Annotated in this window: 111 protein-coding genes, 3 pseudogenes and 3 other annotated features (1 of these 117 running past the window's edge); of the genes and pseudogenes, 27 read left to right on the top strand and 87 right to left on the bottom strand. The window is 45.9% G+C overall.

Translation table 11 applies throughout. From position 1 onward, the window contains the following. Positions 1-465 precede the first annotated feature (465 nt). On the bottom strand, positions 466-621 hold the full coding sequence (locus tag AXX12_RS19635; RefSeq protein ID WP_197470748.1) for a hypothetical protein: 156 nt from the start codon (positions 619-621) through the stop codon (positions 466-468). A gap of 223 nt (positions 622-844) precedes the next feature. Between AXX12_RS19635 and AXX12_RS14960 the strand changes: the two genes are divergently transcribed. Next, the gene (locus AXX12_RS14960) at positions 845-1,522 is read left to right on the top strand and encodes a rhomboid family intramembrane serine protease (protein ID WP_066244487.1); all 678 of its coding nucleotides are present in this window, start codon (positions 845-847) and stop codon (positions 1,520-1,522) included. On the opposite strand, the gene mnmL is transcribed toward AXX12_RS14960, so the two are convergent. Next, complete coding sequence (gene mnmL, locus AXX12_RS14965) at positions 1,513-2,454, bottom strand: tRNA modification radical SAM protein MnmL/YtqA (RefSeq protein WP_066244489.1); 942 nt, start codon at positions 2,452-2,454, stop codon at positions 1,513-1,515. The genes AXX12_RS14960 and mnmL overlap by 10 nt on opposite strands. A gap of 164 nt (positions 2,455-2,618) precedes the next feature. Further along, positions 2,619-4,373, bottom strand: a complete 1,755-nt coding sequence (locus AXX12_RS14970) for a B12-binding domain-containing radical SAM protein (RefSeq protein ID WP_066244491.1) — start codon at positions 4,371-4,373, stop codon at positions 2,619-2,621. A 124-nt stretch (positions 4,374-4,497) separates the two neighbouring features. Between AXX12_RS14970 and AXX12_RS14975 the strand changes: the two genes are divergently transcribed. Together AXX12_RS14975 and pepF are read left to right on the top strand one after the other, a co-directional pair. Next, on the top strand, positions 4,498-5,277 hold the full coding sequence (locus AXX12_RS14975; RefSeq protein ID WP_066244493.1) for an N-acetylmuramoyl-L-alanine amidase family protein: 780 nt from the start codon (positions 4,498-4,500) through the stop codon (positions 5,275-5,277). A gap of 155 nt (positions 5,278-5,432) precedes the next feature. Further along, positions 5,433-7,316 (top strand): oligoendopeptidase F, encoded by a 1,884-nt coding sequence (gene pepF, locus AXX12_RS14980; protein WP_066244495.1) that lies wholly within the window; start codon positions 5,433-5,435, stop codon positions 7,314-7,316. A 106-nt stretch (positions 7,317-7,422) separates the two neighbouring features. On the opposite strand, the gene AXX12_RS14985 is transcribed toward pepF, so the two are convergent. After that, on the bottom strand, positions 7,423-7,704 hold the full coding sequence (locus AXX12_RS14985; protein ID WP_066244498.1) for a YjcQ family protein: 282 nt from the start codon (positions 7,702-7,704) through the stop codon (positions 7,423-7,425). Positions 7,705-7,830: 126 nt separating this feature from the next. Between AXX12_RS14985 and ligD (AXX12_RS14990) the strand changes: the two genes are divergently transcribed. The 3 genes from ligD (AXX12_RS14990) to ligD (AXX12_RS15000) are packed head-to-tail and all read left to right on the top strand — an operon-like array spanning position 7,831 to position 10,692. Next, entirely contained in the window at positions 7,831-8,829 is a 999-nt protein-coding gene (gene ligD / locus AXX12_RS14990) for a non-homologous end-joining DNA ligase (RefSeq protein ID WP_066244500.1), read from the top strand. Positions 8,830-8,855: 26 nt separating this feature from the next. After that, positions 8,856-9,683: a non-homologous end joining protein Ku gene (ku, locus tag AXX12_RS14995; RefSeq protein WP_066244503.1), complete on the top strand. Its 828-nt coding sequence runs from the start codon at positions 8,856-8,858 to the stop codon at positions 9,681-9,683. Continuing rightward, a complete protein-coding gene (gene ligD / locus AXX12_RS15000) occupies positions 9,673-10,692 on the top strand; it encodes a non-homologous end-joining DNA ligase (protein WP_066244506.1) in 1,020 nt (339 codons plus the stop codon). The genes ku and ligD (AXX12_RS15000) overlap by 11 nt, the downstream gene beginning before the upstream one ends. Here ligD (AXX12_RS15000) and thrC read toward each other — a convergent pair. The 7 genes from thrC to AXX12_RS15035 all read right to left on the bottom strand — a co-directional run bounded on the left by thrC (position 10,689) and on the right by AXX12_RS15035 (position 17,633). Further along, positions 10,689-12,185, bottom strand: a complete 1,497-nt coding sequence (thrC, locus tag AXX12_RS15005) for a threonine synthase (RefSeq protein ID WP_066244508.1) — start codon at positions 12,183-12,185, stop codon at positions 10,689-10,691. The genes ligD (AXX12_RS15000) and thrC overlap by 4 nt on opposite strands. A 190-nt stretch (positions 12,186-12,375) precedes the next feature. Continuing rightward, positions 12,376-13,053: a B3/B4 domain-containing protein gene (locus tag AXX12_RS15010; RefSeq protein WP_231881915.1), complete on the bottom strand. Its 678-nt coding sequence runs from the start codon at positions 13,051-13,053 to the stop codon at positions 12,376-12,378. A gap of 42 nt (positions 13,054-13,095) precedes the next feature. Further along, entirely contained in the window at positions 13,096-13,566 is a 471-nt protein-coding gene (ybaK, locus tag AXX12_RS15015; protein ID WP_066245196.1) for a Cys-tRNA(Pro) deacylase, read from the bottom strand. An 11-nt stretch (positions 13,567-13,577) separates the two neighbouring features. Then, complete coding sequence (locus tag AXX12_RS15020; protein WP_066244511.1) at positions 13,578-14,651, bottom strand: DUF362 domain-containing protein; 1,074 nt, start codon at positions 14,649-14,651, stop codon at positions 13,578-13,580. A 58-nt stretch (positions 14,652-14,709) separates the two neighbouring features. Beyond that, positions 14,710-14,970 (bottom strand): CPF_0552 family protein, encoded by a 261-nt coding sequence (locus tag AXX12_RS15025; RefSeq protein WP_066244514.1) that lies wholly within the window; start codon positions 14,968-14,970, stop codon positions 14,710-14,712. A gap of 124 nt (positions 14,971-15,094) precedes the next feature. Further along, a complete protein-coding gene (gene pheA, locus AXX12_RS15030) occupies positions 15,095-15,937 on the bottom strand; it encodes a prephenate dehydratase (protein WP_066244518.1) in 843 nt (280 codons plus the stop codon). 13 nt (positions 15,938-15,950) lie between these two features. Then, positions 15,951-17,633: a pyruvate kinase gene (locus tag AXX12_RS15035; RefSeq protein ID WP_066244521.1), complete on the bottom strand. Its 1,683-nt coding sequence runs from the start codon at positions 17,631-17,633 to the stop codon at positions 15,951-15,953. A gap of 211 nt (positions 17,634-17,844) precedes the next feature. Between AXX12_RS15035 and pckA the strand changes: the two genes are divergently transcribed. Further along, the gene (pckA, locus tag AXX12_RS15040) at positions 17,845-19,422 is read left to right on the top strand and encodes a phosphoenolpyruvate carboxykinase (ATP) (protein ID WP_066244524.1); all 1,578 of its coding nucleotides are present in this window, start codon (positions 17,845-17,847) and stop codon (positions 19,420-19,422) included. Between the two features lie 41 nt (positions 19,423-19,463). Here pckA and AXX12_RS15045 read toward each other — a convergent pair whose 3' ends face one another. Next, positions 19,464-20,309: a C45 family autoproteolytic acyltransferase/hydolase gene (locus AXX12_RS15045; protein ID WP_066244527.1), complete on the bottom strand. Its 846-nt coding sequence runs from the start codon at positions 20,307-20,309 to the stop codon at positions 19,464-19,466. A 131-nt stretch (positions 20,310-20,440) separates the two neighbouring features. Between AXX12_RS15045 and nadE the strand changes: the two genes are divergently transcribed. Both nadE and AXX12_RS15055 read left to right on the top strand, forming a co-directional pair. Beyond that, positions 20,441-22,327, top strand: a complete 1,887-nt coding sequence (gene nadE, locus AXX12_RS15050; protein WP_066244530.1) for an NAD(+) synthase — start codon at positions 20,441-20,443, stop codon at positions 22,325-22,327. Between the two features lie 46 nt (positions 22,328-22,373). Continuing rightward, positions 22,374-23,264, top strand: coding sequence for a radical SAM protein (locus AXX12_RS15055; RefSeq protein WP_066244533.1), 891 nt, complete (start codon positions 22,374-22,376; stop codon positions 23,262-23,264). Positions 23,265-23,452: 188 nt separating this feature from the next. Here AXX12_RS15055 and AXX12_RS15060 read toward each other — a convergent pair whose 3' ends face one another. The 6 genes from AXX12_RS15060 to rpoZ form a co-directional block, all read right to left on the bottom strand. Next, the gene (locus tag AXX12_RS15060; protein WP_074431380.1) at positions 23,453-23,809 is read right to left on the bottom strand and encodes a zinc-ribbon domain-containing protein; all 357 of its coding nucleotides are present in this window, start codon (positions 23,807-23,809) and stop codon (positions 23,453-23,455) included. A 25-nt stretch (positions 23,810-23,834) separates the two neighbouring features. Then, positions 23,835-25,373 carry a hypothetical protein gene (locus tag AXX12_RS15065; protein WP_066244539.1) on the bottom strand — a complete coding sequence of 513 codons (1,539 nt, stop codon included), beginning with the start codon at positions 25,371-25,373 and terminating at the stop codon, positions 23,835-23,837. Positions 25,374-25,676: 303 nt separating this feature from the next. Next, positions 25,677-26,861, bottom strand: coding sequence for an MFS transporter (locus AXX12_RS15070; protein ID WP_066244542.1), 1,185 nt, complete (start codon positions 26,859-26,861; stop codon positions 25,677-25,679). Between the two features lie 188 nt (positions 26,862-27,049). Next, a complete protein-coding gene (recA, locus tag AXX12_RS15075; protein ID WP_066245198.1) occupies positions 27,050-28,093 on the bottom strand; it encodes a recombinase RecA in 1,044 nt (347 codons plus the stop codon). Positions 28,094-28,246: 153 nt separating this feature from the next. Continuing rightward, entirely contained in the window at positions 28,247-28,414 is a 168-nt protein-coding gene (locus AXX12_RS19435) for a hypothetical protein (protein WP_156478692.1), read from the bottom strand. Between the two features lie 99 nt (positions 28,415-28,513). Then, a complete protein-coding gene (gene rpoZ, locus AXX12_RS15080; RefSeq protein ID WP_066244545.1) occupies positions 28,514-28,720 on the bottom strand; it encodes a DNA-directed RNA polymerase subunit omega in 207 nt (68 codons plus the stop codon). Positions 28,721-29,112: 392 nt separating this feature from the next. Between rpoZ and AXX12_RS20035 the strand changes: the two genes are divergently transcribed. After that, positions 29,113-29,244: a hypothetical protein gene (locus AXX12_RS20035; RefSeq protein WP_269448409.1), complete on the top strand. Its 132-nt coding sequence runs from the start codon at positions 29,113-29,115 to the stop codon at positions 29,242-29,244. Between the two features lie 266 nt (positions 29,245-29,510). Here AXX12_RS20035 and AXX12_RS15085 read toward each other — a convergent pair whose 3' ends face one another. The 11 genes from AXX12_RS15085 to AXX12_RS15130 all read right to left on the bottom strand — a co-directional run bounded on the left by AXX12_RS15085 (position 29,511) and on the right by AXX12_RS15130 (position 40,981). Continuing rightward, positions 29,511-31,019 (bottom strand): tripartite tricarboxylate transporter permease, encoded by a 1,509-nt coding sequence (locus tag AXX12_RS15085; protein ID WP_066244548.1) that lies wholly within the window; start codon positions 31,017-31,019, stop codon positions 29,511-29,513. An 11-nt stretch (positions 31,020-31,030) separates the two neighbouring features. Continuing rightward, complete coding sequence (locus tag AXX12_RS15090) at positions 31,031-31,495, bottom strand: tripartite tricarboxylate transporter TctB family protein (RefSeq protein ID WP_066244551.1); 465 nt, start codon at positions 31,493-31,495, stop codon at positions 31,031-31,033. Between the two features lie 24 nt (positions 31,496-31,519). Beyond that, entirely contained in the window at positions 31,520-32,524 is a 1,005-nt protein-coding gene (locus tag AXX12_RS15095; protein WP_066244553.1) for a tripartite tricarboxylate transporter substrate binding protein, read from the bottom strand. A 2-nt stretch (positions 32,525-32,526) separates the two neighbouring features. Then, entirely contained in the window at positions 32,527-33,801 is a 1,275-nt protein-coding gene (locus tag AXX12_RS15100) for a nickel-dependent lactate racemase family protein (RefSeq protein ID WP_082816906.1), read from the bottom strand. Further along, the gene (locus AXX12_RS15105; RefSeq protein ID WP_082816907.1) at positions 33,798-35,603 is read right to left on the bottom strand and encodes an alkaline phosphatase family protein; all 1,806 of its coding nucleotides are present in this window, start codon (positions 35,601-35,603) and stop codon (positions 33,798-33,800) included. The genes AXX12_RS15100 and AXX12_RS15105 overlap by 4 nt, the downstream gene beginning before the upstream one ends. 15 nt (positions 35,604-35,618) lie before the next feature. After that, positions 35,619-36,767: a mandelate racemase/muconate lactonizing enzyme family protein gene (locus tag AXX12_RS15110; protein WP_066244557.1), complete on the bottom strand. Its 1,149-nt coding sequence runs from the start codon at positions 36,765-36,767 to the stop codon at positions 35,619-35,621. Between the two features lie 33 nt (positions 36,768-36,800). Beyond that, positions 36,801-37,475 carry a GntR family transcriptional regulator gene (locus AXX12_RS15115; RefSeq protein WP_066244560.1) on the bottom strand — a complete coding sequence of 225 codons (675 nt, stop codon included), beginning with the start codon at positions 37,473-37,475 and terminating at the stop codon, positions 36,801-36,803. Between the two features lie 270 nt (positions 37,476-37,745). Beyond that, entirely contained in the window at positions 37,746-39,164 is a 1,419-nt protein-coding gene (hydG, locus tag AXX12_RS15120) for a [FeFe] hydrogenase H-cluster radical SAM maturase HydG (RefSeq protein ID WP_066244562.1), read from the bottom strand. Positions 39,165-39,185: 21 nt separating this feature from the next. Beyond that, on the bottom strand, positions 39,186-39,452 hold the full coding sequence (locus tag AXX12_RS15125) for a TM1266 family iron-only hydrogenase system putative regulator (RefSeq protein ID WP_066244565.1): 267 nt from the start codon (positions 39,450-39,452) through the stop codon (positions 39,186-39,188). Between the two features lie 298 nt (positions 39,453-39,750). Then, entirely contained in the window at positions 39,751-39,978 is a 228-nt protein-coding gene (locus tag AXX12_RS18880; protein ID WP_082816908.1) for a M23 family metallopeptidase, read from the bottom strand. A gap of 133 nt (positions 39,979-40,111) precedes the next feature. Next, positions 40,112-40,981 carry a LysR family transcriptional regulator gene (locus tag AXX12_RS15130; protein WP_066244569.1) on the bottom strand — a complete coding sequence of 290 codons (870 nt, stop codon included), beginning with the start codon at positions 40,979-40,981 and terminating at the stop codon, positions 40,112-40,114. A 121-nt stretch (positions 40,982-41,102) separates the two neighbouring features. Between AXX12_RS15130 and AXX12_RS15135 the strand changes: the two genes are divergently transcribed. From AXX12_RS15135 to AXX12_RS15145, 3 genes are read left to right on the top strand one after another with little or no spacing between them, the layout of a single operon-like run. After that, a complete protein-coding gene (locus AXX12_RS15135; protein ID WP_066244571.1) occupies positions 41,103-42,044 on the top strand; it encodes a nitronate monooxygenase in 942 nt (313 codons plus the stop codon). Between the two features lie 24 nt (positions 42,045-42,068). After that, positions 42,069-43,244, top strand: coding sequence for an NAD(P)-dependent malic enzyme (locus AXX12_RS15140; protein WP_066244573.1), 1,176 nt, complete (start codon positions 42,069-42,071; stop codon positions 43,242-43,244). A gap of 15 nt (positions 43,245-43,259) precedes the next feature. Continuing rightward, the gene (locus tag AXX12_RS15145; protein ID WP_066244577.1) at positions 43,260-43,802 is read left to right on the top strand and encodes a gamma carbonic anhydrase family protein; all 543 of its coding nucleotides are present in this window, start codon (positions 43,260-43,262) and stop codon (positions 43,800-43,802) included. 166 nt (positions 43,803-43,968) lie between these two features. Here the strand turns inward: AXX12_RS15145 and AXX12_RS15150 are convergent, their stop codons facing one another. From AXX12_RS15150 to AXX12_RS15165, 4 genes are all read right to left on the bottom strand, one after another. After that, the gene (locus AXX12_RS15150; RefSeq protein WP_066244578.1) at positions 43,969-44,253 is read right to left on the bottom strand and encodes a hypothetical protein; all 285 of its coding nucleotides are present in this window, start codon (positions 44,251-44,253) and stop codon (positions 43,969-43,971) included. A gap of 77 nt (positions 44,254-44,330) precedes the next feature. Continuing rightward, positions 44,331-44,957 (bottom strand): carbonic anhydrase, encoded by a 627-nt coding sequence (locus tag AXX12_RS15155; protein WP_066244581.1) that lies wholly within the window; start codon positions 44,955-44,957, stop codon positions 44,331-44,333. Between the two features lie 307 nt (positions 44,958-45,264). Further along, positions 45,265-46,245 (bottom strand): quinone oxidoreductase family protein, encoded by a 981-nt coding sequence (locus AXX12_RS15160; RefSeq protein WP_074431381.1) that lies wholly within the window; start codon positions 46,243-46,245, stop codon positions 45,265-45,267. A 368-nt stretch (positions 46,246-46,613) separates the two neighbouring features. Continuing rightward, a complete protein-coding gene (locus tag AXX12_RS15165) occupies positions 46,614-46,808 on the bottom strand; it encodes a hypothetical protein (RefSeq protein ID WP_066244584.1) in 195 nt (64 codons plus the stop codon). Between the two features lie 276 nt (positions 46,809-47,084). Here AXX12_RS15165 and AXX12_RS15170 point away from each other — a divergent pair, with 276 nt between their 5' ends. Further along, on the top strand, positions 47,085-47,306 hold the full coding sequence (locus AXX12_RS15170; protein ID WP_066244586.1) for a hypothetical protein: 222 nt from the start codon (positions 47,085-47,087) through the stop codon (positions 47,304-47,306). A gap of 129 nt (positions 47,307-47,435) precedes the next feature. Here the strand turns inward: AXX12_RS15170 and AXX12_RS20315 are convergent. The 10 genes and pseudogenes from AXX12_RS20315 to AXX12_RS15215 form a co-directional block, all read right to left on the bottom strand. Then, positions 47,436-47,626: pseudogene (locus tag AXX12_RS20315) on the bottom strand (cation transporter); the annotation flags it as partial. After that, complete coding sequence (locus AXX12_RS15175; RefSeq protein ID WP_066244588.1) at positions 47,626-48,027, bottom strand: hypothetical protein; 402 nt, start codon at positions 48,025-48,027, stop codon at positions 47,626-47,628. The pseudogene AXX12_RS20315 and the gene AXX12_RS15175, both read right to left, overlap by 1 nt. A 728-nt stretch (positions 48,028-48,755) precedes the next feature. Next, positions 48,756-49,190 (bottom strand): ATP-binding cassette domain-containing protein, encoded by a 435-nt coding sequence (locus tag AXX12_RS15180; protein ID WP_066244590.1) that lies wholly within the window; start codon positions 49,188-49,190, stop codon positions 48,756-48,758. Then, positions 49,191-50,072: an ABC transporter permease gene (locus tag AXX12_RS15185; protein WP_066244593.1), complete on the bottom strand. Its 882-nt coding sequence runs from the start codon at positions 50,070-50,072 to the stop codon at positions 49,191-49,193. Between the two features lie 74 nt (positions 50,073-50,146). After that, positions 50,147-51,151 (bottom strand): ABC transporter substrate-binding protein, encoded by a 1,005-nt coding sequence (locus tag AXX12_RS15190; RefSeq protein WP_066244596.1) that lies wholly within the window; start codon positions 51,149-51,151, stop codon positions 50,147-50,149. 108 nt (positions 51,152-51,259) lie between these two features. Beyond that, positions 51,260-51,470: a binding site (T-box leader), on the bottom strand. 224 nt (positions 51,471-51,694) lie between these two features. Beyond that, entirely contained in the window at positions 51,695-52,723 is a 1,029-nt protein-coding gene (locus AXX12_RS15195; RefSeq protein WP_407922276.1) for an ABC transporter substrate binding protein, read from the bottom strand. 83 nt (positions 52,724-52,806) lie between these two features. Then, positions 52,807-53,019, bottom strand: a binding site (T-box leader). A gap of 152 nt (positions 53,020-53,171) precedes the next feature. Next, entirely contained in the window at positions 53,172-53,606 is a 435-nt protein-coding gene (locus tag AXX12_RS15200) for an ATP-binding cassette domain-containing protein (protein ID WP_066244598.1), read from the bottom strand. Continuing rightward, positions 53,594-54,487: an ABC transporter permease gene (locus AXX12_RS15205; protein ID WP_066244601.1), complete on the bottom strand. Its 894-nt coding sequence runs from the start codon at positions 54,485-54,487 to the stop codon at positions 53,594-53,596. Before AXX12_RS15205 ends, AXX12_RS15200 begins: the two co-directional genes overlap by 13 nt. A 159-nt stretch (positions 54,488-54,646) precedes the next feature. Beyond that, complete coding sequence (locus tag AXX12_RS15210; RefSeq protein ID WP_066244606.1) at positions 54,647-55,648, bottom strand: ABC transporter substrate-binding protein; 1,002 nt, start codon at positions 55,646-55,648, stop codon at positions 54,647-54,649. A gap of 40 nt (positions 55,649-55,688) precedes the next feature. Next, positions 55,689-55,943 (bottom strand) — a binding site (T-box leader). Positions 55,944-56,300: 357 nt separating this feature from the next. Next, positions 56,301-57,170: a LysR family transcriptional regulator gene (locus tag AXX12_RS15215; RefSeq protein ID WP_066244608.1), complete on the bottom strand. Its 870-nt coding sequence runs from the start codon at positions 57,168-57,170 to the stop codon at positions 56,301-56,303. A 111-nt stretch (positions 57,171-57,281) separates the two neighbouring features. Here AXX12_RS15215 and AXX12_RS15220 point away from each other — a divergent pair, with 111 nt between their 5' ends. From AXX12_RS15220 to AXX12_RS15235, 4 genes are read left to right on the top strand one after another with little or no spacing between them, the layout of a single operon-like run. After that, entirely contained in the window at positions 57,282-57,758 is a 477-nt protein-coding gene (locus tag AXX12_RS15220; protein WP_066244612.1) for a YbaK/EbsC family protein, read from the top strand. Between the two features lies 1 nt (position 57,759). Further along, complete coding sequence (locus AXX12_RS19640; protein ID WP_066244615.1) at positions 57,760-58,146, top strand: DMT family transporter; 387 nt, start codon at positions 57,760-57,762, stop codon at positions 58,144-58,146. Continuing rightward, a complete protein-coding gene (locus tag AXX12_RS20215; protein ID WP_066244617.1) occupies positions 58,143-58,403 on the top strand; it encodes a DMT family transporter in 261 nt (86 codons plus the stop codon). The genes AXX12_RS19640 and AXX12_RS20215 overlap by 4 nt, the downstream gene beginning before the upstream one ends. A gap of 25 nt (positions 58,404-58,428) precedes the next feature. After that, a complete protein-coding gene (locus tag AXX12_RS15235) occupies positions 58,429-58,896 on the top strand; it encodes a PaaI family thioesterase (protein WP_066244620.1) in 468 nt (155 codons plus the stop codon). Between the two features lie 575 nt (positions 58,897-59,471). Here the strand turns inward: AXX12_RS15235 and AXX12_RS19440 are convergent. The 8 genes from AXX12_RS19440 to AXX12_RS15275 all read right to left on the bottom strand — a co-directional run bounded on the left by AXX12_RS19440 (position 59,472) and on the right by AXX12_RS15275 (position 66,597). Further along, the gene (locus AXX12_RS19440; protein ID WP_066244621.1) at positions 59,472-59,696 is read right to left on the bottom strand and encodes a hypothetical protein; all 225 of its coding nucleotides are present in this window, start codon (positions 59,694-59,696) and stop codon (positions 59,472-59,474) included. Positions 59,697-59,750: 54 nt separating this feature from the next. Beyond that, positions 59,751-60,146, bottom strand: a complete 396-nt coding sequence (locus AXX12_RS19445; protein WP_066244624.1) for an SDR family oxidoreductase — start codon at positions 60,144-60,146, stop codon at positions 59,751-59,753. Positions 60,147-60,258: 112 nt separating this feature from the next. After that, positions 60,259-61,365 carry an alpha/beta hydrolase gene (locus tag AXX12_RS15250; RefSeq protein WP_066244626.1) on the bottom strand — a complete coding sequence of 369 codons (1,107 nt, stop codon included), beginning with the start codon at positions 61,363-61,365 and terminating at the stop codon, positions 60,259-60,261. Positions 61,366-61,421: 56 nt separating this feature from the next. Continuing rightward, positions 61,422-62,405, bottom strand: a complete 984-nt coding sequence (locus AXX12_RS15255) for an aldo/keto reductase (protein WP_066244629.1) — start codon at positions 62,403-62,405, stop codon at positions 61,422-61,424. A gap of 78 nt (positions 62,406-62,483) precedes the next feature. Continuing rightward, on the bottom strand, positions 62,484-63,653 hold the full coding sequence (locus tag AXX12_RS15260) for an iron-containing alcohol dehydrogenase (protein WP_066244636.1): 1,170 nt from the start codon (positions 63,651-63,653) through the stop codon (positions 62,484-62,486). A 50-nt stretch (positions 63,654-63,703) separates the two neighbouring features. Beyond that, on the bottom strand, positions 63,704-64,555 hold the full coding sequence (locus AXX12_RS15265; RefSeq protein WP_066244640.1) for an aldo/keto reductase: 852 nt from the start codon (positions 64,553-64,555) through the stop codon (positions 63,704-63,706). 102 nt (positions 64,556-64,657) lie between these two features. Further along, on the bottom strand, positions 64,658-65,827 hold the full coding sequence (locus AXX12_RS15270) for an MFS transporter (RefSeq protein WP_066244641.1): 1,170 nt from the start codon (positions 65,825-65,827) through the stop codon (positions 64,658-64,660). Between the two features lie 236 nt (positions 65,828-66,063). Beyond that, entirely contained in the window at positions 66,064-66,597 is a 534-nt protein-coding gene (locus AXX12_RS15275; RefSeq protein WP_066245207.1) for a flavodoxin family protein, read from the bottom strand. 484 nt (positions 66,598-67,081) lie between these two features. Between AXX12_RS15275 and AXX12_RS15280 the strand changes: the two genes are divergently transcribed. The 4 genes from AXX12_RS15280 to AXX12_RS15295 all read left to right on the top strand — a co-directional run bounded on the left by AXX12_RS15280 (position 67,082) and on the right by AXX12_RS15295 (position 70,260). Then, entirely contained in the window at positions 67,082-67,999 is a 918-nt protein-coding gene (locus tag AXX12_RS15280) for an AraC family transcriptional regulator (RefSeq protein WP_066244644.1), read from the top strand. Positions 68,000-68,180: 181 nt separating this feature from the next. Continuing rightward, on the top strand, positions 68,181-68,906 hold the full coding sequence (locus AXX12_RS15285; protein WP_066244645.1) for a flavodoxin: 726 nt from the start codon (positions 68,181-68,183) through the stop codon (positions 68,904-68,906). Between the two features lie 4 nt (positions 68,907-68,910). Further along, complete coding sequence (locus AXX12_RS15290) at positions 68,911-69,477, top strand: cyclophilin-like fold protein (protein WP_066244649.1); 567 nt, start codon at positions 68,911-68,913, stop codon at positions 69,475-69,477. Positions 69,478-69,585: 108 nt separating this feature from the next. Further along, positions 69,586-70,260, top strand: a complete 675-nt coding sequence (locus AXX12_RS15295; RefSeq protein WP_066244652.1) for a DUF4405 domain-containing protein — start codon at positions 69,586-69,588, stop codon at positions 70,258-70,260. 150 nt (positions 70,261-70,410) lie between these two features. Here the strand turns inward: AXX12_RS15295 and AXX12_RS15300 are convergent, their stop codons facing one another. The 11 genes from AXX12_RS15300 to AXX12_RS15350 all read right to left on the bottom strand — a co-directional run bounded on the left by AXX12_RS15300 (position 70,411) and on the right by AXX12_RS15350 (position 82,505). Beyond that, positions 70,411-71,139 carry a carboxymuconolactone decarboxylase family protein gene (locus tag AXX12_RS15300; protein WP_066244655.1) on the bottom strand — a complete coding sequence of 243 codons (729 nt, stop codon included), beginning with the start codon at positions 71,137-71,139 and terminating at the stop codon, positions 70,411-70,413. A 94-nt stretch (positions 71,140-71,233) separates the two neighbouring features. After that, positions 71,234-71,731 carry a (R)-mandelonitrile lyase gene (locus AXX12_RS15305; protein ID WP_066244658.1) on the bottom strand — a complete coding sequence of 166 codons (498 nt, stop codon included), beginning with the start codon at positions 71,729-71,731 and terminating at the stop codon, positions 71,234-71,236. A gap of 87 nt (positions 71,732-71,818) precedes the next feature. Next, positions 71,819-72,856 carry an alpha/beta hydrolase gene (locus tag AXX12_RS15310; RefSeq protein ID WP_066245209.1) on the bottom strand — a complete coding sequence of 346 codons (1,038 nt, stop codon included), beginning with the start codon at positions 72,854-72,856 and terminating at the stop codon, positions 71,819-71,821. Between the two features lie 389 nt (positions 72,857-73,245). After that, the gene (locus AXX12_RS15315; RefSeq protein ID WP_066244660.1) at positions 73,246-74,367 is read right to left on the bottom strand and encodes an MBL fold metallo-hydrolase; all 1,122 of its coding nucleotides are present in this window, start codon (positions 74,365-74,367) and stop codon (positions 73,246-73,248) included. A gap of 241 nt (positions 74,368-74,608) precedes the next feature. Beyond that, positions 74,609-75,676: an alpha/beta hydrolase gene (locus AXX12_RS15320; RefSeq protein ID WP_066244663.1), complete on the bottom strand. Its 1,068-nt coding sequence runs from the start codon at positions 75,674-75,676 to the stop codon at positions 74,609-74,611. Between the two features lie 424 nt (positions 75,677-76,100). Continuing rightward, the gene (locus tag AXX12_RS15325; RefSeq protein ID WP_066244666.1) at positions 76,101-77,198 is read right to left on the bottom strand and encodes a DUF362 domain-containing protein; all 1,098 of its coding nucleotides are present in this window, start codon (positions 77,196-77,198) and stop codon (positions 76,101-76,103) included. A 368-nt stretch (positions 77,199-77,566) separates the two neighbouring features. Then, positions 77,567-78,016, bottom strand: coding sequence for a flavodoxin family protein (locus tag AXX12_RS15330; RefSeq protein WP_066244669.1), 450 nt, complete (start codon positions 78,014-78,016; stop codon positions 77,567-77,569). Between the two features lie 264 nt (positions 78,017-78,280). Further along, complete coding sequence (locus AXX12_RS15335; protein WP_066244671.1) at positions 78,281-79,321, bottom strand: alpha/beta hydrolase; 1,041 nt, start codon at positions 79,319-79,321, stop codon at positions 78,281-78,283. A gap of 21 nt (positions 79,322-79,342) precedes the next feature. After that, entirely contained in the window at positions 79,343-80,311 is a 969-nt protein-coding gene (locus AXX12_RS15340; RefSeq protein WP_066245210.1) for a carboxymuconolactone decarboxylase family protein, read from the bottom strand. A gap of 29 nt (positions 80,312-80,340) precedes the next feature. After that, on the bottom strand, positions 80,341-81,351 hold the full coding sequence (locus AXX12_RS15345; RefSeq protein ID WP_066244674.1) for an alpha/beta hydrolase: 1,011 nt from the start codon (positions 81,349-81,351) through the stop codon (positions 80,341-80,343). Between the two features lie 47 nt (positions 81,352-81,398). Then, a complete protein-coding gene (locus AXX12_RS15350) occupies positions 81,399-82,505 on the bottom strand; it encodes an alpha/beta hydrolase (protein ID WP_231881918.1) in 1,107 nt (368 codons plus the stop codon). A gap of 190 nt (positions 82,506-82,695) precedes the next feature. Here AXX12_RS15350 and AXX12_RS15355 point away from each other — a divergent pair. After that, positions 82,696-83,117 (top strand): annotated as a pseudogene (locus tag AXX12_RS15355) (helix-turn-helix domain-containing protein); the annotation flags it as partial. A 299-nt stretch (positions 83,118-83,416) separates the two neighbouring features. Here AXX12_RS15355 and AXX12_RS15360 read toward each other — a convergent pair. The 20 genes and pseudogenes from AXX12_RS15360 to AXX12_RS15440 form a co-directional block, all read right to left on the bottom strand. Beyond that, the gene (locus tag AXX12_RS15360) at positions 83,417-83,752 is read right to left on the bottom strand and encodes an SWIM zinc finger family protein (RefSeq protein WP_066244676.1); all 336 of its coding nucleotides are present in this window, start codon (positions 83,750-83,752) and stop codon (positions 83,417-83,419) included. A gap of 54 nt (positions 83,753-83,806) precedes the next feature. Continuing rightward, positions 83,807-83,986, bottom strand: a pseudogene (locus AXX12_RS20220) (SWIM zinc finger family protein); the annotation flags it as partial. Between the two features lie 317 nt (positions 83,987-84,303). After that, positions 84,304-84,519 (bottom strand): hypothetical protein, encoded by a 216-nt coding sequence (locus AXX12_RS15365; protein ID WP_066244679.1) that lies wholly within the window; start codon positions 84,517-84,519, stop codon positions 84,304-84,306. Positions 84,520-84,667: 148 nt separating this feature from the next. Continuing rightward, entirely contained in the window at positions 84,668-84,859 is a 192-nt protein-coding gene (locus AXX12_RS19895; RefSeq protein ID WP_231881919.1) for a hypothetical protein, read from the bottom strand. A gap of 24 nt (positions 84,860-84,883) precedes the next feature. Next, a complete protein-coding gene (locus tag AXX12_RS15370; RefSeq protein WP_231881920.1) occupies positions 84,884-85,945 on the bottom strand; it encodes a Y-family DNA polymerase in 1,062 nt (353 codons plus the stop codon). Next, complete coding sequence (locus AXX12_RS19655; RefSeq protein ID WP_197470750.1) at positions 85,932-86,093, bottom strand: hypothetical protein; 162 nt, start codon at positions 86,091-86,093, stop codon at positions 85,932-85,934. Before AXX12_RS19655 ends, AXX12_RS15370 begins: the two co-directional genes overlap by 14 nt. A gap of 168 nt (positions 86,094-86,261) precedes the next feature. Then, the gene (locus AXX12_RS15375) at positions 86,262-88,862 is read right to left on the bottom strand and encodes a DEAD/DEAH box helicase (protein WP_066244681.1); all 2,601 of its coding nucleotides are present in this window, start codon (positions 88,860-88,862) and stop codon (positions 86,262-86,264) included. Then, positions 88,859-89,791, bottom strand: coding sequence for a HamA C-terminal domain-containing protein (locus AXX12_RS15380; protein WP_066244684.1), 933 nt, complete (start codon positions 89,789-89,791; stop codon positions 88,859-88,861). The genes AXX12_RS15375 and AXX12_RS15380 overlap by 4 nt, the downstream gene beginning before the upstream one ends. 84 nt (positions 89,792-89,875) lie before the next feature. Next, positions 89,876-90,064 (bottom strand): helix-turn-helix domain-containing protein, encoded by a 189-nt coding sequence (locus AXX12_RS15385; protein WP_066244686.1) that lies wholly within the window; start codon positions 90,062-90,064, stop codon positions 89,876-89,878. Positions 90,065-90,360: 296 nt separating this feature from the next. Beyond that, a complete protein-coding gene (locus AXX12_RS15390; protein ID WP_066244689.1) occupies positions 90,361-90,774 on the bottom strand; it encodes a VOC family protein in 414 nt (137 codons plus the stop codon). Between the two features lie 240 nt (positions 90,775-91,014). After that, positions 91,015-92,442 carry a 23S rRNA (uracil(1939)-C(5))-methyltransferase RlmD gene (gene rlmD, locus AXX12_RS15395; RefSeq protein ID WP_082816914.1) on the bottom strand — a complete coding sequence of 476 codons (1,428 nt, stop codon included), beginning with the start codon at positions 92,440-92,442 and terminating at the stop codon, positions 91,015-91,017. After that, positions 92,432-94,864: a Lon protease family protein gene (locus tag AXX12_RS15400; protein ID WP_066244691.1), complete on the bottom strand. Its 2,433-nt coding sequence runs from the start codon at positions 94,862-94,864 to the stop codon at positions 92,432-92,434. The genes rlmD and AXX12_RS15400 overlap by 11 nt, the downstream gene beginning before the upstream one ends. A gap of 211 nt (positions 94,865-95,075) precedes the next feature. Then, positions 95,076-96,512 (bottom strand): Asp-tRNA(Asn)/Glu-tRNA(Gln) amidotransferase subunit GatB, encoded by a 1,437-nt coding sequence (gatB, locus tag AXX12_RS15405; RefSeq protein ID WP_066244694.1) that lies wholly within the window; start codon positions 96,510-96,512, stop codon positions 95,076-95,078. Then, the gene (gene gatA / locus AXX12_RS15410; protein ID WP_066244696.1) at positions 96,512-97,978 is read right to left on the bottom strand and encodes an Asp-tRNA(Asn)/Glu-tRNA(Gln) amidotransferase subunit GatA; all 1,467 of its coding nucleotides are present in this window, start codon (positions 97,976-97,978) and stop codon (positions 96,512-96,514) included. Before gatA ends, gatB begins: the two co-directional genes overlap by 1 nt. 11 nt (positions 97,979-97,989) lie before the next feature. After that, positions 97,990-98,280 (bottom strand): Asp-tRNA(Asn)/Glu-tRNA(Gln) amidotransferase subunit GatC, encoded by a 291-nt coding sequence (gene gatC / locus AXX12_RS15415; protein ID WP_066244698.1) that lies wholly within the window; start codon positions 98,278-98,280, stop codon positions 97,990-97,992. Positions 98,281-98,527: 247 nt separating this feature from the next. Beyond that, complete coding sequence (ligA, locus tag AXX12_RS15420) at positions 98,528-100,786, bottom strand: NAD-dependent DNA ligase LigA (protein WP_082816915.1); 2,259 nt, start codon at positions 100,784-100,786, stop codon at positions 98,528-98,530. Between the two features lie 264 nt (positions 100,787-101,050). Next, entirely contained in the window at positions 101,051-103,300 is a 2,250-nt protein-coding gene (gene pcrA / locus AXX12_RS15425; RefSeq protein WP_066244702.1) for a DNA helicase PcrA, read from the bottom strand. After that, positions 103,281-105,074 carry an Eco57I restriction-modification methylase domain-containing protein gene (locus tag AXX12_RS15430; protein ID WP_066244704.1) on the bottom strand — a complete coding sequence of 598 codons (1,794 nt, stop codon included), beginning with the start codon at positions 105,072-105,074 and terminating at the stop codon, positions 103,281-103,283. Before AXX12_RS15430 ends, pcrA begins: the two co-directional genes overlap by 20 nt. Before the next feature lie 16 nt (positions 105,075-105,090). After that, entirely contained in the window at positions 105,091-105,810 is a 720-nt protein-coding gene (locus tag AXX12_RS15435) for an HAD family hydrolase (protein ID WP_066244706.1), read from the bottom strand. 237 nt (positions 105,811-106,047) lie between these two features. Then, entirely contained in the window at positions 106,048-106,809 is a 762-nt protein-coding gene (locus AXX12_RS15440) for a TSUP family transporter (protein ID WP_066244708.1), read from the bottom strand. Between the two features lie 129 nt (positions 106,810-106,938). On the opposite strand from AXX12_RS15440, the gene AXX12_RS15445 reads away from it, so the two are divergent. From AXX12_RS15445 to AXX12_RS15460, 3 genes are all read left to right on the top strand, one after another. Next, positions 106,939-107,295: a sulfite exporter TauE/SafE family protein gene (locus AXX12_RS15445; protein ID WP_074431383.1), complete on the top strand. Its 357-nt coding sequence runs from the start codon at positions 106,939-106,941 to the stop codon at positions 107,293-107,295. Beyond that, positions 107,292-107,666, top strand: a complete 375-nt coding sequence (locus tag AXX12_RS15450; RefSeq protein WP_074431384.1) for a sulfite exporter TauE/SafE family protein — start codon at positions 107,292-107,294, stop codon at positions 107,664-107,666. Before AXX12_RS15445 ends, AXX12_RS15450 begins: the two co-directional genes overlap by 4 nt. Positions 107,667-108,116: 450 nt before the next feature. Next, a complete protein-coding gene (locus AXX12_RS15460; RefSeq protein WP_407922278.1) occupies positions 108,117-109,250 on the top strand; it encodes an ABC transporter substrate-binding protein in 1,134 nt (377 codons plus the stop codon). Positions 109,251-109,479: 229 nt separating this feature from the next. Here the strand turns inward: AXX12_RS15460 and AXX12_RS15465 are convergent, their stop codons facing one another. From AXX12_RS15465 to yedE, 4 genes are all read right to left on the bottom strand, one after another. Further along, positions 109,480-112,401 carry an insulinase family protein gene (locus tag AXX12_RS15465; protein WP_066244713.1) on the bottom strand — a complete coding sequence of 974 codons (2,922 nt, stop codon included), beginning with the start codon at positions 112,399-112,401 and terminating at the stop codon, positions 109,480-109,482. 238 nt (positions 112,402-112,639) lie between these two features. Further along, complete coding sequence (locus AXX12_RS15470; protein WP_066244714.1) at positions 112,640-112,873, bottom strand: DUF3343 domain-containing protein; 234 nt, start codon at positions 112,871-112,873, stop codon at positions 112,640-112,642. A 4-nt stretch (positions 112,874-112,877) separates the two neighbouring features. Further along, a complete protein-coding gene (locus AXX12_RS15475; RefSeq protein WP_066244716.1) occupies positions 112,878-113,087 on the bottom strand; it encodes a sulfurtransferase TusA family protein in 210 nt (69 codons plus the stop codon). 2 nt (positions 113,088-113,089) lie between these two features. Then, entirely contained in the window at positions 113,090-114,166 is a 1,077-nt protein-coding gene (yedE, locus tag AXX12_RS15480) for a YedE family putative selenium transporter (protein WP_066244718.1), read from the bottom strand. Between the two features lie 143 nt (positions 114,167-114,309). Between yedE and AXX12_RS15485 the strand changes: the two genes are divergently transcribed. Further along, positions 114,310-115,200: a LysR family transcriptional regulator gene (locus tag AXX12_RS15485; protein ID WP_066244719.1), complete on the top strand. Its 891-nt coding sequence runs from the start codon at positions 114,310-114,312 to the stop codon at positions 115,198-115,200. Positions 115,201-115,277: 77 nt separating this feature from the next. On the opposite strand, the gene AXX12_RS15490 is transcribed toward AXX12_RS15485, so the two are convergent. Continuing rightward, positions 115,278-115,343, bottom strand: the 3' portion of a protein-coding gene (locus AXX12_RS15490) for a putative manganese-dependent inorganic diphosphatase (protein WP_066244721.1). It continues 1,563 nt past the right edge of the window; the window shows 66 of its 1,629 coding nt (coding positions 1,564-1,629); the start codon falls outside the window, past its right edge; it ends in the stop codon at positions 115,278-115,280.

Below are 115,343 nucleotides of genomic sequence, written 5' to 3' on the forward strand. Positions count from 1 at the left end.
GTTCAGTTTTCAAGGAGCTTCGAGCGTCGATAAGCGGCGCATTCCGTTACTTCAGCCCTACATCGTCCGCATCCTCAACGTAGCTTCCGCTACGCCTCCGGTGCTACCGATTTCGGCGCCTAGGACTGCTTGCTTCTCGCCACTCTCTTTCGCCACCGTCACCGGTGACGCTTGAACATCTTACCACAGTGTTTAGGCTGTGTCAATATGTTTCTTTCTGGAAATTAGGTCTGACAATAAAAAAAGCTCTGAGGCTTCTCAAGAGCAAGCAGACCCTTTGAGTAGAAAACTAACCACTACCTGGACTGCGCTCTGATTACTAACAGAATTTTCTTTTCATTCGACAGGATTTATCTTACCATATCGAATGAAGCCTTGTCAAGACAGCATTGAACAAAAGCCGCTTAATATAAATGTCTGGCGGGGTGGTCTTTCGTCCTTACCCGCCAAACAGAAAACTGCCATTTAGCAGTAAGCAGCGATATATTCTTCAGTCATAGCGTCCAGGGCATTGCGCATTTCGGCAATGCTAGCGGCTGTCAAGTTATAGCTGTTTAAGTCTTTGCAATGAATGATAGCAGACAGCTTTTGGATTTTTTCCAGGAGTTGTAGTTTTTGCACGGTTTTTTATACCTCCACGTATTCACTCATTCAGGACAACGAAGTTAATAATAGCAGGCGCCGTTGCCTTTGTAAATAGCAAAAAAAATACACAGAAAAGAAAGTCTATTATAAATTTGCTCTCTGACTTGCAGGAGCGCGCAAACTGAAATAAAATATGATACCATAGTAGTATAATAAGAACAAAAGAAAAAGCCGGCACTAGCCGACAAGGGGGACTACAATGATTCCTTTACGTGACAATCTGCGTTCACATTCACTGCCGCTAATGACGCTCAGCCTGATAATGGCTAACTTTTATGTATTTTATCGGGAAATTAGCTTGAGTGATCGCGCGCTCATGTCAATGATCCGTCAATATGGGTTGACTCCTATTGCATTTATTGAAGCATTAAATGGAGGATCAACTGTTCTTAGTGACTATACGTCTATATTCAGTAACCTTTTTCTTCACGGCGGCTGGATGCATATCATTGGTAACATGTGGTACTTATGGTTGTTCGGTGATAACGTAGAAGACTGGCTAGGCCGAATCCAGTTCTTGGCTTTCTTTCTACTCACCGGCTTCATCGCCAACCTGAGTCATATTTTGTTAGATCCCTTCTCCACGGTACCAGTTATTGGTGCCAGCGGGGCGGTGTCAGGAATCTTAGGCGCCTATCTGATTCTATATCCGACAGCGAAAATCAAAACCTTGGTCCCCATCTTTATCTTCTTGCAAATCTTCGAGGTACCGGCGATGCTGTTCTTAGGGCTCTGGTTCTTTTTACAGTTGCAAAGCGGCGCTTTCGCGGCCGCCGGTTCAAACATCGCTTGGTGGGCTCATATTGGCGGCTTTCTAGCCGGAATGATTCTTATTAAAATTTTCCCTTGTCGCTGTAAACGCTCCTACTATAGATGATTACAGACAGCACTTCCATTGAGGTAGTCACATTTCTTTCCCTGCCAGGTATCCTGAGCAGCAAGGGAGTGTTCGATTGCCTCTTTTATTTTCCACCAGCCTGTTTGCCAATTGGTGAATAGTGTGTTAGTTTCAGGCGCTCGTCCAATCAAGCGTTGAATAACAATATCCGGATGAAGGTGCTCAAGAAAAACGACCACTCTATCTATGTATTCCTCTTTGCTGATTAGTGAAATCCTGTTTTCTTGATACCAGTCTGCCATGAGGGTTCCCTTCACAATATAAAGCGCATGCAGTTTCACTTGGTCGACACGAAGCGCTGACATCACTTTGGCGTTCTCGATAACATCATCGGCAGTATCCCACGGAAGATTCAAAATCAAATGGGTACATACTCCAATGCCACGGCGTTTTATCCGTAGCGTTGCATCCAGCCACTCCGCAAGTGTATGCCCACGATTAACCTTCAGCAGAGAATGATAATTAACAGTCTGAAGCCCCAGTTCCACAGTGATGTCAACCTTTAGCTCTTCCTGTAGTTCTGCCAGAACATCAAGATGAGCCTCGCCAACACAGTCTGGTCTGGTAGCGATGGCAATGCCAACCACATCAGGCTGACAGGCCTCTCTTACATAGCGTGCAAGTTGATCTGCAGGCAAATAGGTGTTACTGTAGTTTTGAAAGTACGGAATGAATTTCTTCGCTTTATATTTGGGACTAATATGCTCTTTGTTTGCTGTGATTTGTTGTTCCACCGTCATCGACGCCGGTAAGTTCTCGTAGCCGGCCCCAATCTCACCGCAAAAGGCGCAGCCCCCTGTTCCTAGCAGACCATCCCGGTTAGGGCAAGACACAGGTAGACTAACTGGCAGCTTATATACTTTTTCGCCATATTTCTGAACAAGATAATTGGAATATACGTTGTAACGCACTCTAGGTCCCCTTTCTTACGAGTACCGTGTCAACTCTAAAACTGTAAGTATAATGGCGAGGAGATTGTTTGCAAGGCAAGGCGGAGGAATAAGCCATATCGGCACAGTATGCCGATTGACGACAACGCAGCTTTGCGGACAATCTACCGCCAAAATACACAGGATTAGGGTTGATACGGTACTAGGTTAGGCAATAGCGTCCATAACCCGTCGCGGTGATAATTGAAGAGTAACGTGGTATTCTGTTGTTCGATTTGACCAGTTCGCAAATACTCAGGAATATTGATTGTGAACAACTCCACTTGGTAGCTACGCTTTACCTCCCGCCATGAGGTAAAGCGATAATTGGGCAAATAGTTTCCGACCCAGGCCTCATTCCGCCAGAAAGCACCAAGATCTTGCTCCATCGCCGGATAATTCCACGGCAAAACTTCTGGCCTAATCGTACCGCCATCAGAGGTTAACGCGTCAAATTTAAGCAGTTCAAAAAAAGTGTTTAAATGCGTCGGAAACAATTCACGACAAAATTGGATCAAAAATTCATACATTGCTTTAGGACTATGGGACAGCAAATTCATTTCTTTCTGTTCCCAGCAGCTGCTTAACGCGTGGTACAAAGAAAACGCATTGCCCCCGAATGCGATCTTAATCAGCCAATTCAATGCGGTATGAAACCGGCTGCTGTTATAGGTTAAATTGAAGACTTCCTCTAGGAATTGCAATTCTCTAACTTCACCATAACTTAAATACCGGTTGGCCAACACCTCGTAGGGAGCTGAGTCTGTATATACATAGTCATGCAATTGATCCGAATGTCGCACACCAGACCCCTTAAGCATCTTCAGAAATCCGATTTGCAGCATATGGGGCTGCAATGAGTATACGTCATTAAAAGAGCGCGAAAAAAATTCCAGCGTCTCATAGGGCAGCCCGACAATCAGATCTAAATGCAGATGCATGTTGTCATTTTGACGTAATGCGGACACATTTTTTTGAATCTTGTCCCAATCATTATGCCGGCAGATTGCTTCTAAAGTAGGTTCATGGGTTGATTGCACACCGATTTCTAATTGAAATCGTCCCGACGGAGCAGCGCTCAGCAGTGCAATCGCTTCTTCATCCAATAGATCAGCCGCAATTTCAAAATGAAAATTGGTCCGGCAATTTTGTTGAGACAGGAAACGAATAATTGGCAAATAGTGTTCCTTGCGGGTGTTGAAGGTTCGGTCGACGAATTTTACCTGTCTAACATCTTGGTCAATAAAGGTTTGCAGGTCGGCAAAAATGCGTTGCAATGAGTAAAAGCGAACGCCAACCGTCGCGCTTGAAAGACAGTATTGGCAAGAAAACGGGCAGCCGCGGGAAGTTTCATAATAAATGATCCGGTCTTTGATTTCCTTGAGTTCATCGACCTGATAAGCAAACGGAAGATCATCTAATACAGCAATTGTCCTACTTTGGCCGTGAACAGTAATCTGACCCTGATCATAACAAGCGGTACCCGAAACAGCTGCTATTCCTTTACCCTCTGAACGCATTAGCGCTCGTAACAGTTCACTGAGAGATTCTTCCCCTTCTCCCATGACTACATAGTCGATAAAGGGATTATTCTGCAATACCTCCGCCGGATCATAGGAAACCTCAGGCCCGCCAAGGATCACAACAGTCTCAGGCATGACTTTCTTGATTAGCGAACAAAGGTCAATTACCATGTTAATATTCCAGATGTAGCAAGCAATGCCGATCACTTCTGGATCTTGCCGGTAAATATCGCTTAGAATTTGCGACAATCCTTGGTTGATTGTATATTCTTTAATACTTGTGTCAATTCCATCTTTATGGCAATATGCCTGGAGATTGCGTAACGCTAATGATGTATGAACATATTTTGCATTAAGTGTAGTTAACAGAACTCTCATGATGACACCTTCCTTGAATCCATTCAAACAAGTATTCCCGCTAACTGCCGGAATATCCTTTCGGAGCTTTTATCGCTCACATTGCATAATATAGAGGGAGAGTAACTGCAGGAAGGTGTTGAGGATGCGAATTTTACTGGACGGGCAGCAACTTCCCATCAAAATCCCGGTAAGCAAAGACTTGCTACTTACCCTAAAAACAATCGCCCTTGCTCAAAACTGGCGCATTCATTATAACGCAGCCACTAGCGTCATTTACCTAAATACGGATTCTCATCAACCAATCGCATATCCTGATCGGCAAGCTTTACCAAACGTTGAAATGGACAGTACGCGATTGTTGGGAAAAAGCATCTGTATAGACCCTGGACACGGCGGCAGAGATCCTGGCGCAATCGGTCCAGCTGGCACATATGAGAAAGATAACACGCTGGCAATCGCCCTCTTGTTGCGCGAACGATTAGAACGAAACGGCGCCAAAGTTTATATGACCAGAGAAACTGACCAGTCGGTCGCCCATGACAGTGCAACAGCGCAAGAAGAGGTAGAGGCGCGCATATGGGCTGCCAAACAGACAAAAGCTGACTTGTTGATTAGCATTCACAATGATGGTTTTATTAGCTCAACGGCAAACGGAGCCACAACATACCATCACGGCAATGCAGATGCGAGCAGGCTTGCTACCATCGTGCAAAAACGACTGATCGAAAGTTTAGGTGTAAACGATCGCGGGGCCAGGTTTGCCAGTTTCTTTGTGATTCGCTATGCCCCGATGCCGTCAATATTAGTTGAAGTAGCTTTTATTTCCAATCCTGATGAGGAATTGCTCTTGGCGAGCGAAGATGGGCGCAGCCGGGCAGCTAACGGGATTTTCGAGGGAATTGTAGGATACTATCGAGTCTAGATGTCTATTTTATCAATGCCAGCTAGGGACGCGGCTGCAGCGTCCCCTTCTACTTGTATAAATGCCTAGCTTTTTTATCATGATAAAAAAGGAAGTTCTGCTTTTCCAGCTAATTGTAGTAATAGCAGTTCTTACTGAGGAAAAGGAGAGTGCACATGTCGATTATGCCAAAATTACTTTCTGCTGTATTGGGAACCTTGATATTTGCCACACCTGCGGAAGCAGCCGGGCAAGAGCACAACAAAGTTCCGCCAAGAAGTGAAATTCGTGATGAATACAAATGGAATCTGCGAGACATGTATGCCAGCGACGATGAGTGGCAGAACGATTTTGTTTCACTTAAAGCATCATTGCCAGAAATGAACCAATACAAAAACAAATTGGGCCAGTCGTCAGAAATCCTGCTATCTTGCTTAAAAACCCGTGACCGCATTAATGTCGCCAGCGAGAAAATTTTCGCCTATGCGCGAATGCACCGAGATGAGAATAACGCCGACACTAAGTATCAAGCCATGACTGGCAAAGCTGAATCACTGCTCAGCGAAGCCGGCGAATCGACTGCGTTTGTTGAGCCTGAGATTTTGGCAATTCCCGACGCGAAGCTCGCCGAATTCAGAAAAAGTGAAGCCGGACTAGCTGAGTACAGCTTCTTTTTTGAGAACCTACAGCGTCAAAAGAAACATGTCTTATCTCCCCGCGAAGAAGAGCTCCTCGCACGTATGAACGAAGTTGCCGACGCCTCTGAGAATACATTTAATATGTTGGCACATGCCGATCTACGCTTCCCTGAGATCGCAGATTCGGCAGGCAAATCGTTGCAGCTCAGTGAGGCACGCTACCGTCTGTTTATCATGTCGCCTGACCGCAAGCTGCGTCAACAGGCTTTCGCTGGATTGTTTGGCGCCTATAACCAATACCGCAACACCTTTGCGTCAACTCTGGCAGGCAATGTGAAGAAAAATATCTTCTTCGCCAACAGTCGCAAGTACGAATCTGCCATCGATGCAGCACTCGAAACAAATAATGTCCCGCTTACAGTTTATAATAATGTAATCTCTACTGTTGAAAATCATCTTCAGCCACTGCATCGCTATGTCGCATTAAAGAAAAAGGCCCTCAAACTCGACGAAATACATATGTATGATCTCTATACCCCAATCGTGCCTGATATCCAGCTTACATACAGCTATGAAGAAGGCCGCGATTTAGTGCGCAAGGCGCTGAAGCCGCTTGGTGATGACTATCTGACCGCTTTGGAGCAAGGCTTATCAAACTCTTGGATTGATGTGTACGAAAACCAAGGCAAGCAAACCGGTGCTTACTCCTGGGGCGTCTTTGGCGTTCATCCATTTATTCTGCTGAACTACAATAACCGTTATGACGACGTCTCCACTCTGGCGCACGAGCTTGGTCATGCCATCCATAGCTTCTACAGCCATAAGCATCAACCCTATATCAACTCTTCCTATACGATTTTTTCAGCTGAAGTAGCCTCTACGACCAACGAAACTCTGTTGATGGACTATATGCTAAAAACAACCCAGGACAAAAAAGTCCGTCTTTACCTGATTAATCAATATTTAGAACAAGTTCGAGCCACTGTATATCGGCAAACTATGTTTGCCGAGTTTGAAAAGTTATTACACGAGAAGGTAGAAAGCGGTGAAACAATTACTGCCGATCTGCTGGATCAAATGTGGCATGAACTAAATGTTAAGTATTACGGAAACGATATCGTGGTAGACAGTGAAATCAACGTCGAATGGGCAAGAATCCCCCACTTTTATTCTAGCTTCTATGTCTATCAATATGCGACCGGCTTCTCGGCAGCTAATGCTTTAGCTGACCAGATACTTAAAGAAGGTCAACCGGCACAACAGCGTTATATTGCATTTTTGAAGAGCGGCGGCTCGGACTATTCGATCAACCTATTAAAAAATGCAGGTGTCGATATGTCATCACCTCAAGCAATCGAAGTGACTCTTGCCAAGTTTTCCAAACTGTTAGATGAATTGGCGATACTACTAGAAGAATCTTGACGAGAACAACACCGACATAGCCTCGTGAAACCAGGGTGTCCCCAAGTACAGATAATCATAAAAATAACCGGCAAATGCCGGTTATTTTTATGTCCGTTTTACAAGTTCACTCTCCTGTTTTGGCTAGCAAATTCCTCCTCAGGTAGTGAAGCCCATAATGGGTTACTGCGACCTGGTTTAAAATCACTTGGTCTGGATAGTTTTTACTGCGGTCTCTAACAAGCACGGCACCGCGAATCAGTCCTTCGGACTGAAGGGACTGAATATCCTGATTAAATGATCCAGGATCTAGCTGCAGGCCATCATGCCGCACAGAACGGCGCATATCTGAGTTTCCCTTTCTGTATTCGCGATAAATGGCCAGTAATATTCGTTCTTTCGTAGTCAATTTTCCGCCTCCCTAATAATGCAACTATCTCCATACATATGCACAACAGCGATCATATATGCCTACTTATAATATTTACCGCCTGCAAGTTTAATACTAATAGCGAAGATATTTGCGGAGGCGAACATGACGGTCGAATTACTACCGCGTTACACACCGATGCTGGCGAAGTCGAGTTCAAAGCTGCCAAAAAAAATAGATGAGTATGCTTTTGAAGTGAAGTGGGATGGAATCCGGGCTCTTAGTTACATCACGAATGGCAACATTCAGATAGTTAGCCGAAACGGCTTTGATATTACCTTTCGCTATCCCGAGATCCATGCTCTCGGCCAGAAACTAAAGAAGCAATCAGTTATCTTAGATGGAGAACTGACGGCTTTCGACGAAGCGGGACAACCCTCGTTCGCTTTGCTGCAGCATCGCATGAACCTGGAGAAATCAGCGCTCATAAAAAAAACAGCAGACGTCATACCGGTCACTTATATCATTTTTGACTTGCTACAGCTCAATGATCAGAGTCTTATCAACCATTCTTATCAGAGCCGCCGTTTCGAATTAGATAAATTAGAATTGGCAGGCCGAGCATGGTCAACCCCCTCCTATCACACCGAACGTGCAGCCGATTTTTTAGAAGCCAGCCGTAAGCTTAGGCTCGAGGGAATCATACTTAAGCGGTTGAATAGCCTATATCTCCCAGGCAAGCGAAGCGACGATTGGCTAAAAGTCAAGAATTTTCATCGTCAAGAATTCATTATTTGCGGGTGGACTCCGGGTGAAGGAAACCGCACTGGTACAATTGGTGCTTTGCTGCTTGGCTACTACGATGTGATACCAGAGGCCGCAAGTGCCCGCGCAACACCGCAAAAGCTACTATACGCCGGGTCTTGCGGTACTGGGTTTACAACCAAGACACTTAAACAGCTCCAAGAATTGTTGCAGCCCCTATCCATCCCTAAGCATCCGTTTGCCAGCGACCCTAAAAAAGCGGGGGCCAGCTTTGTCCAGCCGCTAGTGGTCGCAGAGATTTCCTTCGCCGAATGGACGCCTGCCCACACGCTTCGCCATCCCTCATTTCTTGGCCTCCGTACAGATAAAGACGCCAGCTATGTTATCCGCGAGCAATGATAAATGAGTAATAAGGAGGCGATATTATGCCGCGTCCAATGTGGAGCGGATCGATCAGCTTCGGTTTAATTAATATCCCAGTTAAGCTGTTTAACGCAGTCAAGCGAAAAACCATTCACTTTCATCAATTACGCGCTTCAGACGGTTGCCGCATCCGGCTAAAGAAGATCTGCGAAGCTGATGGCAACGAAGTCACGTCTGAAGAAATTGTCAAAGGCTATGAAGTATCTCCCGATCAGTACGTGACCGTCACAGCCAGCGAATTAGAGTCAGCTATGCCCAAAACAAACCGGGCGATTGAAATCGATGATTTTGTTGTCTTAGACCAAATTGATCCACTGTATTTTGAGCAGCCATATTATCTCACTCCTGACAAAGGAGCGGCGAAAGCGTATTCTTTGCTGCTGTCTGCACTAAAGAAGACAAACAAGGTCGCAGTTGCCCGATTTATTCTGCGCAACAAGCAATACCTGTGTGCGATCCGGCCATCTGGCGATATGCGGGCGCTCACACTGTCCACCATGCTATATGCTGATGAAATTATCAGTTCTGAGGAATTGGACGAACTACCGACAACTGATGCGCAGCCAAGTGAGCGGGAAATGACCATGGCAGTGCAGTTGATCGAATCACTGACGGCTGACTTCCAACCGGCAAAATACCATGACGACTATCGTAAGCAAGTCCTGGCCTTGTTAGAAAAGAAAGCTGAAGGGCAAGTAATCACCACTCAGCCTGCTGCTGCCCCGGCAGGCAAAGTCATTGACCTGATGGCCGCCCTTGAAGCGAGTCTGGCGGCAGTAAAGAAACCGGAAAAAGCGAAAAGCGGAAGGAAGAAAGAACGTGCCCGCTAATAGTATAATAACCGTTCAAGGCGTCGACTTGAAGCTAACCAATCTGGATAAAGTGTTTTACGCTGATGGTTTTACCAAAGGCCAGGTTCTTGACTACTATATCCGGATAGCGCCGGTTCTGTTACCCCATATTGCGGATCGACCGATGAGCCTAAAGCGCTATCCGCATGGGGCTGAGGGAAAATTCTTTTATCAGAAAGAATGTCCGGCCAATCGTCCGCAGTGGTTTACGACGATGCCGGTCTGGAGCGACGGTCGAGGCAAGCACATCAACTTCTGTGTCATAGACAGTCTGCCCTCACTCATATGGTCAGCCAATATGGCTGTGTTGGAACTGCATCCATCATTATCCCGCATCACGAATATTTCCCGCCCAGCGGTGTTAGTGTTTGATCTTGATCCTGGTGAGCCAGCTTCAATGATCGAGTGCGCCGAAGTTGGCTTGTTGCTACGTTCAGTATTAGCAGCTTATGGCTTAGATTCGTTTCCCAAAACATCAGGCTCCAAAGGATTGCAGGTTTACGCGCCGTTAAATACTGCCTGCGACTATGAGCAAACAAAAAGCTTTGCCCAACAGTTGGCAAAAGCCTTGGAAGCTAGCCGTCCTGACTTGATTGTAGCCAAAATGCGAAAAGAGCTGCGGGTGGGTAAGGTATTCATCGACTGGAGCCAAAATGACGAACATAAAACAACCGTCTCCGTCTATTCGCTCCGAGCAAAAGCGAGGCCTACCGCCTCCGCTCCGGTAATGTGGGGGGAAGTGGAAAAAGTCTTAAAAACACGTAATCCTTTATTAATCGACTTTACTAGTCAGCAAGTATTAGACCGAGTTGATAAGTATGGCGACTTATTTTCAGAAGTGTTGACCTTACAGCAGAAATTGCCCGCACTAGACAATAAAAAAGTGACGACCAAAGAGGCCGCCACTAGACGTTCAAATAAACGTGGCTATTCTTATGACGAAGCCAACGCGCCAAACAGCTTGTCTGCTCTCGAGAGCAACCACTAGCCAATTAGTGTTCTTTCGACCAGACTTCCCATCTCGCCCTTCTGACATGTTTGGTAATGCCGTATGGGCTTATTGGCCAAAGCAGCCAACGCCGCCGGGATCGGCAAGCCGGTCAGACTAGATAGCCGGTCTAATAATTCAAGCCCTTGATTTGCATCTGACTGGGGCTTGCCTTCTAATGCTTCAAGCACACTGTCGCAAAACTTGAACGGGCTGGCAGTAGACACGATCACACACGGATTCGTATCTCCTGTCACTTGACTATAACGTTCAAATGCATGCCAGGCAACCGCCGTATGCGGATCAAGCAGATATTGCCACTGCTCATAGACAGTCTTGATCGTATTCTTGGTAGTGACATCATCTGACCAATCAGCCCAGAAAAGGCTGGAAACTGCCTGCCGGACAGCATTATCAACCTGATAGCGTCCAGTAGCATTGAGTTCAGACTGCCAACCACTTACTTTGACAGTGTTTCCTCCAGACAGATGATACAATAGTCTTTCCAAATTACTTGAAACCAGTATATCCATGGATGGAGACAGTGTTTTATGGAAAGGCCGATTCCGGTCATAGACGCCGCTGGTGATAAACTCTGTCAATACATTGTTCTGATTGGAAGCGCAAATCAGCCTACCAATCGGCAGGCCCATTTGTTTTGCATAATAGCCTGCCAGTATATTGCCAAAGTTGCCTGTCGGTACTGCAAAGTTCACCGGCTTGCCAATAGCAACTCGTCCTGACTGGACCATATCGGCATATGCACTAAAGTAATAAACGATTTGCGGCAATAGGCGACCCCAATTAATCGAGTTGGCCGAAGATAGCCGAATACCCTGATCGGCCAAGTTTGCGCTGAGTACCGAATCAGCGAAAATAGTTTTTACACCGGTTTGTGCGTCGTCAAAATTGCCTTGCACCGCAACGACAGAAACATTTTCACCCTCCTGTGTCACCATTTGCAGCCGTTGCACCTGACTAACCCCATCGAGAGGATAAAAAACGATGATTTCTGTTCTCTTAACATCGCGGAAGCCTTCCAGTGCCGCTTTGCCTGTGTCGCCGGATGTCGCAACTAAAATAGCTATCTTGTCATCGTGATCAGTTTTTGCCAACGCAACAGATAAAAGCTGTGGCAACAGTTGTAACGCCATATCTTTAAAGGCGGCCGTAGGTCCGTGCCATAATTCAAGCAAAGCCGGCCCCTCTTCAATTAGCTTAACCGGCGCTATGGCAGTTGTAGAAAACTTAGCAGCCCCGTATGCGTTTGACACGCACGCATCCAGCTCAAGTTCGGTAAAATCCGGTAGAAACAGTGCCATAATTGCTTTTGCGCGTTCCGGGTAATCAAGCTTTGCCAAACTCTGAATAAACAACTCATCAATTTTTGGCATGTGGGCGGGTACATACAATCCTCCGTCAGGAGCAATTCCCGCAATAATTGCTTGAGCGGCTGTTGTCTCTTGCGACCAGCCTCGCGTGCTATGATACATGCTTCCCCCACCCTTTTAGAGGCTGTTACAAAACGCCCATATGCGTCGTTACCAGAGCCGTCGGTCTCCTCAACGTACCGTAACTGTACGCCTCCGGGCCCGCCGTCTCTGGTGCCTAGCCTCTGGACATTTTCTAACAGCCTCCTTTCTTTTATGGTTGCGTGTTTTTTGAAACACGCCTTTTAAATCATTAGGCTCGCACTATGTTTTGCGAGACGACTTGTCCACTATTATAACGAACCATCATATCGGCTGTAAAGTCCATCATATCATTTAAAGCAGAGTCTGATACTTCTTCATCAACGTAGATTACGGAGAGCAAATTAGTCGAACTCAAATTAACCGCTGTTCGCAAATTATCTGCTGTAGGATTACCGAAAACGCCTAGATTGTCGGTTAGAAATGGTTTTCCTTCCGCTGTTATCGTGTTACCGCTGACACCGATATAGCTCCCACCGCTTGCCATTTGATAGCAGATATCCCCTTGAATCTCAGCAGCATCATACAGACCAAATGGCAGCAGAAACTTTATCGAGCAGTAATTGTTAACATCTACCGCACTATTGACATAGTATACACCTTTGTTTTGCAGCACTCTACGGACAAGCGCCTCTGAGGCCGGACGATAACGCGATGGATCAAACGCCATCTTCTTGTACATACTGCGGACAGCTAGTATGCGTGGCAATTTAGGTAGTATATCCAATTGGTATGCGTCAGAAGCTTCCTGCTGCAACTTGATAAATTCTTGCGTCAAAGCTGGAGTCGCGCCTCTGACTGTGACCTGTTCAAATAAAATACAGCCTAAGCGGCAACCAGGAACCTTTTTCGCTATGCTCTCATCAATGGTAATACGTTTCAAGTTCAACTGCCGCCTCCTCCCATAAAACTAAATTGCTACAGCTACTGTCTAGCGGACGAGATCGTGTAGGCTCGCACGGGTCGCGGCAGCCAGTTGTTGTGCTGCCAGAAGTAGTTGACAGCCCCTAACACCAGCGCTGATAGAAATGACCGGCCAGCGGTTCGCACTTTCATCCAGGAATACGGGATAATGCTTTTTGGCGCCCAGCGGTGAAACTCCGCCCCGGATATAACCAGTTAAGGGCTGAACCTCCTTGAGCGGCACCAACTCAGCTTTTTTGTTCCCGCTCACGGCAGCTAGCTTCTTTAGGTCTAACTCACTTTCGCCTGGAACGCAGGCGAATAGTACACCCGTCTTATCACCGCGAACAACCAACGTTTTAAAAACTTGTCCTGGAGGCAGGCCGACCTTATCAGCCACAGATTCTGCACCTAAATCGGCCTCGTCAACCTCATATTCTTTAAGCTCATACTTAATCCCCAGTCCGTCGAGAAACCGAGCGGCATTTGTCTTTTTCATCATCTACCTACTCAACCGACTGTGATAAGCTCATACTGCAAACTTCCCATGCCAATTTTAGCGGCATGATTAATTTGAATAGTGGCATCGTGATGTTTATAGGCCATCTCAGCTAACGTCTTTCCATTAACCTGGGCAGTTAAATCAAGTGTAGCCCTATCAATCGCCACCGGATCAGCCGATGCTAGTATGCCTATATCAGGTATGAACTTTTTTTGGTTGACGCTAAAGCAATCGCAGTCTTTCGTCATATCAATCAGTACATTAAAGAAAAAGCTTTTCCCCAGTTTATTTTTAATCGTTCCATAGGCATGTTCAGCCATACTTTTTTGCATATAGCCCGATTCAGCACCCCAATCATAGCTAACAGCATCAAAGCGGCAAACCGCCAAGCACTCCCCACAGCCTATGCACTTTTCGGTTTCGATGTATGCTTTGCCGTTCTTTTCGATGATCGCGCTTTCCGGACACCATTGAATGCATTTCTGGCAGTATTTGCATGTTTTTTCAATGATTTCGGGTGACATAGCGGAATGTTGGCGCATTTTCCCCATGCGGCTGGCTAATCCCATGCCAAGATTCTTCAAACATGCTCCCAAACCAGCCGCCGGGTGGCCGGTCGGATGGGATACGACAAATAGCGAATCGGCACCAACAACTTCACGTGCAACCTTAACAGACTCATGTAATTCCCCGTGTATAACCACCTCTTGCTCGCTAGTGCCAGTCAGTCCGTCAGACATGATAAAGGGAGCGCCTACCCCATCAATGCCGAAACCATGTTTATGAGCATGCAAGAGATGCTTGACTGCGTTCTCTCGTTCTCCCTTGTATAAGGTTGAAGTCTCAGTCAGAAACGCCAGTCCACCCTTGGCTTTCACTTTTTCAACCAGTTCCCGAATTAGCTCCGGTTTGATATGGGTGGTATTCTTTTTCTCCCCGACATGCAGTTTAATTGCAACAAAATCCTGGGCGTCGAAAACTTGATCCGCACCTGAAGCCTGATAGATTGTTTTCATCGCATCAGCTTGTTGTTGAACCGAAAGGCCGTTAGCAACAGGCAGAAAATATACTTTTGAACTCATCTCGTCACTCTCCTAACTCTTTATAAGAAATAAGGCAGCGCGGTTTCCCGCGCCGCTCCTAAAACTCCAGTGTCATATGTTTGACTTTAACTTCGGGAATTGCCTCCAGTTCTTTTTGCAACTCTTGGAGCGGGATCTCGTCGCCGCAAAGTTGCAGAAGGATGAGTCCATGCGGGGAACAGGAGTCTAAGGCCGCATCGTGCAGGCCGAGCCGCACTCGGATGTAGCAGCCATACTTGGTAAGGACGTCTTGAACCTTTACAGCGGTCTCTGTTCGTTTTGCCTGTAGAATCGCCATAATCACTGGACAATGGTTCATCAAGGATCCCTCCAACTCAACTTTCTTATTCATGTTCATTCCATATATTGACCAAAAATCCTGCTAACTATAACCAGCCGTTTAAACAAAATTTGACAAACTGCACCCAGGCATTGAAGCAAACTCACCGTGTCGGCTGATTAGTGGCATACATGCCGAGATTCTTTAGCCAGAGACTGTTGGCAGCTACCATGCGCAGCGCCTCAGCTACTGGCGGCTGACTCATGGTTCCATCAAGATCAATAAAAAAGATATACTCGCCAAGACCCGTACGTGCCGGGCGTGATTCAATACGAGTAAGATTAACACCGCGCTTAGCAAATTCAGAAAGCATATCATACAGTGTTCCCGGTTTATCGCCACGGATACGACATACGAGTGACATTTTCGTCGCACCAGCTGTCTCCGGTTGCCGGCTAAGAGCGACAAAGCGGGTCTGATTGCAATATGTGTCTTGAATCTCCTGTTCTAGAAGACGCAGGCCGAATAATTGTCCGGCCCGAGTGCTAGCGATCGCCGCATCGATGAGTCCATTTGCCACCATCTCCGCCGCAGCGGCTGTACTCTCGACAGCCCTAATCGCAGCATTGGGATAATGCTGCGCCAGATAGCGGCGACATTGTGCTAAGGCTTGTGAGTGAGAGGCAATGGTTTTAACCGTAGCTAAGCTATCCTTAGCAAATAATGAATGACGGATGGGAAGAATGATTTCACGAACAATAAATAACTCCACATCGTGAGCTAGTGTGTCCAGCGTAATATTAACAGAGCCCTCTAGCGAATTTTCCAAGGGAACGACTCCGCGCTCTACTTGACCTTCTGCCACCGCTCGAATCACAGCATGAATATCAGAGAACGGCCTAACACTTGCACCGATTATCTGCTGTGAAAAGAGTAGCGCGGCTTCTTCACTATAAGTGCCAGCCGGACCTAAATAGCCAATCCGTATATCTGTATTTTGCTGCATATACTTTTTCTCCTTAACCAAGATTGACCCAGCCCCGAAAGATCAGGCCTCTCATAATATCCATAGTTATCTGTTCATCTTCCAGCAACAATTGTGTTGCCTCTGAAGCCCCGATAATTGCCGGTTTTCCTAATGACAAACAACTAATCGCTGCATGCGAGGAAAATCCGCCTTCCTCCACAATCACCCCAGCTGCCTCTTGCAGCAGCGGTACATGTTCTGCATCAGTACCTGAAACAACGAGGATTTTATTGGTTACGTTTTTCGTCAGATCAAGACTTGAACGAATCAGAGTCACGCGGCCGCTGACAATTCCTTCGCCCACACCTTGTCCTTTTAAGATAACATCACCAACAGTGATCAGTTGAATCGAATGACGGGAATCCTGTACATCCATATTGCCAATGACGCCGACAACCGAGTCACCATCATGCAAATATCCTGCCTGCAAACAAGTGTCAACAGAAAGCTGCATTACGCTTTCCTGTCGCATCGTGCGCCGTGACAGTAGTGGCTGAACTCCCCAGACAAGACGAAGCCGGCGGGCGACCTGTGGATTTTGTGTTACTGCCAGTATCGGAGGCCCTTGATGATACTTGGCGAGCAGACGCGGCGTCAGACCTGTCTCAGTTGGCACAACAAATGCGACCGCCTTCATCGCTGCAGCCGCTTGCGCTGCCGAAGCGCAAAGCGCATTAGCAACCGGACTGGCGAGCATCCGCCCACCCCGCAGTTCGCTGCGGCTGATTAACTTCTCTTGCGCAGTCGAGGCAGCGTCTCGCAACATGTTTAGCGCGTCGACGGGATATTTCTGGGCAGCACCGCCGGTTCGAACATAGACCCCATCACACCCCAGCAATACCGCCCGGGAAATTGCGTCACTACCCGGGCTTGATCCATATTGAGCCGTTTCTTCCAGTCTTATCGCCAAATATACTTGCTTGCCACTAAGACAGCAACGACTAATGACCTCAGGCAAAGTTGTTTGCGCATGTTCCCATGCCTCAGCATCTAGTATTACTCCGTCAGATACACGAATGATGGTTTCGACGCTCTCGCGTGCTGCATCGTTGCATAAAGCGAAAACTTGCATCTGGCTGCCCTCTGTATCAAGAGTCTGTCTGACTGCAAGCACATCATCAAGCGATCGCACGCCAGCAATCACTACGCCGTCAATTTTAGCGGCTGCGATCAGTTGCATTCTTTCCACCAGCGCCGGATCAGCAATAGATACTTCAGCAAGAATTGGTGCTAAAACAGCGGCATCATGCGCCGCTTGCCAAACTGCTCGGATTTGACGCGACCAACCGCTCGAGTCCATCTCCTCAAACGGCAGGGCTACACCATCCATGCCTCGCAGCAACAATGACTTTAGCGTCTTAATGCCCCACCCCGCTTCAGCGCAAAGAATCACCTTAGCGTGACACTGTTTAATAAACTCATCTAAAGCGACTGTTTTATTGCCTGCAACATAATAGCCGCTGCCGCCGCGGACCTCGATCAAACCAACATATTCTAAGGCGGTCAACGCTTCCCTGACCGAAGAACGACTGACATTGAACAGGGCACTAAGTTCCTTTTCGCTCGGCAACCGATCACCACAACGATAATGATCGTTCTCGATCGCCTGCCGCAAATACTCGGCAATTGCCCGGTAGCTTTTCTCCGATCCTGATCGCCCTTGTACTTCTTCCATACTATCCGCTCCCATCAACTTTTGTTGACTTAATGGATATACACTATATTCGATTTATGTATCCACGTACCTGCTTATTAATCAATTTAATTATCAAATATCACTTGTAGGATAGCAATGATCATACTATAATATAGTTAAATGTTGTCAGACAGATCCTCTTATTGGGGATTCTGTGAAAATTTAACTGACAAAGAAAAGGAGGGGTATTATGGCATTTGGCGTTTGGCAAGACCTCCAGGCCAACCATGTCGGTAAAACGTACGTTAATACTCCGGTAGCGAAATTAGTTGAACTAGCCATTATCCGCGAAGAGGGAATGCTGACCGAAACAGGAGCCCTTCGCTGCTCCACCGGAAAGTACACAGGCCGCTCTCCTAATGACAAATATGTAGTTGAACAAGCCGACATCGCACAAGAGATCTGGTGGGACAATAATCAGAAAATGTCTCCCGAAACATTTGACCGGCTATATCACAAAGTAGTTAGCTACTTACAAGACAAAGACCTTTTTATTTTTAATGGCTATGCTGGCGCAGACTCTAATTATTCAATGCCTGTACGAGTTATTAATGAATTCGCTTGGCAAAACATTTTCGTCCAACAGTTATTTATCCGGCCTTATGACACGGGTTGGGCTGCTGACCGTGAACCCGGCTTCACCATCCTGGCCGCGCCAGGCTGCGCCGCAGATCCTGCCTCAGACGGAACCCGCTCAGAAGCATTTATTATTATTAATTTTGCAAAAAAACTAGTCCTCATCGGTGGTACCCACTATGCCGGTGAAATGAAAAAATCGATTTTCTCGGTTATGAACTATCTGTTGCCAAAACAACGCACTTTATCGATGCACTGTTCGGCCAATCGAGGCACTAACGGTGAGGTATCACTCTTCTTTGGTCTTTCCGGCACAGGCAAGACGACCCTGTCTGCCGATCCCGACCGGTTCTTAATTGGCGACGATGAACATGGCTGGAATGATTCTGGCATATTCAATATCGAGGGTGGCTGTTATGCCAAATGTATCAATCTCAAACGCGAGAATGAGCCGCAAATTTGGGACGCCATTAAGTTTGGCAGCATTCTCGAAAATGTCGTTATTGATCAACAAACCCGCCAGGTTGATTATGAAAGTGAAGCACTCACCGAGAATACCCGTGCTGCTTACCCAGTGTCCTTCATCCCTAATAGTATCTATCCTGGCATCGGTTCTCACCCCAGTACAGTTATCTTTTTAACAGCCGATGCTTTTGGCGTTTTGCCGCCAATCGCTAAGCTCACCCCTGAACAAGCAATGTATTATTTCCTCTCTGGATATACCAGCAAATTAGCGGGTACCGAGCGTGGCATTACTGAACCACAGGCAACCTTTTCGGCTTGCTTTGGCTCCCCGTTCCTACCACTCCACCCCATGGTATACGCTGATTTGTTAAAAGAGAAAATTGCCCAGCATAACACCCGCGTATTTTTAATCAATACAGGCTGGCAAGGCGGCGCACATGGAGTCGGCAAACGTGTTAGCATCCAGCATACCCGCCACATGGTAGCCGCAGCCATGGATGGCCACTTGGATACGGTCGACTATATTACCCATCCGGTCTTTAAGTTGGCCATGCCAACGAAATGTCCAGGTGTACCTGATGCGATCCTGAATCCGCAAACTACCTGGTCTGATCCAAATGCGTATCAAGCTGCCGCAGAGAAATTAGCCACCATGTTCCACAAGAACTTTGCGAAGTTTTCCGGAATTCCGCCAGCAGTCGCCAACTCAGGCCCTGCAGCAAGGTAGAAAAATAGTTAAGTCCCGGGATAGCCCGGGGCTTAATTATTTTAAATATCGGTCAAGCCGGAAAAGATATCAGTAAGTCGATACTGATTAACAGACTCAGTTGCATCTGGGTTAGCCAGCCGGACATAGACCAGTGCATCGCCTTCTACCGGCAAGTACACTATCCAGGTGGCAAGCGTACGTGCTGCCTTTGGGTTGCCACCGGTTCGCCAAATACTATTATCCGGTCCTGCGACTTGATCTTGACTAAACGATATAAAATCTGCCAACGAAAAAGCTTTAACTTCATCAAGCAGCGAGGAAATTCGGTCGTAACGGGTCTGGCTGCTGCTGCCAACTTTGCGGTTCGCCCACAGCATATCTGATTCGACATAATGATTGGTATGAGCAAGTCTCCCGCGAGTTTCTGTGCGAGTAGCATACTTGCCTTCGGGGCCAATCTCCACATAGGCTACCTGCTTCTTATCTGCCAGCATCAGGAAATGGGCGTTTACAAAAAGGTCGGTTCTGAGCAACGCTTCATCTACTGTGGCGCAGCTTTTCAGCAGTTCCGGCAGAGCGGCTTTGCCTTTCATCATCTGCTTTCGCTCGACCCAAGGAATACTGCTGGCGGTCGCGCTGACTACAGTCAGCCCTTGTTCATTAATTCCCGCTTTAAGACCTGGCTCGGCGCCAGTGGCAAACAATCCGAAATAGCGATACCCCTTACTCGGATTAACCAGTCGAAGTTGCTGTTGGTGATTAGGCGGCCAGTCCCGATTCTTTACCAGCAACGTTCCACCGCCCTCGACCGCGTCCCCTGCCGCTGCCCACAGGGTACAGGCCTGCACGTTAACAGGCAGCCACAGTAATAGCAGCAACAAATACGCCAGGCATTTTATTCTCATGCGATCCCCCCCAAGATGAACATGAATAAGCAGGACACCGGAGAAATACCAAGAATTATACCATTTATAGTACGACGCGAGTCAGTCTAATCCTTTTGTTGAGAATTGAAAGCATGCACTGAGGAGAATGTATGATGAAAATTGCCCTTGGACAAATGGAAATCGTACCTGGCCGTCCAGACCTAAATTGCGAGACAATGCTCTGCATGATCGCTCAAGCTAAAGCACAACAAGTAGATATTATCATCTTTCCGGAAATGGCTATACCCGGCTATATGCTTGGCGACACCTGGGAGCAAAACGCGTATCTGCGTGATTGCGAATACTGGGGCAATAAAATCATCAACGCATCTGATACCATTTGTATTATATTCGGCAATGTGGCAGTTGATTGGACTAAACGTGGCGATGACGGCCGCGTTCGCAAGTATAATGCCTGCTTTACTGCCTATCAAGGCAGACTCTGGGGCGAAGATAACTATCCCTACCCATTCCGAATAAAAACTCTATTGCCGAATTATCGCGAGTTTGATGATACACGCCATTTTTACTGTACTCGCAAATTGGCAATCGAACTAGGCGTTCCCATCAAAGACCTGCTTCAGCCGGTGCGAGTAGAGATCAGCGATAAGACCTTGATATTAGGTTGCATAGTATGTGAGGACGGTTGGTCTGACGACTACTCAGTCAATCCCGTACAGCTAATTGCTGAAAAAGGGCAGTTGAATCTGTTAATCAATATCTCCTGTTCGCCATTCACTTTAGGAAAAAACAATAAGCGGCACCGGGTGTTCTCCCATCAAGCCCAGCAAATCGCCGCTCCACTACTGTATGTAAACAATGTCGGCCTACAAAACAACGGTAAAACAGTCTATAGCTTTGATGGCTGCAGCACCGTATATAATTCTCAAGGCGAGATTTTTACCCAATCAGCCGCATTTACCGCCGAGCTTGCGGTGGTAAATCTGGATGATAAAAACAATGGCCCGATCGCTATGCTCGATGATAGCGGAATTGATAGCATATACAAAGCCTTACGCTTTGGTATTGCTGGCTTTTTACAAGCCATTGGCATGGAAAAAGTCGTTATCGGATTATCAGGTGGAATCGATTCAGCGGTTAGTGCAGCATTGTTTTCCACGATATTGCCACCCGATAAATTACTGCTAGTCAATCTGCCGAGCCGCTATAATTCCCAAACAACCAAGTCCTTGGCCCAAGACTTAGCCACTCGACTAGGATCGTGGTATGGAACGGTTCCCATCCAGCAATCAGTTGATCTTACCACCAGCCAAGTATCTGACATTGCTGTGACAAACAAAAACGGTGACAAGCTGGCATTAGCCTTATCTCCCTTCATGCTCGAGAATGTGCAAGCCAGAGATCGCTCATCACGGGTATTGGCCAGTCTAGCGGCAGCATTTGGCGGCGGCTTCACTTGCAACGCCAATAAAAGCGAATCGACTGTCGGCTATGCTACGCTTTATGGCGACCAGTCCGGCTTCTTGGCCCCATTAGCTGATTTGTGGAAGCATCAGGTATATGGTTTAGGTCGCTATCTGAATGAAACTGTTTTTAACCAAGAGATTATCCCTGAAGGCATCTTCCGGATAGTGCCTAGCGCAGAACTCTCTCCCAACCAAGCCGTCGATGAGGGCAAAGGTGATCCGATTATTTATCCTTATCATGATTATCTATTTCGCGCCTTCATGGAGCACTGGAACCGCGCAACACCTGAAGATATTCTCAACTGGTACCTAAACGGAACGCTCGAGAAAAACATCGGCTGTGAGCCCGGTCTTATGGCCCGTATATTCCCTGAGCCAAAGGACTTCATCAACGACTTAGAACGCTGGTGGCGCTTGTACACAGGCATGGCAGTAGCAAAGCGCATCCAAGCGCCTCCTGTATTAGCGGTCAGCCGACGTGCTTACGGCTTCGACCATCGCGAAGCACAAAATCAACCCTATTTCACCTTCGTTTATTTGGAAATGAAGAAAAAACTACTCCACCAATAATTATCTTATATAACCGATCTTTGAAGAGGCCGGGCAGGAGGGTTTTATGTATTGTGACATTGCCGAAGGCATGGTTTTCCGTCCGCCCAGCGAGGCAAACAGCTTTATCCTGCGCGTAACCATCGGCTGCGCCCATAACCGCTGTACCTTTTGCGGCATGTATCGCGATGTCGCCTTTCGGATGCGGAGTTATCCAGAAATAAAACGTCAAATTGATTATGCGGCTCAGGCTGTGCCTCAACTTCGTCGCGTATTTTTGGCAGATGGCAATGCCCTGTGTCTAAAAAACGACCTACTGTTGAAAATTATGGCTGATTTAAAGCAGTCATTTCCTAAACTCAGCCGTATCACCTGTTATGGCGGACCAAACGATATTCTGCGCAAAAGCCCAGCAGAACTGTCAGCCTTAAAAGAGGCCGGACTGCAGATAATCTACCTGGGTATAGAAAGTGGCGATGATGCAGTGCTTACCTCCATTTGCAAAGGTGCAGATGCCGCAGGCATGGTGGAGGCTGGCAGAAGAGTCCTCGGCGCGGGTATCAAGCTATCGGCAATGGTCATTCTCGGTCTGGGTGGTAAAGAACGTTCTAGCCAGCATGCTATCAATAGCGCCGCCGTCGTTAACGCGATTAATCCGACCATGCTCAGCGCACTCACTCTGATGCTACATGAGGGAACACCATTGAGAGATGCCGCAGATCGAGGAGAATTTCAGCCCTTGTCTCCCTACGAATTTGTTCTGGAGATCAAAGAGTTTGTCAGCCGATTAGATCTAGCCCATCCTTGCATTTTCCGTGCTAACCACGCATCCAACCTGTTGCCGCTTGCTGGAACATTGCCTGCGGATAAACAGGCGCTTTTAGCGCAGATTAATTATGGCCTAGAAGTATTGAAGGGTAAGACAACACCGACCTATAATGATCGCGGAACATTTTAAGAAGAACAGTTGCGATTGTCTGAGAAATGGACGATTTTTGAAACTCTAACGCCATGCGCACTGCGTGCGCCACTAAAGATAATATATCACCCGCGGTTATCTGGCTTTTTGGCCTCAAAAAAATTAAACTTTCAAGTGATTTAAATATAATAAAGGACGGCTGCCAGTTGCAGTCGTCCTTTATTTACTCAGAAGAACAGTCGGTTGAGAATCCACATGACAACAGCACCAACCATCAAAAATACAATCATCGGTACTGCGAAGAACAGGAAGATCGCTATCACTAGACCGATAATCAGCAGTGTAATTAGACCTGATAGTTTATTATTACCGCCCATATGAACATGACGGAAATAAACACGTTGCTGCTGTTGGCTATCATTTCTATCTGACCGTTCGCCCCCATCCTGGTCAATCGTGACTCCGTCAAACGATTCACGTTCTTGTGGAGACAAAACCGAAACTGGCGACACAGGTTTACCACAATTTGGACAACTAGTAGCTTCATCTGTCAGGGTAAAACCGCAATGGACACACCGCATCATAACGCCTCCTGTCTAGCCAAACGTATTATGAGGAGTAAAGCAGTAAAAGAATCCCCTCTTCACTGAGATAGCGCGGATCATGCTGTCGAAGACCCAGTGCCTCGGAAAGCCGGCGCCGGTTAGTATAAACACTGGCAACCGAAACGCCTCCTTCATCTGCCAAATCATCAACAGATACGGAAAATGGGGTATTCATCATCGCATAGCAGGATATAACGGCAGCTGTCCAAGCACCGCTTTTTCTCATTTTAACATCTGATACTTGGCAAAAGTCATGCCACAGGGACTCTGCCAACACCAAATCGTGCGAGGAAAAACCATACTTCGGCATTAACTGTTTTAACTGTTCAGTCACACGTGGATCAGACGCTCGGATAACATCTGGGCGGGCCGGCACCGGAAGTGAATCATTGACAATAGTAACATTCAATTTTGCAAAAGTAGTCAGCAAAGTAATCGTATGGCGAACTGCCAAGCAATGGCGCGCAAGAAAAGTCGACCAGGAGGCGCCAGGTTGCTGAATATCAAATAGCTCCTTCAACCGCAACACTTCTTGTTTGACACGCTGTCGCAAATTGACACTGACCTCAAGGCTGGCAATATAATTAGTAGCAAACGATCCATTGTCGAATACGTGACCGAAAAACAACAACCGTTTCATCATTTTATAATCAAAATCGGGGTAAGGCAAACGAAACGTTTCATCTGTTAATAAGTTGACGCACTCCACCCACTCTGCATCAATGATTCGCTGAATATAAAAGACCATATAGCGCGCCTTGCTCAAATGCTGGAGTACCGTTTTCTCTACTCCAGAAATGCGGTTCTTACTTCGCAAATAGTGTTCCACTGGAGAAAGATCATCTTGCCGCATATGATAATCAAATAAGAAGTAATCCCAGAATCCGATCCAGAAGTCGGAAAAGCTATCCTCTTCCAGCGGTGGTATTGCCTGCAGGGGTCCAACATATAGGTAGAGCGCACGATGAAACTCTTCATCATAGTCTTCACGTTGAAAATAGCTGCCCATCTTCAGCATGATCTTTTCCATCGTTCCAGGGATGGCCCCACCCACCTCTGGCAATAATGGGATTTGCGCGTTGGAAGTCGCCGAATCCGAGTTCGAATTACCCTCCCCATCAGTACTGCTAATAGACAAGTTCAGCCGTTTTCCTCCGGCAATCTGTTCTGCTGCAACCTGTAATTCCAAGGTTTCATGAATCAGTTTGCGACTAAGCAGGTATTGATAGAACTCATCAAGTACTGCAAGAAAATGCCGCACAGATTTCAAGCTTGCCTTAAAGCCGGAGGCATTCAAATCTAGCCAACGAATGGCATCTGCGTAATCTTCAGCAACTAATTCGTCAAGAGATTGATAGTGGGTATATGACAAATATATTTGTAAAGCTTTCAATTGTTTCCATATATCACGAAGCTCTTTATCTGCTGATCCAGACCATGCCTTCTGCCGCAAAAATCCCTCGATCCATTCGCGAGCAATAATCGAGGGTTCAGTTAGTTCTTCTTCAAAGAATACCTGGACAGACTCATACACATTTTTCATTAATTTGCGAAGTCTCCTAATCTAGCGTTGAAGCGCACAATACCAAGTTATTATACCATTTTTCATTGTATGAAGCCAGACCTCTGCAAGTTAGCCTCCTCCTTGCCAGTTCATTATTTACATTTTTGGGTTTATTGACTGCACAAGACACCAATTAAATAAGCCGTTAAAGAAATCTCCATCTCTCAAACGGCTTGGCAAATTCCCCTATTGACATCCTCATGCTACTTTTCCCCAATAGTAACGTTGTAGTCAAGGAGACTCAAAGGCGATTTCAAGTCTTCACGAATAATTCCTTTAGATCTAGCATGATTCACTCTTTGTTTCCTTACTGCGCCAAACAGCTACGGCAGATCCAACTAATACGATACCGGTAAAGACAAATACGGCTTTGATCCCTGAAAGCGAGCTAATAATACCGCCAAAAATCGGACCAAGCATTGATCCGAGTTGATTGGCACTTGTTGTCAGTCCAAAAGCTCGTCCGCGAAAATCACTGTCGGTATTAGCCACTACCATCGCATTAATAGCCGGTATGACACCAGCGATAAATAAGCCAAAGACAAATTGAACAAGGCTAAATTGAACTATATTGCCAACAAAGAACTGTAGTGAATTAATCACACCAGCACCAGCAAGCGTGGTAATAAGAATAATGTAAAAGCCTCGCTTTTGGCCGATTTTCCCCCAAAATGGCGCCGCTAGCGCTCCAGCAACGCCGGTTAAACCGAAAATAAAACCGGACAGTAATTCTGCACCGTCCAACTTTCCCTGTAACTCAGCAATATACAAAGTAATTAAGGGTTGCAATACCATGGTCGTCATCTGAACCAGCAGCAACAGGAAAAGTAATTTAACAAGGGCACGATTAGACAGCGCAGCTTTAATATCTTCCCTGATGCTGCCTGTCTTAGCTGTTGCACTGGATTTTGGTTCTTCAACCAGCAGCCATGCCGCTACTGTTGCTAGAAATATAATAAGCGCCGCAATCACAAAAGATTGGCGCATTCCATACAGATGAGAAAGTGTCCCTCCTAGAAGCGGACCCAAAATACCGCCACACAATAAACCAGTCTGCATAAATCCTAGACTAGTGCCCATTTTGTGTTCAGGAACACTGGATGACACAATAGCGAAAGAGGCAGGCACAAAGCCATTGGCTACGCCCTGTAATATGCGCATACCTAACAGTTCATACGGAGTTCTAGCCAATGAGCCTAAAAAATAAACCACTGCAAGGCAAAATCCGGCACGAATAAGCATACGCTTTTTGCCCATCTGGTCTGCCTTTCTGCCCCAATAAGGTGCAAGCACAGCTGCAACCAAAAATGTCGACGAAAAGATAATACCTGACCAAACCGTGACATTATTTTGATTTACTCCTAATTCAAGCAAATATAATGGTAAAAAGGGAATGACCATCGTGTAGCTGGATCCTGATAAAGCTACGCCGATGCACAATACCCATAAATTTCGTTGCCAAATCATGTAGACACCTCTTATTTAACCGTGAAAACTTATTCTATTATACTACTTTCTGACGACCATCTCTATAAAACTGATATATAAAATGATACATAAAAAGTTCGCCTACCAAGGATAGGCGAACCTAAACTCATCATTAGAGATTCCTCACAATAGCTAAAAGTGTTGAATTGAAGTCTCTACAGCTAATTCTACTCGCCCATTTGTTCGTTAATAGAAGCGCTTTCCATTTCCGTTGGTATTTTCACGGTTCCCGTTAATAAACTTTCACGAATCTTGGTTTCAATGTCAGCCGCCAATTCCGGATGATCCTTCAAGGTCTGTTTGACGTTTTCCTTCCCTTGACCCAAACGCTCACCGTTATAGGAATACCACGAACCGCTTTTCACCATAATATCAAAACTGGTACCCAGGTCAACCAGGATACCTTCACGAGAAATTCCCTGGCCGTACATGATATCAAACTCCGCCACCTTAAAGGGAGGGGCAATTTTATTCTTAACCACTTTGGCACGTGTACGGCTGCCGATAGATTCAAGTCCTTGTTTGATTGTTTCCACCCGGCGAACATCAATACGAACAGATGCATAAAACTTCAACGCACGGCCGCCAGTCGTTACTTCCGGGCTACCGTATGTCACACCAACCTTTTCCCGCAATTGATTGATAAAGATGACAAGGGTTCTTGATTTACTGATCACACCGGTCAATTTACGCAATGCTTGTGACATCAAGCGCGCTTGTAAGCCAACATGAGAATCGCCCATTTCTCCATCAATCTCCGCTTTAGGGACAAGAGCGGCAACCGAATCAATAACAACAATATCAAGGGCATTGCTACTTACTAATGCCTCAACAATTTCGAGAGCTTGTTCGCCATTGTCTGGTTGAGAAATCAGCAAATTATCAATATCTACGCCTAACTTTTTTGCATATAACGGGTCAAGAGCATGTTCTGCGTCAATAAATGCAGCCATTCCCCCTGCATTCTGGGCTTGAGCAACGACATGCAACGCTACTGTTGTTTTACCAGATGATTCTGGGCCATAGATCTCAACAACTCTACCGCGAGGAAGTCCACCAATACCTAATGCGACATCCAAGGATAACGCTCCTGTTGGAATTACATCAACCTGCATTTTGGCAGCGGCCTCTCCCAATTTCATAATAGAGCCTTTGCCAAAATCCTTCTCAATCTGTCTCAAAGCCGTTTCAAGGGCCTGTTGCTTCGTCATGACTGCTTTTTCCGCCACAGCAATCCCTCCTTTACCGAACAAATGTTTGACTTAAGTATAGTCCAATACATTTGTTCTGTAAAGCAGGAAAACATGGACCAACTCTAAAACGCCAAATAAACGACGATCTTCTTTTATGCATAGTTCCACAAACTAGAAGACACCTCGGTAACTCTTCTTTTGGTTTTTCGTAGGGTTTGCCTTCTTAAAGTCTTCAATCATTTCATCGATATTTTTCTTTCTATCCGAATCAACAGCCTCGTCGACGATTACGTTCGTTCTCTCTGATGTACTTTGGGCCTCATCCTGTAATTCGTTCATGTATTCCTCCACAGATAATCATAGTTGCTGTGCTAGCAATTATAGTGTTATCCCGGTCGTACGACCGGGATAACAAAGTCTTACCGCAATTTGTCCCATTTATTTTATGCCGGTTTTGGTCCGTTGATAACCAATCTTGTCCTGAGCTATTTCTTCTAAGGCAATCGTTACCGGTTTATTCGACCGGCTTTCGGTTAACGGTTGATCTCCGCTCATAATTTCACGAGCCCGTTTCGCAGAAAGTACCGCCAGTGTGTATTTGCAATCAACTTTTTCCATTAGTACATCTAAGGGTGGATAAATCATTCTAATCTCTCCTTCCAGATTGAAAAAATAATCCTATGTCGTGAAAACTGGTCGCCCCCGACTTGAACACTGTGTTCGCAGGGTACGACCAGTTCTAGACGGTCAGAATAGGATTGTGGGATGCCACTGCAAAAGCTCTGTCTCCCATTCTGTATTTCGGCAGCCGGAGACTTCCATGTCTTGTTTATAAATTAGGTTATTGTTGTAGTATAAACAATTTATAAAATTTTATCCTTATATTTATTTTATACTATTAACTACATATTAGCAATAGCAACCACCTTAACCGCTCACTCTTGACAGAATGATTCATCACTCTCAATCTAGTTGAGCTGGTTTTGACAGCATAAAGCAAGGAAAATAGGAAAGTCTAACACTGAGGAGGTGGTTTCATGGGTGGAAGAACATTAGATCAGTTCAATAGCCGTCAAAAGGCCAAAGCCAAAGATTCAAAAGCCACGAACAAACAAGATGCCATGTCAACTACAAATCAGTCCACTACCCGCGATAAGGAGAGAATCTAGTCATCAAAAACGCCAGACTATACAACCTGGCGTTATCTAACATTAAATTCATTCTATTTTACAAGAGATTGACAAGCAATATTTTGGACATATCATAGGCTAGTATCGGTATCTCTAACATTGAAGAAGAAGGGCTCATTCCTTGATACAGGGATGAGCCCTTCTGGAGTCGGTACTGGTTTATTTTACTGCATTATAGCGAACCGTGGAGTTCCTACATGGTAGGAGGCCTCTCGGTTCATGAGAACATCGGAATGCAATGACAATCAGCGCTCTCCATGTCTGAACACATTATTTTTTTGTTTCTTTACAATCCCCCATAGAAGCGGCAGTATTAAGACCGCAGCCGCTAATAGGCCTAATCCCTTTGACATCGAACTAGCGAAAAATACGCTGAAATCTCCCCGCGACATCATCAGTGACTGCCGAAACGAATCCTCAAGCATTGGACCGATAACTAACGCCAATACCAGCGGCGCCGGAGGAAAGTCCAATTTGCGCAATGCATAGCCTGCAATGCCTGCCACCGCCATGATGACTAAATCGGCCAATGAGTTATTAATGGCAAACGCGCCGACAACACATAAGAGTAACACCGACGGCATCAAAAACTTCAGCGGCACACGCAGTACCTGAACAAAGAGACTAACCATCGGCAGATTAAGCGCAAGCAGCATTACATTGCCGATGTACATGCTGGCGATAACTCCCCAAAATACATCCGGATGCTCCGTCACCAGCAGCGGTCCGGGCGTAATGCCGTGGATCATCATAGCAGATAACAAGAGCGCAGTCGGTGGAGCGAACGGAATACCGAGCGACAAGACAGGTACAAATGCCCCAACAGCTGCCGAATTATTGGCCGACTCAGGTCCAGCAACTCCTTCCGGCGCTCCTTTACCAAATTCCTCTGGGGTTTTGCTGAGTTTTCTCTCCAGGGTATAGGAAATGAAGGTGGAGATAACTGCCGCAGGCCCGGGGACCAGACCGACGATGAAGCCAAGCAAGGAACCCCTCGCTACCGGTCCGGCTGAGCGAGTAAGCTCTGACCTATTAGGCAATAGTTCACGGAACTTAACCTTGATAACTTCCTGATGTTCCAGAAGTTTCCGTTCGGCAGCCTCTAGCACCTCGGCGATTCCGAACAGTCCCATCGCAACCGGCACAAAGTCAACTCCCTGTTCAAGCGCACCAATGCCAAATGTCATTCGTTGCTGACCAGTGAAAATGTCAAGCCCTATCGTCCCTACCATCAAGCCAACGGCCACCATCACCATTGACTTAATCAATCCTTGACCATTTAACTGACATAATACAATTAAACCAAAAACCGCAATGCTAAAATACTCAGGCGGTCCAAATTTGAGCGCTAGCTCAGCCAACTGCGGCGCTAGCAAGGAAAGCATTATCAATCCGAAAGTTCCGGCGACAAAGGAACCTATCGCAGCAATGAAAAGAGCAGCACCGCCGCGCCCCTTGCGCGCCATCTGGTATCCATCCATAGCGGTCACTACTGAGCTGGACTCGCCTGGGATATTAACCAATATTGACGTTGTCGATCCGCCATACATCGAGCCATAATAGATACCGGCAAAAGTAATAATAGCCGTTACCGGAGGCAGGTTATAGGTGAGTCCCAACAGCAGAGCCATTGAACCGACGGGGCCAATTCCAGGCAGTACCCCTACTAACGTACCAAGGAACGCGCCGAGGAGGCCGAATAATAAATTTTCCGGCGTCAGCGCGACTGAAAATCCGTATAATAAATTTTCCACAGCCTACCTCCTTACCATCCGAATAAACCCGTCGGGAACTGAACCCCTAACCACTGCGAAAACAGATAATACGCAATACCGGTCATCAATATAGCAATCCCCAAAGCCGCCCAGCGTCGTCTATATCCCATCACCAGCAAACTGACGTACATTAGTGGCGTCGTGCCAACAATGAAACCCAGGTTGTCCAGAAAAACCGGATAGACTAGTATGCCGGCTGCGATAATCCATGGACCAGGACCTACTCCTTCGTCTACAGTATGGGTGTTTGCGGCCTCAGTTGAACGTTCTGCCAGCCAAACGTTAAGCACTAATAACACAGACAATCCCAGTGAAATCCAGCCAATAAGCCACGGCACGTAACCAATATCCGGGGCGGCCGTCGAACCGACGGGGAGGCGGTTAGCCTCCCACAGGTAGACGATGGATATTATGGCAATCCCGATTGAACCAAGTGTTGTTTTATTCATTATCATTGTCTAACCGCCCTTTCAGGCTGCTTATTGTTTCGGCGCTGCCTTCGGCAATTCGTCCACAAGCTTTTTAATTATCGGTTTTTGTGTATTAATATAATTTTCAAGTTGCTGAGCATCCATGACCTCAATCATAATGTGCAGATCGGCCATTTTCTTTTTAAATTCAGCATCATCAATTGCTTTGCGGATAGATTCTGTCAGAGTCTGTTTAACATTAGCCGGAAGACCTTTTGGAGCCATGATGAATTTTTTAACTCCTAAGTCGACATCGAATCCTTTTTCCTTCATAGTCGGCGTGTCAGGTAGTTCACTAAAACGGGTGGCTGAGGAAATAATAATAGGAATCAGTTTTCCTGCCTTGATGTGTGGTAGAACTTCGGCAGGGTGAGATGTACCAACCTCGACATGTCCGCCTAAGATAGCAGCAACAGCAGGCGCGCCGCCTTTAAAGGGCACAGGCTGTGCTTTGATACCGCCCTGCTGGAAGATATGAGCAGCGCTGAGTTGAACGAGGCTTCCCATACCGGACGTACTGTAACGCATTACAATGTCCTTCTCTTTGGATGCCTTGACCAAATCATCCCAAGTCTTATATGGAGAATTGGCGCTAACTGTCAGCACAATTGGTTCGGTAGTCAGATTCATTAGAAACTCGAAGTCTTCCTGTTTGTAACGAACCCCTTTGTTAATCAGAGGTTCGGTCAGGAAATGCCCACTCACTCCATGTACCAGCGTATATCCGTCTGCCTTATTTTTTGCTACTTCAGCCAATGATACAGTTCCGTTTGCCCCTTCGCGATTAACGACAATGACCGGTTTTGATAGATTTTTTTCCATTGCCTGCGCTAATGCGCGGTCGATCAGGTCGCTTGATCCGCCTGGTGCGTAACCGCTAACAAGGCTAATTTCTTTGGTTGGGAAATTTGTCTTCGCAGTATTATCGGCAGCTTTCTTGCCGCCGCAGCCGGTCACTAGTGCACCCGCTAATACCAATACCGTCAGTGAAGCCCATATACTACGCTTCTTCATTGTTACCCCTCCATACTTTCATTCTCTACCAAAGGCAAAATCTCGCCGCCATGCCACAGAATTGACAAAGTAACGCCGCGGCCGACAGAGGCCTGTGCCAGAGCGTCGCTAGGTGATACTGCTGAGCGAAAGCCAATACTTGCCGCTTCCTCTGGACTAATTCCCCGGCTGACTAGCCAAGTAGGTGTCCTAGCTATCACATTTCCTACCCTCGCCAGATAGGAGGCTACATTCAGGTCATTGATGCAGCCGTCCTTGACTAGTCCCTTTACTTGGTGTAGTGGACGAAAGCCGTATTGCCGGATTAAATCACCATGCGAGCGGGATATCCCCTCCGGGCACTCTGCTAAGAGAACGATGGCACCGCCTGGCTTAACCACAATCGACGCCGCTTGCAGCGCCTTTGTTGCCTGCCATAGATCCAACTCCGACGGGACTGACTCAGCGATGACGATGTCAGTCCGCCGTTTAACTTTCACTCCATAGACTGACTCTGCTAGACGGCAGCCTACACGGTGGGCCTCTATCGGATGGCCGGCGAACACGCCAACTAAACGACCGCGCCGATCCTGCACAACATTAACAATAAACCGTAAGCCAGCTGCTAGCGCCACTTCCTCAATCTGCTGCCGTACAGGATTATCAGCCTGACCGAGGATTTCGGATGCATGATAATAGGCGCTCATCCAATGAGTCTGTCCTGTTGTCGCCGGGCCACTGACCCCTGGTTGGATAATCTTCCCACCACCACTGAAACCCGCCACTCGATGTGGCACGATATGCCCGATACCAATAATGTAATCTGCGCTAAGCAATCGTTTGTTCAACCAAACAGGAAGACCTGATGAAGTTTCTCCTGTCAGTATCAAACTATTTGGATCCCCCCACGCATGATTATAGACAGCATAATCACGGCAGATCTGAGCCCCGAGGCGTTCAGCCATCTCTTGCTCGCTCATCGGACGATGCGTCCCTAAAGCAATAAGAATTTCGATATTTTCCTTTATGGTTCCGGCCTCGTGCAAACGTTTCAAAACCAAGGGCAGAATCTCGCGTACCGGAGTGGTCCGCGATAGATCGTCTACGACGATAACGACTCGATCCCTTGGCCGAACCGCGCTTTCTAATGTAGGCGATCCGATCGGCGCAGCGAGAGCCTGCTCGATTAGGTCTCTGCCCACTTTGTCTGAGCTAGTAAACTCCGCCGGAGCATATTCATCAATGCTAAACCCAGCTGCTTCGATTGGCGTGAAATAGGGATTGGTGAAACTATTCAACGCGCCACCTCGTCTTCAGTGAGGAGATCATTCATGACTACCCCATCAAGTGAAGCGTGCTTCAGTCCAAGCAGATGCGCGATTGTCGCTGCGGGGTCCACCATGCGGTATGAGCCTTGAACGGTTTTATCATGGTAATATCCGCATCGAATCCCTGATCCATACGCTAGTAAGACGCCATAATTTGAAGATACATTTGTTTCAGCTGTCGGTTTCTGCGGCCCATGGTTGGCACCAGGTATCTCTATCGAACAAACGTCCTCGCCGCTAGCACTGACTCCCCAAACGAAACCTGTATCGTAAGCGAATATAATATCGCCTGCATGCGGCCCCCAGTAACCGATACCCATCGCGTCTTCTTTCTTTAACGCTACAGCTACTGCATTGCGAATCGTGCCATTTTCCTTCACATGCCAATTGCCGAGCGCGTGAAGAACTAAATCTCTAACTGGCTCATAGTACTGACGCGAGACGATTCCGGTTGAGTCACGGCCTTCAAGGTTAACGTAAATCTCCAAGCCGCCTCTCTCATCCTTCAAAAAGACTTTGCTTTTTTCCAGGATGACACTGCCGTCTGAGCGTAGTTCGACCAGGCCCCATTTTTCTAGATAGCGATAGATATCACACATATATGAGTTTGGTACTGCACCATGATCAGAGGCTAAGAACAGTGTTGTGTCGTCATCCATTCCCGCCATGATGCGCCCGATCGTCCGATCCAATATTCGGTAACATTCTCGCATAACATTTCCATAGATGTCCGCTTGCTCCGAATTATAAAACGGCGATGCAGGATCGTACTGTCCTAGACAGTTGTGGTGCGATTCATCAACCAATCTATGTACCGTGGCCCAAAGAGAAATATTATAGTCACGCGTTAACTTTACTGCAGAATCAGCTAACCAAAACGACTGATACTCTCCCTCTTGGTAGGCCGATGTCCGATAGTCTTCGGCCGGGGCAACCTTGGCCGTCCATTTGCTGATGAAGGGCCCAAGTTGGTTAATTAGGTCCTTTTCCAGCGCCGGATCATTAGACAGCCCCTCTAAGTGCATTACCTGACTTTGAATGATCTCTACATCGCCGAGTTCACGATCATATTGCGCCAGCCAGAAACGCCCCATGCCGATTTTATCGCCTAAACGCAGCGGCACCCATTGACTCCATTGTCCTATGCGCAATACAACCGTTTCTTTATCGACTTGAAGAGCAAGGCCATCTGCATCCGGTCGAGCCGTCAGTGTCAATACAGCTCCCGAGCCCTCAAGCTTCAGCCGATACTCCCCTTCTGTAGTGACAATTGGTCGCCAGGAGCCCTTGTTGTGATAGGCCAACGCTGAGGTAGGCGGCCATCCCAACTTCTGCTTTTTTCCTTGTTTTTTTGCAGTCCGCTCATCATAGCGGGTGGTATGAATCGCGGACGAACACAATTCATAGGGTGAAGCTTCTGATCGTCCCCAGAATGGTGCGAATTCGAAATGAGGGGCTTTGCCAGAAACGCTTTCGGGGAAATGGACCAGAGCCGTCCGTCGTCCCGCCTTTTCCAGCAAAGATAACAAATTGTGCGTCTTGTGATTATCCGGCGGCATTGTCTGACCAATCCAAGCCGTCCCCGGACACTGCCCGGATAGGAAACTAACCCAGTTGACATCTCCCCACGCTGAGATAAACGGCAGTAATTCTGCTGAGGCCCCAGCCTTAAACATCGCCGCGATATTGGGTAAAATTCCTTCATCAACGAAACGCCGCAACAATGGCATCGTCAGTCCGTCAACACCAAAGACAATAACTTTCTTCATCATCCGACTCTCCGTGCTTTACCGTTTGACTTCATAACGTTCGATGACCTCCCGGTTGATTTCAACACCGAGACCAGGGCCGGTGGGAATCTTAACCATGCCGTTTTCCATGTTAATTGCGTTAAAGATAAGGTCTTGGCGGAAGGGATGAGATGACTGATCATATTCAAGCATTGGTTCAATGGGGTTAAGCGCAAGCGGTGCAGGCGGCACTGTGGCCAAAAACTGCAACGACGCAGCTAAGCCGATACCCGATGCCCAGACGTGAGGAATTAGCGTCATATGCCATGCCTGAGCCAGCGCAGATATTTTGCGGCATTCAGTGAATCCACCGGCAGAGCAAAGATCAGGTTGCAAAATATCGACCGCTCGCTTACTAATCCATTCGCGGAAGCCGATCTTTGTGAACTCATTCTCGCCGGCAGCCAAGTAGATGTTCGTTAAATTCTTTAGTTCTCGGTAGCCATCGATATCCTCAGGGGAAATAGGCTCCTCAAACCAATAAATATCCGCATCCTCGACAGCTTTAAGGATTTTTCTAGCCGACGATACGTTATAGGCGTGATTGGCGTCAAGCATCAGCCTGATATCAGGACCAATTCCTTCTCTGACGCCCCAGATATAGCGAATATCTTCTTCCACGCCGAAGCCAGTTTTCAGCTTCATTGCCGTAAAACCTTTGGAACGATGCATTTTGGCCTCTTCAACAGCGGCCTCTGGATATTTCTTATCCTCTACTCGGTAAAAACCAGTAGCATAAGGCCTCACCTCACTGCGATAAGCACCGCCAAGCAGTTTATGCACAGGTTTGCCTGTTGCGCGGCCAAGACAGTCCCAGATGGCGATATCCACTGCACTAATGGCATTGGGTACAGCTCCCTTCTGCCCAAACGGACGCGTCAGGTTATACATACGCTCCCACAACACATCGACATCGAAGGGATCTTGTCCCACAATAATCGGCTTTAATGCTGCTTGGACGATGGTTTCAGCGATTTCAGGCGGCTGCAGCCCGTGGCAAAGTGATTCCCCCCAGCCAGTTATCCCCTCATCGGTAATCAGTTCAACGATCATCGTGCCTCGCTTTTTTACCCAGCCCATAGAAAAGGCAAAAGGTTCGTCAAGCGGAGTGGACAGCACGTGTGTCTTTACATCAATTATTTTCATAGTCCCTCTCCTTGCATTTGTATAATGAAGTGCCTACCAAACGACTCGTTCATTGACTATTGCTTCAAATAGGCTGCGTTTGCTGCTGCGTATATGATTACGCATTGCCTGTTCCGCTCCCTCGCCATCACGTTTTGTAAGCGCTTGCAGAATTTCGCAGTGCTCCTGGTAGGACAAGAGCGCCCGTCCAGGCAAACGAATCGCCATGATATGAAACCGTCTTAAATGATCGCCGTATAGACCAAGAACTCGATTCATTTGTTTATTGTCTACAGCCGCAAAAATCTGATCATGCAAAATATCGCCTGGATCAACAGCTTCCTGTCCATCAGGCGCAGTAGCTGATGAAACCCTTACCATATATTCGTTTAACTCGCGCAGAACATCATCTGTAATCGATTCAGCGGCAAGTCGAGCAGCAATCCCTTCCAGAGCCTCCCTAACAACAAATATCTCCTGAATGTCCCTTAAGGATATATCTGCGACAAACCACCCTTTACGCGGCGTAAGGTTGACAAAGCCCTCCTGCTCGAGCCGATGCAAGGCTTGACGGATGGGAGTGCGGCTCATGCCAAGGGTCTCCATCAGTTGAATTTCAGTGATGGGACTGCCAGGACGAAGCTCCAAATTCAACAACATGTTTTTCAACGTATTATGCGCTAGGTCGCTTAAGGAAGTCTTCCCCGCACTGGAAACTACTTCAGACAAGTTGTTCCCCTACCTTCTTTATTGAATCCAATTAGTGTACCTATTGTATACAATAAAATTATACAATTCAACTTATTCTTTCGTCAATGGGTATTTACGCCATACGTTAGGCTTATTAAAAGATTAAGGTGCTTAAGGGTATAATGAACACCAACGAATTAGCGATACGCGAGCGACACAAAACGGATGTCCTTAGTGATGCTAGTGCTCCGTTCCTTGCACCACAAGCCTTCGACGCTATAATAAATACACAGCAACATACCTGCAATGTTAGAAGCGAAAGTCACGTTTTCCATCTGTAAGCTCAGACAGATGCTCCACGGCAATTGCGCGAACCTTCTCATTGGTAATGCGGGGAATTTCGTTGGCAATTACGGCTTCCCCCTTTGCCTTAGTATCTGCAGAAGCATAGTCTTCTAAATATTCTTTGAGCGTCATCAGTGCGTTTGGTTGACAGCAGTTTACAATCTGGCCTGATTTCGCCAGACTCATAAAGCGGTCTCCTGTACGTCCTTCGCGATAGCAAGCAGTACAGAAGCTGGGAATGTAGCCCAAGGTCAATAGCCAATTCACAATTTCATCCAGAGTCCGTCGATCATTTATGTCAAACTGCGCCGAGTTATCATCTTCCGCTTCCGGTTCAACATAGCCGCCAACGCTGGTACTGGAACCGCCGCTGATCTGGGATATACCTAATTGAAGCACACGCTCACGAGTTTTTTTCGATTCACGAGTGGAAACAATCATGCCGGTGTATGGAACTGCAATACGAAGTACAGTTACTATTTTAGCAAATATATCATCAGAAATAGCATTGCTAAAGTCTTCGGGGTTAATATCATCCGCCGGACGAATCCGCGGAACGCTGATGGTGTGCGGGCCAACTCCCATAGCCGCCTCTAAGTGTTCAGCATGCATAAGCATACCAATAAAGTCATAGCGGTACATATTTAAACCAAATAAAACACCAATGCCTACATCGTCAATTCCAGCTTCCATTGCACGGTCCATCGCTTCGGTATGGTAGGCATAGTCGCTCTTTGGTCCGGTGGGGTGCAGCTCTTCATAGGCTTTTTTATTATAAGTTTCTTGAAAAAGAATATAGGTGCCAATACCGGCTTCCTTTAGTCTACGATAGTTTTCCACAGTTGTTGCGGCAATATTGACATTAACCCGGCGAATAGCACCATTTTTATGTTTTATGCTGTAAATGGTTTTGATACTTTCCAATACATATTCGATAGGATTGTTAATAGGGTCTTCTCCGGTTTCCAAAGCCAGACGCTTATGCCCCATGTCCTGTAAAGCGATTACCTCACGCGCAATATCCTCCTGTGAAAGCTTCTTGCGAGAAATATTTTTGTTATTATGATGATAGGGGCAGTATACGCACCCGTTTACACAATAGTTAGAAAGATATAAAGGTGCGAACATGACAATGCGGTTTCCATAAATCTTTTGCTTGATTTCTTTTGCCAAGGACATCATTTTTTCATTCTCATCTTCTAAATTACACTCTAGAAGTACCGCTGCTTCACGATGAGTCAGACCTTTGCAATCCTTAGCCCGTTCCAAAATGCGGTTGATTAGTTCACGGTTACTTTTGTTTTTATCAGCAAATGCAAGCGAATCCAAAATTTCTTGGTCATCAATAAATTCGGTGGCAATTTTCGACTTACAATTATACATTTTAAGGCTCCTTCTTAATAATTATTTATTATCTTCGATTGAAGATAGCTTAGAATACACCGTTTTAATATTGATGTGGGGAATCATTCCTAACTTGCCAGAGAGAGCGCTGATAATATCGTTGGGAGCATCCATTACAATGCTGATTACTGAAATATTCCGTTTTGGATAGGGAATTCCCATCCTACCTACAATATGTTCTCCATATTCGTGAAGAGTGTCATTAAGCTTTTTGATAGAATCCTTGTTTTCAACCACAATTGCCATTAGCGCAATCCTTGTTTCCATTAGAAAAGTCCTCTCCCCTCAAAATAAAAATCCTTGTGGCCAAAAAGGCACAAGGATAGAATGCTAATAAGTAAGGAGAGCCGCACAATTATGCTCTTTCCCTATATTACACCTATTCTCTCGCCTTCTCATTCGGGACTAACCCTCATGCAATTAGAACGATACTTTGTTAATCATTTTACCCATGGTTTGCCGCAAGAAAGAATGGGATCATTCAATCTCAGACAGCTCACCCGAATATCAAATAAATTGTAACATATATTCAGTAAAATGCATACTCACTTTTGTATCCCGTCACTTAATATAGAACCATAAAACTAATTGGATCAACAGCGGCGCCGTTTACTCTGACTTCATAATGAACATGTGGACCTGTACTTCTCTCCGTATTGCCCAAATAAGCAATAACTTGACCTTTTCTCACACTTTGACCGTTGTTTACTATGTTGCGTGAATTGTGCCCATAAATAGTTGCAATACCAACTGATGACAAGTACGAAAATGTGAACACGAACCCGCTTGCCATCCATATGAGGTCATTTTAGCACTGACGATGACATCGGATAATGCCCTTATGTAACAGGTGATGGTCGGCCGTACCTTGACCGGACATTACCGGAACGTTAACTGTTTTCCCCGAAAGGGGTATCTTTACTCCGTTAGGCCAAAGTCTTCATAAAATCAACAAAAGATTGTGCCGCTTTGGATAAATATCTATCCTTTTTCCACGCTAAACCAATCGTGATATGGATGGGATCCGCAAGGTGCAAACAGTGAATTTGACCATCTTTTCGGGCTATAACATCCAGTAGAAAAGATATGCCAACCCCCTTGGATACAAGGCCTCTTATAGTCTCAATCTGACTCGATGATAATAAGACATTAGGTTCAAACCCGTGTTGCTTACACTCGCTCACAATTATCTGGCGATGGTAAGTATCCTCTTTAAGCAGTATAAAAGGTTCATCCCTTAGGTTTTCAAATCCGATCGTCTCTAGTTCGGAAAGGTGATGGTCAGGTGATACGCAAAGGAGGATTTCTCCACCAGCAATAGGCTGAATGCTAAGGAGAGGCGATGGATCAGATACGATGACAATACCTAGGTCCACCTCATCCTGCTCAAGTAGCTTCCGAACTGCTAAAGATCCTTCTTCAATTACTTTTAGCTGAATAGAAGGATAGAGCTGTTTAAAACCAGCAAAAATATGCGGGAATAGAAATGATCCAATCATTGGTGGAACACCAAGCTTCAGTGATCCTTTCCTTAACTCGCGGTACTCATGCATTTCAAGTATTGCGTCTTGAGCTTTATTTAGCAGTTCTTCTGCTCTTTCAAGGAAAACTCGCCCCTCTGCTGTCAATGTGAACTGCTTCTGACTACGTTCAAAAAGTAGCACACCTAGCTCTTCCTCCAGCTTCTGAATCGCCACTGAAATAGCTGGCTGGGCCACATGGAGCCGCTCCGCAGCTCGTGTCATATTGTTTAGTCGGCATACCATCCGGAAATACTCTAGCTGTCTTAAATCCATCCCTGAATCTCCCTCTACGATATATTCCTTTTATTATAACATAAAGAACCTGTATTTTAGTTCCTCCCAAACTTCGGATAGAATAAAGGAGTGAGGCTACAACAAGAGAGGAGAATACTGTATGGAGACGAGACTGACAAACTTACTCGGAATTAAATATCCTATTATTCAAGGAGGCATGGCCTGGGTTTCAGAGGCTAACTTGACATCGGCTGTCTCCAACTCCGGTGGCGCTGGCATCATCGCTTCAGGCGGACGATCTGCAGATTGGGTTCGAGATGAAATCCGTAAGACTAAGTCGCTGACAAATAAGCCGTTTGGCGTGAATGTGATGCTAATGGCCCCAAATAAAGATGAAGTTGTTGAAGTCATCTGCCAGGAGAAGGTAGCATTTGTTACATTAGGCGCGGGAAATCCAGTACCCTTTTTAAAAAAGTTCCATCAAGTAGGCATAAAAGTGATTCCGGTCATTCCTAATGTCAAACTTGCAAAAAGAGTAGAATCTGCCGGTGCTGATGCTATAGTAATTGAAGGCATGGAAGCCGGCGGTCATATCGGTACACTAACGACTATGGCGCTGCTCACCAACGTCATTCCTGAAATATCCATACCGGTAATTGTTGCTGGCGGTATCGTGGACGGAAGGGGTGTAGCTGCTGCATTAATCATGGGTGCCTCTGGCGTTCAAATGGGCTCACGGTTTCTGTTGACTGAAGAATGTACCCTTCACCAGCATGCTAAGCAGCGTATCATTGCGGCTTCTGATGTAGATTCCGTAGTAACCGGCTATTCTCGCGGTCACGGAGTTAGAGGCGTGAGAAATAAGTTCACTGAAAAATTCCTGGAACTTGAAACAAGCGGTGCTCCGCAAGAGATATTAAATAATCTCGCTGCCGGGACGAATAAATTGGCAGCAGTTGATGGAGATGTTGAAAATGGATTAGTCCAGGTTGGTCAAAGTCTAAATAGACTGAACGAGACCAAGCCAACGGCGCAGATCATGGAAGAAGTTATGGTTGAAACCATTAAGGTACTCACATCCGCAGGGAATCTAGTCAAATAATCTAATGTCAAGGGGTGATGTTTAGTGGACATATATGAAAAATCTCTTATGCTCCATAAACAGATGCGAGGAAAAATAACAGTAGCAACTAAGATGACGGCTGTAAATCAAGAGGACTTAGGTTTATTATATAGCCCGGGTGTGGCTGAGCCGTGCAGGCGTATAGCCATCGATCAGCAAGCAGTCTATGACTACACTGCAAAGGGAAACATGGTGGCAGTTATTTCAGACGGGTCTGCTGTATTAGGGTTAGGGAATATCGGGCCGAAAGCTGCTATCCCCGTTATGGAAGGCAAAGCACTCCTATTCAAGAATCTAGCGGGCGTAGATGCCTTCCCCATCTGTTTGGATACGCAAGATACGGAAGAAATCATTAAGACAGTTAAATACCTGTCTCCAACTTTTGGGGCGATCAATCTCGAAGACATTGCTTCTCCCAAGTGTTTTGAGATCGAAGCGAGATTAAAGCGTGAGCTGGATATACCAGTTTTTCATGACGACCAGCACGGTACGGCTGTATGTGTATTAGCCGGATTAATCAATGCGCACAAGGTTGTCGGCAAAGATTTAACAGAAAGCAGAATTGTAATTAATGGCGCAGGCGCAGCTGGAATTGCCATTGCAAAGCTGCTTGGAGTAGAGCATATTCTTATGGTTGATAAAGAAGGTATTATTAACAGACAAGAACCCGGAACGATGTTAAACGATGGGCATAGAGAAATCGCTCAGATAACAAACCCTTCCAATATTTCCGGGAAGCTTGCTGATGCCCTAATTGACGCTGATGTACTCGTCGGTGTGTCGAGACCACGTTTAGTAACAAAGGAAATGGTCTCCACTATGAGTAAAAGCGCTATCATCTTTGCCATGGCTAATCCTGAGCCTGAAATATTCCCCGATGAGGCCAAAGTTGGAGGAGCTGCAGTGGTAGGAACAGGACGCGCTGATTTTCCCAATATGGTCAATAATGTAGTCGCGTTCCCCGGTATCGTTAAGGGTGCGTTATCAGTAAGAGCAAGTGATATCAATCAAGCTATGTGTCTTGCCGCTGCCATAGCAGTTGCAAACAGCGTTCCCGCAAGTGAACTCAAAGCAGATCATATATTCCCAGAGCCTCTCAACACGAAAATTCCCTGTATTGTTGCTAAAGCTGTTGCGGAAGCGGCCAAACAATCAGGGGTGGCAAGGGCCAATCAGTAACTTGGAGGAGATATAATGATATTTGAAGGTGTCCAACCTACTATTGATAAAAAAAGCTTTGTTGCTGAAGGAGCAAGGGTTATCGGTAAAGTTACGATGAAAGAATTCAGCAGTATTTGGTTTAACTCTGTGGCAAGAGGAGACGTTAATCGGATTGAACTTGGACGCTACTCTAATGTCCAGGACAACAGCGTTCTCCATGTGGCAGATGATTGCACTACCATTATCGGGGATTTTGTCACAGTTGGTCACAACTGTATTATCCATGGTGCGACAATTGAAGACCATTGTTTAATAGGAATGGGAGCTATCGTCCTCAACAACGCCGTCGTAGGGCGTGGCAGCATTATCGCGGCGGGAGCTGTTGTACGAGAGGGTCAAATTGTACCCCCACATTCATTGGTTGTAGGAATTCCCGGTAAGGTTATTAGACAAGTTCCCGATGAACTGAACAGCATCCATGCCCAGGCGGTCAAATATAAAACCCTGTGGACGGAACGCTACGCTCTACTCCCCGATGCGGGCGGAGAAAGATACCATGGAGAAAAAAATGTTTAAAGTATCCTACCGAATCCTAATAACAGTTTCTAAATAGTAGAAGAACTAAGTGCCCAACTTCATGCCATAAGCGAAGGTTGGGCACTTTATAGTTCTGTAATTATGTGAAGAAATTCTGGGGCGTTACAGTCAGGAGTATCAGCCCATCGACTTAACGACAAGCCCATCAAGCTAGCCAATATCTCTTATTCTTTTTATCGCTAATTTTGCCGCCATTAAATAATTGTCGAAGGACATAAAGCGTTTCCACAGGATTCATCTCAGCTTTATAGCCCAATTGCACAAATTCACGCCAGACGTTCTCCTGTACGTTTGGCAAAAGCCCTGAAATATTACCAAATTCAGGAATAATATTTTTAACTTCATCACTATCCATCAAATCCATGACCTTACTACCCTTTTCAAAACCAATCACCAAAAGAAAAGCTACTGTTTTCTGCAGTGAATTCACCTCAATACCTCCTTGAACGCTACATTTACCTAAAAAACTACGGGCACTTGCTATTGTCAGAGCGAGAAGGGATACTCCTAACCATTAGCCAACAAGAACTCCCCTACATTCCGGTCGTAAATGAAGACCTCACCCGTCTCGATGATGTAATGCCATCCGCTCAGTGCCAATTTTTCCAAAATCACATGTTGACGGATGTAGGGATATGTCATCAAGTGTTTTAGTTGTTCCACCACGTTGGCTTGTTCCATCATCCATTCCCGAGCTTCCGGATCATCCTCAGGAATTTCTTTTAGCACGCGGTCACGGACAGGATGGGCCAGCTCCAACCACTTCTGTGTGTGAGGCAAATGATCCAAGAAATTCGAAGGCTTAAGACAAGCGGCACATCCTCCGCAGTTTGAGTGTCCACAAACGATTATATTTTTTACTTCGAGGGAAAGCACCGCATATTCAATAGCCGACATGCTCGCCATATACTCAGATGTTTCATGGTAAGGGGGAACCAGATTGGCAATATTGCGAATGCCGAACAACTCTCCAGGCAGGGTGTCAGTGATCATATTGGGGTCTACCCGCGAATCTGCGCAAGAAATGAACAGGGTATGAGGCCGCTGTTCTGATTTCAATCCCCGAAAAAGCTCCCGATGGATCTCAAAATCTCCCCGCCTGAATTTCACCAAGCCGTCAAGAATTTTTTGCATAAGCTTCCCTTCTCGTGTACTAGAATAGCTATATACTTTGTAGACATAGTTTACAACAATATTACCATTAAAAACAAATCAATAATGCAGTATATTAAAGTCTGAATAGTCCGTCAGGAAATTTTAAATTAATCTTCATGCAGCCCCGCTATAAGGACATACAAGGAGCCGTCTTAAAGCATCGTGCTTATTTAGACGGCTCCTTGTATATGGAAAACATCCAGCTAACAGCCGGAGTGCTCAACCTGCACATCTTATTAAGTTAAGTTGTTATCGTATTTGGCTCTAGCTAAAGCCAAATGATTGGTCATGGGATTATCAGGGTTGCTCCTTGTGTTGCTCTTGATTCGGCCGCTTTATGTACTTCAACGATATCATCGAGTTTATATTTGGCGCCAATGCTTGATTTCACAATTCCAGAAGCGATTGCGTCAAACAGATCGGCTGCATTCTCGCGGAATACTGCCGGGTCGGCGTTGTGCGGGAATACTGAGGGCCGAGTGAGGAACAGGCAGCCTTTTTTGTTAAGCAGTTCCGGTTCAATGGCAGGGGCTGGGCCGGATGCCGCTCCATATACTACAACCAGTCCGAACTGTGCTGCGCAATCGAGCGATTTAAGAAAGGTATCCTTGCCGACGGAGTCGTAGACCACGTTGGCCTTTTTACCACCGGTTGCCTCCAGCAAGGCTTTCGGCCAATCTTCTTTCGAGTAGTTGATGGCTATATCTGCGCCAGCCTCTTTGGCAATGGCGCATTTTTCAGGTGAACTGGCAGTACCAATGACAAAGGCTCCCAGGCCTTTTGCCCATTGGCAGAGAATCTGGCCAACGCCTCCGGCAGCAGCATGGATAAGTACGATCTCACCGGCTTTGACAGCATGAGTTTTCTTCAGCAGATACTGAGCGGTGATGCCTTTGAATAGTAGTGCTGCCGCTTGCTCATCGGAAACTTCGGCAGGGATGCTAACCAGACGATCTGCGGCTACATTACGATAATCGGCATAAGCGCCTAGACCGGCATTCATGTATGCGACCCGATCACCTGGCTTGAATTGGTCGACACCAGGGCCGACAGCTTCGACTACGCCTGTGGCTTCATGACCGAGCCCAGTCGGCAGCGGCAATGGGTAGACACCCTTGCGCTGATATACATCAATGAAGTTAAACCCTAGGGCAGTCTGGCGCAGCTGTACTTCACCAGCAGCTGGCTCAGGCAGTTCAGCTGACACAATCTTCATCTTTTCCGGGGCACCGAATTCTGTGATGATTACCTTACGAGCTGTTTTCACATTAAGTCTCCTTTTGTTGTAGTTTGAAGCACTGTCGTTGAAGCTTTCATTCAGTTACTTAAATCTTGATCAAAATTATTTATTACATCCTACAGCCTATTTACGTTCTATCACCGCGACGCACTCCACGTGTGAAGAGTAGCAATGAGTAGAGCAATATACTCCTTTTTATTTCGCCCCAACGAACCATCTTCCTGCTGGTCAAATAAATACGTTTCTTTACCGCAAATTCGGCACGTAGTCCTGATACTGGCTGCCATCGAACCGGACGGGCCTGGCAGCAAATCTCAATCCCGCGGTTCTCATGCATTCAACTGTTGGCATTGCATACACCTCCAATCCGTAAAAAAGAAAAGAGCCTTATGCTCTTAAACGTTACAATCAATATGCATACCATCTTTAATCTGACATCTATTATCTTCAACTTTATCTTTATCTTGACTAGGTTTATTTATCCGTTTCTTGTTGGGCTTCGGTCGATCTGTCAGGCTATCAAGTAATCCTAATGGCCTTACAGCTGATACCTTACTTGTTGCCCCTACACGCTTGACGGTTTCAGCCACTATAATCGCCTCCCTACAGTAATATCGTCACATAAGAGCATAATCTTAACGACCAGGTTACAAGAAAGCGCCCCCAAAGGACGTTCGATACGTGCAAAGCTTAGTTAAAAATCCGTCCTTTACACTCTTTTAAATAGGGAAAACAATCTAGCTATATTATTCTATATTGCAGCGTAAACTAAATTTGGAGCCGCACCCGATTTATAAAGGGCAATTCTGAGATGTATCGTTTAGACACGGCTTCTTGGAGGCGGCTCCTTGGATAGGAGGTATCATATGGCAGTTTACCGCGTCATAGTAAACGGTAAAGATACTGGTCAGACTGTGACTGCTACTAGCAAGACGGACGCATACGCTGATGTATCTGCTTCAAGGCCACTCAGATCGGATGACACGGTTGAACTCGAAAAAGTAGCTGATCTAGACATTCCCGAAATCGGATTCATGATGGTTGATTTACCATCCGACAAGAACGATCCCATCTTCCCCATCCGCTGAATAAGCGGATTTTTTATTTTGGGACTAAAGAAACCCCTGATAATGGATTTTTCTAAGTATCCATTATCAGGGGTCAGTGTACGTAGCCTAAATGCCTCTGTGTATCACCGCTTTGGGGCGAACTCAGAGGTTCGCGTCGCTTAACATATGTCCCGAATCGGAAAGCAAAGCCAGACTGCTGGTTATGAGTCCACCCAAAAACTCTAGCACCATAATAGCGACCGTTGTAATCATGGTAATGGTGAGCCCCTTTTGGTTTCGTTCTCTTGATATACCATGCCTATGCGCCCCATGACCACTGCGTGGGAATGGCCATGCATCAAAAGTTTCCTCCTTTAGGAAGACCATCTTGTGTTTTTACTTTATCAAAATACCGTGCAGTAGCCCGATTCCCTTCCACTTTTACAACAACGTACCACTTGCCGTCTTCAGTAATTAGTTCATCACCTTCATCTACTTTTTTTATAGATACATACATCAACGTTTTCCCACTAACTTCATCGACAATTTCATAGTGCACTTGAGACTGCGGTGGTGGCGCCGGGGCTTGTCTCGTTGATAAGGGTGCCTTATCAGTAGGGGCTGGTGCTTCTTCAATTGGCAGAGGCTTTTGCTGAAAATGGGTAAAATAAGGGGTATAATAAACAGCACCTGCAAAAAGAGCTACTACCAGGAACGCCCACATAGGAATTTTGATTTTGTACATTAAGAAGTTCTTCATATGCTCACCGCCTTGTGATCTTAATAGTTAGAATACCCACAAGTGATCAATTTAGTGAAAAAGCTCCTGGTATATCCAAGAGCTTAATTTCGTTATATTAATTTCGTGTCCAGTACATGACAATCAAGACAATCTATGCGCAAGCATAAGGAATTAGCGACTAGGAAAGAATACTTCGAGTACCGCCCACCGGGGTGGCTCTTACTCCAACATCGTGGTTCAGCTGAACCAGTAAGTGACTCAGTTTATAACGGAATGGCAGCTTTATGAATACCTGGAAATAGTGTTTTTTTTGAAGTTCACATCTACTCCTTCGATATCCGTCTTATGATGTGAATAATTGAGATCCAAGAAGGCCGATTTCGACAGTTGGTAATTGGCTCCGACGCGCCACTCTACTCATAACAACAGAAAATACTGATACTAATAAATTCTTAGTTCTGTAGCAACCGGCAACATCGGAAATTGTGAGAACTTAGGATCGCCTAAACCGAAGTCTAGGCGAACATAAATAGCCCATATACGATTCCTTCAACATCCATGAACCCCTGCTATTTTAACCTACATTCGCTCTATCAATGCGACAGACTCCACGTGTCTATTAGTAAGCAGACGATACTAATACACGAAATTGGATTTTCGTGTATTAGTATGACACCCTATGTCACTTTAGTTAGTCAAGTTTTTTCTTTACGCGAAATCACCTATATTGATGGTTTTTGATAATTTTAGCTCAGTAGCATGCGGTCACTGACATCTTCCCCGCCGGAATGTTCGAACGCGTCCAGTAAGTCATGGACTGTCATTTTTGATTTTTCTGCTCCATGAATGTCCAGCAAAATTTCCCCATCATTTAACATCAGCAATCTATTGCCAAACCGTAAGGCATCCCGCATATTATGGGTAATCATCAGTGTCGTTAGGCCATTTTCCTCCACTATATTCTTCGTCAGTTCCAATACCTTTTCTGCTGTTTTGGGATCCAATGCTGCGGTATGCTCATCTAATAACAGCAGCTTTGGCTTCCGTAAGGCTGCCCCGTTACCGCCGATTACAGTAATAAAATCACCGGTTTTCATTTCCAGGCTTACGTTTTTTAAAGCCAGCTTCTCATTCACCGTACCGGCGAAGAATGTTTTACTGATACCATCTACTCGTAACATTTACACCCCCACCTTTCTGCTATCCCATTTGGCTTTGAACAAAGGCAAGGCTAAAGCAATCGCAACCAAAATAGCGGTGAATAGCTTCAGATCGTTTGGCGGCATGCCTAGATACAATACAACCGCGATAACAATACGATAAGCAATAGAGCCAAGTACAACAGAAATCAGGGAATTTTTAAAGTCTTTTGAGCCGAATAACACTTCTCCAATAATAACCGAGGCAAGACCAATGACGATTGTACCTACGCCCATGCCAACATCGGCAAAGCCGTTGTTCTGTGCGATAAAGGCTCCCGCTACAGCTACCAGGCCGTTACTGATCACGAGCCCCAGTAATAACATAGTATCGGTATTAACCCCCATTGCCCGTATCATTTGCGGATTATTGCCGGTAGCCCGCAAAGCCATCCCGATCTCCGTGCCAAAGAACCAATATAACAAGACTGGGATTAGTACGGCAATAATAAGGCCAACCACGAACGTAGTCATATTCGGTGATAAATTTAAGAATGCTAACGATGTATATACCGTATCGATATTTAATAAAGATACGTTCGCTTTTCCCATAACTCGTAAAATTACTGAATATAACGCAATCATCGTCAAAATGCCTGCCATCAATGCGGGTATTTTCAGTTTTGTATGCAATAACCCGGTGACAGCGCCTGCCAGCATACCGGCGATGCCTGCTGCAATAATAGCAGTTGCAGGGTTATGATTTCCAGTCAACAATACCGCCGCTACGGCAGCTCCCAACGGAAAGCTGCCTTCCACACTTAAATCCGCAATATCTAACGTACGGAAAGTCAAAAATACACCCATAGCCAAAACGGACCAAAGCAGTCCCTGGGCTACAGTAGAAACGATTAAATCACTCATTTTTTCTTCCTCACATGTAATTTTAGCCTGTAGCAGAATAGATTGAAAAACCAGGATTGCGTTCATCACGGTACTTATTCAACCGCTTTTCTCAGTTCTTCCGGTATAACTAAACCAATCGCTTTAGCTGCTTCTTTGTTGATAATAACCTTTGCCTCTTTCTGCAAACCGATCGGCATATCTGCTGGTTTTAACTTGCCAGACAAAATATCGGCTGCCATTTCACCGGCTTGGAAACCGAGCTTATAGAAATTTACTGAAATGCCTGCTGTCGCTCCCCCGGTCTTAATCGGGGCTTCGTCGCCAATGAATACCGGCAGCTTTGCAGGTACTGCGATCTTAACAATGTTGGACATGGCGGAAGCGATTGTATTATCGGTCGGACAATAAATGAAATCCACTTTACCAACCAAACTCTGCACTGCCTGCTGAATATCATTTACGTTGGTAACAGTGGCTTCAACAACAGTCAAACCCTTCTCTGCGGCGTATTCCTTCATCGCCTTGACTTGTATCTGAGAGTTTTCTTCACTGGAGGTATATAATGCACCCACTGCTTTGGCATGCGGAACCAGTTTAAGCGCTAAGTCAATCTGCCTTCCCGGAGGCGTGTAGTCTGTTGTCCCAGTAACATTTCCACCGGGTTTTTCATTGGATTGCACCAATTTTGCCGCCTTGTAATCCGTGATCGCCGCTCCCACAATCGGGATCGTTTTGGTTTCATTGGCGGCAATCTGGGCTGCCGGTGTCGCAATCGTGTAAATTAAATCCACTTTATTATTCACAAACCGTTGGCTGATGGTTTTTAGATTTGACTGATCGCCCTGGGCATTCTGCTGATCGATTTTAATGTTTGCACCGTCCTTATATCCTTTGGAAGCCAGTCCGTCGACAAAACCTTTGTTAGAATCGTCTAAAGCGCCGTGCTGCACCAGTTGCAGCACACCAATCCGGTAGACCTTGCTGTTGTCTGCGCCCGCTTCCTTCTTTTCACTGCCGCAGCCGGCAAAGGAGCCAACCGCTAACACGGCCCCGATTGCTAAGGCGATCATTTTCTTCTGACGTAAAATTTTCAACATACCGTTCACCCATCCTTTTCTAATAAAAAATCGTCCCTTAAAAAAGGGACGACGGACGTGCATCGCGGTACCACCCTAGTTATCCATCGAAATAAAAAAAGCGCTACCGCAAGGGACGGAAAGTTCCGCGGTACCACCCTAATAATCTCGAATCAGATCAACTCATAGCACAGTAACGAGTGCCAATCCGGCTCGGCCTACTATCGTTCAGCCTCGCAGTTCAGGAAGGTACTTCAGCATATGTCACCAACCGGTTCGCACCAACCACCGGCTCTCTGTATAGCATCCATAAGCCTACTTATTCCGTCATTACTATTTGCAATTTGATGTTGATATGATTTTACTGGCAATATACTATTTTGTCAATACCTATTTCCATTATACTATTTCCATTATACTTCAGAAAATAGTCCAATGGTTTTAATACCATGGCAGGATCTAGCATTAAGAGCTGGCGGATCAAAAGCAGCGGGATTCATCCCGCTGCTTTTATGGTAAAAACGACATAGAGATAGTTTACCTGATGAATGAGCAGGATTGTTCTTATTCAACCGCTTTCCTTAGTTCTTCCGGTATGACTAGACCAATCGCTTTAGATGCTTCTTGGTTGATAATAACCTTTACATCTTCTTGCGAACCGATCGGCATATCGGCTGGTTTTGATTTGCCGGACAGAATATCGGCTGCCATTTCACCGGCTTGGAAACCGAGTTTATAGAAGTTTACTGAAATGCCTGCTGTCGCACCACCAGTCTTAATCGGGGCTTCATCGCCAATGAATACCGGCATCTTTGCAGGTACTGTTATCTTGGCAATATTAGACATAGCGGATACTATATTATTATCTGTTGGGCAATAGATGAAATCCACTTTGCCAAGTAAACTCTGCACTGCCTGTTGAATATCATTTACGTTTGAAACGGTAGCTTCAATCACCGTCAAACCCTTTTCAGCGGCATATTCTTTCATGGCCTTGACTTGTATCTGAGAATTCACTTCACTGGAAGTATATAACGCCCCCACTGTTTTTGCCTTTGGAACCAGTTTAAGCGCTAAGTCGATCTGTCTCTTGGGGGGATTGTGATTCGTTGTCCCGGTAACATTCCCGCCAGGTTTTTCATTGGATTGAACCAGCTTTGCCGTCTTGTAATCCACAATCGCTGCTCCCACAATCGGGATCGTTTTGGTTTCATTTGCAACAATTTGCGCCGCCGGTGTCGCAATGGCGAAAATTAAATCCACCTTGTTATTCACAAACCGTTGGCTGATGGTTTTTAAATTTGCCTGGTCGCCCTGAGCATTCTGCTGATCGATTTTGATATTCTCACCGTTCTTATAACCCCTGGAAGCAAGTCCGTCCACAAAGCCTTTGTTCGAGTCGTCTAAAGCGCCATGCTGCACCATTTGGAGTACGCCAATCTGGTAGACCTTACTTTTTTCCGCGCCTGCTTCCTTTTTTTCACCACCGCAGCCGGCAATGACGCCAACCGCTAACACGGCCCCTATGGCTAAGGCTATCATTTTCTTCTGACGTAAATTTTTCAACATACCGTTCACCCATCCTTTTCTCATAGAAAATCGTCCCTTAAAAAGGGACGACGGACGTGCATCGCGGTACCACCCTAGTTATCCGTCGAAATAAAAAAGGCGTTACCGCAAGGGACGGAAAGTTCCGCGGTACCACCCTAATAATCTCGAATCAGATCACCTTATAGCCAAATAACGGCAGCCACGCCGGCTCAGCCTACTGTATGTTCAGCTTCGCAGTTCAGGAAGGTACTTCAGTATATGTCACTAACCGGTTCGCACCAACCACCGGCTCTCTGTTTAGCACCCATAAACCTACTTTTTTCCGTCATTACTATTTGCAATTTGATATTGATATGATTTTACTTGTGAACCAATCGTTTGTCAATAGCTATTTTTAAAGTCGATAGTGTAAAGTAACATTCGCAAAAAAGCAGTAGAAAAAGACATCCGTCTTCTGTTGCCTAATCGAAATTACCGGTTATATCTTATTTCAGCTCAGCAGCATACGGTCGCTGATATCGTCAGCGCCTGAATGTTCGAAGGCATCCAGCAGGTCATGAACTGTCATTTTTGATTTTTCTGCTCCATGAATGTCCAGCAGAATTTTCCCATCATTCAGCATCAGCAATCGGTTGCCAAAACGCAATGCATCCCGCATATTATGGGTAATCATCAGTGTCGTTAGACCATTTTCCTCCACTATATTCTTCGTCAGTTCCAATACCTTTTCTGCTGTTTTGGGATCCAATGCTGCGGTATGCTCATCTAATAATAGCAGCTTTGGCTTCCGTAAGGCTGCCCCGTTACCGCCGATTACCGTAATAAAATCACCGGGTTTCATTTCCAGGCTTACGTTTTTCAAAGCCAGCTTCTCATTCACCGTACCGGCGAAGAATGTTTTACTGATACCATCTACTCGTAACATTTCACCCCCACCTTTCTGCTATCCCATTTTGCTTTGAACAAAGGTAAGGATAAAGCAATCGCAACCAAAATAGCGGTGAATAGCTTCAGATCGTTTGGCGGCATGCCTAGATACAATACAACCGCAATAACAATACGATAAACAATGGAGCCCAACACAACAGAAATCAGAGAATTTTTAACGCTTTTTGAGCCGAATAACACTTCCCCAATAATAACGGAGGCAAGACCAATTACGATTGTACCTACGCCCATACCAACATCGGCAAAGCCGTTGTTCTGTGCGATAAAGGCTCCCGCTACAGCTACCAGGCCGTTACTGATCACTAGCCCCAGTAATAACATATTATCTGTATTAACCCCCATTGCCCGTATCATTTGAGGATTATTGCCGGTAGCCCGCAAAGCCATCCCTATTTCTGTACCAAAGAACATATATAACAAGACTGGGATTAATACGGCAATGATAAGACCAACCACGAACGTAGTCATATTCGGTGATAAATTTAAAAATGCTAAAGATGTATATACCGTATCGGTATTTAACAAAGATAAGTTCGCTTTCCCCATAACTCGTAAATTTACTGAATATAATGCAATCATAGTCAAAATGCCCGCTAACAATGCGGGTATTTTCAATTTTGTATGCAATAACCCGGTAACAGCGCCTGCCAGCATACCGGCTATGCCTGCTGCAAAAATAGCAGTTGCAGGGCTGTGTTTTTCATCCAACAGTACCGCCGCAACGGCAGCTCCCAGCGGGAAGGTGCCTTCCACACTTAAATCCGCAATAAGTAACGTGCGGAAAGTCAAATATAAACCTATAGCCATCACGGACCAAAGCAGTCCCTGGGCTACAGTAGAAACTATTAAATCACTCATTTATTCTTCCTCCCATGTATTAAGCATGCTGGCTCCTGTGAAAGCGCTACCGGGAGACGGCACGTAAATTCTCTTAAAGTTTAGCCTCAGGATACTGAGTAAACCTGTATAGCCTATAGGAGAGGGTTCTTCCGAACTCCTTTCCTATAGGCATTGTTCTTACTTAGCCTCTTTCATCAGTTCTTCCGGTATGATTAGACCAATCGCTTTAGCTGCTTCTTTGTTGATAATAACCTTTACCTCTGCTTGCGAACCTATCGGCATATCAGCTGTTTTTGACTTGCCCGAAAGTATGTCGGCTGCCATTTCACCGGCTTGGAAACCAAGTTTATAGAAGTTTACTGAAATGCCCGCTGTTCCACCGGTCTTAACCATGGTTTCATCGCCAACAAAAACCGGCATCTTTGCAGGTACCGTTATCTTGGCAACATTGGACATGGCGGAAGCTAAATTATTATCTGTTGGACAATAGATGAAATCCGCTTTACCAAGTAAACTCTGCGCTGCCTGTTGAATATCATTTACGTTTGAAACGGTAGCTTCAATAACAGTCAAACCCTTTTCAGCGGCATATTCTTTCATTGCCTTGACTTGTAACTGAGCATTTAATTCACTGGAGGTATATAATGCACCCACTGTTTTTGCATTCGGAAAAAGTTTAAGTGCTAAGTCAATCTGTCTCTTTGGAGGATTGTAATTCGTTGTCCCGGTAACATTTCCACCAGGTTTTTCATTGGATTGAACCAGTTTTGCGGTCTTGTAATCTACAATCGCGGCTCCCACAATAGGGATTGTTCTTGTTTCATTCGCAACAATCTGTGCTGCCGGTGTAGCAATGGCGAAAATCAAATCCACTTTGTTATTAACAAAACGTTGGCTAATGGTTTTTAAATTTGATTGATCGCCCTGTGCATTCTGCTGATCAATTTTAATGTTTGCACCGTCTTTATAACCCTTAGAAGCAAGTCCGTCCACAAAGCCTTTGTTAGAGTCGTCTAAAGCACCATGCTGCACCATTTGGAGAACGCCAATCTGGTAGACCTTAGCCTTTTCTGAACCTGCTTCCTTTTTTTCACCGCCGCAGCCAGCAAAAACACCCATCGTTAATATAGCTCCTACTGCTAAGGCGATCATTTTTTTCTGTCTTAAATTTCTCAACATACCGTTCACCCATCCTTTTCTAATAAAAAATCGTCCCTTAAAAAGGGACGACGGACGTGCATCGCGGTACCACCCTAGTTATCCGTCGAAATAAAAAAGCGCTACCGCAAGGGACGGAAAGTTCCGAATCAGATCAACTCATAGCACATTAACGAATGCCAACCCGGCTCAGCCTACTATCGTTCAGCCTCGCAGTTCAGGAATGAACTTCAATCTATACCACTAACTGATTCTCACCAACCATCAGCTCTCTGCATAGCAAGTATACATCTACTTTTTCCGTCTTCACTTTTATGTATTAAGTTATGGTTGTTATTATACTCATTGCCCAATACTTTGTCAAGAACTTCAGAAAAATACTCCCATTATTTTAATACCATGAATCAATGATACTGATGGAAGCCAGCCAATATCCCTACATCCCTACACTAATCCATTACGTATAATAAAAAGGAAATCTCCTTGACAACATCTTCCATTCAGAATAATTGTGGAATGGCTGTCTTCCACGTAATACTGCGGCACTTGGCCGGTATAATCTGACAGTTTCTTGGTTAGGAAGTCCACTGTTTAGGTCTTTAGCAGTAAAGCATCACCTTTATATTTTTTCATTGGTCAACATTTTTCGAATGCTGCTTTCATAGCACCTAAATTAAGGTAGCTTTTCTATATTAGAGATCAAATACTCAATAAAATATTTACTCGCAATCGGCAAACTATTTTTATCTTTATATCCGATTGCAAGTGTTCTGATCACAGGAGGATCAACCGGCAGCGAGACAATATTATAATTCGTACGGCGCAGCACAAGCTCTGCCAAAATGCTGATACCCAATCCCGCTTCTACCATTGTCATAATTGCATAATCGTCATGGATACAAAATTTTATGTTCGGTTCTAAATTGCAAGCATGAAACGCTTCCATTGGTTCGCTAAAATGACCTTCCTCTAACAAAATAAATGGCTCGTTCACTATTTCATGCAAACTAACCGTACGATAGGAAGCCAATTTATGGTTGGCTGGCAGAACTGCTAACATGCGTCCTTCTTTTATAGTAATTGTTTGCAAACCAGTTACGGCAGGCGGAGTGATAAAACCGAAATCTACAGCCCCAACTTTTATCCACTCCTGTATAGAACTATAATCTCCCTGATGGAGAATAAACTGCACATTGGGATAGAGTTCTTGAAACTCTTTTATTAGCTGTGGCATCCAGTGGCAGGAAATACTTGCAAGCGTACCTATGCGGATTACTCCCGTTTCCAAACCTTTTATCTCGTTTGCTTTTCCCTGCATGGCTTGATATTGTAAAATGGTTCTTTCAATAAATGGGTATAAATCTGCACCCTCTAATGTCAGCTTTGCTCCCACACGGGAACGATATAGCAATTTAATGGACAATTCGTCTTCTAACGATGAGATCATTTGACTCATAGCAGATTGGGTGTAGCCAAGGGCTTCTGCTGCCTTGGTAAAGCTCCCAATCTCTATAATTTTTTGAAGCGCAAGATATCGGTTCATATTTTTTACAAATTACCTTTCCTAATGCTTGGATAAGAGATATTTGTTTTACTTATATTATAGAGCAGTATATACTACATAACAACAAAGCACAAGAAAAGGTGATGAAATATGTCTTTGGTAAAAGTTAAAGAATATTTTGATGGAGTGGATCTAGGCGAGCGTGTCGTGGAACGGGAACAGATTGGGGCCACAGTGGAGCAGGCGGCGATGTCGATTGGTTGTGCGCCGGAACGGATTGCAAAAACAATGTCAGTCTTTCTCGATGAACAACCTACTCTGATTGTAATGGCTGGTGATGCCAAAATAGATAACACTAAATACAAAGCCTGCTTTCACCAAAAAGCAAAAATGATACCGGGCGAACTTGTAGAAACATATATAGGTCACTTTCCGGGCGCGGTTTGTCCCTTTGCTATCAATGAAGGTGTACGTGTATACCTGGATGTGTCCCTCAAACGCTTCGACATCATATATACGGCTGGAGGCAGCTTAAACAGCACAATAAAATTGACTTTAGAAGAACTTGAAACCCATTCCACACCTGCAGGCTGGATAGATGTGTGCAAGGGATGGTTTGTGAATTAAAATGAATAATAAAAAAGCAGAGCTTCTCATGATGAGCGTATCCCTCGCATGGGGTTCTTCCTACCTGCTAATGAAAATAGGACTGGATAGTATCAGCCCATTCAATTTAATTGCTCTGCGCTTTGGAATAGCTTTTACCTGTATGGCAGTAATCTTTTTACCCCGCTTTCGTGCGCTTACTTCATCCGTCTTAGCAAAAGGCACCTTGATGGGAATACTGCTTTTTCTGCTTTTCGCTGGGCTGGTTTATGGTGTAAACCATACAACTGCTTCCACGGCAGGATTTTTAGCCAGTACCACCGTGATACTCGTGCCAATTCTGGAGAGCATACCCCCTCGCTACCGGAAACATCGATACAATGGGGTGCAATCATTGGCCTTGGATTGATTTGCAGTGCATACGGTTTTGTTGTCCAGCCCATGGTACAACGCTATATGTCACCCGAAAAGATTGGACTAATCTTTTCTCTGGAGCCGGTATTCTCTGCGGTTCTATCCTATATTTTCCTGCATGAAGTGCTGAATGTAAAAGGCTATATAGGCGCAGCACTTATTTTCTCTGGTGTTGTTCTCTCAAAAATTACAATACCGGTTGCTGCATCAGATGCTCATCGTGTACGTCCAGCCCTAACGGTAAATAAATGACTATACAAAAAAGGGTGAGAGTAATATGGAATCAAAAAACGGATTTATACCACAAACTCCTGATTTTGCAAACCGTGTCCAATCAAGTTTTGCCCAGCAAACGGTAATGAATTCAATCGGTGCGGAACTAGTCAAGGTCTTTCCGGGTGAAATTGAGATTCTAATGCCGTTTCGTGATAATCTTACCCAACAACACGGTTTCCTACATGCGGGCATTATAACAACCATCGTTGATAGTGCCTGCGGTTATGCAACTTTGAGTCTAATGCCTGCCGGCGCTTCGGTCCTGACAATTGAATTTAAGGTTAATCTTCTTGCCCCTGCGAAGGGCGAAAGGTTTCTAGCCAGAGGTATGGTCGTCAAGCCGGGGAAGACTATTACTGTTTGCTCAGGCGAAGTTTTTGCTTTAGGTTCAGAAGAACCAAAACTGGTAGCCACAATGACAGCAACTATGATGACACTTCAAGGTCGCCCCGGAGTCTCTGAAGGTTAGGAACTTTAGAAGCAATCATCTACTCCCTACACGCGACCGTAGAATTAGTTTCTATCCCCCAACCACAGCACACACATGTCTGAATAAATTCAAAAAAGCCGGTCAAGGTGATTTCTAACCACCTCAACCGGCTCACTTTCAGCTTCACACTCGTTCTTAGTTCCATTTAGCATTGATTAGTCGATTAGGGAGCGCCCCCACGACTTTGCAAACACCCGCGCTTGCCGTTACAAGCAGGTTGGTCGTGTGAGAAATAAAGCCGATCAGCGAGGGGCCGGTCAAAACATCGACATAGCCAATGGTGGTAACCGCTGTGACGCCTCAGAATCCAAATGGAGACTTGTCTGATGTTTTCTGCCTACGTCTGCGGAAACATATACCACATTTTCCTACAGCCAATAAACCCAGACGGCGTCTGGCTTCATGGGCTGTGTTTTCTTTTCAGCAGAACTGTGCACTCCACGTGTCATTTGATAGAATCGTGATACTGATTCGCGAAATAGGAATTTTGCGTAAAGGTTCGCCCCCCCCTTTTAGAGGAGCGCATTAGTTTCGGATCAAAACCAGGTTTTGCTTTAACAATGATTTGCTGGACGGACAATGATTTCATTGATCGCAATATTGCTCTCTTCACTGATTGCAAAGTGTATTGCATGTGCCATGTCTTCCGGAGAAAGAGTATTTTCACTATATGCCTGCATGACAGCAATCTTCATTTCTGGATCGGTCACTGTATACTTCAAATCCGTGTCAATAGCTCCCGGTGACATATTGGTAACACGAATATTGGTGCCTGCCATAGCTTCCTCTCTTCGAAGACCCTCACTGATTACTTTTACAGCTGTTTTTGTGGCCTAGTACACGGTAACTCCCGGCAGTACACTTTCATGGGCTGCAGTCGAGGATACGTTGATGATATGCCCTGTTTTTCTTTCCCGCATATGAGGAAGTACCGCTCCAATTCCATACAAAACACCTTTGATATTGACATCTATCAATTGATCCCATTCCTCTGTATTATTCTTGTATAAAAAAGACCCCGGCATTGTACCTGCATTGTTAATCAGAACATCAATCTGCCCATACTGCTGCAGAGCATAGTCAACCATGGCCGCTACCTGCTCTTTTTTCGTTACATCTGTCACATAATATACCGCATCTCCACCGGCATCACATATGGACGGCTTTAACCGTTTTAGTTCTTCTTCCTTGCGGGCTGCCAGAACAATTTTTGCGCCGTTCGATGCCAAATCCGTACGTATCGTTTTTCAGTGCTTCTACAGCCTTATCGGCCTCAAGTTGTATGCCTCAACCAAATGAACGATTTCTTTTTAGCAGCCGCTTATGATAGCTACATTACAATTATTTATATTTATCAATCCCTTTCTCCTTCATCCAATCGGACAACAAATCGGCTATTTGAACGTTATTGAGGTCAGAGAACGGAAAATGAGTGTTACCGTATATACCTATTTTCGGCAGTTCGACAAGAGTTGCATCTCCACCGTATTTATTCACCGTGTCTACAAACTTCCTGCCTAACTGCAGCCTTACACGCCAGTTTTCTGCCCCAAGTTGCTCCGAAGGTTCTTCCGGTATATTATCACCGAAATAGAGTACAATAGGAATTTTTGTGAGCTTCATGAAATCATCCACAGGGACAGCCCGGCCGCTTAAATCACCGGTCAGACTCGGCATGGGTTCGGGCAATTCTCCCTCGGGAAAAACATAACTTCCCGGCTCATAAGCAACGACCGCTTTTATATTCGTGTTCTTTATGCCCGCATACCAGCCCGGCAATCCTCCCTGCGAGTGTGTTACAAGAATCCCCGGCCCCGTTTTATCAAACAGTTCAGCCGTTGTAGCGGAGACCAGTTCCAGATCAAAAGGTCCCGTATTGGGAGTCATCTGGCGGAAGTACTGATTCAGACTTTCTGCATCACGTGGAAATTGTACATTGGGGAAATAATCCGGCCAAAGTCCTACACGAAAGATGTCATACCACATTTGTTCATTCGGCGTAGGATCAATCGCAGTAGCGACAGTGCTACGTCCGGCTTTACCGCGACGAGGCTGGTCTATGAGATAGACCCCGAATTGACGACGCAAAAATATATTCTGGAAGCCTTCGCGTCCGTCCGGGGTGCTTTCCCATGTTTTTGAAGACTGGCCTGCACCATGTAGGAACACGAGAGGAAGTTTTCGGGCTTTCACCGGGATCTGATAAAATACATACGCATGGTCTCCATGGTATGTCTGACCTTCGGGAATGGGATTCCAATTGTTAAAATTACGGTTGTCGTATGTACCTGGATGTTTAACCACCGTTCCGCCCACTGCGAAGCTGCCCTGCTCTTGGATGATCAGAGGTTTAGGATTGTCCCTTCCGGCAGCCATTGCAATCCCCGACAGAATAATGCTGGTCGACAGTAGGAATGCGGCAAATAGTTTACGATGCTTCATACTCATAGAACCCTCCTTTAAATTAATTGATGACATGGCTGAGGTTGTGTACGGCAACCACTCTATTTTCCGACCCGTTTGGCCGCGTCGGAACCTGCCGGATAACGATCTCCGGACACTTTGATTTTATCGAGCGCTTCATTCAACGCAGCCAGTTCCCGCACAGACAGCCGGACGGCTGCCGCTCCTAAATTTTCTTCCAGGCGCTTCATGTTACGAGTGCCGGGAATCGGAACAATCCACGGGTTCTGCGCAAGTACCCAGGCGAGCGCAATCTGCGCCGGGGTTACACTCTTAGCAGCAGCCACATTTTTTACAAGGTTTACAAGTTCTTGGTTTGCCGCAATGTTTTCCGGTGTAAAACGTGGAACCATACGGCGAAAATCTGCGTTGTCGAAGCTTGCATCCTGTTGAATAGCGCCTGTCAAAAATCCCTTTCCCAACGGGCTGAAGGGAACGAAGCCAATTCCCAGTTCTTCCAGTACAGGCAACAATTCTTCTTCCGGCTGGCGCCACATCATGGAATATTCACTTTGAATCGCCGTTACCGGACAGACTGCATGAGCCCGGCGAATCGTCTGCACTCCGGCTTCCGAAAGTCCCCAGTGGCGAATTTTCCCTTGCTGCATCAGTTCCTTCATGGTTCCCGCCACTTCTTCGATAGGGACGCTTGTATCCACCCGGTGTAGATAATAGAGATCAATTGCATCAACCCTCAGGCGTTTTAGGGACTCTTCTGCCGATTTGCGGATTTCTTCCGGGCGTCCGTCCACCACCTGTTTCCCGTTGACATTTTTAATGCCGCATTTCGTTGCAATGATGACTTTATCGTGATAGGAAGCTAATGCTTCACCGACCAGGATTTCATTGTCATCATAAATCTCTGCCGTATCAAAAAAAGTTACGCCCAAATCAATGGCCTGATGAATGACTGCGATGGCTTCCTTTTTATCAGAAGCCGGACCATAGCCGTGGCTCATGCCCATACAGCCAAGCCCAATTACTGAAACCTCTAAACCGCTTTTGCCTAACATACGTTTTTCCATGCTTTCAGCTTCTTTCTTTTAGTTAGTTTTGGGTTATTTTACACAGGCCGATATTTTATAGCCCGGAGCCGTTTTTTGTTATTTATAAGATTTTTCATAGATTGCGATACAGTCTTCCTTGGTCAACCGCGCACGGTCGCAGGCGAAGAGTCCGCCCATCGGACCCAGCGCGTTATCAGCCATTTTCGGAAATTCAGCCGGTGTAATACCATAGTCGCTCATCTTTAAATCGGCTACGCCGCAATCCTCTAAAAGCTTTTCGAGCATCGTGATAAAATCCAGCGGATTATTGGCATCTTCCATGCCCATGGCTTTAGCCATGCGGATGAAGCGGTCATCACATACATGCTGCTCAATGATGTTCGTAAAATAGGCACGGCTGAGCATGATGAGGCCTGCGCCATGCGGCAGATTTTCATGATACGCCGATAAAGCATGCTCCAGAGAATGTTGGCTGGAGGTTGTGCCGACGCACATGACCGTGCCGGACAGGATATTCCCGAAAGCCACATGCTCTCTGGCTTCCATATCACTGCCGTCCTTGACCGCACGAGCCAGATAGCGTCCGACATTTTCAATTGCTGTAATGGCATACATATCGCTCATGAGATTGGCAAATTTGGACACATAGCCTTCCAGGCTATGGCTCAGCGCATCAAAGCCCTGATAAGCCGTAAGCAGTGGCGGCACGCTCTTCATCAACTCCGTATCTTCGATGCAGAGTTTTGGAAAAAGCAGCGGCGTCTTAATACCGACTTTCTCGTTCGTTAACGGATTGGTAATTACACAGCCTGCATCCGCCTCGGAACCTGTTCCCGCCGTCGTGCTGATAGCAACAATCGGCAGCGGCTCATTACCAATCGTTTTTTTCTTGCCGGTGCCACTGGCGACATAATCCCATAGATCACCGTCGTTTACCGCCATAATGGCAATTGCTTTGGCCGAGTCAATGCAGCTGCCGCCGCCAAGAGCCACTATAAAATCACAGCCATTTTCTCTGGCAAAAGCAGCGCCTTCCATCACCTTGTCCTTCACCGGATTCGGCTGCACTTTATCAAACACAACCGATTCCACGCCAGCCAAACAAAGCTGTTCTTCCGTTCGCGCCAAATAGCCGTTGGCTCTGGTTGACTTGCCGTTGGAAATCACAATCATCGCTTTTTTACCTGGCAGTTCCTGTTTGTGAAGCTCACTTAGCATTCCTGCACCAAATAAAATTTTTGTAGGTACATACATTGTGAAACTCATCGTTTCAAAACATCTCCTTTGATGGACTTATTCTATATTGAGCTTTATCTTTAAATATCAATCTTACGGGCACAAAGCCATTTCACGATTTCCGGATCGTTATGGGAAAAGAAGCAGCTTTTTTTTGTATCCAATGTTGCAATTTTTTCCATATCCTCCTGGCTTAATGCAAAGTCTAAAACATTGAAGTTTTCAATCATTCTTTCTTTGCGAACGGACTTTGAAATCGCAACCACTCCTCGTTGCGTCAACCAGCGTAAAACCACCTGGGCAACTGATTTGTTATACTTTTGAGCCAGTGATACCAAAACTTCGTTCTGGAACAAGTTATTTTTCCCTTCTGCAAAAGGAGCCCAGGATTCGATTTGAACATGATTCTCTTTCATAAGTTTGGCACTTTCTATTTGCTGACAGAATGGATTGGTTTCAACCTGATTTACGGCAGGAACCACTTCATTATGAGCGATCAAATCCACCAGACGATCCATTTGGAAGTTACTAACTCCAATCGCCCTCATTTTCCCTTCACGATACAGTTCCTCCATAGCGCGCCAAGAACCATATACATCACCAAACGGCTGATGGATTAAATACAAATCCAGATAATCCAATTGCAATCTTTTCAGCGACTTCTCGAAAGCCTTCTTTGTATTCTCGTAACCGGTGTCCTGAATCCAGAGCTTAGTCGTAATGAACAGTTCTTCTCTAGGTACGCCACTTTGTTTTATTCCTCGGCCAACCGCTTCCTCGTTCAGATATGAGGCAGCGGTATCAATCAAACGATAGCCTGTCATGATCGCATCATAAACACACCGTTCGCATTCCTGCGTGTCGGCGATCTGATAAACGCCAAAACCCAAAATAGGCATCTCAACACCATTGTTCAAAGTTACGTTTTGCATAATAACTCCTCCTTTTGTTTATCATGTTTATATTCTTTCAAAACAAATCCCCAAGCGTTTCGCGTCCGTCCATTCAGCGTCTCTTTTAAGATTCGTATTCATTTACTCATCGCATGTTTGATACCTCAAGCGGCAAAAGCCGAAAGAAACAACCGCGATGCAAAGCGCAATTGCGATCGCTGCGGCACCGAGCCAACTAACGATCATGATTGACGAGCCTCCCATGGCGATGCCACCGATGCCAGCACCGACGGCAAAACCAAGCTGCACGAAGGAGCTATTCAGACTCAGCATGATACCGGAGGCTTCCGGCGCAAGCGAAACGATATTAAAGCTCTGAGTCAGGCCGAACGTCCAGGCTGAAGTCGCCCACAACAGGATCAGCAGGATGGTAAAGCTTACTGAACCTGAGGTGATGGACACGAGCGCGAGGGACAACGTCTGAACGGTCATGCTGCCAATGAGCGTACGAGGAGTACCGAGTCGATCCGCCAGGAACCCGCCTAGTTTGGAGCCGATCAAGCTCGCAATGCCCAGGGCGAAAAGAATGCTGCTCATTTCCTGTTCACTCATCGTCCTGAGAGCTGCCAGGAAGGGCGTGATATACGTATTAACCACCGAAAAGCCAATAAATACGAAAAATGTCATTCCAAGGGCAGCCGCTATACTCGGTCTCCTTAAGAGTGCAAATTGCTCACCGAGAGGAGCCGGCGTTTTGCCTGACAGGGCGGGAAGCAACCGGGCGACCGCTAACGTTCCCAGCAAACTGAGAAAGCCGATACCCCAAAAAATCGTCTGCCAATCATACGCTGCTGTGATGATGCGGCCAATCGGGACGCCGAATACCAGCGAGGCACTAAAACCCATGGATATGTTGGACATGGCTTCACCTTGGCGTCCGGGAGAAGCCAGCTTCGCCGTTATCGCATAGGCGGTGACTACGAAGACGCCCGTTCCGACCCCCATTACAATGCGGGAAGCCATCAGGAAGCCAAAGCCCGGAAGGGCAAGTGTTATAGCGATGCCAACTAAAAAAATTGCAAGCGCCAGCAGCAGTTGCCTGCGCTGGTCCAGCTTCGCCGTCGCTACCATGACAAGGGGAGTGCCGATTGCGCTGGCAAGCGCAAAAGCGGTAATCAGCTGTCCTGCTGTTGCGACCGATACACCGGCGGAGGCAGCGACTTTATCCAAAATACCCACGATGACGAATTGCGAGGTGCCAATCAAGAAGCTGATCATAGTCAGCATGTAAATTTTCCGGATGTTGCTCATGATGCTCTGTATGCTCCCTTATCTGTTATCTATATTTGCTAAAGTAATTCATAGTAAGGAATGAACAACTTCGTCCTTTTTATTATGCGCAAATAAAACAGTCAATCCTATCACGTTTATACCAAATAATTGCCTAATCCTATCATATTGCGCAACAGATGAATCTCCAGCGATGTAAAGTAGTCATTTCGATGAAGACTGGTATCTTATAATCACAGGCATTCCTTCTGCATCAATTAAATCCCCATTCCCTTATTCACCGCTTCTTCCATGGCTTTGTTACCTTGGATATCGCCTTTTTGCCAGGCACCGGCCCCATAGATAAGCCCTCTGACCTTAGCACCTGGCAAACAATCGGTAAAGCCGCGAAGCCCATCCATCGTACGCTCCATAGCAGCTTTTTCGTCAGCCGCCGTGGCGATGAAATAAAATTCCTTGTCGCGTATTTCTGTATAACGCGGCAGTGTGCGGTCGATCAGAGTTTTAAGCTGTCCATCCATCGTATAAAAATAGACGGGCGTCGCAAGGACAATCACATCGGCAGCCACCAGCTTAGCAAGAATGGCAGCCATATCATCCTTCTGTATACAAGCACCTGTTTTCTTACAGGCATAACAGGCCATACAGTAACCAATTGCCTGGTTATGCACATAGATTTTTTCTACCGTATTTCCGGAGGCTTCTGCTCCTTTAATAAATTGATCGCATAGCGTATCGGAATTCCCTCCTATTCGAGGACTTGCTGATAATACAAGTACATTTTGGGGCATTTTTAATTCCTTCTCTCGTTTATTACTAAGTCTACCGTTATTTTCTCGCTTCACACTGTCAGATGGCCGCCTGATAGTATGGGAAGCCATATGCTTCTCCCAAAATTGAACTGCCGCCTCCAGCCATCCCTCCGTTGCTGTGCCAATGCCAGGCCCGAAACCATGGTCGATATTCGCGGCCATCCTTGCCCCTTCAGAACTACCCCATACAGAGTAATCTTCTGTAGCAACTTGTAATAAGTCCGATTGCTAAAGATATAAAAAATGGCGGCTGCCAAATCCTCGCAGGTATCTTTCTCGCTGCCTACTCGATATTGGATGACAAAGGCATTATAGCCTTTGCCATCTTCATTATGCATCTAATCGGCAAGCAACCGATATCTCATTTATATCAAATAATTGCCTAATCCTGTCTAAGCTACTTGCAAGCAGCCAAATGTGTATTATAATAGACTTACTCAAGGCTGAAGAACAGGAGGATCTTATGTCTGAACAAATAGATAAGCTGCAGGATGAGCTCGCCAAAATTATTGAAGCCTATTCTGTCCAGGACGGTGTTCATGCGACCGCTATTCCGTCTTTATTTTTTAACCGCCAGACAACGATTACCGGACCCGCTTATGGAGTTTTTAAACCTTCCTTATGCATTGTCGTTCAGGGCGCAAAGGACGTATGGCTAGCCCAGGAGCGCTTTCGGTACAGCCCTGCCGATTACCTTGTTGCATCCGTTGACGTGCCCGTTATCGGCCAAGTTGTGGAAGCCTCCCCCAACCTTCCGTATCTGTCTCTTAAGCTGGAGTTTACGCCAAAAGATGTCATGGATGTTCTCAGTAATCTAGAAACTCGTATCGCTTCAAAAGAAACATCCAGTCATGCTATTTTTGTCAGCCAGATTGAGACTTCTTTGTTGGATGCGGTACTCAGGCTGGTTCGTTTGCTGGACAATCCCGTCGATATCCCGGTACTTGCCCCTCTCGTTACGAAGGAAATTCTCTATCGGGTTCTGCAAGGACAGCATGGGGAAAAATTGGAACAGCTTGCGATCGAAGGAAGCTATACCTATCGAATTAAAAACGTCATTGAACGCCTCATGCATCGCTATGATCAGGCTTTTCGGATTGAAGATCTGGCGGAAATGGCAAATATGAGTGTTTCTTCGTTTCATCGGCACTTTAAAGAGGTAACCGCCATGAGTCCTCTGCAGTTCCAAAAACAACTGCGCTTATACGAAGCAAGGCGCCTCTTATTATCCGAGGCAGCCGATGCCGCTGAAGTCGCATTTCGGGTAGGCTATGAAAGCCCATCACAGTTCAGTCGGGAATATTCCCGTATGTTTGGCCTGCCGCCGAAAGAAGATCTAAAGCGTGTAAAAGTCAGTTATAACCAACAGACAGACGAATAAAAACCATTCGGGGGAGTGCGATAATATCTGCACTCCCCCGAATGGTTTTAAGTGATTGATACAATTAGGCAAGCATTCGAGAGAAATGGGATAACGGTCATTATTTTATGTGGGGCATAATAAGGTTGAGCGAATCCGCTCTAAATAATAGGCGCATCTGCGTAAATTAGGAGGACTAATAATGAAAAAAACGTTAACACTTGTTTTAGCTGTGATCATTATGCTGGCCGGTTTGGCGGGCTGCGGCAGCAGTAAAAATCAATCCAACAATAGCTCTCCACAACCGAAGCCTTCCAATAGCGAGCAAGGTAAGACAACCGTTCCTCCTTCCGGAGCCTCAGCAGCCAATAAAGACGGCAAGAAAACTTTGGTAGTGTACTTTTCCATGCCAGAAACGACCAATCCCAATAATATGAACCAGGAAGAGGCAAACAGCACGGTGGTCATTAACGGCGAAGTTTTAGGCAACACCCAATATGTGGCGAATTTGATTCAAAAAAATACCGGCGCCGACATCTTTCGTATTGAACCGAAAACACCGTATCCTACCAATCACAGAGCACTGGTAGATTTGGCCAAAACAGAACAGAATAATAAAGCAAGACCGGAGCTTGCAAAAAAAGTAGAGAACCTTGGGCAGTATGATGTAGTTTTTCTGGGATATCCCAACTGGTGGGGCGACATGCCGATGATTTTGTACTCTTTCCTTGAAAGTCATGATCTGTCCGGCAAAACCATTGTCCCGTTCAATACCCACGGAGGAAGCGGGTTTTCTAATACGGTGAGCACCATTGCCGCATTACAGCCGAATGCTAATGTTATTAAAAACGGCTTTACTGTTTCCAGAGATACCGTACAGAATTGTGCAGATGATGTAGCTGCCTGGTTGAAGACATTAGGGTATTAATGCCATGAGAAAAGCCACGGCATTCATACTGGTGCTGGGGCTAATCGCTTTACAAGCTGTCTGGGGCTTGGCGAATACCCCACCAAATAGTATGCAACCAACAAGTTTGCCTGACATGTCTGCAACGCCCCAAAAAGCTTCCGGTATCTCGATCACCACCGAGAGTGATGCTTCTTACACAGTTCAGAGAAGAATTAAAATCACGGCCGGAAACACTAGTATGTATGCTACTATGAAAGACAACCGAACAGCGCAGGATTTCATCGAATTGTTGCCACTGAAGTTGAAAGCCTTTGACCGTATTGGCCTTGTAAAATCCACTGTGCTGCCACATTCAATTTCTGATGATGGCGAACGCACCAGGAAGTATGCTATCGGCTCCATCTTCTATTGGCCGGAAGGTCCAGAGGTGGCCTTTTGCTATAGCGATCATTTGCCGAAAACCGTCGTTGACATTATCCATATCGGCATGCTTGAATCAGATGTTGAGCACTTCCGAAACTATACCGGAGAGCTTGTGGTGGAGTTGGCAAACGAAGTACCTGTACAAGTTGAACCGGAGAAGCGGTGATATAAAAAGAAATCCTTTCCGACAAGAGCCTACAGCCTAGAGAAAGCCTGCCGCAAAAGATACGGCAGGCTTTCTCAGAAGAATAGAGTTCAAGGAGAACTTGTAAAGATGAAGCCAAAAACACTCTGTAAAATTGCCATTGATTTCTTTTTAACAATAGGCTTGTTACTGCTTATGGCATACGAGCTTATAGGAGAAGCCGTCCACGAATGGATCGGCACAGGTGTGTTGTTGCTGTGTATCCTACATCATATCCTGAATTGGAATTGGATCAGTCATTTACTGAAAGGCAACTATACCGCATATCGTATTTTGCAGACAATCGTTACTGCTTTCGTTTTTCTGTCTATAGTTGGGCTTATGATCAGCGGCATTATTCTATCCCGCCATGTGTTTGCTTTTCTGCCCATTAGCGATGGCCACTCTGTTGCAAGAACCCTACATATGCTCTGCGCTTATTGGGGCTTTGTGCTAATGTCAGCGCATATGGGACTTCATTTACACATGTTGCGGGGTGTCATGAGAAAGGTCAACCATATCGCTAAACTGTCCATGCCTCGAACCATATTTTTACGCACAATCGGTTTGCTGATTGCCGCTTATGGTATGTACGCTTTTTTTCAGCGGCAAATTGGCTCATATCTTTTTTTACAGAACGAGTTTGTATTCTTTGATTTTAACGAACCGTTGATTGCCTTTTTCGCAGACTATCTTGCCATAATGGGGCTGTTTGCCTGCGTAGGGTATTATATTTCTAAATTACTTCGGCTCCAAGGGCGCTAATTCAAATTCGTTCTTAAATTCTTTATTTTGGAATAAGTGCAGAAAGCGGTGGCATCAAGTAAGATGAGCCACCACTTTTTCAATAAATAGTTCCTAAAGCTATCGGATTAGCTCAATGTGGTTATTCCCAGAACCTTTTATGCTCTTAAATTACTTGCGTGTTCTGCTTTCTATAACCTTGTTCAGCACATCGGTCGCATTGTCGGCTTCCTGTTTGCCAACTCTGGTTTCAAGAACCGTTACCAAGTTCTTCATCTGTGCTTCGGTCAGCCCCACATTCATACCAACATTGAAATGGGAGCGAAGCTGGTTATTGACGCCGCCTAAGCTAGCCAAGGCTGAAATAGTCGCAATCTCCCGGCTCTGATAGTCCAGATTGTCGCGTCCGAAGATGTCCCCAAACAGATGGCCTTTCAGAAACTGGTCAATAGCGGGAGCGAAAGTATAGGTCGGTCCGCTAACAGGTGCACCCACCAAACTGGTCTGAACTTCCGTGCCGAGTTCAATACTGCTTTTACCGGCAGGCAAAGGACTCGCTTCCCTACCGAGTTCATCCGTGATGCCTTTAGCTTTTCGCTCCTCCAGGACGCTCATGAAGGTATTGATTCCGTTCAAGCTGCGTGGAAATCCACAATAAGCATACATCTGCACAAGAACTTCCTTAATTTCATTCACAGTCAGTCCGGCATCCAAGCCTTCGTTTAACGCAGTTTTCAGCCTTTCCAAATCACCTTTGGCGGTAAAAGCCGCAATGGTAACGATGCCTTGTTGCTTAGCATTCAATCCTGAATGAATTGTCGGCTGCGCCTGTGAAACAGCAGTCATACTAAATATGGCAAGGAATATCCCGGTTAACATTGCTGCTATTTTTTTCTTCATCAATCCATCTCCTTTACTTAAAACAGTAAGAACTCTACCAAATTGTTGATTCATTCATATATTTCCTGCCAAAAGGAGCAATGCGAAAAATGATTCATTTGGCATTGTATTGCTTATCGGTTACCTGCTCCAGCCATTCCACAGTTTTTCCATCAAGCACTCCTGAGAAAGCGAGATGGGTCATGGCTGTAGTTGGTGAGGCACCGTGCCAATGCTTGACACCAGGAGGACACCAGACCACATCACCTGGATGGATTTCGACTATCGGGCCACCCCATTCCTGCGTTAAACCAACGCCGGATGTAACAACCAGGCGCTGTCCAGCCGGATGAACATGCCAGTTAGTCCGGGCACCCGGCTCGAAGGTGATGTACGCACCGGAAAATTGTGCAGAAGGGTTAGGTCTGAACAGGTAATCAACACGGACATTGCCTGTAAAATACTTTTCAGAAGCTTTTTCCGAAGGCTGCGAGCCAACGCGAGTGATTGTTTGCGAACTATTATTTGTTTCGGCGGCTATTGCCTTTCCTGAAAAAACGGTTGCTGAAACGAGCAAAGCAAGCGACAGGATTACGGCGGTTAGTCGTCCCATTATTTTCTCTCCTTAGAATCAGAGTCCATACATGCTGCCAGTGGTTTCCCACCGGCAGCATGTATGGCAATATACCAGGACATGCAATTACAAATGTTTGCCATAGAACGCAGTCAATTTATCAATAGCCTGGTTCACATATTGCGGCATCCAATACGTCTGAATATGGGTTGCTCCTTGGAGCAGGAACAATTCCTTGTCATTTGTGCCAGTTGCTGCTGCAAAAGCTTGTTCGGTCATATAGAAAGTATCCGCGTTGCTGCCAGCCATCATCAGCAGCGGCTGGTTGATCAGATCCATATTGTTGGCCGCATCAAACCTGAATAAATCAAGATTGCTGCTCACCGTATAGCGGAACATGGAATTTGGATGTGCGTGCGTCTTACCATAGTACTCATAACCGTCACGATACAAAGACGGCATTTTGGCAAGCTGTTCCTCACTCAGATCCATATCCAGCATGTCCGGAGTATATTGTACTTCACCGCCGGCAACTTCCTGAGCTCTGGCCGCTGAAGCTTGCTGCAAACGCTGTTGAATAGTATCCTTCTGAGAATCCATGAAACCGTTACGGCGGACAATGCCTGAATTGAACATGCTGAGCGTTGCCACCGCTTTGAAACGCTTATCAGTTTGCGCTGCCTTCAGCGTATAGCCGCCACCGCCGCAGATCCCCAGGACTGCCAGGCGCTCTGCGTCAACTCCCGGATAAGAAGAAAGGACATCTGCCATGCCGTGAATGTCTTCCGTTCTATAGGCCGGTTTATCAACATTGCGTGGGAACCCACCGCTTGCTCCCTGGAAAGAGGCATCTGCCGCAATGGTGATATAGCCTTTTTCGGCCATGCGCTGTGCATAAAGACCCGCTACCTGTTCCTTGACGCCGCCATTAGGATGCGCCACAACGAGTGCCGGATATTTTTTGCTGCTTGCCTTATCATAGCCTGCCGGCGTATACACATTGGCCGAAATCTTTATGCCATTTAAATCATAAGTGATTGGATGAATATTCACCTGTCCTGGGACATTCCGGGTAATTGCTCCCTGATAAACCAGACCAAACGGATTTTTATTCGGGCTTTTGATTGTGCTTAGATCTACTTCCTGAGCGACTCTTTTTTCCATTGTCACAATGGGATGACTGCCTCGCTTCACCTCCTGTGCACTAACTTCCTGCCCGCCATACCCGATGACCATCAGCCCCAATGCAAGTATTGCTGTACGTACCATTACTCTCGAGTTCATAAAAAACCCCTTCTTTCTTCTTTAGAATTGCCACTGCCAAAAGGCTACAGCTTTATCCTGCCAGCCCTCGGCAGCCCCCTGAGATCATTACCATTATGTAGAAAAGGACTATCCCCCTTTCCTTGTGAAACAAGCTTAGTTATCTTTAGTATATAGTAGGAGAAAAGGCGACTGATATCTCAATAGTATCAAATGATTGCCGAATTCTCTCACAAGTATCAATCTACAGTGAATATCCGCGCTGCCCACACTCTCGATTGATCAATAGCTCAATTCCTTCCTTCCCACCAGGGAGAAAAGACTTGTTGCTCATTTGCAAGCTCTACCGGCTCTCCGAGCATTGGCGTAAGAAGCCTATAGTTCTTATTCTGACTAGCAGCGGTGATTCGTTGAAACGGTTCATCCCAGGGATGATTAGCAATGGCGAACTTTCCTACATGCGCCGGCAACAAAGCCTTAGCCTTCAGGTCTTCGGCCGCCTGTACCGCTTCTTCCGGTGTCATGTGTACATACGGCCAATCTTTGTCGTACTGGCCGTTATCCAAAATAACGAGATCAAATCCGTTTAGACTTTCGCCAATTTGCTTAAAATGCGGCCCATAGCCACTGTCGCCACTGAAAAAGATCCGGCGCTCGGGGGTTACCAAGGCAAAGCTTGCCCACAACGTCTTATTTCTGGTTAGCATACGCCCGGAAAAATGGCGGGCCGGCAGCACGTGAACAGTAAAATCAGTTTCCAGCTCCACTGCGGTAAACCAGTCAGCTTCATGGATGTGGCTTGTCGCAAAGCCCCATTGTTCTAAATATGAGCCTACACCTAAACCGCAGATCACCTGTTTAATTTTAGGCTTCAAGGCACTGATCGTGGGATAATCCAGATGGTCCCAATGATCGTGGGTAATCAGCAAATAATCGAGTTCCGGCATATCTTCCGCCGTGTACGGATTGGTCCCCTTAAAAGCCTTATTGACGAAAGAAACAGGGGCGGCATAAGAGCTAAATACCGGGTCAATCAGAATCCGTTTTCCACCAAGCTGTAGATAGTACGAAGAATGTCCCAGCCAAATCACGATATCCTTATTCCTATCCAAGGACATCAGATCGGTCTTTACGGCAGGAATAGGCTCTGTCGGCGCCAGTCGTTCTTTGGGAATGAAAAGATACTCCAACCATAATGAAACAGAACTGCTTCCCGCAGCGCGTGGGGGAATGGGAACTAAATTCTGAAATTGCCCGTCAGCATAATGCGGTGAACTCTTAATCCGTTCAAGGCGTGCACCTTCTGGCAGAGCCCCAAATTTAGGATGCTGTAGATAAAGGACTATCCCGAGAGCTATGATAGCAAGGATTAGTAAGGAGGCTAACAGCATTTTTCTGAGCCGCCCTTTCATGCCATTCCCCTAAAAGCTAATTCTGGATTAGGCATTGCAATTGCTAACTTGAAATGAAACCACTCGAAGTTTCGATATTGCCCCATATAATCATCTCCTCTTGAGTAGCAAATTCTTGGAATATTTTAATGAGCATAGTTTCTCTATTAAAGTTGCTGTAAGCAGTGCGAATTACACTGCCTACAGTTGGCCACAGACACTGGTTCATTGTCTGCCTTTAAACAAAGCCTTGCATTTCGCTTTATTTGGCTAGGCCCTTATCCTTCATCCATTTTTCCATCAAATTTGCAATCTGGACATTATTCAGATCTGCAAACAGAAAATGTGTGTTACCATAAACTCCGATTTCTGGCAGATGAACGATGGTCGCATCGCCGCCATAGCGGTTGATGACTGCCGCCCATTTCCGCGCAAGGTTCAGGCGCACACGCCAGTTATCCTGTCCCCAGTTATCCGTAGGTTCGGAGGGGATATTATCCCCGTAATAGACGACGATAGGAATCTTAGTGAGTTTCAGGAAGTCTTTCATCGGAATAGCCTCACCTTTTGCCGGGAACGGACTGCTTGTCGCCTCTACCTCTGGCACCTCACCCTCTGGAAAAGGGAACGCGCCCGGCTCCATTGCAACAATGCCGCGTACCTTGTCTGTCCTGATTGCCGTATACCAGCCTGGACCGCCGCCCTGCGAATGCGTCACGAGAACACCGTCGCCGGATTTTTCAAATACCGCAGCCATAGCATCCGCAATGACCTCATTATTAAACGCGCCGGTATTCGGCGTCATCTGACGGAAAAACTGGTCTAACGATTCCTTATCTCTTGGCACCTGCGCATTCTCGTAGTAGTCGGGCCATTGACCAATGCGGAAGGTATTGTACCAAAGCTGGTCATCCGGTGTCGCAGAAATCTTCTCTGGTACGGTGGAGCGTCCGGCTTTGCCGCGGCGCGGCTGGTCAACTAGATAGGTACTGTAACCGCGTTCCAAAAAGATATTCTGGAAACCGTCGCGCCCATCCGGTGTTGTCTCCCAGGTCTTTGCCGACTGCCCGGCGCCATGCAGGAACACCAGCCCGTATTTATGCGCCTTGACCGGCTTTTGGTAGAACACATAGGCATGGTCACCATGCAGTGTCTCACCATCAAGATTCGCCGGCTTTGTTCCATCGTATTCTCCCGGTGCACTCACCACCGTGCCGCCAGCCAGAAAGCTCCCTTGATCCTTAATCGTGACAGGCTTACTCATGGCCGAAGCTGAGCCAACCGTCATACTCATCGCCAAAAGTGCGGCCAACATGCTTTTCTTTACCATAAAATACCTCCTTCTGTGTTTATCACATTTGTATTCTTTCTAATCAATATAATCCTCAATGTTCTAGCCCTCCTTGTACAATTATTTATCCCAATACGATACTGGAGATAACCGGTACAAGTAAAATGTATCACCTTTATTATGCTATAAAATAAAGAAAACCGTTATCTCATTCCTATTAAATAATTGCCTAATCCTATCATATCCCCTTGTTTCATCTGTATAAATCAAGGAGGGATAGGTCATGAAAAAATTCTAGTGTTGTCCCTTGCATTAATACTGGGTCTCTCCCTAACAGCCTGCACTGGCAATAACTGCGGCGACAGACAAGAAACGTCTCCAGCCAGAATAATAAAAAGGCAGCTGAGCTAAAGCCCAGCTGCCTTCGCGGGTAATTCAAAGAATTTAACCCTACTACAATACATCAAATTTCTATCAAGTTATATTCCCGACTGCCCATTCCTAAAATCTCCATGTATTCAAGCTGGTGCAAACCAAGGCGGGATTCCATGCGCTCAACAATATCACGGCGTTGGTCGGCAGGCATCTGATAGATAAGGTCTACACACGCCTGGTCAGCTGCCAGAATATCTGTCGAACCAATAATACCGATGTCATCACAAGTTGGTTTTGCGGCGCTAACCCCAGCGCAGTCGCAGTCAACAGAAATATTCTTCAAAACATTCATATACGTGATATGACCTTTAAAGTGATCAGTAGTGGCCTTTCCGGATTCCACCATCCGCTCCAAGAATCCTTTTCCGAGTGACCAGCCTTCCCCGTGAATCATTCGTTTGCCTTCCCTGGAGGCCATACCAATGCCGATATTCTTTAAAGAACCGCCGAAACCACCCATTGCATGTCCTTTAAAATGTGTGTAGACAAACAAGGAATCATACTTGCGTACATTTTTCCCTATCGCGATTTCCTGCAAATGAACTCCTGGCTCAAATGGAAATGTTCCGCCAAAATTATCGATTTGTTTATCGAGAAATTCTTTCACACCTGTCGACAGCATAACATCCCCGCCCTCATCCAGGATATCGACAGGACAAAAGTCAAAGCCATTGCTCTTAATCGTTTCGCGGTGCGTCTTTGTTTCCCGGCGCGGACTTTTATACATCACGTTGCATTCGACGATTGCACTATGTGGAATCTTTCTTTGCAGACTTTTAATATATTCAATCGGCAGCAGATTCGGCCCGTGCGGCTCACCGGTATGTAGTTTAATTCCTACTCTGCCGGTAATTCCCTGGTTAATCTTTTCATAAATCTTTTGTACGCCTTCCGGGCTCAAGTCCCGCGTAAAATATACAACAGGCTTGCCTGGATCATACGACGAAACAGCGTGTGATCCAGTCCAAGTCACTTGCTTCTGCCCTTTTTCCTGCGCATGTGCAATGACCTGGCTAAACGACGGAATTGCAGCCAGTGCAGCCACTGTACCACCGGCAAATTTTAGAAAATTACGCCTGGTAAAATCCTTTGTGCTTTTCTCTTGCTGATCATGCGTTGTTTTCACTTTTTCCGCTCCTCTTCCCTATATTCGCACCCAGAACTTACATAAACCAAAGCTTAAGAATAGTACTACGTTAAAATACGGACTTAATTGCTAAAATCAATTCTATCTCGCATATTTCTCTCACTTATAAAGAAGTCTAGCATTTGGAGTTAACACCAAGTCAAGCATTTTAGAGGAATATGGGTAAAATTCACTCCTTGATATATCAGAAGGTCCTGTACTGCAAGCGGTTCTTGACTACACAGGACCTTTTATTAAGAAAACATACTTTCTTTTTTGGTAAAGTTCTTGCCTTCCACCGATAGTCGATTCTCTCTTACCCATTCCCAGCTCTCTTCCCAGACATAGCGGTTGGCATCTTTTAACGATTAAAGTTTTTCTGATAAAATTTTGGCTTCGCTTCTGTTCGTTGCCATTCCCATATATGTCATACCGTAAAGTGATGCAAAACGCTTCATGGTATATTCACCTGCTTCCAGCATCCACTTCTCCGGTGCCGCACCTTGGAACAGGAAGAACAGCTTCCTCTCACTAAGTTCTCCCTGCCTCACTGGGCCATAGAATCGATCCAGCAATGTACGAACCGCGCCGCTCAAATTGTGCCAGTAAAGTGGCGAACCGATCACGATCATCTCAGCTTCTTTCATCTTTGTCAACACTTCACCGAACTGATCTCCGGGCAGTTCCTGTCCAAAGGTATTGATTCTGTAATCCGCGAGGTTCAACGTCTCATATTCTTTGGCCTTCAGAAGCTCTTCAGCCAGTGCTGCCGTATTGCCGTTCTTCTCCGGACTTCCGTTGATAAATAAAATTCCCATGCTCTTTTCCTCCTACACGCATTCCTTAATATATCAAAGATTTCAACCCGATCCAGCTTCCTTGCTCATCCCGCTGTCAGATTGCAGGTATTTGCGATTTTCCTTTATTTCAAATGCAGACTGTCCAGCCACTCGGCTTCGTCGCTGTCTCCGTGCTGCCATCAGAGTTTGAGCCGCAACCGACAAGAAGTACCGATGATAGCAGGGAAAACAGTAGCGAAACCAATGAATCTTTTCATAATAGCCTCATGGCATATCAGATAATCAGAGTTTCTTACCGAGAAACTCCACCAGCTTGCCGACTGCCTGCTCCACATATTCCGGCTTCCAGTAGGTTTCGATGTGGGTTGCACCTGGAATCAGGAACAACTCCTTGTCATTCGTTCCGGTCGCTGCGGCAAATACCTTCTCTGTCATATAGAATGTATCTGCGACGGTTCCGGCCATCATTAGCAATGGCTGATTGATCAAATCCGCATTGTCCGAAGCATCGAAGCTCATCAGATCAAGAAAGCTGCTTACTGTATAACGGAAGGTAGACTGCGGATGGCGGTGGGTTTTTGCATAGTAATAATAGCCGTCACGATAGAGCCCGGCTGGCAGAGTCTTTGCCTGCTCCTCCGGCATATCACACATATCAGGTGTATAGAGCACCTCGCCACCCTCGACTTCCTGCTGACGCGCTTTGGAAGCATTCAGAAGTCTCTCCTGAATAGTGGCCGTCTGGCTATCGAGAAATCCGTTTCTTCTAACCACACCGGAATTAAACATGGATAGAGTCGCAACAGCTTTAAATCTCTTGTCCGTCTGTACCGCCTTGATCGTATAGCCGCCTCCGCCGCAGATGCCGAGGATGCCAATCCGTTCACGGTCAACGCCGGGATACTGTGCAATGATGTCAGCTGCACGATGAATATCCTCGATACGATGGGCAGGTTTATCCGTATTGCGCGGCATTCCCTCGCTGCCACCCTGATAGGCCGCATCCATTGCCATGGTAATATAGCCATGCTTCGCCAGTTGCTGCGCATAGTTTCCTGCGACCTGTTCCTTCACTCCGCCATTCGGATGTGCGACCACAACGGCTGGATACGTCTTGCTGTCATTTTCCCGATAGCCTGCCGGAGTGTAGACATTGGCCGCAATTCGTAGTCCGTTAAGGTCATAGGCGATTGGGTGTATATTTACCTCACCTTCTTTAGTTTCTGTGATTGCTCCCTGATAAACCAGTCCAAACAGGTTATCATTGTGGGTGTTCTCCGCTTTGATTTCCTCTATTGTCTTCACTGTAAATGCTTTGCTCATTGTAATATCCTCCATTTTTGATTAATTAATTTTTTTGTAATCTTCCTCTGTGACGGGCTCCAGCCATTCAACTGACGCTCCTTCTGCAGGTACGGAAAGTGCAACATGAACAAATCGGCTGTCCTTTGCCGCTCCGTGCCAATGCTTTACCTCAGCTGGGATATTGACAACATCACCCCGTGCAAGCTTCTGCGGTGCTTCTCCCTCTGCCTGATACCAGCCGTTTCCCTCCGTGCAGAGAAGAATCTGTCCGCCCTTATGATGGATATGCCAGTTATTTCGGCATCCCGGTTCAAAGGTGATATTGGTCACCCGCATCGGGTCGGTAACCAATGCGTTTGCGAAACTCTGGCCGCTGAAATATGCTGCATTTCCGGTATTCTCCGCGCCGAGACCGAAGAGCGGTCTTCTTAACACCTTCTCGTCGATCAGCTTTCTCCATGCGACCGTTTCTTCCTCGGTAAAACCCTGCGATTGGCAGATACCGGTATGCGTTCGCAACTGAGCCTCCGCTCCGGGAAGCGTTGCGATCACGCTGATCGTCACAAGCTCTCTTTCTTCCCGTGTCAGAATTCCTCTGGAAAAGAGATCACAGAAGAGATGTTCTTTCAGGAAATCATCGATCCCCGGTGCAAAGAGTGCATAAGCAGCTGTCGGACGAACCCCGGTCAATTCTTCTCTGGCCTGTTTCCCGTATAAATTCTTATCCGTTCCCTCCGGCAAAATATCTGCCGCAGCGCCCTCGGTATCTTTGATGCCATTTTCCTCGCGTTCTTTCAAGACCGCCATTAGTGCTCCGATGCCATTCAGTGCCCTTGGAAATCCACAGTAGGCATAGCAATGCATCAGAATCTCACGAAGTTCACTGATCGTGAATCCATCATCCAATGCGTCGATCAGTTCTTTTTTTAATGAACTCATATCGCCAACCGCCGCATAGGCAGCGCTTAGAGCGATGTGTGTTTTTCTTTTCGATAAAATCTGCTCCATATTTGTCCCAATTCCTTTCGCCAAGACAATCACACCAGCTGATTCTCTCGAATCCAATGATCCATCAGCTCTGCGATTTCGACATTATTCTTTTCCACAAACGGAAAATGTGAGTTTCCTGTAATTCCGGCATCTGGGAGCGAAACGACCTTCGCATTCCCGCCATGACGATTAATGCATTCTGCAAAGAGTACCGCCATCTCCCTGCGAGCTCGCCAATGATCCTGCGGCCAGTCCGTTGACGCTTCTCCCGGAATAAAATCGCCATAGTAGATGCAGATCGGCAACTTTGTCAGACGCTCAAATTCTTCCATGGGAATGCCTGCTGCGGAAAGGGGACCAAAAGGACTCAAGGATGTAATCGGGTCCGGCACCTCGCCCTCCGGGAATACAAAACCGCTTCCCGGCTCAAATGCAATCACGCCCTGCACCTTGTTGCTTAAGATGGCTGTTCTCCAGCCAGGACCCCCACCCTGTGAATGCGTCACAAGAATGCCTTTTTGCAGCTTCTCAAATAATGCTGCAATCGCATCCGCAATTACCTTCTCGTCGTAATCTCCGGTATTTGGCGTCATCCAGCGGAGGAACTGATCCATTGCCTGCGCTCCTTCCGGAAACTGCGCCCCCTCTCTGAGATTTGGCCATGTTCCCAACCTCCATGTATGATACCAGAGCTGGTCATCTGTTTTCCCTGAGACACTGCCATACAAAGTGCTTCTACCTGCTTTACCACGTCTTGGCTGGTCGACCAGATACACGCCATAGCCCTTTCTTAAAAAGAGGGTGTCCAAACCTTCTCTGCCGTCCGGTGTCATGCTCCATGCAATTCCGGAGGACAAAGCTCCGTGCAGGAACACCAGAGAATTTTGGGGTTCGTCCGCCGGGATCTGGTACGATACATAAGCATGATCTCCGTGAAGTGTCTGTCCGGACGGATCTCCCGGATTCTCGTAATTGATTTTGCCCGGTGTAGTTTTTATCACTCCTCCGGTTATAAAACTGCCCTGTTCTCTAATAATCAAGGGTTCTTTTTCTGCCATACCATAATCTCCTTGTATATCAGACTAAACTATCGTCCGTTTCTTTCTTACATTTGACGTTCCCAGAAAGCCACTGCATCGTTGATCCAGCCATCCGCCACCGTTCCTGTACCGAGACCAAATCCATGGCTAAGCCCTTTGTAAGCATGAAATTCTGTTGGAATGCCATAACTGTCCAACTTTTTCAGCCTGCTCTGCATCGTTCTCCAGCTTGCAATACCATCGTTTGTTCCGACGCATGCATAGGTCGGCGCATCCTTTCCTGAAGCCGTAGAGTATCCGGTATACTGCATAATGACAGCTGCAGCCTGCGGAATATCCGGTCTTCCATAAGCCGCCATGCTATCACTGTTGCCAAGCGCCGCCGCCATTCTCGCTCCGGCGGAACCTCCCCAGAGGGAATACCCCTCCGGATCAACCTCAAGTTCTTTTGCGTTGTCATAAATAAACGCAATCGCCCGTGCAAGATCTGTGTACGGATCATCGGGCCGATAAATCAGAGCAAAGACATTGTATCCTTTTTTACTCACTTCCAGTGCATGTGGAAAGCTGTCATGCATTGCTCCGACATACATAAAACCGCCACCTGCATTCATGACTGCAAATTTTGCGCCGGGCTTTCCCTTGAAGAAAAACAAACCCGTATTTTTTTTCGACGGATTAGAAGCTATTTCTTGCTCTGAATAGATCGGATAGAAGATTGTTTCGCCATGCTCAGCCCGGCTCTTTAAGTCATTCACGATCTCTACTGTTTTTTCTTTCTTTATATCCGAGTACCAGACATATACATTACTACTACTGATATCTGCAATGGTCATATCCCCGGTTACTGTTCTGTCTACCGGGAAAAGGAGCCTTCCAAAATCGCCAAATACAGGGGCATTGATAATTTCTGATACCGTTGTATTTTCTGTCACAGGATTCGCACTGATCTTCGTTTCTTCCTGAGTCACATTATTATGATTCACTTCCTCTTTGTCACTGCCTTTAGATGTTATTGTCTGCACATTTGAGGATTCTGCATTTTGTACCTGTGCAATCTGTTCACTTTCACTTTGAACTGAGGCCGAAGTTACCGTTCTGGTTCCGCAGCCGGTCATACTGATCAGAAAGATCACGGCAACTGCCGCTGCAAATAATACCGGTCTTTTCAATAACAGTTCACCTCTTTCCGTTCATTTTGCATTTGATTTCTTCGATATCGGCTCCCAACGCCTGGACCGTCGCCCTGCGAATCTGTCATGAGAACATAAATGTATGAAATGAACTTTGACATCTTTATTATGCACCAAATGAAACAGTACCTGATATCTCATTTATACCAAATGATTGCCCAATCATATCACAAAGAAACTTCTCTATCGGGTTCTGTAGGGCAGTATGGGATTACGCTGGAACAGCTTGCGATCGAAGGAAGCTATACCTATCGAATTAAAAACGTCATTGAACGCCTCATGCATCGCTATGATCAGGCTTTTCGGATTGAAGACCTGGCGGAAATGGCAAATATGAGTGTTTCTTCGTTTCATCGGCACTTTAAAGAGGTAACCGCCATGAGTCCTCTGCAGTTCCAAAAACAACTGCGCTTATACGAAGCAAGGCGCCTCTTATTATCCGAGGCAGCCGATGCCGCTGAAGTCACATTTCGGGTAGGCTATGAAAGCCCATCACAGTTCAGTCGGGAATATTCCCGTATGTTTGGCCTGCCGCCGAAAGAAGATCTAAAGCGTGTAAAAGTCAGTTATAACCAACAGACAGATGAATAAAAACCATTCGGGGGAGTGCGATAATATCTGCACTCCCCCGAATGGTTTTAAGTGATTGATACAATTAGGCAAGCATTGACAAAAGAAAAAACCTGAACTGGATTTTCCTGTTTTATATCCTTTTAAGTTGGGCTCAACGTGTTAGACGTAAACCCAAAAGCCTAATGTTTTCTCCCTTTGTCTGCGGAAACATATACCATTTTCCCCCGCAGCCCATGAACCAGGTCTACCTGGCTTCACGGGCTGTGTTTTCTTTGCAGTAGAACTGTACATTCACGTGTTTTGCTGAAATGATCGATCTATTTAGCTTTAATTACAAACATTGTTCCTTCGCTTGAAACCTGATATTGTGGCTCTTCATCAAGCGGTTTTTCAAGAATGCCCAATTCGACTGCTAATCGATAAATGTGCTTACAAGGAAATCTTCTTTCACTGAAATCAGGGCAAGTACATTCCTTAAGGCTGACAGTATAGCCATTGATCACGGCCGTTTGCTCGTTCACATGCAGGTTCTTAACTGTTATGCCAGCTTCAAAGGTTCTCTTATACCTTGCTTTTTGCGTCCAATCTTTATGAATTCCTGGATTCCAATTACCCCAGTCATTTGTTGACGGATAGGCTGCTAAAATAGTCATACTCTTCTCATCGTCACTGTCAGCAGCATGAAGTTCTATGTAGCCTAATTGATGTGCCAAACTATACATATGTTTACAGGGTAGTTTGCGTTTTACAAAATCGTTACAGGTACACTTGCCGAGGGTAGTCGTATACGGCTTTTTTCCAGACCCGGCAAATATGCCAGTTAGTGTTTTATCATCAAGCTCCAGTGGTTGGTGTTTCGGTTCGGCAGCAGAAAATTGACGCTTAATTTAGTCCGGCTGCTGATGTAAGTCTGCTGACCATTGCGACCATTTTGCTATAGTATCCAACTCGTTACCCCTCCTTTTTAATGTTCAGGTTCGAGTCCTTTTACGTAAATCCTCTCTGTGACAGGCACCTCTTTCAAAGGTAATTGTTGGTATTTAATACATCTTACAACGATAGTAACCAATCCTTTCCCTTAAATATGTAAAGACAGGAACCAATATTCTACTGGCTTCCTGTCTTTAATGGTGCGATATAAAGATTTATGAATGCAGAAACATGATAAGATGAACCCAGAGACGATGCGGCAAGCAAAAGTAACTTATGCATTTCGTTTTTTAAGAACTTCCTGAGCTTTATAAAAAGTGTCAGCACTGATTAACGGTTCTGTTTCTATAATCTTCCACTCTCCACCGGCTTTATTCGTATTGAAATTCTTCCCAAACCCGAGTCTGATCTCTTCAAGCTTTTGCTTATTACGTTCGACAGCATCCATAATTACTTTGCGCATTATTAGGTCTTCGATTTTGGATTTCATTGTACGTCCCCTTTTTGTCATCCTTGTATTATCCCCTTATGGTCTAACATTCTAACTCTAATAATATTAATCAGTCAATAAAATATTAAACTGCCGCCAGATTCTTAAAGCGTTGCCTGACGTTTTTCCTTCGTACGGCCCCCTTACATCATTCACTTTTTCCTTTATGTCCGCCCACATAATCCGCCCGTTCAAGGAAGGTTCCGCCAGCCATCGACCCAGCATAAAAGATCGCTTTTTTGCCAAATCGCTTCCGAAGATCATCTACTACTCTATCCATGGCATGCTTCTCGTCTTCTCCTTCAAAAAATAGTTCCAACTGTTCCTGTCCTTGTGACACGATTTTCCCTGCAGTAATATTTACCTATCGCACCGGTTCACCCCGCCACCGCTTAATAAACTCCTGGCGTGCTGCTTCACTAATGATATCTGTTGAGTTCTCCGGGCGAATTAGCTTAATTCGTGCAGTAAAACCCATCTGTAAATTCCTATCCGAGTATCCTATTCCCAAATATACCTCTTGGCATTTTTCCTGGTGCTTACGCAGCCTGGCGCATACATCTCCCACCATTTCCTTGATGATCATTAGAATTTCTGCTTTTACATCGTAATCCCGCATCAATATCTGGTTCTTACTATAGGATTTACTTTTCGGCCGCTCCTTCTGGCTAATGATGCTAGCATCCAAGCCCCACGCGTGATAATATAACTGCAATCCCATTACGCCTAGAGTTTTCTGCAACGACATCGGATTGGCGTGGGCCAACGCCTCAATCGTATAAATACCCATTCGCTTGAGTTTAGCATCGTATCCTCGGGATATGCCCCAAAACGCGGTCAGAGGCTGTATCTTCCATACTGTTTCCGGCACCATTTCATACGTCCATTTCGCAATCCATGGTGGACGCTTTTTAGCCTCATTATCCAGTGCCAGTTTTGCCAACAGCGGATTATCACCAATACCTATAGTCACTATAAGACCCAGCTCATCCTTCACCATCTTTAAGATAGCTTCCGCAATCGCCTCTGCCGGTCCGAACAAATTGTGCGATGCAGTAACATCCAATAGGGACTCATCAATGCTATAGACGTGTAGATCTTCATCCGGTACAAACCGGCGGAATATGTTCTGTATGGCCTGGTTCACATGGATATATAGTGCCATATTGGGTTCTACAATTATAATCGGGGAACGCTTGGGAATTTCGAAGAGCCGATTTCCGGTTTTAATATTGTATTCCGATTTAACCCTCGGGCTGCTGGCCAGTACAATCGCACCGCTTCTCCTTATATCCGATACTACAGCAATATATCCTTCTAGCGGGTCAATCCCCCGTCGAACCGCCTCTACGGATGCAAAAAACGACTTTGCGTCAATGCACAATATGCTCCTGTGGGGAAAACGGGAAAAATCAACGAGCTCCATCGCTTTTGCCTTCTTGCTCTTTCATCTGCTCGCTATGCTCAGACAGAAGCATTCCCGCCCACTTGATCATACATCGGTCGACGTAAAATATCCGAGCCATCTGCTGGTAAATAGGGATACTCAGTAAATCTATCGTATGTTCGCTCATTTACTATCCACCTCCATATGTACATAATACCGGAACATATGTTCTGTGTAAATGTCGACGGACGTGGTAATTTCTTCTAATTTATAAAGCCGACTAAGATGGTCATCAAAACCACCCTAGCCGGCGTTTCCTTTCACGCTCAATCTCCATACCACAAAAGATTCAGACCTAATCTATAAATAATTCTGGAATATTATATTTCACCTCTTTTGCCTCGCGTTGAATACTTTTACTTTGGCATGACAAAAGACTATTTTTTAATACATATTCGCCATTTATTTGAGCCACATATTCTCGATGGGTTTTTATATAGGTAGATGCTTCTCTCGAAAAACCATTTCTTTGCAACATTATGGTCAGAGGATTTGTTGTCCCATATTCCACATACTCGTACCAGTCATTCTGGATCGCGGACAGCTTGTGGTGCATTTTGTATTCGACTGAGAACTTTAAAAAATAGTTTGAAATTCTAAAAAGTATCACATCTTCAATCGCATTCAAAGTGGCTGAAATAACTATATTTTTATGTTCTCTTGAATCATTATAATTAACAAGTTCTCCATTTATTTCTACTCCCGAAGAGGGGTTTGTCTTCTTATGATCGATGGCAGCTTTCATAATAAGGCTTAAACCATTTCCTTGAATCCACTGGGCAAGGATAACAGCATACCATCTTAATTTGCCGTGCTGCCCAGTTTTTTTACTTTTATGTCCAAGCGTAGAAGATTCATATACTTCCCATTTGTAAATCTCACATAATTTCTCAAGGAAAGCTAACAGCTCGTTATAATCAGGATTACCAGATACATTGAAACTGGGATATTTTAATCCTTTTGCTATTGCCATACTGAGGTTATCCATTTGATCTACGGATACGTTAATATCATCATCCGTTTTTGTTTTTGCACGGAATAAGGCAGTAATTTTTTCTTCGTCTTGTTGGCTTAGTAAGTTTGCAAACTCTTTTTTGACAACACTATTATTATTACCTGAAACAATATCCCTCAAGAGGATTATCGCAAATCTCCGCATAAGTGAATACTCATCCGCCGATTGGTTCTTAGGATACTTAAGTAATTCTATTTTTCCAGCAAGCAAGCTTTCAATGATTTTCCGTTTTTGTGGTTTTGTCAATTCGGTTACTATTGAAAGCCTTTGCTCAGGAACATCCTTCTGTAATAATTCAATGTACCTTTCTTGCTCGATCTTATTGTCAGTTCTCACTAAAAATACATTACCATAAAGATTGAACTCAATCCGACCAACACGACCAATAAGATTCCTGAAATCAACAGGAGTCATATTGGAAAGTCCGTTCTTATAGCTTGTAATAAACAAATTGTCTGCTGGAAGATTGACTCCCTCTACCAAGGTGCTTGTACAAAATATCGTTTTAATCAAACCTTGTTTAAATAAATCCTCTATCCGCATGCGAATATCGGACGGGAGATACCCTATATGATACGCGACACCTCTGGACAGCACCTCCGCAAGATAGTAGTCACCGTGAATCTCATTTTTTATATCCCTTGCCAAAGCCAGCAGATCTGAATTTTGTACCTGGGGCAACAGTTTTGAATATTCAAGAGCAAAACTAACTGCTTTAGCCGTTGAACTGCAATACACGATATTTTGAGAATTTCTTCCGATCAGGGAAACAAACTCACTCAATGAGATACTTCTATTGAATTTGCCAATTTGCGAAAGTTTGTGGCTACGGTCATTATATGAGTGTGCACAGTTCTCGATTAAGTCTACTAAGTATTTCATTTGGCTTACGGGCGTAAAAGCACTTGTCAATTTGCTTTCACTTGTTAATTGTGCACCAGGAATCAAATTTAGATAGATTTCTGGATTTGGAATATTAGGTGATAAAAAAACCATATGAGTTTTATGGTTCCTTTTTGAAAGCATATCTATAACCTTGTAATAAAATGGGCTCCGGCTATCTCTGCTGGAAATCTTATGCGCCTCGTCAATAAATAAATAATCAATCTTAAAGCCTGGTTTATCCAGTAACAAATACAGCAATCGCTCCGGCGTTAATGTCAAAACAAAATTATGTTGTTGCTGCAAAGACAAAGCACCTGCCGAAGTAACAACGCGATAATCGTGTTCTGCAAGCAGATCTTTCAGGTCTTCAATAATCTTACTTGAAACTTCATTGATGAGCGCCTTTGTAGGAATCAATATAGCAAAATTTTGTTGCGCTCCATCTAAAATCTGTTTTTTAATAAACATACGTATAACAAAAGATTTTCCCATTGATGTCGGGCCGGAATAGCTAAAATATTGGTCATTCAATTTATCATATATATTTTTTTGTGACCTAAAAAATTGCTGCGACGGCTCGGCCGGAATACGTAATAATTCTTTTGCGAAACCAATATAAATTCGGTCGAGCATGTCCGCGCTCTTATATTCTGCGGCTCGCAGATCTAAACCGCGAAAATTTCCTGTGTTCGTCAGCACCGAACCGATGCAATATTGAACATTAGAATCCTCCGGGTATAGTGTGTGTAACAAGGCAGCAATTTCCTGTGCCCATATTTTATGTATTTCAGAGTTCTTGATATTAGTTGATTTTGAAAGAATGTCCGCAAAACGTATGGCATGGATGATGTTGATAGGTTTTGGCTTTGCCTTATTGTTGTTAAATAGTAACAACGAATAGTTATATAGAATATTCTCGTATAATTCATTCAAATAGTCGTTTTTATCAATATCTACAAAAAGTGCGTCACCCAAAGTTCTGGCCACTTGTATCATTCTCCTTTCAACTTTTTGATGATAGCGGCTCTATCATTGGAGGCATCATCAAAAGGAATAACATAGAAATAGAATGAGTAGCCCGACATTTTTGCATTTATAATTTTTTTCGCGATATGTGCAGCATTCGTTTGTATATCGTTAGCCATTTTATCTAATACTGCTTTCCGGTAATCAGCATTCGAATACTGTGAAGCATCTATCCCAATTGTATATCCAAGAAAAACCCCAAACGCTCTGTCAATATTAATGCTTAAATCTCGCTTCGAGGGAATAATCAAATTTTTTATATAATCAATTGTCGCTTCGTTAAACGACTCATTGAATATATTGCTTTCTACCAGTCTTAACTCATTGTCAGGTTTAGCATTTATTTTAGTAAGGGAATCAAAAGCATCATCTATGGCATCCTTTAAACTGCCAATAATTTTGGATTCTCCTAAAACCAATTGATAGTAGGGTTCACCTGCTGAATTTTTATCGCACAACAGATGAACACCATCGCTCCCAAACACATATTGATTCCCGGATGTTTTGAGCTCAACTTTGCTGAGTAGCTTTGGAGCATTTAGTTTTTGCTCTAAGAAAAGGTATAGGAGAATTTCACCGAGTTCACCGCCAGCTCCTTTGTCTTTTGGATTGGAGGCATTACGTAGGAGTTCTATTGCTTTAAGTCCGATGGCTTCTTCTTCACCATCCAAACGAAATCTTTCTATCGCAGCCCTCGAAAATACATACCGACCAATATTTTTTTGCAGAAATCTATGAAGAGCGGTGTGCGAAAATGCGTTGTTAGAGATATCCAAACAGTAAATACGCAGACAATGCGGGTTCTTAAGATTCAAGCTACATGCGTGTTTCACTTCTATAAACACAGAATCAAAACCACTCGGTATGCTCGTGCTTTTTAACAACGAATTATCCGACATTTTGCTTACCTCTCTCATATGCATTTTAACTGCCACTTCTTGAAATCTTTTACACGCTCTATATTTGCTCAAACACTTCTGCAATTACTTTGTTTTTTTATATTTACCACTTTTTATACGGGCATCATTTGGTTTTTCAGCATCTTTGGGGATCGCCCATGCGTTGCCAAGCCGTGTTGCGCCTTCGATTCGTCCTCCGGCACAAAGTGTATGAACTCTTCTTGATGAAATACCCCATTTTTCCGCTGCTTCTGTAGCAGTCATGTATTCCATTTACATTTTCCCTCTCAAACAAGTGTAACTTTCATTATTTACCATTTATATTGATTATACTCGAAACTCCGAATAAAATCAAAATGTATTCTCACATAGCAAAAAAGAGCCCACGTCGATGCCACTATCGGCATTACACGCAAGCTCATATCAATTATTTTCCTTTTATCCTCATTGATTTCTGTACCACTCTTTAATGTTCAGCAGTAAGTCACATGCCACGTCTATACTCTGTATTCTGGTGTTTCAACAGATAATTATCCATTTTATTATAAATATTAATTTCTGCCTTTTTTTTAGGGCGCTTCTTCGGCAACAATATTCCAACTTACACCGAACCTATCAGTAAGCCCTGCATGAAATGAGCTATAAAATGTAGCGGTCGGTGGAAGAGTGATTTGAGCGTCAATATTCAATGCATCAAAAATTTTTTGTGCCTCTTTTGCTGAGGCTACTTTTGTAGTTAATTTTATCATATTACCTTTGGACACTGGCTGTGCTATTTCATCTGCAAACCAAAAGACTGTATCACAGATATTCATTTCGGCATGCAAAATCCAGTCTTTCAGATTTGCCGGCGGGGCAGTAACACCCTCCGGTACATAATCCCCATATGGCAATGACATCAGAACTTCACTATTAAAAACAGTCTGGTAAAACTCCAATGCCTCATTGCAATTTCCTGCAAATGTGATATAAGGTGTGACCATGTTTTTACCTCCAGTTATTTTTTATGGGTAGACAAAGTCCTGTTTATCTTCGCATTATAAAAATATTGCACAAATATCCTGTACAATATTCCACTGTACCAAAAACCCGCGAAATTCGCGGGTTGACAACGTATTACCATCCTGTATTTTTGGAGATTCTAACTTAATGTTTTCTTCCTTTGTCTGAGGGAACATATTCCACAATTTCCCACAGCATTTGAACCCAGGCCCCGCCTGGCCTCAAGGGCTGTGTTTTCTTTTCAGCCAAACGCAACACTCCACGTGATACGTCTGCGGAAACATATCCACTGGCTGTATCTCTTTTGTCAAATATCCATTCTCTCCCAAAATGGCCAAGTCCCTTGCCAAAGAAGCGGGATTACAGGAAACATAGACAACGCGCTCAGGCTGCAGCGTGGCGATGACTTCCAGCACTTTACGTTCGCAGCCGGCGCGGGGCGGGTCAATCACGACTACATCGGGTTGAACTCCGTCGGCAACCAGCTTTGGCAGCATATCGACTGCATCGCCGCAGATGAAATCAGCATTGGTAATGCCGTTTAACTCAGCGTTTTGTTTAGCGTCAGCGATGGCGGGAGCGACGATCTCGATACCAATGACTTTACGGCAGTGACGGGCCAGAAACAGGGCGATGGTGCCGGTACCGCAGTAGAGGTCAAGCACGGTCTCTCTACCTGACAGGCAGGCATACTTTACTGCTTGACGGTAGAGTACAGCTGCTTGCTCAGTGTTTACCTGAAAAAACGACTTAGCGGAAATCCTGAAAGATAGGCCGTCAAGACTATCCAGTATCGTGTCCTTTCCCCAAATCGTTTTTGTATAATCACCTAAGATGATGTTGGTCTGGCGATCATTAACATTGTGGACCACGCTGACCAGTCCGGGTATAGCTTGGCGCAATCTGCTTACAATCTCGTTTGCGTGCGGCAGTTCACGGGTAGCGGTAACTAGCACGACCATGACTTCACCGCTAGCTGTGCCGACACGGCCGAGGATATGGCGTATCGTGCCTTGATGCAACCTTTCGTTATACACACTGATGCCAAAATTAAGGATGATCTGTTTCACTGTCGCAGCAATCAGGTTATTGGTGTGATGCTGAATATGACAAGAGGAACTGTCAATGATGTCATGCGTCCCCTGAGCAAAGCAGCCAACCGCAATTTCACCTGCAGACAGACCGACCGGTGACTGCATCTTATTGCGGTAATACCAGGGCGAGTCTGCTCCCAACGTGGGATGGACTGTGACATCGGTGAGTTTGCCGATACGTGTAACCGCATCGAGCACAAGCTGGCGCTTGGCAGCAAGCTGACCGGGATAATTCAAATGCTGCAATTGGCAGCCGCCGCATTGATCATACACGGCGCAGGGCGGCTGACAGCGCGCTTCAGATGGATCTACAATCTGAGAAATTTTGCCTCTGGCATAGGTTTTCTTTACTTCCTCGATCATCACTTCGATAGTTTCCCCCGGTAACGCTTCTGGGACAAAGATGGTGAAGTCTTGGATTCTGCCAACTCCCTCGCCACTATGGCCTAAGCCGGTGATCGAAAGGCGATATTTCTCGCCTCGCCTCACCGGACTACTATTTTTGTCAGAGCCTACCGGCTGCTTATTAATCTTGCGAATTGATTCAGATTTCATGTTTTGTTCCGGAAACCTCGCCTTCCTCTTTGCGGGACAACCGCAATAGCGTCTCTGTATAGTTTTTCAGCTTACGGCCAACCAGTTCATGCACAGTCTCGCTCGGGTATGCTCCATCGTCTTGCTGTTGTCCGGCTGGAATGCCTGTCAACACTTCAATACCTTCATCGATGGTTTTAACTGCGTAGATATGGAATTTACCGTCTCGTACTGCGGAGATGACTTCTTCATTCAGATTCAAGTGGTCAATATTCTGATGCGGGATCATGACCCCTTGGTCGCCAGTTAAGCCTTTTAGCTTGCATACAGCAAAATAACCTTCGATTTTTTCTGTTGCGCCGCCAATGGGTTGGATCTCGCCTTTCTGGTTGACTGAGCCGGTTACGGCGATATTTTGTTTAATCGGCAAGCTAGATAAGCTGGAAAGTATAGCATACAATTCCGTACTGGACGCGCTGTCGCCGTCCACCCCGTCGTAAAGTTGCTCGAACGTCAGACTAACAGTGACAGCCAGCGGGAAACCCTGAGCATATTTCTCGCCCAAATAGCCGCTGAGGATGAGTACTCCCTTGGTATGGCTGGCACCTGAACTCTTCGTTTCCCGTTCGATGTTGACGACACCACTTTTACCGATAAAGGTATTGGCGGTAATACGAGATGGTTTGCCAAACATATACTCGCCGATTGACAGCACGGCTAATCCGTTGACCTGACCGACTTTGGCGCCGTCTGTATCGATCAAAAGGGTCCCATCTGCGAACATTTCCTGCAGCTTTTCTTCGTATTTATTCGAGCGATAGCGTTTTTCGGTGATAGCCTGCTGGATATGCCGTTCACTAATCAACTGGCTATGATCAAGGGTTGCCCAAACATCAGCTTCACATAGCAGTTCGACTACTTCACTAAAGCGGGTGGTAAGTTTTTTCTGTGAACCGGCTAGCCGTGACGAATAGACAAGCACTTCGCGAACTGCCGAACGGTCAAAGTGTTTGAGGTTTTCCCGTTTAACGGTGGAACTGATAAAGCCAGATAACTTCTGGTTATTGAGTTGATTGTTATCCATTTCCACGTCAAAGTCGGCATAAACCTTGAATAGTTTGCGAAAATCTTCATCATAGGAAAATAAGAGATTATATAGGTAGGGATTGCCAATCAGGATGACTTTAACCTGAATCGGAATCGCCGCTGGCTTTAGTGAAGCCATGGCTAGCATGCCGTAATGTTCGCCCAGATTTTCCAAGAAAAGTTTTTTTGTTTTTAGGGCGCGTTTCAGGCCATCCCAGGAACCGAGATTAGTCAGCACATCACGGGCATGCAGGATTAAGTAACCACCATTTGCTCGATGCAAAGCGCCTGGTTTGATCATCGAAAAATCAGTGCTGACCATACCCATCCGAGTCTCGTATTCGACTCGACCGACCAAATTGTAGTAGGTCGGATTGCTTTCGATGATCACTGGAGCCCCACGGGTCTCCCGGTTGTCAACCAGCAGGTTGACTTTATATTTATCTTTGGCGGATTCTTTCGCGCCACGCTGGAATAACAGCAACGGGTTGACATCTTCATCAGCCTCCGGCTTGAAGTCATGGATGTTTTTCACCACATCCTTCTTAACAGACTCCAAGTATTCAACCACCGCTTCATGCTCATGATATTTATTGATCAGATCGTCAATTACATAACCGACCGCGAATAAACCAATCTTTCCGTCCAATTCTTTAATTTCTTCTCGTGCCTGACGCTCAACATTTTGCACAAAGCGAATAGACTCCAAGGCTTTTTCATGGACGGCTAACAGTTTTTTCTCAATCGTTTCGCGTTCTTCTTGCTCTAATTTTTGAAATTCATCTGGCGTCAGTGGCTTGCCCTCACTCATCGGGATACCAACAAAACCTGTTGTTGACCACTGTGGCATTATCCCCAGTTCAATGGCTCTTTGGTTAAAAGCTTCGAGAGTCTGCGCACGCTGTTCTTGCAATTTACTGAGAATGGCGTTTTTAGCTTGCTCGTAATCATCGCCGCTAAAGACTTTCGGAATATCTGTTTTTAGTTCTTCCACCAATGCCTCAATATCTTTGCGTAGAGTAAACCCTAAACCTGCAGGCAATGAAAAGGCAATTGGCTGGCTAGGATTCTCAAAATTATTGACATAGCACCAGTCATCTGGCGCCGCTTCTTTAGCCGCGGCTTGACAGACAGCCCCTTCGGCATAGGTAATCTTGCCGGTTCCAACCAACCCGGAAACATAAATGTTGTAGCCTGGATTTTTGGCTAATAGACCAAATTCGACAGCTTTAACCGCCCGCTCCTGACCAATCATGACTTCGAGTGGAGGGACTGTTTCCGTCGTATCAAAATCGAAATGACACAAATCACAATGATAACGCAGCTTTTCGGGTGGCAGCTCTTTCGTTCCCGCCATAAGATCCACTCCCTTTCCTTGCGTACAGTATATTTCCGCTTGCTTGGGCAGAATTCCTTTTTTTGCATGATCGTCGAATGGAAGTAACGAGCGCCATACCAATTGGATTATGTGTTTTCAAAAGTGGTTTCATACCTTGATAATACTGGTTTCGATACATCAAAGAAAACCGCCCTATTCATTAGGCGGTTTTCTTTGATGTATCCATATTTTATACCATTCGTTCTTTCAGCAGACGATTGACCAAATCTGGATTTGCACGGCCTTTGGTTTGCTTCATGATTTGACCAACAAGGAAACCAATAGCTCTTTCTTTGCCTGCTTTGAAATCGGCGACAGATTGCGGGTTTGCAGCTAGAACAGCATCGACAATGGCGATAATTTCTCCTTCATTACTGATCTGGGATAATCCTTTTTCAGCAACAATGGTAGCAGCGTCTTTACCTGTCTCCCACATATCTTCAAATACCGTTTTAGCGATTTTACCAGAAATCGCACCTTTGTCTAGCATGCCTAGCAAAACTGCCAGTTTTTCAGGCGAAACCGGGCTTTCAGCAATGCTCAGGCCTGCAGCATTTAGGTGTTTGGACACATCGCCCATTAGCCAGTTGGCTGCTTGTTTAGCATCCACACCTAGCTTGACCGTAGCGTCAAAGTAATCAGCCATGGCGCGGCTGGCGGTAATGACTTCTGCATCGTATGACGAAAGTCCATGTTCAGCCATCAACCGTTTTTGCCGTGACTCAGGCAATTCAGGCAAGCTGCGGCGGATTGCTTCCACCCGTTCTGGATCAACCACAACCGGCGGCAGATCTGGCTCAGGAAAATAGCGGTAATCGTGAGCTTGCTCTTTACTACGCATCGATAGCGTAATCCCTTTGGCTTCGTCCCAGGTCCGCGTTTCTTGCACGATGCGGCCACCGCTTTCGAGAACGTCGGTGTGTCGCATGACTTCATATTCGAGTCCCTTTTGCACTGAGCGGAAGGAATTGAGATTTTTCAGCTCTGCTTTTACGCCAAGCTTTTCTTCACCAACTGGCCGTAGCGAGATGTTGGCATCACAGCGCAGGCTGCCCTCTTCCATCTTGCAGTCAGAGACATCGATGTATTCAAGAATCGTCTTCATTTTTTCTAGATAGGCTTTCGCTTCTTCTGGTGAACGCAGGTCAGGCTCGGATACGATCTCCAGCAGAGGAACCCCGGTCCGGTTATAGTCAACTAGCGCATATTCAGAACGTGAAATCGTCCCTGAGTGGACAAGCTTACCCGCATCTTCTTCCATATGCACGCGGGTGATCCCGATGCGTCGGGTCTGGCCGTTCACTTCAATATCGAGATAGCCGTCGACTGCGATCGGAAGGTCATATTGCGAAGTCTGAAAGTTTTTTGGCAAATCGGGGTAATAGTAATTTTTACGGTCAAATTTGCTAAACGGCAATATTTTGCAATTAAGCGCCAAGCCAGTACGGATGGCGAATTCGACGACTTTCTCATTAAGCACAGGCAGCACACCTGGCAGGCCCAGGCACACCGGGCAGACATTGGTGTTCTGATCTGCGCCAAATCGGGTACTACAACCGCAGAAAATCTTAGATTCGGTCTTCAACTCGGTGTGGACTTCAAGTCCAACGACAACTTCCCAATTCATTAAGCCACACCTCCCAACGGAGCCAGCTTGCCCCGGAAGTCATTCATTTGTTCGTACGCATAGCCAGCCCGCAGCAGAGTCTCCTCACCTAGCGGACGGCCAATCAGTTGCAGTCCGATGGGGAGCCCTCCCGTAAAGCCGCATGGCAGCGACAGCGCCGGCACACCAGCCAGATTGATCGGCACGGTGCAAACATCTTCCAGATACATGGTGAACGGATCATTGACCTTTTCACCGATACGGAACGCTGTCCGCGGTGTTGTTGGGGTTGCCAGTATATCGACATCTGCAAACGCCCGGTCAAAGTCCTGTTTGATGAGAGTGCGAACTTTTAGCGCTTTCATATAATAAGCGTCATAATAGCCCGAGCTTAGCGCATAGGTTCCAAGCATGATGCGGCGAAGAACCTCGTCGCCAAAACCTTGTGTACGCGAATTCTTATACATGCTGACAATATCGTTGCCCTCGCCCCGGAAACCGTAGCTTACACCATCAAACCGAGCTAGGTTAGAACTGGCTTCAGCGGTAGCGATCAAATAATACGTTGAAAGGGCGTACTCGGTATTCGGCATCGATACTTCCTTGACTGTGGCACCAGCAGATTCTAGCTGTTTGACCGCAGTCTCCACGGCTTGCCGAACTGCGGAATCCATGCCTGCGCCAAAATATTCACGCGGCAAACCAATGGTCAAGCCTTTTACGCCACCGGCCAGCGCCGCTGTGTAATCGGGAACCGCTGCATTGATCGAGGTTGAATCCTTCGCGTCATAGCCAGCAATAGCATTCATGACTAACGCGCAATCAGTCACATCACGGGTGATAGATCCAATCTGATCCAACGAAGATGCATAAGCCACTAGGCCATAACGGGATACCAAGCCATAGGTTGGCTTCAGGCCGACCAGACCACAATACGCCGCAGGTTGGCGGATCGAACCACCTGTGTCCGAACCTAACGCCCAGATGGCCTCGCCAGCGGCAACGGCAGCGGCCGAGCCGCCACTTGACCCGCCTGGTACTGTATTCGTATCCCAAGGGTTACGAGTAACAAAGAACGCTGAGTTTTCGGTAGAAGAGCCCATGGCGAACTCGTCCAAATTTGACTTACCGACAATGACGGCATCTGCTGACAACAGTTTAGCAGTCACTGTGGCATCATACGGCGGCACGAAATTAGCCAGCATTTTCGAAGCGCAGGTAGTTTTAGCTCCTTTTACGCAAATATTGTCTTTCAATGCACCGGGAATTCCGGCCAGCGGTGCTATCGACTCACCGCGAGCCAGTTTTCCATCGACAGCGGCAGCCTGATTCAGCGCACTTTCACGTGTTTCTGTTATGTAAGCCTTGACCGTAGATTCCACAGAATCTATGCGAGAGAATACATCTTTAACAATATCTGTTGCCGACACTTCACGGGCCAACAGCTTCTTGTGCAAGTCATGGGCTGTTGATTGATATAAATCCACTGCTGTCCCTCCTATCCTTCTATAATCTTCGGAACTTTAAAGTAACCGTCTTCCTGCTCTGGCGCGTTGGACAGCGCTAATTCGCGTTCAAGCGACGGGCAAGAAGTGTCTGGGCGCATAACATTCTTCAATTGCAGGACGTGAGCGGTTGGCTCAACCTCCTCAGTATCCACTTTGTTCAAAACTTCAATATACCCCAAGATGTCATTCAATTGTCCAGTAAACTTCTGCACATCAGCCTCAGCAATGTCAAGCCTGGACAAAATTGCGACCTGTTCCACGTCTTTGCGTGTAATCTGCATTTGGTTCACCTCTCTGATATTGCATTTCGTCAATATAAAGCTAATTATACCACATTTGTCTATAAAATCCAAAAGCTACAGGCCGAGCTTTCTTCAGCCCGGCCAGCTCTTAGAGTCCACTTTATCCGATGACTAACCCGCTCTAAGACGCCCACTTCTACAAGTGGGGGTTAAGAGCGGCTAAGTCCCTGGATAAGGGCGACTAACCTTCAGATGGGGTAAAACCCCACCTGAAGCTAAGTCTGCTTTATCTGATCATAGCCAGATCCGCTTCTGTAAGAACTTTAACTCCAAGCGCCTCAGCCTTATTCAACTTGTCTCCGGCACCCTCGCCTGCGAGTAAATAGGTCGTCTTCTTTGATACGCTACCAGTAACTCGCCCACCGTGTGCTTGAATTAGTTGAGATGCTTCTTCCCGACTCATTGTCGGCAATGTCCCTGTAAGAACAAATGTTGCACCTTCAAACCGGTTATCAATCGCTTTATTTGATATTCTTGATTTCATATTAACGCCGGCTTTTTCAAGTCGCTCAAGTATAGTATGGGTTTGGGGTTGAGCAAAAAAGTCTGAAATAGCTTTAATACTTACTTCTCCAATCCCTTTGATGTCTCCGTTTTCCTTTAGTTCCTTTTCGACATCACTTAGCTGTTTTTCCACATCGCTAAGCATCTCTGAATCCTCTGGTTCCGCAGAAAGCTTCAGATTCCTTTCGATTTTATTGCGTTCTTTCTTTAGTTGTTTCTCGGTATCTTTCAGTTGTTTATATTTATCATAGCTAATCTTTGCAATAGCATATATGTCAGGAAAGTTTTCCTCCAAAATATGCCCGGTATGTTTACCTATATTAGGTATACCGAACCCATTTATGAGACGCTCAAGGCTCTGCTCTTTTGCTCTCTCTATGGCATTAAGAAGATTATTGGTGCTATCAGTGTAATCAGGTTGCTTCTGTTTTCGAGGCCGCCCATCCTTCCGAAGTGCAATTTCCTTCCGCGGGCGTGGAATAATGCCATTTGCAAGAAAATCCTCACGATAATCTTTAAGATAAAATATATCTGCAATATCCTTTATATATCCCTTGTCCATAAGTGAATGGACAGCAGCCGGACCGAGGCCATCTATATCCATTGCTCCGCGTGAAGCAAAATGAATAATAAGTCGCGCAAGTTGGGCTGGACAGTTGATCCCGCTACAACGGATATCAGCTCCATCTTCACCTCTAAAAGCAGGTGCTCCACAAACTGGACACTTATCTGGAATTTTGAACGGTTCAGTTCCATCTGGCCGTTGTTCTTTTACTACACTGACAATTTCCGGAATGATTTCCGCTGCTTTACGCACGATGACAGTATCTCCAATACGTATATCTAGACGGTTAATCTGATCTTGGTTGTGCAAAGATGCGCGTGATACAGTCGTGCCTGCCAATCTGACGGGATGTAAAATAGCCAACGGAGTTAGTCTTCCGGTTCGGCCAACATTGACTTCAATATTCAACACCTTAGTCTGTTTTTCTTCTGGAGGATATTTGTACGCAACTGCCCACCTAGGTACTTTTGAAGTGGCACCCAATTTCTGTCGATCTGCTAGGTTGTCTACTTTAACGACCGCACCATCTATACCAAATGGTAACTCTCCGCGAGTTTCACCTATTAAACAAATAGCGTCCCAGACTTCTTCCTCTGTGGTACATTTAACGTATTGTGGCGCTGTAAATCCTTGCTTAGACAACCAGTCAAGTGTTTCGGCGTGAGACGAAAAGGTCTTTCCTTCAACCGTCTGGAGATTAAAAACAAAAATCGACAAATTTCTTTCAGCGACAACATCTGGGTCTAGTTGGCGCATAGTGCCAGCTGCACAATTTCTCGGATTAGCAAATATTTTACCCTCTAGTTCTTCTTGTCGCTCATTTACAGCCTCGAATGCATCATTATCCATATAAACTTCGCCGCGCACTTCAAGGTAAGGCAGTTTTTCCGGAATTTTTCGGGGTACAGTATCTATCATCCTGAGGTTTTCAGTTATATCTTCGCCATAACTAATCCCGTCGCCACGGGTCATACCTTGTACAAACTTTCCATCCTTGTACCGTAGTGCAACAGAAAGGCCATCAATCTTGTGTTCCACAATGAATACTGGACTATCAAGTTCTTTCTGCATTTTTTTGATAAAATCTGCTACTTCTTCTCTTGAAAACTTGTCATCAAGGGAAAGCATGGGTATGTCATGAGCAACTTGCTTGCCAACTTCGCGTTTAGCCCGCCCGCCAACTCGTTTTGTAGGCGATTCTGGCGTCACTAGCTCAGGATTATCACGTTCAAGATTCTCGAGTTCACGAAGCATCATGTCGTATTCAAAGTCGCTGATTTCTGGCGCGTCTTCTTCGTAATACTTCTTATTATGGTATTCGATCTTTTCTTTTAGCTCTTTAATACGGCTACGTGTATCCATCAGCTGCCGCAGTTCTTCGGCCTGCTGAATCGGATTTTGTTGGTCTGCCATCATGTCACTCCCTTATCGGAGATACTTACTGGAGGCTGTTAGAAAATGTCCAGATGTTGTCACCTATGAGATAGGTTATCAATATGAAGCGTTGGGTTGGATAGTATCACTAGGCAGCCCGAGGAAGCGCGCGCAGGCTTTGTTACCTATGAGACTGATTTGCGACCTGTAGAACTAGAACTTAATAGCATCAGTACGTTCGCAGGGTACGGCAAGCGCGCTCCCGCAGGGCTAACAACGCAGATGGGCGTTTTGTAACAGCCTCTGTTACACTTTTTGAATTGGTGCCATCACTGCCATTAGGTTACGTATTCCTGAACCTGGAAAAGCGATCTGGATTTCCAGCGTTTCGCCGCTTCCCTTTGTCGCAACTACAGTACCCACTCCCCACTTGGGGTGCATGGCCTTGTCACCAGCGCGCCAGTCTGTCCGGCCTCCGGTCGCAGCTGTGGTCGTCGTGCGCGCTACCGAAGGGGCGGATGCGATCACTGGTGCAGGGCGAGTCGGCGCTGACGTCATTGTCAGCGGGCGGCAAGTTCCGCTGTTCACCTGCGGCCTGGCGGCTGTTTTCCGTTGATTAACATCCTCCAGCAATGCGCGAGGGATTTCCTGCAAAAAACGCGAAGGCGGGTACATAACAGTATTGCCAAATATCATTCTCTGTCTAGCATTTGAAATATACAACCGACGTTGCGCCCGCGTGATACCCACATAGCAAAGCCTGCGTTCTTCTTCAATTTCAACCTCGTTCATCAAGGTGCGGGAGTGCGGGAATAAACCCTCTTCCATACCAGCCATGAAAACATGCGGATACTCGAGACCTTTAGCTGAGTGCAGAGTCATTAACGTAATTGACTCACCTGATGTATCAGCAGTATCGATATCTGATACCAGCGCCACTGTGCTAAGGAAGTTATCTAAGGTATCTTCCACATCAGCTGTGGCGAATTTCTTGGCCACACTTAGTAATTCCTTCAAATTTTCGATACGGGCATCGGCTTGCGGGTCTTGCTCCTGTTCCAATTCAGCCAGGTAGCCGGAATCGGTGATGACTCCATTCAGCAAATCAGCCACCGGCATAGAAGCAGCTTTGCCCATTTTGAGAAAGATGAATTCGGCCAAGTTCTCCAACTGAGTCTTCGCCCGAGCAGTAAGGTCTGGGACGAGGTCAGGGTTGGAAATAACGTCAAATAAGCTCAGCTGATGGGCTGCCGCATAGTCGTTCAAGCGTCTGACTGTCGTATCGCCAATGCCGCGTTTGGGCACATTGATAATGCGCTGCAGACTGACCGTATCGGTCGGGTTATTGATCACACGCAAATAGGCAATAATGTCTTTGATTTCCTTGCGTTCATAGAATTTCAGTCCACCAACCATGACATAAGGCAGGGCAAACTGCATGAACGCTTCCTCGATGGCTCGCGACTGGGCATTGGTCCGATACAGGACAGCCATTTCGCGATACGGTACCCGCCATACGGTATTTAGGTGATTGATGGTATTGGCTATATGAGTAGCCTCATCCCGCTCGTCCCGCGCGTTGTAATAAGCAATCCGCTCGCCTTCGGGATTTTCTGTCCAAAGTGATTTGGGCTTGCGGGTGGTGTTGCGTTCAATGACCGCATTGGCCGCATCGAGGATAGTTTGAGTTGAACGGTAGTTTTGCTCGAGTTTGACGATTTTCGCATCCGGATAATCGGATTCAAAGTCCAGGATGTTGCGGATATCAGCTCCACGCCAAGCATAGATGCTTTGATCCGCGTCGCCTACAACACATAAATTGCGGTGTTTCTCTGACAGGATTTTAGCCAAAAGGTACTGTGGACGGTTGGTATCCTGATATTCGTCAACTAAGACATATTGAAATTTCTCCTGGTACTTGGCGCGGACTTCATCGTTATTTTGCAGCAAACGAACCGAGATTAATAGCAAATCATCAAAATCCAGTGCGTTATTATTGCGCAGTTTTTGCACATACAACGAGTACACCTCCGCCAGTTTGCGCGCATGGAACGTATCTGCCTGGCGGCTGAACTCCTTCGCGTCAATCAGCGCGTTCTTGGCGTTGGAGATGCTGGCTTGGACACTATACGGCTGGTAGGTTTTGTCGTCAAGATTCAGTTCTTTGAGACAGGTTTTGATTAATGCCAGACTATCGCCTGAGTCATAAATCGTAAAATGGCTATTGTAGCCACCCAACTGGTCGATCTCCATCCGCAAAAACCGGGCGCAAAATGCATGAAAAGTGCTGAGCCACACATCTTTAGCCGCATGGCCAACCATACTTTCCACGCGTTCACGCATTTCAGCAGCAGCCTTGTTAGTAAATGTGATCGATAGAATGCGGTACGGCGCCACGCCTTTGCTCATCAGATAGGCAATCCGGCAGGTTAACACCCGCGTCTTGCCTGAGCCGGCCCCAGCGACAACCAACAGCGGCCCTTCTGTGCACATGGCGGCTTCCCGTTGTGTCGGGTTCAAGGAATTCAGGATATATTCAATCGATGGTGTTGACATTGTTTTCCCTCCGTGTTCGACGCCGCACCGTTTGTGCGCTGATCTTGTTGATAAATTCTTGCATAATTTGAACAGTCTGTTTGTCCAGACTACTATAGCTATATAGTATATCATCAATTTCTGGCAGTAGGAATCGATAATCTTGGCCCTGCTTCCGGGCGGAAGCGACTTGCCGGGCTAATAGGGCAATTTTTTGTCTCTGCTCTGGTTCCAGCAGTAAAACAGGCAAGGTTTTCAGATTAGCTATTTTTACCTGGGCAAAACTGCGACCCGTCTCGGCGAATCGCCATGCGTACCAGCAGCGAATCAGCGCTGAGTTCATCACAGCTAGTACATACCAGGGATCGAATGAGGAATCAGTGATCGCGGTTCCGTGCAAAGTATTCATATAATAATAACCCTGATCATCCATCGCTGCGATGATATGATCTGCTGTTTGCCGTGAAAGTATTTTGGGACGTTGAAAAACGGCTGCCGACCGCAGTCGAAGCCCACGACCTCGCCCCTGTGTCCGGGAATTTTCCAGTTCAGTTAATGCGGTCGGATCATACCAGATATATTCATTCTGACGGTGGCAAAAATAAGGCTCAATCATATGACCGAATAGAACCGGCTTGCAGCGCGAATCTGACTGGAGCTGATCGCCGAGAAAAAGCTCAGCGCCGACTGCCCCCTGAATGATTCCGTCCCGAATATCAGCAATATCGCCTAACGGGACGGAAAGTCGCTCAAGCGCAGCAACCGCTAACGTCTCTGTGCGGCCAGCGGCAAACGAAATAAAGCTATTTGACGCTGCCAACAATGCGTTAGCATCCAAAGTCTCAGCAATTGTCAATCCTTGTTGCTGGCGTTCGATGACGACTTGTCCGGCTGCGTCGCGTGGGCAACCTTTTGCCATGATCAAGACCACCGTGTCGACAACAACATCCTCAAATATGCCTTCCTTCGCTTCGTGTACAAGCTCAAGTGTCGTCTGACTGAGAATATGACGTCTAATGGCGCCATACTGTGTGTTCAGCAACAGTCGACTAGGCACAATCAGACCAATCTTACCTGACGCTTTTTCAATTGCCCGCTCCACAAATAATGCAAATGTATTGAGTCTGCCCTCGGCACACTGATAGTTAGCCCGGTAATAGGCCTTCTGACTGGAGTTCATACGGGTCACCGGTATATATGGCGGATTGCCGATAATGTAGTCAAAGGATGTAGCCCAAAAGGTTGTCAGCTCACTTATCGCCTCAGAGTTTGCAAATAAGCCTTCTTCCTGTTCCCATTTGGTCAGACTGTCGCAGAGCATGAGATTGGCTACCATATTTTCCCCCAAGGATTTTGCTGCCAAGCTGTCTGCGGCGAGCGCCAACGCCGCAGCGTCACTGTCAGCCCCGAACAAACAAAACCTAACCAGATGCTGGTGCAGGTTCTCTTCGCGCCAATAGTCTTCGCCGGTCGCGACGATGCTTTTCCCATCGATTTTCATTACATATTCATCTGCTGCATATTTGCGTCGAAGAAAACCTATATTTTCCCTGAACTTGCGTAGTAACACATCATAGGCAGCCAATAAAAAAAGACCACTACCGCAAGCGGGATCAAGCACCCGCACGAAAGGATTAGTTGTCACATCGGCTTGTTCAACCGTATGGCTAAGGATATAGCTAATGATATCGGGCGGAGTGTAGTAAACACCGCCAGCTTTTCGCGTTTTTACATCGAGACTTTGCTCATAGGCCGATGCCGCTGTTCTGGCGCTACGCTTGGATTGTACAGTCATCGCCTGATCTCCTTAATTAGTGTGCAAAGGCTGATTCCTCTTGCAGCCAGGCAGCGAGTTCATCGAGTGTCCCTTGCGCATCTGCGCTGCGAGTCAACCTTTTCGCATTGATCAGACAATCAGTGACTAGGTAAGTTTTCATGCCTACTTCAGCCGCAATCAAATCTTCTTCAACATCATTGCCCACCATCAGGCATTCCTCAGGCTCCCGCCCAATCGCAGCCGCTACTTCGAGATAATACGCTGGATTCGGCTTGCAAAAATGTGATTTTTCATAAGAGGTGATATGGACAAACGGTAGATCGTAGACCCCGGCCCAACGCAAACGCTCTTCAACCGCTATCTGAGGAAAGATTGGATTTGTTGCTACAGCCGTTTGTAAGCCCCGATCAAGAACAGCTTGTACGGCGCGTCTAGCCGCAGCACTGGGGCGCACAATCTTTGAAAGCTGGGGAAATTTACTGACATAAAAGTCTTCAAGGATTAGCTCTAACGTTGATGCATCCACGCCTACTTTGGCATAAAAATCTGCGGAAAATACGGTCTGGTTAGTTCTAGAAGGATTATTGTTAGCCACCATGACAGCAGTTGAGGCCAAAAGCTGAGTGACGAACTGCCTGGGATTGACAAGGTGAGCGACGTGGCCGCCAATTAACGTCGTATATTCCCGTAAGAATAACTCATGGTCAAACGGCAACAGCGTACCATCCAGATCAAATAAAACTGCTTTTATCATCTACATCACCCTTTCTCCTTCGCACAGCCTGTAAGACCCCGCCCTCTTAGGTCCGGGATAACAGGCTGTAGCTCGATTCCCCTAAAGGGAGCCTTCGCTTAGCGAAATCGAAGATTTCGAGCCTCAGTCCCCACTAAAGGGAGCCTTCGGCTTAACGAAATCGAAGATTTCGAGCCTCAGTCTAAATTCGACTAAGCTTCAAATGGAGTTAAGACTCCACCTGAAGCAAGTCTGCATTTATCGTAATAAATCCCAAATCTGTTTGCCTATCATAAATGACGTTACTGTTAAAAACAACGGTCTGACATAAGTCGTCCCTTTGCGAATGGCGACCTGAGAACCAACGACTGCGCCGATCAGCATGCCGACCCCCATGATCAAGCCATAAATGTAAACAACGGAATCCATAATCAGGAAAGTGCCCAGTGCGCCAATATTGCTAGCTAAATTTAGCGCCTTAGCATTGCCGGAGGCTTCCACGAAATCAAAGCCAAGAAATAAAAAAGCAAAAATAAGAAACGATCCCATTCCTGGCCCAAAAAATCCATCGTAAAAGCCAAGACTGGCAGCCACTAGCGCTCCAATCGTCATGACCCTGCGATTTAATCCAGCATAGGTAGATTCACTGCCCCATTCTTTCTTGAACACCGTATATATGGCGACAATAACTAACATGCAGACAACCAAAGGACGCAAGAAATGAGATGGTATGATTTGCACAACCATGGCGCCGGCGATAGAACCGGCAAGCGAAAGCCAGAACAGCCAGCGGATAAGTTCCATAGTAACTTTTCCTGACCGAAAAAAAGAGTAGGAACTCGTCAATGAACAGATTGTACCTGCCAGTTTATTGGTTCCCAACGCCAAATTTGGCGGTAAGATTAACAGCATCGTAGGCAACGAAATGAGTCCGCCGCCACCAACGGTAGAGTCGATAAACGCGGCAACAAAGCCTGCCGTTAACAGCATTAGGATAGTTTCGGTAGCGATTGATTCCATAAGAAATTCCTCCAAACATTCGTCCACCCGTCGAAATGGCCACTAACCACAATTCCACCCCGGCAAGCAGTTTTCCTCTGTCCTCACTAAACACATATGGTATAATTATGCCAGAAGGGAGATGATGATTTGCCACAGGCTGCAAAAATGGTAGGAACCGGCTTTGGGATTGGCATTCTCAGCGGATTGCTTGGAGTGGGCGGAGGCGTCTTTCTCGTCCCGCTATTAGTGGGTGTATTTGGTATCGCCCAGCATCTGGCGCAGGGTATTTCCCTGGCGGTAGTCATTCCCACAGCAATCGTGAGTAGTCTAATTTATAGTTTACATGGCAGTGTAGATTACCTGACTGCTTTGCAACTAATTGCCGGCAGTGTTGTCGGCGCAAGCATCGGCGCCAAATTGATGAAACGCTTGCCAGCCGACCAACTTAAGCGTTTATTTGCATTTATGTTAATTCTGGTCGGATTAAGGATGATAATCTCATGATTACAGTATTGTTAACAGTGGGTATTGGCCTGATCGTCGGGGTGATGAGCGGACTGTTGGGTATCGGCGGCGGAGTCGTCATGGTGCCGCTCATGGTCTTTATTCTCGGCATCGGCCAGCACATGGCGCAAGGAATCTCGATGCTGGTGATCATTCCGACTTCATTAGTTGCCATTTACCACCTGCACCAAGATAAACTAGTTGATTATCGTATAGCCGCCTATCTCGCAGCCGGCGCCATCTGCGGCGCTCTGATCAGTGCAAATTTCGTGCAATACATACCCGCAACTGAACTGAAGCGAATCTTTGGTATCTTTGTCATATTCACCGGCGGGCGGATGTTGCTAGCCAAACGGAAACCAGCAAAGTGAATTAATAGCAAATTTAAGCCCAAGCCTAAGCTTCTGTTTATCCTTACTGAGTCCAGCAGCAAGCTGGGCTCTTTTTACAATATAAATAAGAAAACCGCTGCGGCATTCTTTCAGGAAGCGAATTACCGTTCCATAGAGTTCAACGAGTGGTAAAGAGAACCCAAAAAACATTTTCTGTCCTTCCCAAAAAAACATTGCGTCATGCTATTTATTCACTTATTTGCTCAAGCAAGCTGAAACGAATGAAATCGAAAGAATTCTGATCCAATCCTTGCAATTTGTCTGTTCCGAGCGCTCATTTCTTGTAGACATTTTTCTTGTACAGCCCTATAATATTCACTGTACTGCTACAAAGTTTTCTTCTGAGCGGACACCTGTCAGACAGGAGAGACGGAAAAATGGGAGGCGTGTATTTTGTCAAACAAGTCGAATCAGATTCTCAGTATTTTATTGATTGTCGCCGTTTTTGCACTAGCGGGTTGCGGCGGCGGTGGCTCCAAACCAGCTGACGTCATTAAACTAGGCGCTAATCTGGAGATGACTGGTACCAATGCTACTTTCGGCTCATCAGCCAGCAATGGCGCGAAACTTGCCATTAAAGAAGTAAATGCCAAAGGTGGCGTCATCGGCAAGCAACTCACCTTGACTGTCGCTGACAATAAAAGCGAGGCTGCCGAATCTGCCAATGCTATGCAAAAACTGATCAGCCAAGATAAAGTTGTCGCTATCATTGCCCCGATTGCTTCTTCAAGCGTAATCGCCGGTGCACAGGTTCTGCAAGATAGCAAAGTCCCTGCCATCAGCCCAACAGCCTCCAATCCGAAAGTCACTGTCGATCCTGCTACTGGTAAAGTCCGCGATTTCGTCTTCCGCGCAGCCTTTATTGATCCCTTCCAAGGTTCTGTAATGGCTAACTTTGCCAGCAAATCACTGAAAGCAAAAACAGCTGCTCTTTACATCGATAACTCCAGCGACTATGCCAAAGGTCTTGGTCAGTTCTTCAAAGAAACGTTCACCAAGAATGGCGGCACGATCGTCTCTGAAGAAGCCTATTTGCAAAAAGATACCGACTTTAAGGCCACTCTGACGAAAATGAAATCGAAAAACCCTGACGTTATCTTCGCTCCTGGCTACTACCAAGAAGTCGGCATGTTGATTAAACAAGCCCGCGAACTCGGCCTCAACGTTCCGGTTCTGGGCGGCGACGGCTGGGACTCGGCAAAACTGCCTGAGATTGCCGGTGCCCAAGCGTTAAACAACTCGTTCTTCAGCAACCACTATACTCCTGATGACAGCAGCCCTGCAGTTAAAACCTTTGTTGAGAACTACAAAAAAGAATACAATCAGACTCCGGATGCTTTCGCAGCCCTTGCATATGACGCAACCATGATGGTTATCAAAGCCATGGAACGCGCCAACAGCGCTGACCCTGTCAAGATTAAAGATGAATTGGCTAAAACGAAGGACTATGACGCTGTATCGGGTAAAATCAGCCTGAATGCAACGCATGACGCTGTCAAGAGTGCGGTTATCATCGAAATGAAAGATGGCAAACAAACCTTCAAAGAAAAAGTGAATCCGTAACTTGCCAGTAGAAAGGCCTCCCGCAGGGGAGGCCTTTTTACGTATAAAGCAAGCATAAACTGTGTGGTATTGGGAAGGATTTGCGCAAGGGACGGAACACAAGTACCACGAGACGGCACTAGCGCCACTATGGACATACGTTTTGTGTCGCTAGTGTATCGCTTGTGCCGCTTGTGTTCATAGTACTTTGAAATACCACGGTCGCGCACCACGACCGTGGCGCGGGTTACTACTCAAATACCTGAACTAACTTACCAAATACTGTTTTATTTTGCTTGATCTTTTCCTCGTTGCCTAAAACGCAGAGATAATTTTCTTTCATTGCCGCGTCTACTAGTTTCGCCAGTTTGCGGATATCATCCAACTTAACCTGAAGGATTTCGTCACGTTCTTTTTGTCGGTCAGCCTGGGCTAGGCCGCGAATATACTGTTCCGCTGCACGCTGCGCTTTCATCGATGGCGTTAGTGGTATGTCGAGTCGTCCGATTGTACCAATGATATATTTAATCATTTCCCGCTCGCCAGCGTCATAGCGTTTTAAGAACTCCGCCATTTCGTCATAAACAGCTAATGTCTCTTTAAGGTTGGGATCACGATAAGAGAAAAACACCAGATTACCATTGCGTTCAAACTTCGCTGAACCCCCATATGCGCCGCCCTTGACTCTAACCTGGCTCCACAGGTAGTCGTAACGAAGGATTGTTTCAAGAACCTTCATGCTGCCATGATAACTAAAGCCCAATCGCCGATAGTTGGCAGCTTTCGCGACCATCTGCACTTTGCCGGAGGTAATAAGCCCTTCATTGTCACGAGAAAGCGTGAATTGATACTTGACTGGCTTATCGTCCCTTCTAGGCAGATCAGCATAGAACTGCGGAAAAGCAGCCTGAAAGGCGGGGTAACTCTCTTCTTCAAGCGCTATGCTTGCTAATAGATTATTTTTTGCAAATACCAACTCAGCTACTTCCCGAAGTTTAGCTGAGATTTCCTTTGCCTTCGACTGAAAGTTTTTCTCCAAGTCTGCAACAAAGTGATAAAAGTCTAACATGCCATACTCTGTGTAGCGCGCGACAGGCGAGAAATAGCCCAACACGCGATTGCTGACAAAGGCCTGGCCATAGCCTGTTATACTGTTTTCCCAAGTAGCTGTGGTCTCCTGAATCACTTCTTTTAACCGTTTCTCATCATCATAACAGCTCTTGTTGATGATTTTACTCACTAGTTCAAACATCTGAGGCAGTTTTTCTACCAAAGCTTTGGCCTCAACCAACAGCTTCGGCGAAAATTGCTCATCTGTATTGCTTAAGGAGAATGCAGACACATCAAACTGGATACCACCGGTATGAATGTTAATCTCGTTTGACAATTCACTGTAGCTAAGCTGACCAGCGCTCACCTTGCCCAGTATACGGGCCAGCAAAAACAAATAGGGTAGCAGTTCTTGAGGTACAGCACTAACGCTAAAATAGAGGTTAACATAAGCAATTCGATTCGTAAACTGCGGATGGAACAGGATCTGAGCGCCGTTCTCGCGCTTTTCCTGTAATGGCAAAGACTCTACCTTGGGCGCGATATCCTCAATTGCCAGCAGAGGTATCTTTGCTAATGTCTCCGGTGAATCAGGCGTCTGCTGGCGTTGTCTCAGCTCTTTTGTGCGGCGAACCAGCTTGTTAAGTTCTGTCTCAGAAAGACCAGATTTGAATTCGGCCAGTTCTTGACGCAATTTGGCAGACTTTGCTTCCTCTAACCCCTGGCGTGGTTTTAGCATAACCAAGGCACGATGAGTATTCTCCATCAGCAGACGCTCGATGAGATTTTCAAAATAGCGACCAGTGAGCGCTGTTTTCATTTTGGTCAAGACCGGTTCATAGGCTAAATGTACCAGCGGATCACCATCATATAACCAGCTGTCCATCACTCTCATATTATAAACCAGGCCTTTAGGCATTCCCTCATAATTCGCTTCCCGAAGTTGAAACTCAAAAACATTAATCGATGACTCAATCAATTTTTTGTCAATACCCTCACGCACTAGCTTTTCGAGTGTTTGATATACCGTTTTGACAAAGCGATCCTTCTGGTCAGGATTTGAGCCGCTGATTCGAACTCCGATCATCGGTTGCAAAATGCTCTCTACAAGAATTCCAGACGCATCTTTGCATACCTCGGCATCAATCAATGCTTGTTTTAGCGGAGCAGCCGGAGTCTCCAGCAGTAAGTGCTCCAAAATCTGCAAGCCAAGATACTGCTCTGGATCAGTAGCATCACCAGCAACAAAGCAAAGGCTGTAAAACGTTTTATCTTCTAGTTTTTCTGTTGATGAAACAGGATACTCTAATTCTTTCTCCACCGTTCGCGTAAAAGGCTTTTGGTGTTGAATTGCCGAGTTACAGTCAACTTCGTCATATTCAGCAAGATAACTGTCGATAAATTCCAGTGTATCAACAATATCCAAATCGCCGTAGAGAAAAATGTAGCTGTTTGACGGATGATAATAGCGCTCATGGAAGGCAACAAACTGCTCCTGCGTCAACTGAGGGATATCTTCGGGGTCGCCGCCTGATTCAAATCCATAGGCTGTGTCAGGAAACAATACCGCCCTCACTCTGCGCTGCAAAAGCGCGTCAGGAGAAGAAAGCGCCCCCTTCATTTCATTATAGACGACACCTTTATAAGTAATTTCCTTGTCTTTTGATTCCAGTTCATAATGCCAGCCTTCTTGCATCAAAATCTCTGTCTGATTATACAAGTTAGGATGAAAAACGGCGTCAAGATACACATCCATTAAGTTTCGAAAATCTTTTGGGTTTTTGCTGGCGACTGGGTACATGGTTTTATCGGGAAAAGTCATTGCGTTGAGAAAGGTATTCAACGACCCTTTGACAAGCTCGACAAATGGCTCTTTGCTGGGGAATTTTCTTGATCCGCAAAGCACAGAATGCTCCAAGATATGCGGCAAACCAGTGCTATCTGCCGGCGGAGTTCGAAAGCTAATCGAAAAAACTCTATTGTCATCATCATTTGCCAGATAAATTACTTTAGCGCCACTCTTTTTATGTTCAAACGACCATGCCTCAGAGTTTACCTCCCGCACTGAACGTTTGTCTGTCACTGTAAAGCCATTCACGATGGCGCCCTTTTGCAGTTTCATTATCGCAACCTCATCTCCTGTATCGTTATTGTACGCTTAGTATATTCCACCAACCTAGTAAAGTATCCGCAGCGAGATTTTGCTGCTCTGTGCTGTATTGGACAAACTAGATAAATTTTCCTGCTATAAGCGAAATGGCGGCGGGCCTTAAGGAGAGAGGGACACTTAACCGCAGAGTACGCAGAGTATGCGGAGGGTTAAGAAAAAGCAGGAGCCATTCCGACTCCTGCTTCATGTTTCAATCCGCCCTAACGCGAACACCTCTTTGGATCATCTCTACCCCAGACTTGGATAAAGCCTCCACCGCCGCTGTAATGTCAGGCTCGGCGATTTTTGCGGCAAGGCCCTCGCAACAGCCCGAAAGGCTGCGGGGTATGGGGATTAGCTTGACAGCGATGTCCTGATTTTTAAGAATCTTTTCCGCACGAAATGCCTGAGCTACCGATTGGAAAGTGATCACATGTATTTCCACTCGCCTACACCTTACGAATGGTAATGCGGTATTCGCCGGCGACTTCCTCGCACTCGGTCTGGAAGCTTTGCGAACGCGCGTATTTTAAAATATTTTCTTTTGGCGTAGTTTCATCAAGAATTACCTGCACACAATCAGCTTTTTCCATCGCTTGTTTCGTTTTTATTAGGGGTATTGGACAACTCAAGCCACGCAAATCTAACGTATTTTCCATCACTAGATAGCCTCCTTAAGTGCCACCATCTTTTCACGAAACAAGAAACCGATGGCGGCGGTAAGGCCAATACCGACAAGTACTGCAATCTGTCCGGCAGCTCCTACCCCTGCCCCGCTGCCTGCCAGATTAAGTCCGTGCGCCAAGCCAGCACCTGCCAGCATGCCGAGTACACAAACCAAAGCATCTGTATTGCCCTCAGCTGAGAGAATCAGTTGACGTAACGGACAGCCGCCAGCCAGAGTAGCCGCTAGCCCAACCAAAAATAAACCAAGAAAATTCCAGATATGCATGCTATGGGCCAAAGGCTGATTGGAAAAACCGATTTTAAAGAGCCCAAAGTAGACATTAGCCGCCAGAGCGGCGACAAACATAACACCATAAATTTTCAGCAAATATGTGTCGCGAACCAATAAGTAATCGCGAACACCGCCACTTAAACACATCCGAGTTTTCGCCGCCAGCACACCAGCAGCTAACCCTGCCACGAGGCTGATCAACCAGGGAGCATGCTGCGAACCGGGCCCTTTGAGACTGAATTGCAAGAAAGGCGCTTGCATAGCTACACCAATCAATAGAACAATCGCCCCAATGACCGGCAAATAGCCTAAGTAGCGTACTGAGTTATCATGGACGCGGGAGCGTCCGAGATTATAGCCTGATTGCAAGAACCAAATGCCTGCGCCAATGCCGCCGGCAAAGCCAAATAGTGCTGTTATACCATTGAGATCTCCTGCTGACAGGCGAAGAAGCGCGCGCAGCGGGCAGCCTAGAAACACTAAAGCGCCTAACATCATCATCATGCCAAGCAAGAAGCGAATAATGGGATTTGAGCCGCCGCGCGGCCGGAATTCGCCACGCACCGTTGCTAGGGAAAATGCGCCGATAATCCAGCCCATAATCTCCGGTCGCGCGTATTGTAAGGTTGCGACTTGATGAATGCCGAGGGCACCGGCAATATCACGCAACTGGCAAGCCGCACAATATCCGTAGTTACCAGGATTGCCAAATTTAACGAGCAGTACCGCACCGAGGCCGAAGACTAAACCGGTGAGTAGAATCCAACAGATACTCGACAAAATGACCCCTCCTTGATTTTTCCGCACCCCTGTTTAAGATTATATTTATATCTCCAGCATATTATTTCTATATTTTCCCTAGCTCTCCTTCCGTAAGAGGAGAAAATCGGACTCCGGCGAATAGTTTCCGTGAGGTGGTCAACGTGTCATATCTGCAGTCACTCTCCGTATTTTGGACGGTAGTGGATGAGGGTAGTTTTTCCGGCGCCGCCAAGCGCCTTGCTCTCACTCAGCCAACAATCTCCTTTCATATTGATAATTTAGAAAAACGGTTTGGCTGTCCTCTGTTTACCAGAACCGCCAAGGGCGTTTCAGCCACTATTTACGGACAGAGTCTTTACGAATCCACCGTTAGCATGCAAGCACTCGCTGAAAAAAGCGAGAATGAAATGCGTAATTTGGTAGCGGGAATATCAGGGCACTTAAAGATCGGCGCCAGCTCGATACCTGCCCACTATATTCTGCCTCAAATAATCGGTGACTTTCTTCAAGCCAAGCCAAATATGACGGTTTCTTTAACTGCCGGCGACAGCAGCGGCATATTGCGTCAGTTCGAAAACGGCGAATTGCCGATTGCTATTATCGGCTTTCCGCCGAGTTCGTTTTCGGCTCTGCCAATCTTTCACGATGAACTGATACTAGTTGCGCACCCGGATTATCCATTGCCGTCAGATGTTCATTTGTCTGCTCAGGATTTATTGAAGTTACCGCTTATTGTGAGAGAGCCGTCCTCAGGCAGCAGAAAAACGGTCGCTGAGTCCCTTAGTGCTCACGGCATAAGCTGGGATTCTCTGAATATTTCTGTCGAGGCAGGCGGCAATGAAGCCTGTAAAGAGCTGATTCTGCGAAAAACCGGCATCAGCTTTTTATCAAGGCGGGCCGTTGAAAGCGACTTGCAGGCTGGAAGACTGCGCCGTCTGTTGCTGCCGGACATTAATTTGACTCGCACCTTTTATGCGCTGGCTGCAAAGCCGCTGTTACCGGCTGGAATTGAAGCCTTTTGGAGATTTATGCTAAAATACCAAGACGAATAACCAGGGAATGTAACCACAAGCACAAGCAAACAGACAGCCTTGACACGAATTCGTGTCAAGGCTGTCTGTTTGCTTTTTTATAACTCGCGGGCTGCTTCGACCAACGGCGGCACCACCTGTTTCTTGCGGGACATGACTCCAGG

It is taken from the genome of Anaerosporomusa subterranea (assembly GCF_001611555.1).
In the GTDB taxonomy this organism is placed as follows: domain Bacteria; phylum Bacillota; class Negativicutes; order Sporomusales; family Acetonemataceae; genus Anaerosporomusa; species Anaerosporomusa subterranea.

Coding starts and splice junctions, on each gene's coding strand:
- AXX12_RS15345 (WP_066244674.1), bottom strand. CDS start 81,351: ATGGCAGAAAAAGAACCCTTGATTATTAGAGAACAGGGCAGTTTTATA.
- AXX12_RS15220 (WP_066244612.1), top strand. CDS start 57,282: ATGTCTTTGGTAAAAGTTAAAGAATATTTTGATGGAGTGGATCTAGGC.
- ybaK (WP_066245196.1), bottom strand. CDS start 13,566: ATGAAAAAGACAAATGCCGCTCGGTTTCTCGACGGACTGGGGATTAAG.
- AXX12_RS15185 (WP_066244593.1), bottom strand. CDS start 50,072: ATGAGTGATTTAATCGTTTCTACTGTAGCCCAGGGACTGCTTTGGTCC.
- AXX12_RS15385 (WP_066244686.1), bottom strand. CDS start 90,064: ATGGAATACATGACTGCTACAGAAGCAGCGGAAAAATGGGGTATTTCA.
- AXX12_RS15045 (WP_066244527.1), bottom strand. CDS start 20,309: ATGAGAATAAAATGCCTGGCGTATTTGTTGCTGCTATTACTGTGGCTG.
- AXX12_RS15145 (WP_066244577.1), top strand. CDS start 43,260: ATGATATTTGAAGGTGTCCAACCTACTATTGATAAAAAAAGCTTTGTT.
- AXX12_RS19640 (WP_066244615.1), top strand. CDS start 57,760: ATGAATAATAAAAAAGCAGAGCTTCTCATGATGAGCGTATCCCTCGCA.
- AXX12_RS19435 (WP_156478692.1), bottom strand. CDS start 28,414: ATGAACGAATTACAGGATGAGGCCCAAAGTACATCAGAGAGAACGAAC.
- AXX12_RS15055 (WP_066244533.1), top strand. CDS start 22,374: ATGTATTGTGACATTGCCGAAGGCATGGTTTTCCGTCCGCCCAGCGAG.
- AXX12_RS15360 (WP_066244676.1), bottom strand. CDS start 83,752: ATGACTATTTTAGCAGCCTATCCGTCAACAAATGACTGGGGTAATTGG.
- pepF (WP_066244495.1), top strand. CDS start 5,433: ATGTCGATTATGCCAAAATTACTTTCTGCTGTATTGGGAACCTTGATA.
- AXX12_RS15285 (WP_066244645.1), top strand. CDS start 68,181: ATGAAAAAAACGTTAACACTTGTTTTAGCTGTGATCATTATGCTGGCC.
- AXX12_RS15265 (WP_066244640.1), bottom strand. CDS start 64,555: ATGCAAAACGTAACTTTGAACAATGGTGTTGAGATGCCTATTTTGGGT.
- AXX12_RS15090 (WP_066244551.1), bottom strand. CDS start 31,495: ATGATAATGAATAAAACAACACTTGGTTCAATCGGGATTGCCATAATA.
- AXX12_RS15125 (WP_066244565.1), bottom strand. CDS start 39,452: ATGGAAACAAGGATTGCGCTAATGGCAATTGTGGTTGAAAACAAGGAT.
- thrC (WP_066244508.1), bottom strand. CDS start 12,185: ATGTATCATAGCACGCGAGGCTGGTCGCAAGAGACAACAGCCGCTCAA.
- AXX12_RS15365 (WP_066244679.1), bottom strand. CDS start 84,519: ATGAAATCCAAAATCGAAGACCTAATAATGCGCAAAGTAATTATGGAT.
- AXX12_RS15255 (WP_066244629.1), bottom strand. CDS start 62,405: ATGGAAAAACGTATGTTAGGCAAAAGCGGTTTAGAGGTTTCAGTAATT.
- AXX12_RS15450 (WP_074431384.1), top strand. CDS start 107,292: ATGATTACAGTATTGTTAACAGTGGGTATTGGCCTGATCGTCGGGGTG.
- AXX12_RS15430 (WP_066244704.1), bottom strand. CDS start 105,074: ATGACTGTACAATCCAAGCGTAGCGCCAGAACAGCGGCATCGGCCTAT.
- AXX12_RS15095 (WP_066244553.1), bottom strand. CDS start 32,524: ATGAAGAAGCGTAGTATATGGGCTTCACTGACGGTATTGGTATTAGCG.
- AXX12_RS14970 (WP_066244491.1), bottom strand. CDS start 4,373: ATGAGAGTTCTGTTAACTACACTTAATGCAAAATATGTTCATACATCA.
- AXX12_RS15060 (WP_074431380.1), bottom strand. CDS start 23,809: ATGATGCGGTGTGTCCATTGCGGTTTTACCCTGACAGATGAAGCTACT.
- AXX12_RS15390 (WP_066244689.1), bottom strand. CDS start 90,774: ATGGTCACACCTTATATCACATTTGCAGGAAATTGCAATGAGGCATTG.
- AXX12_RS15170 (WP_066244586.1), top strand. CDS start 47,085: ATGGCAGTTTACCGCGTCATAGTAAACGGTAAAGATACTGGTCAGACT.
- AXX12_RS15210 (WP_066244606.1), bottom strand. CDS start 55,648: ATGTTGAGAAATTTAAGACAGAAAAAAATGATCGCCTTAGCAGTAGGA.
- AXX12_RS15180 (WP_066244590.1), bottom strand. CDS start 49,190: ATGTTACGAGTAGATGGTATCAGTAAAACATTCTTCGCCGGTACGGTG.
- AXX12_RS15295 (WP_066244652.1), top strand. CDS start 69,586: ATGAAGCCAAAAACACTCTGTAAAATTGCCATTGATTTCTTTTTAACA.
- AXX12_RS15190 (WP_066244596.1), bottom strand. CDS start 51,151: ATGTTGAAAATTTTACGTCAGAAGAAAATGATCGCCTTAGCAATCGGG.
- AXX12_RS15020 (WP_066244511.1), bottom strand. CDS start 14,651: ATGAGTTCAAAAGTATATTTTCTGCCTGTTGCTAACGGCCTTTCGGTT.
- AXX12_RS14975 (WP_066244493.1), top strand. CDS start 4,498: ATGCGAATTTTACTGGACGGGCAGCAACTTCCCATCAAAATCCCGGTA.
- AXX12_RS19440 (WP_066244621.1), bottom strand. CDS start 59,696: ATGGCAGGCACCAATATTCGTGTTACCAATATGTCACCGGGAGCTATT.
- AXX12_RS15275 (WP_066245207.1), bottom strand. CDS start 66,597: ATGCCCCAAAATGTACTTGTATTATCAGCAAGTCCTCGAATAGGAGGG.
- AXX12_RS15215 (WP_066244608.1), bottom strand. CDS start 57,170: ATGAACCGATATCTTGCGCTTCAAAAAATTATAGAGATTGGGAGCTTT.
- pckA (WP_066244524.1), top strand. CDS start 17,845: ATGGCATTTGGCGTTTGGCAAGACCTCCAGGCCAACCATGTCGGTAAA.
- gatB (WP_066244694.1), bottom strand. CDS start 96,512: ATGAATTGGGAAGTTGTCGTTGGACTTGAAGTCCACACCGAGTTGAAG.
- pheA (WP_066244518.1), bottom strand. CDS start 15,937: ATGCAGCAAAATACAGATATACGGATTGGCTATTTAGGTCCGGCTGGC.
- AXX12_RS14960 (WP_066244487.1), top strand. CDS start 845: ATGATTCCTTTACGTGACAATCTGCGTTCACATTCACTGCCGCTAATG.
- hydG (WP_066244562.1), bottom strand. CDS start 39,164: ATGTATAATTGTAAGTCGAAAATTGCCACCGAATTTATTGATGACCAA.
- AXX12_RS15135 (WP_066244571.1), top strand. CDS start 41,103: ATGGAGACGAGACTGACAAACTTACTCGGAATTAAATATCCTATTATT.
- AXX12_RS15250 (WP_066244626.1), bottom strand. CDS start 61,365: ATGAGTATGAAGCATCGTAAACTATTTGCCGCATTCCTACTGTCGACC.
- AXX12_RS15070 (WP_066244542.1), bottom strand. CDS start 26,861: ATGATTTGGCAACGAAATTTATGGGTATTGTGCATCGGCGTAGCTTTA.
- AXX12_RS15465 (WP_066244713.1), bottom strand. CDS start 112,401: ATGAAACTGCAAAAGGGCGCCATCGTGAATGGCTTTACAGTGACAGAC.
- nadE (WP_066244530.1), top strand. CDS start 20,441: ATGATGAAAATTGCCCTTGGACAAATGGAAATCGTACCTGGCCGTCCA.
- ligA (WP_082816915.1), bottom strand. CDS start 100,786: ATGATGGCAGACCAACAAAATCCGATTCAGCAGGCCGAAGAACTGCGG.
- AXX12_RS15110 (WP_066244557.1), bottom strand. CDS start 36,767: ATGAAAATAATTGATGTAAAGACACACGTGCTGTCCACTCCGCTTGAC.
- AXX12_RS15435 (WP_066244706.1), bottom strand. CDS start 105,810: ATGATAAAAGCAGTTTTATTTGATCTGGATGGTACGCTGTTGCCGTTT.
- recA (WP_066245198.1), bottom strand. CDS start 28,093: ATGACGAAGCAACAGGCCCTTGAAACGGCTTTGAGACAGATTGAGAAG.
- ku (WP_066244503.1), top strand. CDS start 8,856: ATGCCGCGTCCAATGTGGAGCGGATCGATCAGCTTCGGTTTAATTAAT.
- gatC (WP_066244698.1), bottom strand. CDS start 98,280: ATGCAGATTACACGCAAAGACGTGGAACAGGTCGCAATTTTGTCCAGG.
- AXX12_RS15280 (WP_066244644.1), top strand. CDS start 67,082: ATGTCTGAACAAATAGATAAGCTGCAGGATGAGCTCGCCAAAATTATT.
- AXX12_RS15270 (WP_066244641.1), bottom strand. CDS start 65,827: ATGAGCAACATCCGGAAAATTTACATGCTGACTATGATCAGCTTCTTG.
- rlmD (WP_082816914.1), bottom strand. CDS start 92,442: ATGAAATCTGAATCAATTCGCAAGATTAATAAGCAGCCGGTAGGCTCT.
- AXX12_RS15310 (WP_066245209.1), bottom strand. CDS start 72,856: ATGGAAAAAAGAGTCGCTCAGGAAGTAGATCTAAGCACAATCAAAAGC.
- AXX12_RS15155 (WP_066244581.1), bottom strand. CDS start 44,957: ATGCAAAAAATTCTTGACGGCTTGGTGAAATTCAGGCGGGGAGATTTT.
- rpoZ (WP_066244545.1), bottom strand. CDS start 28,720: ATGATTTATCCACCCTTAGATGTACTAATGGAAAAAGTTGATTGCAAA.
- AXX12_RS15340 (WP_066245210.1), bottom strand. CDS start 80,311: ATGGAGCAGATTTTATCGAAAAGAAAAACACACATCGCTCTAAGCGCT.
- AXX12_RS15235 (WP_066244620.1), top strand. CDS start 58,429: ATGGAATCAAAAAACGGATTTATACCACAAACTCCTGATTTTGCAAAC.
- AXX12_RS18880 (WP_082816908.1), bottom strand. CDS start 39,978: ATGGCAAGCGGGTTCGTGTTCACATTTTCGTACTTGTCATCAGTTGGT.
- AXX12_RS15065 (WP_066244539.1), bottom strand. CDS start 25,373: ATGAAAAATGTGTATGAGTCTGTCCAGGTATTCTTTGAAGAAGAACTA.
- AXX12_RS15195 (WP_407922276.1), bottom strand. CDS start 52,723: ATGAGAAAAGGATGGGTGAACGGTATGTTGAAAAATTTACGTCAGAAG.
- AXX12_RS15035 (WP_066244521.1), bottom strand. CDS start 17,633: ATGGAAGAAGTACAAGGGCGATCAGGATCGGAGAAAAGCTACCGGGCA.
- AXX12_RS15130 (WP_066244569.1), bottom strand. CDS start 40,981: ATGGATTTAAGACAGCTAGAGTATTTCCGGATGGTATGCCGACTAAAC.
- AXX12_RS20035 (WP_269448409.1), top strand. CDS start 29,113: ATGGGTGGAAGAACATTAGATCAGTTCAATAGCCGTCAAAAGGCCAAA.
- AXX12_RS15175 (WP_066244588.1), bottom strand. CDS start 48,027: ATGAAGAACTTCTTAATGTACAAAATCAAAATTCCTATGTGGGCGTTC.
- AXX12_RS15200 (WP_066244598.1), bottom strand. CDS start 53,606: ATGTTACGAGTAGATGGTATCAGTAAAACATTCTTCGCCGGTACGGTG.
- AXX12_RS19655 (WP_197470750.1), bottom strand. CDS start 86,093: ATGAGCGAACATACGATAGATTTACTGAGTATCCCTATTTACCAGCAG.
- AXX12_RS15380 (WP_066244684.1), bottom strand. CDS start 89,791: ATGTCGGATAATTCGTTGTTAAAAAGCACGAGCATACCGAGTGGTTTT.
- AXX12_RS15475 (WP_066244716.1), bottom strand. CDS start 113,087: ATGGAAAATACGTTAGATTTGCGTGGCTTGAGTTGTCCAATACCCCTA.
- AXX12_RS15370 (WP_231881920.1), bottom strand. CDS start 85,945: ATGGAGCTCGTTGATTTTTCCCGTTTTCCCCACAGGAGCATATTGTGC.
- AXX12_RS15440 (WP_066244708.1), bottom strand. CDS start 106,809: ATGGAATCAATCGCTACCGAAACTATCCTAATGCTGTTAACGGCAGGC.
- AXX12_RS15260 (WP_066244636.1), bottom strand. CDS start 63,653: ATGAGTTTCACAATGTATGTACCTACAAAAATTTTATTTGGTGCAGGA.
- AXX12_RS15300 (WP_066244655.1), bottom strand. CDS start 71,139: ATGAAGAAAAAAATAGCAGCAATGTTAACCGGGATATTCCTTGCCATA.
- AXX12_RS15105 (WP_082816907.1), bottom strand. CDS start 35,603: ATGATGAAGAAAGTTATTGTCTTTGGTGTTGACGGACTGACGATGCCA.
- AXX12_RS15315 (WP_066244660.1), bottom strand. CDS start 74,367: ATGAAAGGGCGGCTCAGAAAAATGCTGTTAGCCTCCTTACTAATCCTT.
- AXX12_RS15305 (WP_066244658.1), bottom strand. CDS start 71,731: ATGGGACGACTAACCGCCGTAATCCTGTCGCTTGCTTTGCTCGTTTCA.
- AXX12_RS15375 (WP_066244681.1), bottom strand. CDS start 88,862: ATGATACAAGTGGCCAGAACTTTGGGTGACGCACTTTTTGTAGATATT.
- pcrA (WP_066244702.1), bottom strand. CDS start 103,300: ATGTCAACACCATCGATTGAATATATCCTGAATTCCTTGAACCCGACA.
- AXX12_RS15320 (WP_066244663.1), bottom strand. CDS start 75,676: ATGGTAAAGAAAAGCATGTTGGCCGCACTTTTGGCGATGAGTATGACG.
- AXX12_RS15330 (WP_066244669.1), bottom strand. CDS start 78,016: ATGGGAATTTTATTTATCAACGGAAGTCCGGAGAAGAACGGCAATACG.
- AXX12_RS15290 (WP_066244649.1), top strand. CDS start 68,911: ATGAGAAAAGCCACGGCATTCATACTGGTGCTGGGGCTAATCGCTTTA.
- ligD (WP_066244500.1), top strand. CDS start 7,831: ATGACGGTCGAATTACTACCGCGTTACACACCGATGCTGGCGAAGTCG.
- AXX12_RS15335 (WP_066244671.1), bottom strand. CDS start 79,321: ATGAGCAAAGCATTTACAGTGAAGACAATAGAGGAAATCAAAGCGGAG.
- AXX12_RS15025 (WP_066244514.1), bottom strand. CDS start 14,970: ATGAACCATTGTCCAGTGATTATGGCGATTCTACAGGCAAAACGAACA.
- AXX12_RS15205 (WP_066244601.1), bottom strand. CDS start 54,487: ATGAGTGATTTAATAGTTTCTACTGTAGCCCAGGGACTGCTTTGGTCC.
- AXX12_RS15400 (WP_066244691.1), bottom strand. CDS start 94,864: ATGGCGGGAACGAAAGAGCTGCCACCCGAAAAGCTGCGTTATCATTGT.